Here is a 115,343-nt window from a genome sequence, read left to right as displayed (position 1 = left end):
CTGGTGGCGGTGAGCCTGATCCCGATGCTGTCCGCGCGCCTGAAGACACCGCCTGCGGTCGGCAACACCAACGGCATCATCCCGCGCATGCAGAAGCGCTATGCCGGACTGTTGCGCTGGACCCTGGAGCATCGCGGCTGGAGCGTGATGGGCATCCTGTTGATCATCATGGTCAGCATCGTGCCGATGGTCTTGACCAAGAAGAACATGTTCGGCGGCGACGACGGCGGCGAGACCAACATCTTCTACCAGTGGAAGGGCTCCTACAGCCTGAAACAGATGTCGGACGAGGTGCTGAAGGTCGAGCAGTTCATGGACGCCAACCGCAAGCGCTTCCACGTCGAGCAGATCTACTCCTGGTACAGCGAGCAGGGCGATGCGGGCACCCGTATCAAGTTCGACATGACCGAACTTGATAACGACGACACCAAAGCCCTGATCGACGAAATCCGCAAGGAACTGCCCAAGTCCGCGCGGGCCACCGTCGGTATCGGCAATGACGGCGGCCAGGGCGGTGGAGGCGGTCAGCCGGGCCAGAACGTACAAGTGCAATTGGTGGGCGATTCCACCGAGACTCTGGCCGAGATCGCCAAGGACATTGTGCCGATGTTGTCCAAGAGTCCTCAACTGCGCGACGTGCGCGTGGATGCCGGCGACCAGAACAGCGAACTATCGGTGCGGGTGGATCGCGAGCGCGCTGCGGCGTTCGGTTTCAGCGCCAACGATGTGGCCAGTTTCGTGGGTATAGCCCTGCGTGGCGCGCCGCTGCGCGAGTTCCGTCGTGGTGAGAGCGAAGTGCCGGTATGGGTGCGTTTTGCCGGCGCCGAGCGGTACGGCATCGAAGACCTGGACAGCTTCATGGTGCGAGCGTCCGACGGACGCACGGTGCCGCTGCTGAGCATGGTGGATGTGGGCGTTAGCCCCGCCGCCACGCAGATCTCGCGGACCAATCGCCAGACCACGCTGACCGTGCAGGCCAACCTGGCCGACAAGGTCACCGTGCCCGAGGCGCGCAAGGCGATGGAGGACACCCTGAAGGCCGCTACGTTCCCGACCGGCTACAGCTATTCCTTCGATGGCGGCGCCTTCCAGGAAGAGGACGAGGCGGGTGCGCAGATGATGACCAACCTGGTCATCGCGCTGTTGCTGATCTACATCGTGATGGCGGCGGTGTTCGAATCGCTGCTGTTCCCGGCGGCGATCATGAGCGGCGTGCTGTTCTCGGTGTTCGGCGTGTTCTGGCTGTTCTGGCTGACAGGTACCGAATTCAACATCATGGCCTTCATCGGCATCCTGGTGCTGATGGGCGTGGTGGTGAACAACGGCATCGTGATGATCGAGCACATCAACAACCTGCGCCGGCGCGGCATGACCCGGACCGATGCGTTGGTGGAGGGCAGTCGCGAACGCCTGCGGCCCATCCTGATGACCATGGGCACGGCGATCCTGGCGATGATCCCCATCGCCTGGGGCAACACGCAGATGGGCGGCGACGGCCCGCCGTACTACCCGATGGCGCGCGCCATAGCCGGCGGTCTGGCGTTCTCCACGGTGGTCAGTCTGCTGTTCCTGCCGACCATCTACGCGATTCTGGACGATATGCGCAGCGGCACCGCACGTCTGTTCAAGCGTGCGCGTGCGCGCAAGGGAGAAGCCTTGCCTGCGGCTGCGATAGCGGCGCTGAAAGCCGAGTAAACAAGGCGGGCCTCGGCCCGCCATGGTTGTATCGTTTGTAGGGCCGAGCTTGCTCGGCTGCTCCTGGCGCGGAATCGGAAGCAGCCGAGCAAGCTCGGCTCTACAAGAATTCTGGGTCAGCCGACGAGTTTTCCCAGCATCCGCAAGCCGCCGGTCCACACGCCGATAGCGGTGCCCAGGCTGGTCAGGAAGAAGTTCAGCAGGATCCGCGCGACCCGGTTCTTCCACCAGCCGCGCACCGTCTGCACGTCATCGCGCAACGCCATGAAATCGGCGTGGGTGGGTTTGCGCAGCGCCGCTTCGACGAACGCGCTGACCGTGCCCGAGGCCAACGCCGGGTGCAGGGGCGTCAGCGGAGAAGAAACGAAGGCGGCCAGGATGCTCAGCGGATGGCCGCCAGCGATGGCGCAACCCAACGCGCCCAGCAGGCCGGTGGCCAGCACCCATTGCACGATGAGATCGGCGCCCACGTCGACACCGCCGCGGTAGAAGCCCCACGCGAATCCGCCGACCAGGAAAGCGGCCAGCGCGATGGTGAACCACGGCACTTTGCTCTTCTCGGGAACCGACTCCAGCGCGGCGCGCACCGTGGCGGGCGCTTCAACATCGCTCCGCAAATGCTCGGCCATGCCCTGCAGATGGCCGGCGCCGATCACCGTCAGTACCTCGCGCGCGCCGCTGGCGTGGGTGACCGACTCGCGCAGACGCGCGGCCATATAGCGGTCGCGTTCGGCGATGATGCTTTCATACAGCGCCGGGCTTTCCACTGCGAATTCGCCGAAGCTAGATTCCAGCAGGTCGCCCTGTTTGAGTTTTTCTATTTCGTCGTCGCCGACTTCCTCATCGGCGAACATCGCCATCATGATGCCAGCGCTGATCTTGGCGCGGCCCCACCAGCCCAGCCGGCTCAAGGCACGCTTGAAGGTCAGGCCGACTTCGCGGTCGATCAGGTGCAGCGGCAGATTGCGTTCGCGTGCGTCAAGCGCGGCTGCTTTCAGTTCGGCGCCCGGCTCCACGTCCAACTGCTCGGCCAGGCGCCGCTGGTAGGCGGCCAGTGCGAGGTTGGCGGCGAACAAATGGGTCTTGCCTTCGCGGATTACTTTCACCAAGTCGAGTTTGGCCAAGGCATCAGGATCGGTCAGCGCTTGCAGGCGCCCGGCGTCGAGCTCGATCGCGACCGTATCGTAATGACCGCTGGCGATCGCGGCCTGTACCGTTTCCACGCTGGTTCTGGAGACGTGCGCGGTCCCCAACAAGGTGTAGCGCACGCCGTCGCGCTCGACGATCTGGTGCGGCTGCCCGGCCAGCGGGTCTTGCAGGGAAGAGGAGGAGATATCGTTCATGGATTCATTCTTCGGAAGGTGCTTCGTTGTTGCCGCTGCCCAGCGCGCGCTGCATCTGCACGGTATCCAGCCAGCGCCCGTGTTTGCGGCCCAGGCCAGGGAATATGCCGATGATGTGGAAGCCGAGTTTTTCGTGCAGGACTACAGAGGCGCCGTTGCCGGGTTCGCCGATCACCGCCACCATCTGGCGGAAACCGAGCGCTTCGCAGTCGGCGATCAGGCGGGTGAGCAGGGCGCGGCCGACGCCTCTGCCTTGCACTTCTGCGCTGACGTAGACGGTGTCCTCGACAGTCCAGCGGTAACCGGCGCGGCCGCGATACGAACTGGCGTAGGCGTAGCCCGCGAAAACACCCTCTAGTTCGGCGACCAGAAAGGGATACCCGCCCGCCAGCAGTTCTTGCAAGCGTCGCGACATTTCCGCTTCGTCAGGCGCCTCGTACTCGTAAGTCGCCACGCCGTCGCGTACTTCCCGTGCGTACACCGCGTGGATGTGCGGAATGTCGGCAAGGGTCGCCTTGCGCAGTTGCAGGTTCAATCGATATACCGCTTCAGCAGATCGCCATAAGCGTCGATGCGCCGGTCGCGCAGGAACGGCCAGATGCGGCGCACGTGTTCGCTGCGCGCCAGGTCGACTTCGGTGCTGAGGATTTCCGGCTCGCCGCCGGCTTCGGCAATGAATTCGCCTTGCGGGCCCAGCACATGGCTATTGCCCCAGAACTGGATGCCGGAGATCGGTGGATTCTCGATCTCGGTGACTGCGCCGGGATCTGCGTTGACCAACCGCACCGCGCCGCGAAGATCGAGGCCGCTCGGGTTGGGTGCCGGCTCGTGTCCGACGCGGTTGCATGAGAGCACCGGCAAGCCATTGGCGACCGCGTGGCCACGGTGACTGAGAATCCAGGCATCGCGTTGGCGGTTCTTCTCGGCTTGTTCATCGGACGGATCCCAACCTATCGCGGTGGGATACAGCAGCAGTTCCGCGCCTGCCAGCGCCATCAGCCGTGCGGCTTCCGGATACCACTGGTCCCAGCACACCAGCACGCCGAGCCTGCCCACCGAGGTATCGATGGGCTTGAAGCCGAGATCGCCGGGGGTGAAATAGAATTTTTCGTAGAAGCCCGGATCGTCCGGGATATGCATCTTGCGGTACTTGCCCAGGGTGCTGCCGTCTTTCTCGAAGACCACCGCGGTGTTGTGGTACAGGCCGGCGGCGCGGCGCTCGAACAACGAACTGACCAGCACCACGCCATGCTGCTTGGCCAGCTTGCCCAGGCGCTCGGTACTGGGGCCGGGGATGGGTTCGGCCAGGTCGAACTCCGCCACCGATTCGTGCTGGCAGAAGTACGCGCCGTTGTGCAGTTCCTGCAGCAGCACCAGCCTGGCGCCGCGCTTGGCCGCTTCGGCCACGCGTGCTTCGATCACCGAAAGATTGGCCTCGGCATCGCCATGGTTTTTTTCCTGGATCAGGGCGACGGGCAGGGTGGTGCGCAGGGTCATGTCGATGGGGAGCGGGGCGGGGAGGGGCATGTTATCGCGTAAGGCAGCAAGGAAGGCCGCCGAGCGATGAACGCCGCGCTATTGCGTGCCTATGGCGGCTTCGCGGCGATGATGCCAGCGCCCCAGCATGCCGCCCGTGGCGGCCCAGGCCAGCGCGATCCCGGCGCCGATCAGCATCGCCAGCGCAGGATGTTCGGCAACCAGATCCAGTCCGCGTTTGACCCAGCCGCTCACCGCATCGCCGCCCCGGTACACCACGGTGTCGATGAAGTTCTTGGCTTTGTACTTTTCCCCGGGAGTGACGACGGTGTAAAGCATCTCCCGCCCGGGCCGCACGAAGGCGTATTCGCCCGCGCGCCGCACCACCATCACCACCACGAACACGGCGAAGGTCGGCGCCAGCGCCAGCCAGACGAATCCCACCGCCACCACGACCGGCACGGCCACCAGCAGCACGCCGACGCCCAGCCGTTGCGCGACGCGGCCGGTGAGGAAGATCTGGGTCAGGATGGCCAGGCTCTGCACGACGACGTCGATGGTGCCGAACACCTGCGTCTGCCGGGTCTTGTCGCTGAAGGTCTCGGCCACCAGCCGCGCCTGTTCGAAATACAGAAACGTGGTGACGCTGGTCAACAGCAGCACGAACAGCGCGATGGCCATCAGGTAGGGCGATTTGAAAACATCCGTGGCGCCTGCGAAAGGGTTGCCGCCAAGCGGTCTGCGTCGCGTCTGGCTGTCCTCCCGCTGCGGCAAGGGGTTCGCATCGCGCCACCGCTGCAGATGACGCGCGGCCAGCGCGCTACCGCCCAACATCACCGCCGACAGCAGTAATAAGCCGGAATGGCCGATGGGCTTCACCAGCAAGGTGCCCAGCAGCGGCCCGACCAAGCCGCCCAGGCTCGCGCCTCCGGCCATCAGCGCGAACAGGCGCTTGGCCTGATTCGAAGCGAATACATCGACGACCACGCTCCACGCCACCGAGATCGACAACAGGTTGAACACAGACAACCAGATATAGAAGGTGCGTGCCGACCACAGATTGTCGGGCGCCAGTACGAATGCGGCAGCGAAGGCCAGCAGGTTCGCGGCGAAAAAACCGTAGGTCCAGGGCAGAATGCGCCGCCGCGCTACTTTCGAGGCCAACCAGCCGAACAGCGGCAACGCCGCTATCGTGGCCACGAAGGTGCCGGTGAACAGCCATTGCAGGTTGTCCACGCCGCCGGCCACGCCCATGGTTTCGCGCACCGGGCGCAGCATGAAATAGCCGGCGAACAGCAGGAAGAACATCAGCAGTCCCGCAGCCACCGCGCCGGCTTCCCGTTCCTCCACGTTGAACAACGCAGCCAGCCGGCGAGTCGCCGCATTCGCTTGCGATGCCATGTGCGGCGTCAGGCCAGCGCAGCGATCAGCGACTGGCGCTGCGCTTCGGTGAGATCGGGACCGGTACCCGCGCCCAGGTTGTCGCTCTGACGATCCGGTTTGCCGGTGGCGGGAATCACCACAGTCACGGCGGGATGGCTCAACGAGAACTTGAGGAAAGCCTGGGCCCAGGAAGCGATGCCGGCCTCGGCCGCCCAGGCCGGCAGGGGTTTGTCCTTGACCTGCGCAAACAGCTTGCCGTCCTCGAAGGCGCGGTTGATCAGCACGGCCACGCCCAGGTCTTGCGCCTGCGGCAATACCCGCTTTTCGGCACCGCGCGTCACGACCGAATAGTTGATCTGCAGGAAGTCGGGCTTCTCGGCCTGGACTACAGCGGCCAGTTCGTCCTGCGCACGTTCGAGGTAGTGGGTGACGCCGACGTAGCGCACCTTGCCTTCGGCTTTCAGTTCGCGTGCCAGCGCCAGTTGCGTTTTCAGGTCGCCCAGGTTGTGGACCTGCAGCAGTTCGACCTTGTCGGTCTTCAGGCGCCGCAGGGTGTCGTTGAACTGCGCCAGTCCCGCTTCGCGACCGTTGACGCCCGAGAGCTTGGTGGCGATCCATGCTTTCGGGCGCAAGCCCTGTTCGGCGAGCAAAGCACCCAGTACGTCCTCTGCGGTCCCATAGGTGGGCGCGGTGTCGATCAGGCTGGCGCCGGCCGCGAAGAAACGCTTGAGCACTTCACGCAGCGGATCGCGCTCGCCCGCGGTGTCGCCTACTTCGAAACTTCCCGAAGTGCCCATGCCGATCACCGGGATTTTCTCGCCGGTGGAAGGAATCGGCCGGGTGTTCAGTGGACCGGCAAGTTGGGGTGCCGCCGCTGTTGGCTCGGCCTGGGATGCCTGCGCCGGATCGCGGCAGGCTGCCAGACCAATGCCGGCAGCCGCCGCGATTGCGGTGGAGGTGAGGAATCTGCGCCGCGTGTACATGGCAGCCTCCGCGCTGGGGGACTGCTGTTATCGGTCATCGCAACCGGCCGGGTGTAAATGAAACGTCAATTCGCGCACCCACTAAAGTCATGGTTGCGCGGAACCGCCAATCTTCGCGGGGTTGACCGGTCCCGGCGGGTCATTCGACCGTCGCCAGCAGGCCGGCGGGCAATTGCATGGTGATGCAATGCAGGCTGCCGTTCTGCCAGATCAGGGAACGGCAGGGCACCTGCACGACTTCGCGATCCGGGAACGCCTCGGCCAGTACTGAGGCGGCCTTGGCATCGGCCGGGTCCCCATATGCCGGCATCAGCACGGCGCCGTTGACGATCAGGAAGTTGGCGTACGAAGCCGCCAGCCGGCGCCCTTCGTCCACGATCGGTTGCGCCCAAGGCAACGGGAACAAGCGGTACGGTTTTCCGTCGCGCGTGCGCAGTGCCGCTATCTCGTCGGCCATCGCGCCGAGTTCGGGGTAATGCGAATCGGCCGGGTCGTCGCATGCCTGGAAGACGATAGCCTCCGGGCCGGCGAAGCGGGCGAGGGTATCGATGTGGGCGTCGGTATCGTCGCCTTCCAGGTAACCGCGATCCAGCCACAGCACACGATCCTGTTGCAGCCAGCCCGCTAAGCGCGCGCTGAGATCTTCACGGGAGGCCTCGGGGTGACGCTCGTGCAGGCACTGCCAGGTGGTCAGCAGGCTGCCTTCGCCATCCGTCTCGATGGCACCGCCTTCCAATGCAAAATCAATGCTTTGCACGAAATAGTTATGAAACAGGTTCATACCGGAAAGCTCGCCCACCAGCAGGTCGTCGCGGCTCGCCTGGTATTTGCCGCCCCAGCCGGTGAAGCGGAAATCCAGTTGCTTGAACCGATCGTCCGCGCGCAGGGTGATCGGGCCGGTATCACGTAGCCAGGTGTCGTCGTACTCGGCAGGCACGAACCGTACTTTGGCCATGTCCACCCGTGCCGAACGCAGGCGCGCTTCGGCATAGGTCTGCAGGTCTTCGTCCGCCACGCAGATCACCACCGGCTCGAAACGGGTCAGGGCCGCGACCAGTGCGACGTAGGTTTCCTCGACTTCGCCCAGGCGCCCGGCCCAGTCGGTTTCGGCATGCGGCCACGCGATCAGGACCGCGGATTGGGGTTCCCATTCCGCAGGGAAGCGAAAAGCATCGGTCATTGAAGTTATTTCGGACTGTTTTATCGGATCGGAGGCTTGGGCCCGACTTCGTCAGGGCCGGCCTGGTTGGCCACCACATCGATGACGCGGTTCTTCTCGAAATACACGGTGAAGGCCGGGTACACCCAGCGGTTGATCACCGGCCATTGGCGTTTCTGGCCACCGCGTGGTTCCAGTTTCTGCTGGGGCGCGCCGAAGCGGGCTTCCACGGCTGCAGCGGTATCGCCCCGCACCGGCAAGGCGACGGCGGGTTTTTCCTGGGCGCGCTCTATCAGCAGGGTATCGGCGCTGGCGGCGCCTGCGCTGCAGAGCAGGACGAGCATCGGGATGGCAAGAAGACGACAGTTCATAGCGGTAGCTCCCCAGAGGACGCGTCTTTATAGCAAAACGGCCCCGACAAAAAACCGCTGCACCGGGACCTAGTGCGGCAAACGTGACGGCGGGCGCGTCGCCACACGCCCGGCTGCCGCGCAACCCATGCGGCGGGGCAAAGAAAAACCGCCCGGAGGCGGTCTTTCTGCGGCCTGCAGCGGAGCGCCGAACATCGGCGCCGCCCGGGGACTCGCCCTATTTCAGCGCTGGCGCGCCTTGAAACGCGGGTTCGACTTGCAGATCACGAAGACCTTGCCACGGCGGCGGACCACCTTGCAGTCGCGATGACGGGTCTTTGCCGACTTCAGGGAGGAAAGGACTTTCATGACATACCTCGGGAAATTTGGACTGTAACTGTCTGGGAATGTGGCCGGAGCGGACCTGGGGTCCCGCCGGGACAAAAATCAAGCCGCGCATTCTAGCGGGTTTTTCCCTTGAGGTTCAAGCCTTTGCCTTGCGGCGACTGGCGTCCTCCGGCTACTGGCGGGTGGCCGGGCATAATGCCCGGCAAATCCACGGGGTTCCCATGTCCGACAATATTCCGGTTCTGACCATCGACGGACCCTCCGGCGCCGGCAAAGGCACGGTAAGCCGTATCGCCGCGGCCCGCCTGGGCTGGCATTACCTCGATTCCGGCGCCTTGTACCGTGCGGTGGGCGTGGCGGCGAGCTGGGCCAACCTGGACATTTCCGACCCTGCGGCCCTGGTGCGCTGCACTTTCGACACCGAGGTCAGCTTCAAGGAGAACGCCCAGGGCGACCTGCGGGTCTGGGTCAACGACTCCGATGCCACCGACGAGCTCAGGCTCGAGACCACAGGCGCGGTGGCTTCGGCCATAGCCGCCTTTCCCGAGGTCCGTTCAGCGCTGAAGGAGCGCCAGCGTGCTTTCCGGCAGCCTCCCGGGCTGGTGGCCGACGGGCGGGACATGGGGACGGTCATCTTCAAGGACGCCCCCTACAAGGTCTTCCTGACCGCCAGTGCCGAGGAAAGGGCGGAAAGGCGCTATAACCAGTTGAAAGACAAAGGGGTTTCGGTCACAATAGACGGTCTGCTACGCGAGATTCTCGCCCGCGACGCCCGTGATGCACAGCGCACGGTGGCGCCGTTGAGGCCGGCCGAAGACGCCGTCCTCATCGATACCACCGGCCTGAACATCGATCAGGTCGTTGAGCGCGTGCTGGCCTTGGTGAAATCCTAAGTCCGGTCCGGGTCCAGCGCAGCGGAAACAGCCCCGTCGGGAATTTTTCCCAGCGGTTTTTCAACCACAACACTCACGGTCACAGGCATCCCGCCCAGGCCGACAACGGGTGGACCGCCGCACATCTCAACCAGTGCCCGGTCTGCGTCATCAACCGAGATTTATTCAATGATCGAATCATTTGCAGAACTGTTTGAACAGAGCCAGATCCACCTCACCAAGCTGAAGCCCGGCTCCATCGTCATGGGCACCGTGGTGGAAGTCCGCAACGACGTGGTGGTGATCAACGCCGGCCTGAAGTCCGAAGGCATCGTGCCGATCGAACAGTTCCGTAACGACGACGGCACGCTCACCGTGGCCGTCGGCGATGAAGTAAAGGTCGCCCTCGACTCGCTCGAGAACGGCTTCGGCGAAACCGTGCTGTCGCGCGAGAAAGCAAAGCGCGCCATGGTGTGGGACGAGCTGGAAGAAGCGCTGGAAGCCAACGCCACCATCACCGGCCGCATCAGCGGCAAGGTCAAAGGCGGCTTCACCGTCGATATCAAGGACGTCCGCGCGTTCCTGCCGGGTTCGCTGGTCGATGTGCGCCCCGTGCGCGACCCGGGCTACCTGGAAGGCAAGGAGCTCGAGTTCAAGCTCATCAAGCTGGATCGCAAGCGCAACAATGTCGTGGTCTCCCGCCGTGCGGTGGTCGAGAGCGAGCATTCGGAAGAGCGCGAGCAGCTGATGGACAAGCTGCAGGAAGGCGTGGTGCTGAAGGGTGTGGTCAAGAACCTCACCGACTACGGCGCGTTCGTCGATCTGGGCGGCATCGACGGCCTGTTGCACATCACCGACATGGCCTGGAAGCGCGTGCGCCATCCGTCCGAAGTCGTGGAAGTGGGCCAGGAGCTCGACGTCCGCGTGCTGAAGTACGATCGCGAGCGCAACCGCGTTTCGCTTGGTCTGAAGCAGCTGGGCGAAGATCCGTGGGACAACATCGCCCGTCGTTACCCGGCCAACAGCCGCGTGTTCGGCAAGGTCTCCAACGTCACCGATTACGGCGCGTTCGTCGAGATCGAGCCGGGCGTCGAAGGCCTGGTGCACGTGTCGGAAATGGATTGGACCAACAAGAACGTCAACCCGTCCAAGGTCGTGCAGGTCGGCGACGACGTCGAAGTGATGGTGTTGGACGTGGACGAGGAGCGTCGCCGCATCTCGCTGGGCATGAAGCAGGTCGCCGCCAATCCGTGGGAAACCTTCGCTGCCATCCATAAGAAGAACGACAAGGTGTCGGGTCAGATCAAGTCGATCACCGACTTCGGCATCTTCATCGGCCTGGACGGCGGTATCGACGGTCTTATCCACCTGTCGGACATCAGCTGGAACTCCACCGGCGAAGACGTGGCCCGCAACTACAAGAAGGGCGACACGCTGGAAGCCGTGGTGCTGGCCGTGGACCCGGAACGCGAGCGCATCAGCCTGGGCGTCAAGCAGCTGGAGCAGGACCCGTTCGGCCAGTTCATGGCCGCCAATCCGAAGGGCGCCAAGCTGGAAGGCGTGGTGCGTGAAGTGGACGCCAAGGGCGCCATCATCGACATCGCCGAAGGCGTGGAAGGCTACGTGGCCGCGCGCGATATCAGCAACGAACGCGTAGACGACGCCAGCCAGCACCTGAAGGTGGGCGACAAGATCGAAGCGCGCTTTATGGGCATGGACCGCAAGGGCCGCACCCTGCAGCTGTCGATCAAGGCCAAGGACGACGCCGAAATGCGCGAAGTGCTGGAGGACTACCAGTCGCAGTCTTCCTCCACCGGCGCCACCACCCAGTTGGGTGCGCTGCTGCGCGCCCAGTTGGACGGCAACAAGTCCGAGTAAGCAGGCAAACGATCCACTCCGGCCCGGTTCGTCCGGGCCGGAGTGGTATTTATCGCCCTACCTAAGCAACGATGACCAAATCCGAACTCATCGAAATCCTCAGCCGTCGCCAGCCTCACCTGAAGGCCGACGACGTCGACCTCGCAGTGAAGTCGCTGCTGGAGATGATGGGCGGTGCCCTGGCTCATGGCGAGCGCATCGAGATCCGCGGATTCGGCAGTTTTTCCCTGCATTACCGTCCACCCCGTCTGGGCCGCAACCCCAAGACCGGCGATTCGGTGGCCCTGCCGGCCAAGCACGTGCCGCATTTCAAACCCGGCAAGGAGCTGCGCGAACGCGTCAGCGGCGTGACTCCCATCGAGGAAAGCGGCGAATAAGCGCTGCTTGCTGCGTCCCGCGCGCATTCGGCGTGTCCTGTCCTGCCGCTCTCGGCTAAGCTAGCGGCTCCCAAGCATGGAGCTGTCCGATGAACATTTTCCGTCTGATCATCGCATTGATCTTCCTGGGCATAGGTCTGTTGGTCGGTGTGCTGAATACCCAGCCCATCACGCTCAAATTGCTGTTCGCAGACATCCAGACTTCTTCGGGGGTCGCAATCATCCTCTCGCTGCTGGCCGGTGTGGCCATAGGCGGTTTGATCGTCTTGGCGACTCTGGTCTGGCCTCTGTATACGAAGCTGCGCAAAGCCAACAAACAGGCCGTTGCGTCATCGGCACCTCCGCTCGGCACCGGCGTTTGAGCCATCAGATAGGCTTCCAGTAGATGCAATTCCTCAACGAATGGTTCTGGTTCTTCCTGTTCCTGCCGCTGGCCGCGCTCAGTGGCTGGGTGATAGGGCGCAGAGGCGGACAGCGCCATGGCGACACCCAGGTCAGCCGGCTTTCCAGCACCTACTTCCGCGGCCTGAACTATCTGTTGAACGAACAGCCCGACAAGGCCATCGAACTGTTTCTGCATATCGCCGAGCTGGACAAGGAAACCTTCGAGACCCAGGTCGCCCTGGGGCACTTGTTCCGTCGCAGGGGCGAAGTCGATCGCGCTATCCGTCTGCATCAGGGGCTGGTGCAGCGCCACGACTTGAGCGACCAGCAGAAAGTGCAGGCGTTGCTGGCCTTGGGCGAAGACTATATGCGCTCGGGGTTGCTGGACCGTGCCGAGACCGTTTTCAGCGATCTCACCCGCATCGACCAGCGCGCTCCGCAGGCACTCAAGCACTTGATCGGCATCTACCAGACCGAGCGCGACTGGGAAAAAGCCATCGACAACGCCACCCGCTACGAAGAAGTGGCCGGCGAGCCGATGGGCAAGCTGATCGCCCAATTCGAGTGCGAACTGGCCGAGCGCCATCGCACCGCCAACGATGTCGAGTCCGCCCGTGCCGCCATCGCGCGCGCTTATCAGGCAGATGCCAGCTGCGTGCGTGCGGGCATCCTGGAAGGCCGGATGGAATCGGACGCGGCCAACCCCGAAGCCGCTATCCGCGCCTTCGAACGCGCTGCGCGGCACGACCCAGATTATCTGCCCGAAGTGCTGCCCAGCCTGCTGGCCAACTATGAGCAGGGCGGCGACCTTTCCGGCGCCCGCGCTTTCCTTTCGGAAATGTGCGAACACTACCGGGGCATCGCTCCGGTCCTGGCGCTGACCCGTCTGGTCGAGAAGCAGGACGGCGTGGCGGCCGCGCGCGCCTATCTCGCCCGGCAGTTGAAGGATCGGCCTTCGGTACGTGGCGAAGCAGCGCTGATAGACCTGACCCTGGCCGAGGGCGCCGATCCGACCGCCACGTTGAACGACCTCAAGCACATCACCGATCAATTGCTCGTGCGCAATCCCAGCTATCGCTGTACGCGCTGCGGTTTCGGCGCGCGTACCCACCATTGGCAGTGCCCCAGTTGCAAGGAGTGGGGAACGGTGAAGCCGCTGCTGAACTACGCGGTGGTCTGAGTGACGGCACTACCGGTATGGATGCTGCTGCACCTGGTGCTCGCGGCATCCGGCACATGGTTGGCGCGACGCTATGCGCTGAAGAAGCAACTGCTCGACCAGCCTGGCGAGCGACGGAGCCATGTCGTGGCCACGCCGAGAGGCGGCGGCATCGCGATAGCGGCAACCATGTTGGCGACGATAGTCTGGTTGGCACTGCGAGGCGGGCCGGAGTCTTTGTTGTTGAAATGTTTCGCTGCGGGATTGGTTCTGGTCGCGGGTATCGGCTGGGTGGATGACCATCGATCCCTTCCGGCCTGGCCAAGGCTGCTGGTACAGGCATTGGCCGCATTCCTTCTGGCCTGGGGTGTGCACCGCTCCACGCCGGGTCTGCTGGCCCCCGTTGTGGCATTCGTTCTGGCCATGGCGCTGGTGAATATCTGGAACTTCATGGACGGCATAGATGGGCTGGCAGCCAGTCAGGCCGCCATCGTTGCCTTGGCCATGGCCTTGCTCCTGGCCGGTGGCGTGTGGGGGTGGATAGCCGCCGGATTGGTCGCGGCCCTGGCCGGATTCCTGCCCTTCAATTTCCCCAAGGCCCGGATTTTTCTGGGCGATGTGGGCAGCGGAGCGCTTGGATTCCTGTTGGCGGGATTGCTGGCGGGGGCTTTCGAGTCGGGCCGGGTCCCTTGGCCGTTGCTGCTGCTGCCGGTTTCGGCCTTCCTGGTAGACGCAGGCTTCACATTGGTTATGCGCATCCTGCGAAGGGAACGTTGGTGGACGCCGCATGTCCAACACACCTATCAAAAATGGGCGAGCCGTAACTCGAGTCATGTAAGAGTCACCTTGGCTTACGCAGGATTCAGTCTTGTGGCCGTGATATTGGTCCTTATCGGTAGGAACTGGACGGAATATGGGTCGGCAGGTATTTGCCTGGTATGGTTTCTGGGCGCAGGCTTTTTATGGGCGCGTATGCGCAGGGATATCTCTAATGAGTAAGGATGCGCAAAAGTGAATTCCTGGCGCGGAAAGATGGCTGCCCTGGTGCCTCGTTCGTTGGTGGTCGGGCACGATCTGCTGATGGTCTGGCTGTGCTGGGAAGCGCTGCACCATCTGCGTTATGCGATGTTGCCCAACCCCCCTTCGTATCCACTTTGGTCGCCGGAGATCGCGATAGTCGTGGTCGCGCAGGGGCTGGTGTTCTGGTGGGTCGGCCTTTATCGCGGGCTTTGGCGCTTCGCCAGCGTCCCGGACCTGGGCAATATCCTCAAAGCCAGCCTGATCGGCTTGCTCGCCCTTGCCTTGGGGCTTGCGCTCTATAACCGTCTGGGGTCGGTGCCGCGCGCGGTGCTGGTAATGTATCCCTTCCTCCTGGTGGGGTTGCTGGGCATGCCGCGCCTCATGTTCCGGGCCTGGAAGGACAACCAGAACACGGACAGCAAGAACGGCATCGCCTTGCGGGTGCTGATACTCGGCGCGGGCAGATCCAGCGAAGCCCTGGTCCGCGACCTGCGGCGCAGCGGCGCCTATCAACCGGTCGGCCTGCTGGACGATTCGGCCCGTTTGCAGGGCACCAAGCTGCACGGCGTTCCCGTGCTCGGCGGATTGTCCGATGCCCCCGTCATCGCTAAGGAAACCGCCGCCAAGCTCATCGTCATAGCGATGCCGTCCCTGGATGCGGCAAGCATGCAGCGGGTAGTGGCCATCTGCGAAAGCACCGGCCTGCCATTCCGCACCGTGCCCAGGTTGGTGGACGTGCTGGAAGGCCGCTCGCTGCCCGGCGAACTGAAGGAAGTGGCCATCGACGACTTGCTGGGCCGCAAGCCGGTCACTCCGGACTGGAAACTCATTCGCGGCTGGCTGGGTGGGCGCACCGTTCTGGTGACTGGTGCCGGCGGTTCCATCGGTTCGGAGCTGTGTCGGCAGTGCGCCCGCCATGGCGCAAGCAAGATCGCTCTGCTGGAGGTCGATGAACTCGCCCTGGTCACCGCACAGACGGAGTTGCATCGCGCATTCCCGGATCTCGAGATCATTTCCGTACTGGGCAACTGCGGCGATCCTGCAGTCATCCAGCATGCGTTGAAGACCGCCGAGCCCGATGCGGTCTTCCATGCTGCCGCCTACAAGCAAGTCCCGCTTCTGGAGCAGCAACTGCGCGAAGCGGTGCGCAACAACGTGTTGGCGACCGAAGCCGTGGCGCGGGCTTGCCGCGAGGCGAACGTATCGACCTTCGTCTTCATCTCCACCGACAAGGCGGTCGATCCGGTCAACGTGCTTGGCGCGACCAAGCGCTTGGCCGAAATGGTTTGCCAGACCCTGGACGACCGCGTTTCGACGCGTTTTGTGACCGTCCGTTTCGGCAATGTGCTGGATTCGGCGGGGAGCGTGGTGCCTCTGTTCCGCGAGCAGATTCGGCTGGGTGGCCCGGTTACCGTCACCGATCCGGAGGTCACGCGCTATTTCATGACCATCCCGGAAGCCTGCCAATTGATCGTGCAGGCGGCCGCCAGCGCTGCCCATGCCTCCATCTACACCTTGGACATGGGCGAGCCGGTGCCGATTCGCGTGCTGGCTGAGCAGATGATCCGTCTGGCCGGCAAGCAGCCCGGCAAGGACATCGCGATCACCTATACGGGCTTGCGTCCCGGTGAGAAGCTGCATGAAACGCTGTTTCACGCGGACGAGCTCTATCGGCCCACTTCCCATTCCAAGATTCTCGAAGCGCGCGCGCGCGACGCTTCGGTGGAGATCATCGCACGTGCCGTTTCCCTGCTGCAGACCGCGGTAGCGAATTACGACAACGACGAGCTTTCGCGCATTCTGCGCGCTGCGATACCCGAGTTTTCTCCCGGGAAGAACAGCGACGCAGGCGCCACCATCGTGCAGTTCCCCGCACGCGAGGCCAGACATACCCGATGAGCCAACGTATCCGGAAAGCCGTATTCCCCGTCGCAGGTCTTGGAACCCGATTCCTGCCCGCCACCAAGACCGTCCCCAAGGAGATGCTGCCGATCATCGACAAGCCGCTGATCCAGTACGCCGTGGATGAGGCGGTGGAAGCAGGCTGCGATACGCTGATTTTCGTCACCAACCGCTACAAGCATGCGGTGGCCGACTATTTCGACAAGGCCTACGAGCTGGAGCAGAAGCTCGAGCGGGCGGGCAAACTGGAGCAGCTGGAGCTGGTGCGCAATGTGTTGCCCAGCCATGTGCGCGCGGTATTCGTCACCCAGGCCGAAGCGCTGGGGCTCGGGCACGCGGTGCTTTGCGCGAAGCCTATCGTGGGCGACGAACCTTTCGCGGTATTGCTCCCCGACGATCTGATCTGGAACCGCGGTCCAGGTGCGCTCAAACAGATGGCCGACGCCGCCGAGTCTTCCGGCGCCAGCGTGATCGCGGTGCAGGACGTGCCGCGCGATCAGACCGGCAGTTACGGCATCGTGGCGACCGAAACATTTTCCGGCCGCGAGGGTCGTATTTCGGCCATCGTCGAAAAGCCCAGCCCCGAGACGGCGCCGAGCACGCTGGCGGTGGTCGGACGTTATGTGCTGAGCGCGCGAATTTTCGATCTGCTGGAAAGCACCACGCCCGGTGCGGGCGGCGAGATCCAGCTGACCGATGCGATCGCGGCATTGCTGGCCGAGCACCCCGTGCACGCCTACCGTTTCCGCGGCACGCGTTTCGACTGCGGCACGCATATCGGCCTGATCGAGGCCACCATCCGTTATGCGCTGGACCACGAGAAACTGAGCGATGCGGCGCAACAGTTGATGCAGAACGCGCTCAAAGAGCTCGGTGTCACCGAATTGGAATAACGGGTTGGAAATCGCGACCCGTTCCGGCGTTCCTGGAAAGCTCCTTGGGGTGTTGTGAAATTTCGTAGGTCGGCCCGACGCGGCCGACGGCCGGAGATTCACGCATCGTGGACGTAGTCCCGACCTACGAAAAAGGGCAGCCAATGGCTGCCCTTTCCGGTCTGGCGAGAATACCGGTTTAAAGCGCTTCGAACACGCCCGCCGCGCCCATGCCGGTGCCGATGCACATGGTCACCATGCCGTACTTCTGCTGGCGGCGGCGCATGCCGTGGACGAGCGTGGCGGTGCGGATCGCGCCGGTAGCGCCCAGCGGATGGCCGAGCGCGATGGCGCCGCCCAGCGGATTGACCTTGGACGGATCCAGGCCGACATCGCGGATCACCGCCAGCGCCTGGGCCGCGAAGGCTTCGTTCAATTCGATCCAGTCCAACTGATCCTGGGTGATGCCCGCCTGCTTCAGCGCTTTCGGAATCGCGGCGATGGGGCCGATGCCCATCACTTCCGGGCGCACACCGGCGACTGAGAAGGATACGAAACGCGCCAACGGGGTCAGGCCGTAGTCCTTGATCGCCTGTTCCGAAGCCAGCAGCACGCCCGCGGCGCCATCGCTCATCTGCGATGAAGTACCAGCGGTCACGGTGCCGCCGAACTGGGGATTGCGGAACACGGTGCGCAGCTTGGCCAGGCCTTCCAGCGTGGTGTCCGGGCGCGGACCTTCGTCGTTCTCTACCAGCAGCTTGCGCAGCTGGATGGTGTTGCCGGCCAGATCGGGCACGTGCGACATCACTTCATAAGGCGTGATTTCGCTGCGGAACTCGCCCGCTTGCATCGCGGCGATGGCCTTCTGGTGCGAGGCCAGGGCGAAGGCGTCCTGGTCTTCGCGCGACACCTTCCATTCCTCGGCTACTTTCTCGGCGGTGATGCCCATGCCGTAGGCGATGGCCACATGGTCGTTATCGAACACGCTGGGCGCCATGGCGATCTTGTTGCCCATCATCGGCACCATCGACATCGATTCGGTGCCGCCGGCCAGCATCAGGTCGGCATTGCCCAGGCGGATCTGGTCGGCCGCAAGCGCTACGGCCTGCAGGCCCGACGAGCAGAAGCGGTTGATGGTTTGCGCGGCGATGGTGTTGGGCAGGCCGGCCAGCAGCAGGCCGATGCGCGCCACGTTCATGCCTTGCTCGCCCTCGGGCATGGCGCAGCCGATGATGGCGTCGTCGATGCGGCCGACGTCGATGCCCGGCGCCTGGGCGACCACGGCCTTGAGCACGTGCGCCAGCATGTCATCGGGGCGGGTGTTGCGGAATACGCCTTTGGGCGCCTTGCCTACCGGGGTACGGGTGGCGGCGACGATGTAGGCGTCTTGGATTTGCTTGCTCATGGAATAACTCCGGAATTCGAGATTCGAGATTGGGGATTCGGTAGTGCAGGGATTCGGGCTTCGCTTTCACGAATCCCGAATCCCGTTTCCCGAATCTCAGTTTCTAAGCGGCTTGCCGGTCTTCAGCATGTGGCCGATGCGCGCCTGGGTCTTTTCCTGTTGCGCCAGTTCAACGAAGTGCTGGCGCTCCAGCTTCAGCAACCATTCCTCGTCGACCAGCGATCCGCGATCCACCGCGCCGCCGCACAGCACGGTGGCGATGCGCATGGCGATCTCGTAGTCGTATTCGCTGATGAAGCGACCTTCCAGCATGTTCACCAGCATCATCTTGAAGGTGGCGATGCCGACATCGCCGGCGACCTGGACGCGGCGCGCGGGCAGGGGCGGGCGGTAGCCGCCTTCGGCCAGGGCCAGCGCTTCCTGTTTGGCCACATACAGCAGTTCGAAGGCGTTGAACACAATCTTGTCGGTCTTGCGCATCAGGCCCAGTTCCTGCGCTTCCATCGCCGAAGCCGAAACCTTGGCCATCGCCACGGTCTCGAAGGTTTTCTTCAGTTCGGCGAACACGTCGCCGCCGGGACCTGCGGCCTGCGAAGCGCGCACGGCGATTTCCTTCAGGCCGCCGCCCGCAGGCAGCAGGCCGACACCGGCCTCGACCAGGCCGACATAGCTTTCCAATCCAGCCACGGTCTTGGCGCTATGCATCTGGAATTCGCAACCGCCGCCCAGCGCAAGTCCGCGCACTGCGGCCACCACCGGCACCAGCGAATACTTGATGCGCTGACTAGTGGCCTGGAAGTTGGCGACCATGGCCTCGAATCCGGCCACGTTGCCGGCCTGCAGCAGGCCCATCGCGCCGGAAAGATCGGCGCCGGCCGAGAACGGTTCGCCGTTCTGCCACAGCACCAGTCCCTTGAAATCGCGTTCGGCTCGGCCCACCGCTTCCTGCAGGCCGTTGAGCACGTGATCGTTGACGGTGTTCATCTTGGTCTTGAAGCTGGCCACTGCGATACCGTCGCCGTCGGTCCACATGCGTAGGCCGTCGTTTTCGAACACGGTTTCGCCGGCGGGAAATTTCTCGCCCAGCAGCGGATCCGGGAAACGCTGGCGCTGATAGACGGGCAGAGCGGAACGCGGCAGCTTGGCGTTCTTGACGGGGCTGTAGCTGCCCTCGGCCGCATGCACGCCTTCGCGGCCGTCGAACACCCAATTGGGCAGCGGCGCCGAGCTCATGGCCTTGCCGGCCACGATGTCGTCGGCGATCCACTGCGCCACCTGCTTCCAGCCGGCGGCCTGCCAGGTTTCGAACGGGCCCAGCGACCAGCCGTAACCCCAACGGATGGCCAGATCGACGTCGCGCGCGGTTTCGGCGATGTCGGCCAGGTGATAGGCGCTGTAATGGAACAGGTCGCGGAAAGTGGCCCACAGGAATTGCGCCTGCGGGTGCGGGCTTTCGCGCAGCTTGGCGAACTTCTCGGCAGGGTTCTTGAGCTTCAGGATCTCGACGACTTCCGGCGCGGCGACGCCGGTGGACGGGCGGTAGTCCTGGGCCTTCAGGTCGAGCACCACGATGTCCTTGCCGACCTTGCGGAAGATGCCGGCGCCGGTCTTCTGTCCCAGCGCGCCCTTGGCGATCAGTGCCTGCAGCCACTTTGGCGCAGCGAAGTATTTGTGCCACGGGTCGTCGGGCAGGGTGTCGCCCATGGTCTTGATGACGTGGGCCATGGTGTCCAGGCCGACCACGTCGGAAGTCCGGTAGGTCGCCGACTTGGGCCGGCCGATCAGTGGGCCGCTGACAGCGTCCACTTCATCGAAGCCCAGGCCGAATTCGGCGGTGTGATGGATGCTGGCCAGGATGGAGAACACGCCGATGCGGTTGCCGATGAAGTTGGGCGTGTCCTTGGCGTAGACCACGCCCTTGCCCAGGGTGGTGACCAGGAAGCCTTCCAGGCCTTCCAGCACGGCCGTGTCGGTGACCTTGGTCGGGATCAGTTCGGCCAGGTGCATGTAGCGCGGCGGGTTGAAGAAATGCACGCCGCAGAAACGGTGGCGCAGCTGTTCCGGCAGCACATCGGAAAGGGCGTTGATGCCCAGGCCGGAGGTGTTGCTGGCCAGCACGGCATGGTCGGCCACGAACGGTGCGATCTTCTTGTACAGGTCCTGCTTCCAGTCCATGCGCTCGGCAATGGCCTCGATGATCAGGTCGCAGCCGCGCAGTTGTTCGAGCCCACTGTCGTAGTTGGCGGACGTGATGGCCTCGGCCAGCGACTTGCTGGCAAACGGGGCGGGACTGAGCTTGCCCAGGTTGGCGATGGCTTTCAGCACCACGCCATCCGGATTCCCTTCCTTGGCGGGCAGGTCGAACAGCACGGTGTCCACCCCGGCATTGGTCAGGTGCGCGGCGATCTGCGCACCCATCACGCCAGCGCCGAGCACGGCGGCTTTTCGTACAAGTAATTTGTTAGACATATCCTATAAACCCTTGTTTATAAATTGAAATTGTTCAGTGGCCGGCACGGATGCCGGCCTCGGCGAAACGGATAAGCTCGCGTGCTGCACGCTCACGGTGCGCCGCTTCGGTGACATCGGCGGGACGCTTGATAAGGCCGAAGTCGGCCATGGCGTAGGTAAGTGCCCCGGCCAGGAAGTCGAGCCGCCAGTACAGCTCTTCCTTGCTCAGGCCGGGAACGCAACCGGCGATCGCCTTGCCGAATTCGCGCAGCACGTGGCCGTAGTGATCGGAGAGGAACTTGCGCAGGCCATCGTTCTTTTCGGCGTAGGCGCGTGCCACCACGCGTACGAACGCGCCGCCGCCATGACGGTCTTGTGACATGGCCAGGGCGGGCTCCACGAACGCGGCCAATATGGGTTGCAGTTCACCGGGATGCTGTTCCAGGGCTGTTTTCAGCTGACTCAGGCGCAGCAGGGTCATGTCGTCCATGCGCCGGCGGAAGACCTCGTTGACCAGGTTCTCCTTCGACCCGAAGTGGTAGTTGACCGCGGCGATATTGACGTCGGCGCGACTGGTCACCTGACGCAACGAGGTGCCGGCGAAGCCGTGCTGGGCGAACAGTTCCTCGGCGGCGCCAAGGATCCGGTCCTTGGTTGAAAAATGGGCGGTGTTGGCCATGAGGCTCTCGGTAATCAAACGCTTGTTTGATTCTGTGCTCAGCCCTTTTGAAAGTCATGCTGCACTGCCGCATGGAGAGTATGGAGCCGCTGCAAATGTGCTGCCGATACGTTAGAATTGCGCTACGCAATTTAGCCTAAGCCCGCGTTTCGACGCGGGTTTTTCATGTTAATCTCGGGTCCGCAGTGGCCCACCCAACGGAGAAAATCCATGGCGCTGGAGCGCACCCTGTCAATCGTCAAACCCGATGCCGTCGCCAAGAACGTCATCGGCGAAATCTATTCGCGTTTCGAAAAGGCCGGCCTGAAAATCGTCGCCGCCAAGTACAAGCAGTTGTCGCGTCGTGAAGCCGAAGGTTTCTATGCCGTGCATCGCGAACGTCCGTTCTTCAACGCGCTGGTCGACTTCATGATCTCCGGTCCGGTGATGATCCAGGCGCTGGAAGGCGAGAACGCCGTCGCGTTGCATCGCGAATTGCTCGGCGCCACCAATCCCAAAGACGCTGCTCCGGGCACGATCCGCGCCGACTTCGCCGATTCCATCGACGCCAACGCGGCGCACGGTTCGGATTCGGTCGAAAACGCCGCAGTGGAAGTGGCTTACTTCTTCGCCGCGACCGAAGTGGTCTCGCGCTGAGTCGATGACGTGAACGAGGTCGTCAAGAAACAGAACTTGCTCAACCTCGATCGCGAGGGCCTGGAGCGCTTCTTCGCCGACACGCTCGGCGAGCAGCGTTATCGCGCCCACCAGGTGATGAAGTGGATACATCACCGTTATGTCACCGATTTCGATGCCATGACCGACCTCGGCAAGGCGCTGCGCGCCAAGCTCCAGCAGCACGCCGAGGTCGTGGTTCCGCAAATACAGTTCGAAAAGCCTTCCAGCGACGGCACCCACAAGTGGCTGCTGGGCATGGACGGCAAGAATTCCATCGAAACCGTGTTCATTCCGGACAAGGGCCGCGGCACGCTCTGCGTGTCTTCGCAGGTGGGTTGCGCGCTCAACTGCCAGTTCTGCTCCACCGCCACCCAGGGTTTCAATCGCAATCTTTCCACCGCCGAGATCATCGGCCAGGTCTGGGTGGCCGCGCGCCACCTGGGCAACGTGCCGCACCTGCAGCGCAAGCTCACCAACGTGGTGATGATGGGCATGGGCGAGCCGTTGATGAATTTCGACAACGTCGTGCGCGCCATGAGCGTGATGCGCGACGATCTGGGCTACGGTCTGGCCAACAAGCGCGTGACGCTTTCCACCGCGGGCATGGTGCCGATGATCGACCGTCTTTCGGTCGAATCCGATGTATCGCTGGCGGTGTCGCTGCATGCGGCCAACGACGAGCTGCGCACCGAACTGGTTCCGTTGAACAAGAAATATCCGATCGCCGAATTGATGGCCGCCTGCGCGCGCTACGTGCAGCACAACAAGAAACGCGATTCGGTGACTTTCGAATACACCATGATGCGTGGCGTCAACGATCAGCCCCAGCACGCGCGCGAACTGGCGCGCCTGATGCGCCAGTTCGACAACACTGTGCAATCGAAGGATGCGGGCAAGGTCAACCTGATTCCGTTCAACCCGTTCCCCGGCACGCGCTACGAGCGCAGTACCGATGCGGACATCCGGGCTTTCCAGAAGATCCTGCTGGATTCGCAAGTGCTCACCATGGTCCGGCGTACGCGCGGCGACGATATCGATGCGGCCTGCGGTCAGTTGAAGGGGCAGGTGGTCGACCGCACGCGGCGCCAGGCCGAGTTCCGCCTGCATCTGCAGTCGCAAGGGATCGACGATGCGGCTGCGTAGCGCTGCATTCGCTGTACTGATGCTATTGCCGCTGCTGACCGCATGCCGGGCCTTCATGGAGCCTGCCATGAAGGAGCAGCGCGCCGAATACGTAGCCCCCGATTACCATGTCGTCGATGATGCCAAGACCACCAAGCGGATGGCGGCGCAGCGCAGGCTGAGCCTGGCCGAACAACGGCTGAGCGCCGGCGACCTCAAGACGGCCGAAATCGAAGCCGCTGCGGCGCTGAAGGCCAACCCTTCCTCGGCCGACGCATTGACACTGCTGGCCGTCATCGCCGACAAGAAGGGGGCCAGCACCCAGGCCGGCCAATACTTCAAACGAGCGGCCGAGGCGGCACCCAAGAAGGGCGGAGCGCTCAACAATTACGGAGCCTGGCTGTGCGGGAATGGCTTTCCGGCCGAGTCCCTGGTCTGGTTCGACCGGGCCCTCGCGGCGCCGGATTACCGTACCCCGGAGTCGGCCTTGGCCAACGCAGGCGGTTGCGCGCTCAAGACCGGCCAGTACGAACGCGCCGACCGCGATCTGCGCAAAGCGCTTGCGATCGCCCCGCAAAATGCCTATGCGCTGGTCTCCCTGGCCGAGAGCGAATACCGCCAGGGTCGCTATTTTGAAGCGAGGGCCTTCACAGAACGAAGATTGGCTGCTGCACCCGCCGACGCAGCCGTGCTACAACTGGCGGCTGGTATAGAAGAAAAGCTGGGCGACAAGGCCGCCGCCAGCCGATATGTTCAGCGGTTACGGGCGGAGTTCCCCGATGTGGTTACCGCGGACCCCTGGGGAAAAACAAGGCCATGACTGACCAGACACCACTGGACCCGACGTCTGCGGGTCGTTATGCCGAAGGCTGCGGGCCCGCCCTGCGCCAGGCGCGCGAGCGTGCGGGACTGAGCCTGCAGGAGGTAGGCAGCCAGTTGAAAATGCCTGTCCGCGTAGTGCAGGCGCTGGAAGAGGAGAACTGGCAGGTTCTGGGCGCGCCGGTGTTCCTGCGCGGCCAGCTGCGCAGTTACGCCAAATTGCTCAAGATCGATATCGAGCCGTATCTGGAGCGTGCCGACCTGCAGGGCGTGCGCCCGGCCGAGTTGGTCAGCCACAGCCATACGCCCCGCTATCAGCGCGTGCTGGAAAGCGTCGCACGTCGCGCGGTCTATGTAGTCATCACGGCAGCGATCGCGGTGCCGGTCTGGGTGGCCACCCAATCGCACCTGGGTCAAGGTTCGTCCCAGGCCACCGCTTCGCTGGATGTCGTGCCGGCGCCAGCGGCGTCGATCGACCAGAGCGCCGCCGCCGCCGGCAAGGCGCCAGCCGTTGTCGGTGCACAGGCCGCTCCTTATGTCGCATCGCTGACGCCACTGCCGCGCAACGGCGGTAGCGGACTGACCCTGCGCATGACTGGCGACAGTTGGGTGCAGATCGACGCCCCGGGCGGCGTCAACCTCGAACACGGCCTGCTCAAGGCCGGCGAGGAACGTAGTTTCCGCAATGGGGAAGTGGGGCGCGTCGTGCTGGGCAACGCAGCGGCGGTCGAGGTTCAGCAAGCGGGTAGTACGGTGGACCTGACGCCGTACAAGCGAGCGAACATTGCGCGCTTTGCGGTATCCTCTGACGGTTCCCTTGCGCCGGTCGCCAACTGACCTGCGCACGGGCTCCAACAGATAATTCCCAACAGACAATTCCGTCCAACCCCGAACCGAAGACCCCGCCTAGACGGGGCGAGAGTACGCATGGCGATCGACGATCTGCTCGATGAGCACGAACAAAGCGAGCGCGTCCGCAATTGGCTGAAAAACAACGGCGCCGGATTGATCGGCGGCATAGCCTTGGGACTCGCGGTGATTTTTGGCTGGCAGTGGTGGCAGAAGCACCAGATCCAGCAAGCCGAGCAGGCCAACGTTAGCTATCAGTCTGCGCTGGACAGCATAGGCGCGGCCGATCTCAAGAAAGCCCAGGCCGAAGTCGGCAAGCTGAAAAGCGGCAATGCGTATGCGAATCTGGCCGCGTTGCGGCTGGCCAAGGCCCAGGTCGACGCCGGCCAGGCCGAAGCGGCGATAGCCACTCTGCGCGGCATCAAGGCTGACCCGACCCTGCAATCGCTGGTCGACCTTCGCCTTGCCAAATTGCTGACCGATGCAGGCAAGGGCGAAGAGGCCTTGAAAGTCCTGGGCGACGCCACCGACAGCGCCAGCCTGGAGGCACGCGGCGACGCGTTGCTGGCCGCAGGCAAGCGCGACGAAGCGCGCGACACTTATTTGAAGGCTCTCACCGGGATGGATGTGGCTGCGCCGCAACGTCGCCTGGTCGAGCTGAAACTCAGCGACCTGGGCGGTACGCCGCCCAAGACAGCGCAGCCAACTTGATGAGGCCGGTTTTCATGTTCAAACGCATTATGGCGATCATGGTCCTGGCGATGGTGCTGTCGGGCTGCAGCACGGTCAAAGGCTGGTTCAGCAAAGACAAGAAAGACGACGGCAAGCCTACCGAGCCGGCCGAGCTGGTCGATTTCACCGCTACCGCCACCGTTTCCAAATTGTGGAGCGCCAACGCGGGCAAGGGCGAAGAGCGCCTGGGCGTGAATCAGGGTCCTGCGGTCGCGGATGGCCGCGTCTATGCTGCGGCCGTCAAAGGCGGCGTACGCGCTTTCGATCTGCAGTCTGGAAAGGGCGTGTGGGAATACAAGTCCGAAGAAAGGCTGTCGGGTGGTCCTGGCGCTGGCGACGGACTGGTGGTGATCGGTTCGCTGGACGGCAAGGTGATCGCACTGGATGCGGCCACCGGTGCGGAGAAGTGGCAGGCCAAGGTGCCCAACGAAGTGATCGCGGCACCCACCATAGGACAGGGTCTGGTGCTGGTACGGTCCAACGATGGCCGCGTCTCGGCTTTCGATGCGGCCACCGGCGAACGCCGCTGGTTCTCCAATCATGATCTTCCCAGCCTGACCGTTCGTGGCAATGCGCCGGTGACTCTGGGTCCGGGCGTGGTGTTCGTCGGCAACGACGACGGCACGCTTTCGGCCATGGGCTTGAACGATGGGCGTCCGCTGTGGAATCAGATAATCGGCGTGCCCGAAGGGCGCACCGAACTGGAACGCATGGCCGATGTCGATGGCGCCGCCGTGCTCGACAACACCACGGTCTACGCCACCAGCTTCAAGAAGGAAACGGTCGCCATCGACGGCCCCAGCGGCCGTCCGCTGTGGAGCCGCGACAACGGCGGACCGGGCGGCCTGGGCCTGTCCTCGAGCAGCGTGATTGTCGCCGATCCGGCCGGTTCGGTCTGGGCGCTGGACAAGAGTTCGGGTGCGCCGATGTGGTCCAACGTGACCCTGGCCCGCCGCTCGCTGACCGCGCCGACCGTGCACGGCGATTACGCGGTGGTCGGAGATTTCGACGGCTACGTGCACTGGCTGCGCCTGGACAACGGCGAAGAAGCGGCCCGCGAACGGGCAGGCGGCAAGGCCGTGCGCGCCAAGCCGGTGGTCGCGGAAGGGATCCTGCTGGTGCAGAACGTCGAAGGCGAATTGACCGCATTCCGCCTGCAGTGAGGCGGGAATAGGGAATCGAGAACAGGGAATCGGCAAAGCGCTGCGCTTCTGGCGTCCCTGTCATCGCTGATTTTCGATTTCCTCCAGCCAAATGGGGGATAATCGACATGTCTGGGAATCCGATGTCTCCATTCCCGATTCTCAATTCTCCATTCCCGGCTTTCATATGCTTCCCCTCGTCGCACTGGTCGGCCGCCCCAACGTGGGTAAATCGACGCTCTTCAACGCACTCACGCGCAGCCGCGATGCGCTGGTCCACGACCAGCCCGGGGTGACCCGCGACCGCAACTACGGCATCTGCCGCCTGGACGAAGAGAATCCGTTCATGGTGGTGGACACCGGCGGCATCGCAGGCGAAGAGGAAGGCCTGGCCGGCGCCACCGCGCGCCAGGCGCGGGCTGCGGCCGAAGAGGCGGACCTGGTCCTGTTCATCGTCGATGGCCGCGAAGGCGCCTCGACACTCGACGACGACATCCTGGCCTGGCTGCGCAAGGCCTCGCGCCCCACGCTGCTGGTGATCAACAAGATCGATGGTCTGGAAGAATCCACCGCGATCTCGGAATTTTCGCGCTACGGCTTCAACGACGTCATCACCGTATCGGCCGCGCACCGCCAGGGCATCGACGAGTTGCTGGAAGAGGTGCACGCGAGGCTGCCGGAAGAAGGCACGACCGAAGTGCTGGACAACGATCCGGCCCGCGTGCGCATCGCTTTCGTCGGCCGCCCCAACGTCGGCAAGTCCACGCTGTTCAATCGCTTGCTGGGCGAGGAGCGCATGATCGCCTCGGAAGTGCCGGGCACCACCCGCGATTCGATCGCCGTGGACATGGAACGCGACGGCCGCCAGTACCGCCTGGTCGATACCGCCGGCCTGCGGCGCAAATCGAAGGTCGAGGAAGCCGTCGAGATATTCAGCATCATCAAGACCTTGCAGTCGATCGAACAATGCCAGGTCGCGGTGCTGATGCTGGACGCCACCGAAGGGGTGACCGACCAGGATGCGACGGTGCTGGGGGCCATCCTCGATGCCGGCCGCGCGCTGGTGATCGCGGTGAACAAGTGGGACGGCCTGGAAACCTATCAGCGCGAGCAAACCGAAGCGCTGCTTTCGCGCAAGCTCAATTTCGTGGAATGGGCAGAGAACGTGCGCATTTCCGCCAAGCACGGTTCCGGCCTGCGCGAACTGTTCCGCGCCATCCACCGCGCGCACGCCTCGGCTACCAAGGAACACGGCACCAGCGAAGTGACCAAGGCGCTGGAGGTGGCCTATGAAACCAATCCGCCGCCCGCGGTGCGCGGTCACGCGCCGAAATTGCGGTTCGCGCATCCCGCCGGCCTCAATCCGCCGACCTTCGTGGTCCACGGTACCCGTCTGAAGGTGCTGCCGGAGTCCTACAAGCGCTACCTGGAGAACTTCTTCCGCAAGCGCTTCAAGATGGTAGGTACGCCGGTGCGCTTCATCTTCAAGGATTCGGTGAATCCTTACGAAGGCAAAAAGAACGTGCTGACCGACAAACAGGTGGCCAAGAAGCGCCGCCTGATCCGGCACGTCAAGCGCGGCAAGTAAGCGCCGTATCCGGCGGCGCGACGATGGGCGACTTTCCCACACGCATCAGTTACGACGATGCCTCGCGCATCGTGGAGCGGGTCGCGGCCGAGCGTAGGCTCGGCCATGAACGCCTCGCGATCAAACGAGTGGACGGACGCATCCTGGCGCAGGACCTCAGCGCGCCCATCGACCTGCCTGCTTTCGACAACAGCCGGATGGACGGCTTCGCGCTGCGCCATGCCGATTTGAATCCGGGAAACGATACGGAGTTGCGCATCGTCGGCGCGCAGTTCGCAGGACCGCTGCTGGACCAGGCGTTGCAGTCCGGCCAATGCATTCGCATCACCACCGGTGCGCCGCTTCCGGAAGGCGCCGATACGGTCGTCATCAAGGAAGAGACGCACGAACACGAAGGCTTGCTGACGGTGCCGGCAGGCGTGGCGGCTGGTGCCGACATCCGCAGCGCCGGCGAAGACGTGCGAGCCGGCGACGTGGTGCTTCAGGCAGGCTCGGTCCTGTCTCCCGCGTGCGTCAGTCTGGCGGCCGCGCTGGGCGCGGCCGAGCTAGAAGTTTCGCAACGGCCCACGGTCGCGGTGTTCACTACCGGCGATGAACTGGTGGAGCCGGGGTTGCCGCTGCTTCCCGGGCAGATCTACAACAGCAACCGCGAATTGCTGATGGGCCTGCTGCGTGCGGAAGGGCTGGAACCCGTCGCCTGGCCGACCTTGCCGGACGATCCGGTCCGCATCGAAACCGCGCTGCGCGATGCGGCTTCGGCGTTCGACCTAGTCATCACCTGCGGCGGCGTTTCGGCCGGCGAGAAAGACCACTTGCCCGCGCTGCTGGGCGCTCAGGGCGAGATCCATTTCTGGAAAGTGAAAATGAAGCCGGGCATGCCGGTGCTATTCGGAAATCTGGATCGGGCGCTGTTTCTGGGTTTGCCTGGCAATCCGGTTTCGGTGCTCGCCACTTTTCTTACCCTGGGGCGCCAGTTGCTGGACGGCTTGCAGGGCAGGGCGGAGCCGCGGGCGAAGCGTTTCGCGCGGCTCTCTGCACCGTGGAATAAATCGCACGAGCGCCTGGAGTTCCTGCGCGGGCGTCTGCAGTACGGACAGGACGGCGTGCTTGGCGTGGCGCCGAACAGTGCGGATGCCTCCCACCGCCTGCGTGCGGCGGCCGAAAGCGATGCGTTGATCGTGTTGGGGGAAGGAAAGCAGGAATTCGAAGAAGGCAGCGTCGTCGAAGTGCTGACGTATTCGTAGGTCGGGGCTACGCCCCCGACGCACGTGCTCCCTTCCTCTCCGGAAAGCGTCGGCCACGTAGAGCCTGCCCCGTACTTGATACGGGGTCGACCTACAACACCGGAGGGAGAAGGAAAGCGCAAACAGCGCGATAATCCCATCATGGTCATTCCCGAAATCACCCCCACACAAGCCCTGCAGCGTCTGAGGCATGGCGCCGTACTGATCGATGTCCGCGAAGCGCACGAGCGCGCCGGCGGGCAGGCCGAAGGTTCGCTGGGCATAGCCAAAGGCGAGCTCGAAGCTGATCCGGGCCTGCATGTGCCCGAACGCGCCACGGAGATCCTGCTGATCTGCCAGAGCGGCGCTCGCTCGATGCAAGCGGCGACCTTCCTCAGTCAGGCCGGTTACCTGCATCTGTCTTCCGTCGCCGGCGGTACCACGCGCTGGATGGCCGAAGGCCTGCCGGTGGTCAGACCGCAGTTGGATGTCGATGAAGCCGATTTCATGGACCGCTATTCGCGCCATTTGCGCCTGCAGGAAGTGGGTGTGGAGGGCCAGCGCAAACTCGAGGCTTCGCGGGTGCTGATGATCGGCGCCGGCGGGCTGGGTTCGCCAGCGGCGTTCTATCTCGCCGCTGCGGGAATCGGCCATCTGCGCATCGCCGATGACGACGTGGTGGACCGCAGCAACCTGCAACGCCAGATCCTGCATACCGAAGCACGGATAGGCGAAGCGAAGGTGGTCTCGGCCCAGATTGCGCTTTCGGCTTTGAATCCGCGCACGCGGATCGAAGCGGTCGCCGAACGCGTCGTGGCCGGCAACATCGAACGTCTGCTGGCGGATGTGGATGTGGTGATAGACGGCGCCGACAATTTTCCGGTGCGCTATCTGCTCAACGATGCCTGCGTGAAATTGGGCAAGCCGCTGGTGTACGGCGCGGTGCAGCGTTTCGAAGGGCAGGTGAGCGTGTTCGACGCCGGCCGCCATCGCGGGCAGGCGCCGTGCTACCGCTGCCTGTTTCCGGAACCGCCCGCGGCCGAGTTCGCGCCCAATTGCGCCGAAGCCGGCGTGCTGGGCGTATTGCCCGGCGTGATCGGGCTGCTGCAGGCCAACGAAGCGATCAAGCTATTGCTGGGCATCGGCGAACCGCTGAGCGGTCGGTTGCTGCAATTCGATGCGCTGGCGATGCGCTTCCGTGAAATGCGCTTGCGGCCGGACCCCGATTGCGTGGTTTGCGCGCCGGGCAAGCCGTTTCCGGGCTATATCGATTATCAGAAATTCTGCGGGGGCTGATTCAGCCGTCGCAGAGGAAATCCGATATCGTTCGCCACGAGATCATTCAACTGGGGAGTTGGCTATGCGTACCCTTATTTTCATCGTGACCGGTCTGGTGTTCATGGCGTTGGCCATGTGGCTGACCAAACCCGCCAAACGCACCACTACCGCCTGGATATTCACTGCTGTCTGGTTGCTGGCGACGTTGTGGAACCTGCGTACCGGCATGTCGCATGGGTATTCGCTGCAGGAAGAGTTGCCAATCCAGTCGGTCATCTTCGCAATCCCCGTGCTGGGCGCATGGCTATTGGCCTGGAAGGGCCGCGGGCGTTGATGCCGCGACACGGGTTCGCGAAAGGATCGCCTGGATGAACACCCATTCCCGTTCACTGCTGCGCAAGCGCGGCCGGCACGACAGCGGCAAAGTCTCCATGGTCGAGTTGTTCTTCGATCTGGTCTTCGTCTTTGCCGTCACCCAGTTGTCGCATGGCCTGCTGGCCCATCTGACGCCGGTCGGTGCGCTGCATACGCTGATGCTGCTGATGGCGGTGTGGTGGCTGTGGATATTCACCTCGTGGGTCACCAATTGGCTGGATCCGGAAAAAGTGCCGGTGCGGGTCATGCTGTTCGCGCTGATGCTGGGCGGGCTGCTGATGTCGTCTTCCATACCGGAAGCGTTCGGCGAAAAAGGCCTGCTGTTCGCTTGCGCCTTCGCGGCAATGCAAGTGGGCCGCAACTTGTTCATGCTCTGGGCCCTGCGCGGGGAAGGGGCCGCGCAGTCGCGTAATTTCCAACGCATCCTGATCTGGTTTCTGGCTTCCGCGATGTTCTGGGTAGGGGGTGGTTTGGAGCAGGGCGCACTGCGCACAGGTTTGTGGCTGGCGGCCATCGCCATCGAATACGTATCGCCATCGGTCGCCTTCTGGGTGCCGGGGCTGGGGCGTTCGACCACCGCCGAATGGGATGTGGACGGCGGCCACTTGGCCGAACGCTGCGGACTGTTCGTGATCATCGCGCTGGGCGAATCGATCCTGGTCACGGGTGCGACGTTCGCCGGATTGCCGGCCAACCCCGCCACCGCGACGGCCTTCCTGGCATCGTTCGTGGGCAGCGTGGCCATGTGGTGGATGTATTTCGACACCGCCTCCGAACGCGCCAGCCACCGCATCGCGCATTCCGACGATCCTGGCCGTATCGCGCGTCTGGCCTACACCTACCTGCATCTGCTGATCGTCGCGGGCATCATCGTCTGCGCCGTGGCCGATGAAATCGTGCTGGTGCATCCCGGGCACGCCGAAACCATGGGCGTCGCCGTCATTCTTGCCGGCCCGGCGCTGTATCTGCTGGGCAATGCCTTGTTCAAATGGGCATCGAACGACCGCAAACTGCCCCCGTTGTCGCATCTGGCGGGGCTTTCGTTGTTGGTGGCAGTGGCGCCTTTCGCATTCGCGCACCAGTTGTCGGCATTGGCTCTGGGCGCGTTCACCACCGGCGTGATGGTCCTGGTCGCGGCTTGGGAAAGCTTCGCCCTGCGCAGAGTGCCGCGTACGAAACACTGAAAGCTTCGTCCGGACTCGGAATCGCGGCTGGCAGCGGTTAACCTGTAATGCCCGCCGCAGGAAATCCAGTTTGGCCACAGAAGCCGTCTCCAGCGATCTGATCAAGGTTGTCGCCCTGCTGGGCGCCGCCGTGGTGGCAGTGCCCATCTTCCGGCGCCTGGGCCTGGGCTCGGTGCTGGGCTATCTGGCGGCCGGTCTGTTGATCGGTCCGTTCGGTCTGGCTTGGTTTTCCGACCCGCAATCCATCCTGCACGTGGCCGAACTGGGCGTGGTGATGTTCCTGTTCGTCATCGGTCTGGAGATGCGGCCCTCGCACCTGTGGGGCCTGCGCCGGCAGATCTTCGGATTGGGCAGCCTGCAGATTGCGGTATGCACGGTCGCGTTGACGGGGGTCGGACTGGGCTATGGCTTCAGCGTGCCGGTGGCGTTCGTCGGCGCGGCCGGTTTCGTGCTCACCTCGACGGCCATCGTCATGCAATTGCTGGGCGAACGCGGCGACATCGCGCTGCCGCGCGGGCAGAAGATCGTGTCGGTATTGCTGTTCGAAGATCTGCTGATTGTGCCGCTGCTGGCGATTGTCGCCTTCATCTCGCCGGTGGTACCCGATCATGCCGATGGCTCCAGGTGGATCAGCATCGGCATTGGCGTGGCCAGTCTCGCCGGACTCATCGCAGCGGGCATATGGCTACTCAATCCCTTGTTCCGGATACTGGCGTCGGCCAAGGCGCGCGAGGTCATGACCGCGGCGGCGCTGCTGGTGGTGCTGGGTTCGGCGCTGTTGATGCAGATCGGCGGGTTGTCGATGGCGATGGGTGCGTTCCTGGCGGGGGTGCTGTTGTCCGAATCCACTTTCCGCCATCAGATTGAAGCGGACATCGAGCCTTTCCGCGGCATCCTGCTAGGCCTGTTCTTCCTCAGCGTCGGCATGTCGCTGGATCTGGGCGTTGTGGCGCGCAACTGGCCGCTGATCGCATCCGGCGTACTGGCGATGATGGCGGTAAAGGCGTTGTGCATCTACGTGGTGGCGCGCCTCACCCGCAGTCCGCACCGCGAAGCGCTGGATCGGGCGGTGTTGATGGCGCAGGGCGGCGAATTCGCCTTCGTGCTGTTCTCCGCGGCCGCTGCCGCCCGTGTCATCGACGCCACGGTCAACGCCAACCTCACCGCCATCGTGGTGCTGTCGATGGTGCTGACGCCGTTGTTCGTGATCCTGCTCAAGCGCGTCATGCCGAAGGCGCAGGAGTCGCTAGAAGGCATCGACGAGGCGCGCGGGCTGAGCGGCAGCGTGCTGATCATCGGCTTCGGCCGCTTCGGCCAGGTCATGAGCCAGTCGCTGCTGGCGCGCGACGTGGACGTGACCATCATCGACACCGACATCGAGATGATCCGCAGCGCCGAGGAGTTCGGTTTCAAGATCTATTACGGCGACGGCACGCGGCTGGACGTGCTGCACGCTTCGGGCGCGGACAGCGCGCGCGCGATCGCGGTGTGCATCGACAACAAGACCGCGGCCACGCGCATCGTGGAGCTGGCCAAGGCGCAGTTCCCGCAGGCGCGGCTGCTGGTGCGCTCCTACGACCGCGAACATTCGCTTGAACTGATCAACGCCGGTGTGGATTACCAGATCCGGGAGACATTCGAATCGGCGGTGGATTTCGGCGCCGCGGCGCTGGTCGAGCTGGGAGTCGCGCAAGAAGAGGCCGAACGCATCGCCACCGAGATCCGACGCCGGGATGCCGAACGTTTCGAACTGGAAATGGCGGCCGGGGACGTTCGCGCCGGCATTCCGTTGATGTTGGGCAACGCTCCCAAGCCCACGCCGACGCCGTTCACCACGCCCAAGCGCGAAGGACAGGCCTTGAACAAGGAAACCGCGGACATCATCAACAGTCCCGATCCGGATTCGCGCACGGGTTAGCGCAGAAAATCGCGCAAGGCCGCGGCGTAGCGCGGATCGTCCGAAATATTGTTGTGGTCGGCCTGTGGAAAGTCGATCACCTGCGGCACGCCTGCCAGCGAAGCCAGCAATTTGTCCGTATTGGCCGGCGGAATCACTTCATCGCGGCCTGCGCGCAGCACCAGCAAGGGGCCGCGGTACTGCGTCAGGTAGCGGGCGGAATCATAACTGTCGCGCACTAACCAGCGCACCGGAAACAGCGGATAGTGAGACTGCGCCACCGCCGCGAGGTTGTCGAACGGGGTCACCAGCGCCAGTCTTTCCACCGGCCTGTGCGAGGCGACATAGCTGGCTACGCCACTGCCCAGGCTGCGGCCGACGACGGCGATGGCGGTCGGGTGCTGTTCGTTCACTTCGTCGAAGAGTGCCAGCGCATCGCCGAACAGGGCGGCCTGGTCCGGTTTGCCTTCGCTTGCGCCGTAGCCGCGATAGGAAACCAGGTAGACGGTGCGGTCGGGAAACAATTCGGAGAATTCCGCGCGCGACATCTCCAGGCGTTCGGCATTGCCACCGAAGTAGATGACAGCCCTGGTCTTGCCGGGATTCAATCGCCAGCCGCGCAGGGTGACGCCGTCGTGTACGAGACTGAAGTCCGTCTCCTGCACGGCGATCTGCGTTTGGCCTGGGTAATAGATCAGCTCGCGCTGCTTGAAGAAGAGCAGGGCGCAGATGCCGCTATAGGCGAGCACAGGCAGCGCAGCGACTCCCAATAGCGACTTCTTCAGCATCCCCATCAGCCGTGACGCCGCTGCGCCTGGGCGAATGCGGCCAGTTGCTCCGGCGTAGCTTCCTGCTGGAACTTCGCCTTCCATTCCGCGAACGGCATTCCGTACACGCGCTCGCGCGCTTCGTCCTTGCTCATCGGCTGTCCGGCGGCTTCGGCAGCCTCGCGGTACCAGTCGGACAGGCAATTGCGGCAGAAGCCGGCCAGGATCATCAGGTCGATGTTCTGCACGTCGCTGCGTTCGACGTTGAGGTGCTGCAAAAGGCGGCGGAAGGCGGCGGCTTCGAGTTCGGTGGTGTCGGACATGGCTGAATCGGGGACAATAGGGTCCAACGACTTTACACCCGCGCCCTAGATGACCCCAGCTTCCCCCAGCGCCCATACCGCCCGCATCCTCGACGGCCGCCGCATCGCCGAGAACCTGCTCGACGAACTCAAGGCCAAGGTCGACGCCCGCGTCGCCGCAGGCCTGCCGCGCCCGGGCCTGGCGGTGGTGCTGGTCGGGGGCGACCCGGCTTCGACCGTGTATGTGCGCAACAAGCGCCGCGCGGCCGAGAAGGTCGGCATCGAGGCTTTCGACCACGATTTGCCGGCCGGGACGTCCGAACACGAGCTGCTGGCCCTGATCGACAGGCTCAATGCCGACCCCAAGGTCCACGGCATTCTGGTGCAGCTGCCGTTGCCCGGCATTCCCGACGCCAGCCGCCTGATCCACCGCATCGACCCGCGCAAGGACGTGGACGGCTTCCACCCCGAGAACGTCGGCCACCTGGCCCTGCGCGAGTTCGGCCTGCGCCCGTGCACCCCGCGCGGCATCACCACCTTGCTGGGCTACACCGACAAGCCGGTGCGGGGGCAGAACGCGACCATCGTCGGAGTCAGCAACCACGTGGGCCGGCCGATGGCCCTGGAGCTGCTGATCGCAGGCTGCACGGTGACCAGTTGCCACAAATTCACGCCCGCAGCGGTGCTGGAGGCGCGGGTGCGCGACGCGGACATCCTGGTGGTGGCCGCCGGCCGTCCGGGCCTGATTCCGGGGGAGTGGGTCAAGCCCGGCTCGGTGGTCATTGACGTGGGCATCAATCGCCTGGAGGACGGCAGTCTGGTCGGAGACGTAGGTTTCGACGCCGCCGCCACACGCGCCAGCTGGATCACCCCGGTACCGGGCGGGGTAGGGCCCATGACCGTGGCCACGCTGATGCAGAACACTCTGGAAGCAGCCGAGGCCGCTGCTTAAAGCCCCTCTCCCATCGGGAGAGGGGTTGGGGTGAGGGTACGGCGAAGTCAGTAGCGTGAGAACCAACTGGACTCCGCCGTACCCTCATCCGCCTTTCGGGCAGCCCGTATCAAGTACGGGGCAGGCTCTTCTCCCGAGGGGAGAAGGAAGCGAAACGCTTCGTTGCATCGTCTGCGTAGGGACATTTCAGCCCCCGAAATAGTACAATTACGCGCTTCCCCACCAAACGGGTCCGCCGATGCTACGCATCCAGGCTGAAGCTCTCACCTACGACGACGTTTCCCTCGTCCCCGCGCATTCCCTTGTCCTGCCCAAGGATGTCGACCTCGGCACGCGCCTGACCCGCGACCTGCGGCTGAAGCTGCCGATCGTCTCCGCCGCCATGGACACCGTCACCGAAGCGCGCCTGGCCATCGCCATGGCCCAGCTGGGCGGCATCGGCATCCTGCACAAGAACCTCACCGTCGAACAGCAGGCGGCCGAAGTGGCCAAGGTCAAGAAATTCGAGGCCGGCGTCATCAAGGACCCTTTCACCGTAGGTCCTGAGACCACCATCGGCGACGTGCTGGCGCTTACTCGCGCCCGCAATATCTCCGGCGTGCCGGTGGTCGATGGCAACCAGTTGCTGGGCATCGTCACCAGCCGCGACATGCGTTTCGAAACCAAGCTGGACGACCCGGTCCGCCACATCATGACCAAGAAGGATCGCCTGGTCACCGTGCGCGAAGGCGCCAGCGACGGCGAAGTGGTGCAGCTGCTGCACAAGCACCGCATCGAGAAGGTGCTGGTGGTCAACGACAACTTCGAGCTGCGCGGCCTGATCACGGTCAAGGACATCCAGAAGAAGACCGACAACCCCAATGCCGCCAAGGACAGCGCCACGCGCCTGCTGGTCGGCGCGGCGCTGGGCGTGGGCGGCGACACCGACCAGCGCGTGGAAGCGCTGGTCGCCGCCGGTGTGGACGTGGTCATCGTGGATACCGCGCACGGCCATTCGCAAGGCGTGCTGGATCGCGTGGCCTGGATCAAGAAGCGTTTCCCGCAGCTGCAGGTGATCGGCGGCAACATCGTCACCGGCGATGCCGCGCTGGCTTTGATGGATGCCGGTGCCGATGCGGTCAAAGTAGGCGTGGGTCCGGGCTCCATTTGCACCACGCGCATGGTCGCGGGCGTCGGCGTACCGCAGATCACGGCCGTCTCGATGGTGGCCGAAGCGTTGCAGGACCGCATCCCACTGATCGCCGACGGCGGCATTCGCTATTCCGGCGATATCGGCAAGGCGATCGTGGCTGGCGCCTCCACGGTGATGATCGGCGGCTTGTTTGCCGGTACCGAGGAAGCGCCGGGCGAAGTCGAACTGTTCCAGGGCCGCAGCTACAAGAGTTATCGCGGCATGGGCAGCCTGGGCGCGATGGAAAAGGGCAGCAAGGACCGTTATTTCCAGGACGCGTCCGATGCGGACAAGCTGGTGCCCGAAGGCATCGAAGGCCGCGTGCCGTATCGCGGATCGGTCGGCAACATCATCCACCAGCTGGTCGGCGGCCTGCGCGCGACCATGGGGTATGTCGGTTGCGCCACCATCGACGAGATGCAGAAGAAGCCCAGCTTCGTCACCATTACCGGCGCGGGCCAGCGCGAAAGCCATGTGCACGACGTGCAGATCACCAAAGAGCCGCCGAATTACAGGATGGGCTGATCCGCGCGAAATAAACAAGTCGCCATCCCCGCGAAGGCGGGGACCCAGCGACTTGAAGCTTTTCTACGCAAGCAATAGAGCAAAGTCACTGGGTTGACCGGCTTACGCCGTTATGAAGCACTTCCGCTTTCGCGGGAATGACGGGTTTAATTTTTCACTTGCCGGATCGGGCGGCGTTCGCGAACCATGACCAACATCCATACCGACAAGATCCTGATCCTCGATTTCGGCGCGCAATACACCCAGCTGATCGCCCGCCGCATCCGCGAGATCGGCGTGTACTGCGAGATCTGGGCCTGGGACCACGATCCTGCGGAAATCGCGGCCTACGGCGCCAAGGGCATCATCCTGTCGGGCGGTCCGGAATCCACCACCGAAGCAGGCGCCCCAGCCGCGCCGCAGCAGGTGTTCGACTCCGGGCTGCCGATCCTGGGCATCTGCTACGGCATGCAGACCCTGGCAGCCCAGCTGGGTGGCGCCACCGAAGCGGCCGATGCGCGCGAGTTCGGTCATGCCGAAGTCGAAATCGTCGCACCCGATACGCTCTTCAAAGGCCTGACCGACCACGCGGGCAAGACGCGTCTGGACGTATGGATGAGTCATGGCGACCATGTCTCCAAGGCACCCCCCGGTTTCACCATCACCGCCGTCACCGACCGCATCCCGGTCGCGGCGATGTCGAACGAAGACAAGCGCTGGTACGGTGTGCAGTTCCACCCCGAAGTCACCCATACCCTGCAGGGCCAGGCGCTGCTGCGCCGTTTCGTGGTCGATATCTGCGGCTGCGCGACCTTGTGGACGGCGGCCAATATCATCGATGACCAGATCGAGCGCGTGCGTGCGCAGGTGGGCAAGGACGAAGTGATCCTGGGCCTGTCCGGCGGTGTCGACTCGTCCGTGGTCGCCGCGCTGTTGCACAAGGCCATCGGCGAGCAGCTGACCTGCGTGTTCGTGGATACCGGTCTGTTGCGCTGGCAGGAAGGCGACCAGGTGATGGCGATGTTCGCCGAACACATGGGCGTCAAGGTGATCCGGGTCAATGCGGCCGACCGCTATTTCAAGGCGCTGGAAGGCGTGGCCGACCCCGAAGCCAAGCGCAAGATCATCGGCAACCTGTTCGTGGAGATCTTCGACGAGGAATCCAGCAAGCTGGCCAACGCCAACTGGCTGGCGCAAGGCACGATCTATCCGGACGTGATCGAGTCGGCCGGCAGCAAGACCGGCAAGGCGCATGTGATCAAGAGCCACCACAACGTCGGCGGCCTGCCCGAGCATATGAAGATGGGCCTGGTGGAACCGCTGCGCGAACTGTTCAAGGACGAAGTGCGACGTCTGGGTGTCGAGCTGGGCCTGCCGCGCGCCATGGTCTACCGCCATCCGTTCCCGGGACCCGGCTTGGGCGTACGCATCCTCGGCGAAGTGAAGCGCGAATATGCCGAGCTGCTGGCCCAGGCCGACGCCATTTTCATCGAAGAATTGCGCAAGGCCGATCTGTACGACAAGACCAGCCAGGCCTTCGCAGTGTTCCTGCCGGTCAAATCGGTGGGCGTGGTGGGCGATGCGCGCGCCTACGAGTGGGTGATCGCGCTGCGCGCGGTGGAAACCATCGATTTCATGACCGCGCACTGGGCGCACCTGCCGTACGATTTCCTGGGCACGGTGTCCAACCGCATCATCAACGAACTGCGCGGCATCTCGCGCGTGGTCTACGACATCAGCGGCAAGCCGCCGGCGACCATCGAGTGGGAGTGATGCCTCCGCAAGACGACGAAACTTGGATGCGTCATGCGCTTGCGCTCGCCGACAAGGCGGAGCGCGAGGATGACGAGATTCCGGTGGGCGCCGTGCTTGTCGGCGCCAATGGCGAAATCCTTGGCGAAGGCTGGAACCGCAATCTGGCCGAGCACGACCCCAGCGCGCACGCCGAAATCGTTGCCATGCGCCGTGCCGGTGCGAAGCTGGGCAACCATCGCCTGATCGGCAGCACGTTGTACGTGACCTTGGAGCCCTGCGCGATGTGCGCAATGGCGTTGGTGCATGCGCGGGTGTCGCGGCTGGTCTATGCGGCCTCCGATCCCAAGACCGGTGCCTGCGGCAGCGTGTTCGACCTGCTGACCGATCCGCGCCACAACCATCGCGTCGAAGTGGTGTCCGGATTGCTGGCCGACGAAGCCTCGCGCCGCCTGACCAACTACTTCCGGGCCAAGCGCGGCAAGCCGCTACTGGATTGAAAATGTAGGAGCGGGCCATGCCCGCGACGCCCTTGATCGCAATATCGGTGGGGAGCATCGCGGGCAGGGCCCGCTCCTACAGGCGTTCTACTCCCGTTTGGCGATATGGCGGTGGTCCATTTCCTCGTTGACCGCCTTGACCGCCAGCGTCGACTCGCGCGCCAGCAACAGGCTGGCGGCGAACATCGCCAGCACGCCCAATGCCGCCAGCACGGTGGGAAGCATGCCCAGCCGGTGCGCCAGCAGGTTGTCCGCGGCCACCGCCAGACTGGTGCCCACGAACAGGCTGATGGCGCCGTACAGCAACTGGCCTGCGCGCAGGATGATCAGGCTGCGCCGTCGTTGCAGCGCGATGCGCTGTTCGTACAGCGCCCGCTGCAGCGGGTCGTCCAGGGTGTGCAGTTCCTTGAGCAGCGAACGCGCGCGGTCGATGATCCTGGCCAGCCGGTTGTTGGCCGACAGCAGCAGGGAGGCCGTCGCCGTGAGGAAGAAAGCCGGCGCCAGCATCGCGGTGAGCGTGGCGTAGTGCGTGTACTGATCGCTGTTCTGGAGCATGGCCTGTGCCCGTGGGGAGCTGCGTTATGATGCGGCACAATGCGATCTTTCCGCAAAACACGCTCGCCGACGGCGATGCGCAGCCTCAAGGACCAAGACCGACGCATGTCAGCCAACAACCCCAATAGCGACCGTCTGATCTGGATCGACCTGGAAATGACCGGGCTGGACACCGGCCAGGACTCCATCATCGAGATCGCCACGGTGGTGACCGATTCGCAGTTGAACGTGCTGGCCGAAGGCCCCGAGTTCGCCATCGCCCATCCGGTGGCGGTGCTGGAAGCCATGGACGACTGGAACCGCGCCCAGCACACGCGCTCGGGGCTGTGGAAGCGGGTGGTGGAGAGCACGGTCACGCTCGGCCAGGCCGAGGTCCAGACGGTTTCGTTCCTGGCCGAATGGCTGCCGGCCAATGCCTCGCCGATGTGCGGCAATTCGATCTGCCAGGACCGCCGTTTCCTGCACCGGCTGATGCCGCGGCTGGAGAAGTACTTCCACTACCGCAACCTGGACGTCAGCACGCTGAAAGAGCTGGCGCGGCGTTGGGCGCCGACCGTGCTGGAAGGCGTGCGTAAGCAGTCGGCGCATACCGCGCTCAGCGACGTGCGCGATTCCATCGAGGAATTGCGCCACTACCGCAAGCATCTGGCAGAACTGGCCGGCTAGAGGCCTTGTAGGAGCGACGTGAGTCGCGAAGGAAGGCCGGTCCGATCGGAATGGCCGTTCACCCGAGAAAGCCTTCGCGACTTACGTCGCTCCTACGCGCCCCTGCGCGCCCCTACGCCGGAGGCTTTGCGGAAACCGCATCCCCATCGTCGGCGACCGAACGGGTGACGATCTCGGTCAGCGGCGTACCGTCGGCATTGTGGTGATACACGTGCAGGTCGCGCGGGGGTAAAGGCAAAGACATGCCATGGCTCAGCAATTGGCTGCGCACGGCTTCGGCGATCCGGTTCTTCGCTTCGCCCACGTCCTTGGTCTTGGCCCAGGCGAACAGGGTCATGTCCACGCCGCCCTCGCTCAATCGCGCGATATCCACCGCCGGGGCAGGGTCCTTCAGGACCAGGGGGTCGGCTGTGGCGATGGCCAGCAATATTTCCTTTGCCCGCGCCGGGTCGTCCCGGTACCGCACCGTCAAGGGGATGTCGATACGGCGCTGCGGTTTTGCGGTGAAGTTGATGATCGGCGCGGTGGTGATCATGCTGTTGGGCAGGATGATCAGGCGGTTGTCGGCCGTACGCATGCGGGTCTGGAAGATGCGGACTTCTTCCACCGTGCCTTCCAGGCCCGCGATCTGCACGCTGTCGCCATCGCGGAACGGGCGCAGCATGATCAGCATCACGCCGGAGGCGATATTGGACAGCGAATCCTTGAGCGCCAGGCCCACCGCGAGGCCGGCGGCGCCAAGCACGGCGAGCATGGAAGTGGGCGGCACGCCGATGGAAGTCAGTGCGGTCACCAGCACCAGCACCATCATCGCCGCATAGCTCACATTGCGCAGGAAACCGGACAGGGTGGAGTCGACATGGGCACGTCCCAGCACGCGTTCCAGCCCTGCGCTGAGCCGCTTGGCCAGCCACATGCCGATCAGCAGGATCAGCACAGCGCCCAACAGCTTCAGGCCCCAGGTCTCCAGCAACTGCAACCAGTCGATGCCGCGGATGTCCTTGACGATCTCGCTGGGCGTCGCGACGGGTTCCTTCGCCTGCATCATTGCGCCTTGAGTTTGGCCAGCCGCAGCCAGGTATCGACCACGGTGTCGGGATTCAGTGACACCGACTCGATGCCTTCCTGCATCAGCCAGTCCGCAAGATCCGGGTGATCAGACGGGCCCTGTCCGCAGATGCCCACGTATTTGCCCTTGGCCTTGGCGCTCTTGATCGCCATCGACAGCAGCTTCTTCACCGCCGGGTCGCGTTCGTCGAACAGGTGCGCGACGATGCTGGAATCGCGGTCCAGGCCCAAAGTGAGCTGGGTCAGGTCGTTGGATCCGATGGAGAAGCCATCGAAGATGTCCAGGAAGTCGTCGGCCAGCAGCGCGTTCGAAGGCACTTCGCACATCATGATGATCTTCAGGCCCTGCTGTCCTTCAGCATGATCGCCGCGCTTGAGGCCGTGCTTGGCCAGCACTTCGATGACCTTGCGGCCCTCGTCCAGCGTGCGCACGAACGGGATCATCACCCACAGATTGTCCAGGCCCATCTCATTGCGCACCTTGCGCACGGCCTTGCATTCCAGCGCGAAGGCAGGTTCGAACGACGGATCGACATAGCGGCTGGCGCCGCGGAAGCCGATCATCGGATTTTCTTCATGCGGTTCGTAATTGCTGCCGCCGATCAGGTTGGCGTATTCGTTGGACTTGAAGTCCGACAGGCGCACGATCACCGGGTTGGGCGCCACCGAGGCGGTAATGGTGGCGATGCCTTCGGCCAAACGGTCCACGTAGAAGCTCACCGGATCGGCGTAGCCGGCGGTCTTCGCATCGATCTTGCGCTTGGTTTCCGCGTCCTGGCGGTCGTATTCCAGCAGCGCATTGGGATGCACGCCGATATGGCTGGCGATGATCATTTCCAGCCGTGCCAAGCCGATGCCCGCATTAGGCAATTGACCGAAATCGAACGCGCGCTCCGGGTTGGCCACGTTCATCATGATCTTTAGCGGGGCGGGGGGCATGTCGGCCAGATCGGTGGTGATGCGCTCGAACTTCAGCGTGCTGCCGTAGATGAAACCGGTGTCGCCTTCGGCGCAGCTGACGGTGACTTCCTTGCCGTCCTCGATATGGTCCAGCGCATTGCCGGTGCCGACCACGGCGGGTACGCCCAGCTCGCGGGCGATGATGGCGGCGTGGCAGGTGCGGCCGCCGCGGTTGGTGACGATGGCCGAAGCCCGCTTCATCACCGGCTCCCAATCCGGGTCGGTCATGTCGGCCACCAGCACGTCGCCGGGCTGCACGCGGTTCATGTCGGCCAGGCTGCGCACCACGCGCGCCACGCCGCTGCCGATCTTCTGGCCGATGGCGCGGCCTTCGGCGATCACGTCGCCGCGTTCCAGCAGATGGTAGCGCTCGATCTGTGTGGCCTTGGCGCGCGACTTCACCGTTTCGGGGCGCGCCTGCACGATGAAGAGCTTGCCGCTGACGCCGTCTTTGGCCCACTCGATATCCATCGGGCGGCCGTAGTGTTTTTCGATGGTCAGCGCCTGACGGGACAGCGCTTGCACGTCTTCATCGCTGATGGAGAACTTGTTGCGCAATTCCACCGGGGTGTCTTCGATCTTGACGCGCTCGCCGGGCTGGTCGGAATAGACCATGCGCAGCAGCTTGCTGCCCAGCGAACGGCGCAGGATCGCCGGTTTGCCGGCTTGCAGGGTGGGTTTGTAGACGTAGAACTCGTCCGGGTTGACGGCGCCCTGCACGACCATTTCGCCCAGGCCCAGGCTGGAAGTGACGAACACCACGTCGCGGAAGCCCGATTCGGTGTCCAGGGTGAACAGCACGCCCGAAGCGCCCACGTCCGAGCGCACCATCAGTTGCACGCCGGCCGACAGGAACACGTCTTCGTGCTTGAAGCCGTGATGCACGCGGTAGGCGATGGCGCGGTCGTTGTAGAGGCTGGCGAAGACTTCCTTGACCTTGCGCACGACATCATCGGCGCCGGTAACGTTGAGGAAGGTCTCCTGCTGGCCGGCGAAGCTGGCGTCGGGCAGGTCCTCGGCGGTGGCCGAGGAACGTACCGCCACCGCGATATCGCCGCCGCCGTTGTCGGCGGCCAGCTGCGCGTAGGCGGTGCGGATATCGGCGTCCAGCTGCGGCTGCAGCGGCGCTTCGATCACCCAATCGCGGATTTCCTTGCCGGCGACCGTCAATGCGTCCACATCCTCCACGTCCAGCGTGGCCAGCTTGTCGAAAATGCGCTTGGACAGATCGTTGTGGGCGATGAAGTCCTTGAAGGCTTCCGCAGTGGTCGCATAGCCTCCGGGGACCGAAACCCCCAGATTGGCCAACTGGCCGATCATTTCGCCCAAAGAGGAGTTTTTGCCGCCTACCCGGGCCAGATCGGCCAGGCGCAGGTCGTGCAACCACAGGATGCTTTGATTCAAGCTGGTCTGGTTCAAGCGCAACGCTCCAAAGCGGTCGTGCGCCTCGCCGAAGATCAACGGCGAGGGCCGTGTCCATGGGAAGAATCGCTATGATGCAGTGCAAGACAAGCCCAGACAAGCTTGATTTTCCAGTGTTTACATGTTGATGAAGGAGTGGTATCGATGTCCAACGTGCGACCTGTGTTCTATGTCTCGGACGGTACGGGGATCACCACCGAGACCATCGGCCACAGCCTGCTGACCCAGTTCAGCGGGTTCAGTTTCGTCACCGACCGCATTTCCTTCGTCGACGACCCGCTCAAGGCGCACGAGGCCGCCGAACGCATCCGCGCCGCCGGGCAGCGCCACGAGGCACGCCCCATCGTGATCCACTCCAACGTAGACCCCGCCATCAGCGAGGTCCTGGCCGAAAGCGGGGCGCTGATGCTGGACGTGTTCGCGCCCTTCATCGACCCGATGGAGAAGGAGCTGGGCGCCTTGCGCCAGTCGCGGGTGGGGCAGGCGCATGGTCTGGTGAATTTCGAAACCTACCACCGCCGCATCAATGCGATGAATTACGCGTTGACCCACGACGACGGCATCGCCATCAACTACGACGAGGCCGATCTGATCCTGGTCGCCGTGTCCCGCGCGGGCAAGACCCCGACCTGCGTCTATCTGGCGCTGCATTACGGCATCCGCGCGGCCAATTACCCGCTGACCGACCAGGACCTGGAAACCGACCGCCTGCCGGTCCGCCTGCGCGCGCACCGGCGCAAGTTGTTCGGCCTGACCATCGATCCGGAACGCTTGCAGCAGATCCGCCAGGAGCGCCGCCCCAATTCGGCCTACGCCAAGCTGGAAACCTGCAAAAGCGAGGTGCTGGCGGCCGAGCGCATGTTCCAGATGGAGCGCATTCCCACGCTGAGCACCACGCACACGTCCATCGAGGAAATCGCCAGCAAGGTGATGTCCACGCTGGGGCTGCAGCGGGAGATGTTCTAGGCGGGGAGGGCAGGCCGGCGTGCTTGGAAGGCCGGCGGAATCGCGCAGGCCGAATGGCGTGCGGAGGAACCTTAAATTAGGCCGTTCTGCGCGATTCGTCAATGCTGCCGAAATTGCGAATCAACGTGTAGGATCGGGCCATGGCCCAAGCCGTCGCCCGCACTGCGAACATCCCCAAACTCAACCGTTTCGGTTGGCTGATGGCGCTGTACGCAGAGAACCACAATAGGCTGACCCGGTTGTTCGCACCGGGCGATCTGGTGGAGGGGCGCTACCTGTCCAGCATCGGCGACGGGCTGGACCTGTATCTGGATGTGATCCAGACCCATCGCTATACGGTCGAGCTTCGCCTCACCTACGGCCTGCGCGATCCGCAGACCGGCGAGCCGGACCCTTCGGCCTTCGTGCGCGTGTACCGCGATGCGCGCCAGGCCGAGGCCACGCACTGCTACGTGGGCCGCCGCTGGCAGGACGCGATCGGCATGTACCCGCCGCCGGCCGAGCTGATCGGCCACCGCATGCGCATGAATACCTTTCTGGGCAAGTGGCTGGAATATCTGGCCGAGCGCGGCCATGGCGTGGCCACGCTGCGCCGCTGCGATGAAAACATGGCGGAAGTGGCCACGGCGGACTGAAAAGTCGCCGGTAGGCGCCTGCGCACGGCGCCGAATCTGAAAACATTAGTCATCTTTCTTCGTCACAGAGCTTGCGCGATGGGTGGGCGATAGCTAGAATTCCGCTCCTTCCAGCCCGTGGGGCCATAGCTCAGCTGGGAGAGCGCCTGCATGGCATGCAGGAGGTCGGCGGTTCGATCCCGCCTGGCTCCACCAATATCCCGGCAATTAGGCCTGTTCGGGGTAGGGAACAAGTTTCACAGCGTCCCCATCGTCTAGAGGCCTAGGACACCACCCTTTCACGGTGGACACCGGGGTTCGAATCCCCGTGGGGACGCCAATTGATTCAAGCACTTAGGGCTGCCGCGAGGCGGCCCTATTTGTTTACGCTAGCGTTTCGGATCGAAGTCACATGGGCTGAGATCCATCTATTAGGTGGTTAGGCCCGGGAAAAAAACTATGGCAATTCCAGACAGCGAGTACTTCTACCAGCTTCCTTCGCTCACGTCGGATGCTGTTATTGAACTTGGTGTTGGTCATGAACTTTCGCTTCTCCTGCTTGAGCATGTTCCAACTGGAGGCGGCGTTATCTTTCCAGTGCAGTACATTCACAGAGAGCTGATCTATCGGACTCCTGGGCAAAAAAATGCGGTAGCAATGGGCACTGCCAGGCTAACTGACGGCGGAGAGTTTCGGGATGTCCGCATTCTGTTCTCTCGCCCGCACCAGACAGCAACGCTTCGCGGGCTTGCGCTAGAGGGTCGGGTCAAGGTTGGACGGCCGGGGCCTAGCAATTTGTTCAAGCCGAACCCGCTTCGCGGGTCGGCTTAATTCAGGCGTCACGGATGGCAAATGGCCCCACGAGAAAAAGGTGCCAGATACGCTTTCCACTTAAGTGACTCTGGCGGCGTTTTCTGCACGCGGTTTTCTGCTAGACATGGCCCGAAGTCCTGCACCAACTTCTCCCGCGTCATCACCGACACACGCCCGCTGCAATTGAACGCCAGCACCCGGCTGCGGTCGGCCGAGACCATGGGAACGCCGATGGCGAACACATCCGGATTCCAGTCGCCCAGCGAGAAACAGAAACCGTAGTTCTCGTAGTCCTGCCGCGCCCGCACGATACCGCTGCGGATCTTCGGCCATAGGCCCGGTTCGCACTCGGCCTCGAACTCGGCCAGATTGCGGTCGAACACCTCCTGCGGGCGCGAGGCTAAGTCGGCCCGGCCCAGCGCCGTGGACCCATGCGGCACGCGCGCGCCGGGTTCCAGCTTCATCTGGAAAGTAGGGTCGCCCTGGCAAACCTCCAGCAACACCATACGCATGCCGTCGGCGGCAGCCAGCATCACCGCCGATTGCGTGTACTCGGCCAGCTCGCGCATCAGTGGACGGGCGATGGCCACCACATCGTTGCCTTTCATGAAGGCATGACCGAGCGACAGCACGGCCGTGCCCAAAGAATATTTCTCCAACGCGGCCGAATAAGTCAGATAGCCGAGCGAGGACAAAGTGAACGTCAGCCGCGAGACCGTGGCTTTGGGCAAGCCAGTCCGCCGCGCCAGTTCCTGGTTGCCCAAATGCTGGGTGCCGAATTCGAAGCAGCGCAGAATCGAGAACGCGCGTGCGATGGCGGTGACGAACTGCGGATGGCGTTCGTCGACGAGAGGACTGAAGGCGTCGAGCTTGCGTTTGGGGTTGCCCATTGCCGGTATCTCCAGTTAGTTCCGCATCACAGAACTGTGTTGATGATTACGTAAGCCGCGAAAGGCGCGTGGTCTCGCCAACGAGTCGTGCAGCGAGCGCTGAACTTGTTTAGACCAAGGCCACTCAGTACGATGGATCGATACTCAGGAACTTAGTTCCATCATACAGAACTGAAGATCGCTCACCCATGACCATGCCAGCCGCGCGTCACCGCATTCGACAGGTATCCACGGCTTCATCGCGCCAGGCGAACGCATGACCGTCGAAGCGAAATCCAGCGGCGCAACGCAGGATCCTTTCGACGTAGGTGCCTTGGACGCGTATCTGCAACAGCACATCGCCGGCTTCGAAGGTCCGATCCAGGTCTCCCGCTTCAAGGGCGGCCAGTCCAACCCAACCTATTTGCTAAGCACCCCCCAGCGCCAGTACGTGATGCGTTCCAAACCGGCGCCGGTCGCGCAGCTGCTGCCTTCGGCGCATGCGGTGGAGCGCGAGTTCCGGCTGCAGGCTGCGCTGGCCGGCAGCGCGGTTCCGGTGGCGGGCATGCATTGCCTGTGCGAGGACGAGTCGGTGATAGGGCGCGCTTTCTACGTCATGGATTTCGTGGAAGGGCGCATCTTCTGGGAGCAATCGCTGCCGGGCGTGGAACCGGCCGAGCGGACCGCCCTCTACGACGAACTCAACCGCGTCATCGCCGCACTTCACGGTGTCGACTTCGCCGCGCTGGGATTGGCCGACTACGGCAAGACCGGCAATTACTTCTCCCGCCAGGTCGATCGCTGGACGCGCCAGTACCGGGCCAGCGAAACCGGCAGCATCGAGGCTATGGACAAGCTGATCGAATGGCTGCCGCTGCACATACCGCAAGAAGAAAGTCCCCAGATATCGCTGGTGCACGGCGACTACCGGCTGGACAACGTCATCTTCCATCCCACCGAACCGCGCATCCTGGCAGTGATCGACTGGGAGCTTTCCACCTTGGGCCACCCGCTGGCCGATTTCGCCTACCACTTGATGAGCTGGCATATCGCGCCGGGCGGGGCGATGCGCGGCCTGGCTGGGCTGGACTTGCAAGCGCTTGGCATTCCGCGCGAATCCGAATACGTCGCCGCCTACGAACGGCGCATCGGCCGCAGCGCGGCCGGCGACTGGAACTACTACTTGGCCTACAACCTCTTCCGCATCGCCGCGATCCTGCAGGGCATCGCCAAGCGCGTACAGGAAGGCACCGCCAGTAGCCCGCAGGCGGCCGAATACGGACGCCAGGCCAAACCGCTGGCCGAACTGGGCTGGCGTTTCGCGCAACAGGCCGGGCACGCCTGATGCGTATTCTTCCCGCCAACGGTTGAGGCGAGACATGGACTCGCTGCTGCTTTCGCGTCGCGACCTGCAGTTCCTGCTTTACGAATGGCTGGACGTCGAATCGCTGACCCAAGCCGAGCGCTATGCCGACCACAGCCGCGAAACCTTCGACGCGGCGCTGGATACTTGCGAGCGCATCGCCACCGAACTGTTCGCTCCGCACAATCAGAAGGCCGATGAGCACGAACCGCGTTTCGACGGCCAGTCGGTCGCGTTGATCGAAGAAGTCGGACCGGCGCTGCGGGCCTTCGCCGAAGCAGGATTGATCGCCGCCGGACACGATTACGCGCTCGGTGGCATGCAGTTGCCAGCGGTAGTGGAGAAAGCGGGGCTGACCTATCTATATGCCGCCAACGTCGCCACCAGCGCCTATCCGCTGCTGACCATGGGTAACGCCAATCTGTTGCTGGCGCACGGCAGCCAGGCGCAGATCCAGGCTTTCGTCAGGCCAGAGCTGGAAGGCCGTTACTTCGGCACCATGTGTCTGTCGGAACCGCAAGCGGGCTCCTCATTGTCTGACATCGCCACGCGCGCCGATTACGAAGGCGAATCCGCTTTCGGTCCCCAGTACCGCGTGACCGGCAACAAGATGTGGATCTCCGGCGGCGACCACGAATTGTCCGAGAACATCGTGCATCTGGTGCTGGCGAAGATTCCCGGACCGGATGGCCGGCTGATCCCGGGAGTGAAAGGGATTTCGCTGCTGCTGGTGCCCAAGTTCCTGGTCGGCGAAGACGGCACGCTCGGCGAGCGCAACGACGTGCAACTGGCGGGCATCAACCACAAGATGGGCTACCGCGGCACGGTCAATTGCCTGTTGAATTTCGGCGAAGGCACGCGCCATCGCCCCGGCGGAAAAGGCGGGGCGGTCGGCTATCTGGTCGGCGAGGCCCACCATGGTCTGGCCTACATGTTCCACATGATGAACGAGGCGCGCATCGGCGTAGGCCTGGGCGCGGTGGCGCTGGGCTACACCGGTTATCTGCATGCGCTGGAGTACGCGCGCAACCGGCCGCAAGGCCGTCCTATCGGCAATGAGGGCAAGGATCCTTCCAGTCCGCAGACCCGCATTGTCCATCACGCCGATGTGAAACGCATGCTGCTGGCGCAGAAGTCGTACGTGGAAGGCGCATTGGCCTTCAATCTGTATTGCGCGCGGCTGGTCGACCAAGCCCGCGTGGCCGCCGATGACAGTGAGCGCGCAGAACTGACGCGTTTGCTCGACATCCTCACGCCCATCGCCAAGAGCTGGCCTTCGCAGTGGTGCCTGGCTGCCAACGACCTGGCCATCCAGGTGCATGGCGGCTACGGCTACACGCGCGACTACAAGGTGGAGCAGTTCTACCGGGACAACCGCCTCAATCCCATCCACGAAGGCACGCATGGTATTCAGGGCTTGGATTTGCTGGGCCGCAAGGTGGTGGCGGAAAACGGCGCGGCTTTCAAACTGCTCGCAAGCCGGGTGGCCGAAACCGTCGGCAAGGCGCGGGCACACGAGAACCTGGCCGAATCCGCAGATGCCCTGGGACGGCGTTTCCAGCGACTTTCCGAAGTGACGCGCACCTTGTGGTCGGCCGGCGATGCGCAGCTGACCCTGGCCAATGCGACCGTCTATCTGGAAGCCTTCGGCCACATCGCCATCGCCTGGATATGGCTGGAGCAAGCTTTGGCGGCGGAAGCGAAGGAAGGCGATTTCTATGAAGGAAAGCGCAGCGCCATGCGTTACTTCTTCCGCTGGGAACTGCCCAAGGTCGATACCCAGTTCGACCTGCTGGCCAGTCTGGACCGCACCGCACTGGACATGCAGGACGCTTTTTTCTGATTCTCTCTCTTCGCAAGGCATAGAACATGGCTGACAAGAATATTTTCGATCTCACCGGCAGGACCGCACTCATCACCGGCGGCTCGCGCGGGCTGGGCCTGCAGATGGCCGAAGCGTTGGGGAGCTACGGCGCCCGGGTCGTGCTGTCGGCCCGCAAGGCCGATGAATTGCAGCAGGCGCAGGCGCATCTGCAAAAACTGGGGATAGACGCCGACTTGGTCGCCGCCGATGGCTCGAAGGATGCCGACATCGCCGCATTGGCCGATGCGACGCTGGAGAAGCTCGGCCGTGTCGATATCCTGGTCAACAATGCGGGCGCCAGTTGGGGCGCGCCGGCCGAGGACTATCCGGCCGAGGCCTGGGACAAGGTGTTCAATCTCAACATCCGCGGCCTGTTCCTGCTTACCCAGCAGATCGGCAAACGCTCGATGATTCCGAACAAGTACGGCCGCATCCTCAATATCGCTTCCATCGCCGGCTTGCGCGGCAATCCGCCCGGCGCCATGCAGACCATTGCCTACAACACCAGCAAGGGCGCGCTGGTGAACTTCACCCGTGCGTTGGCGGGCGAGTGGGGCAGGTACGGCATTACCGTCAACGCGCTGGCTCCCGGGTTCTTCCCCTCGAAGATGTCGCAGGGGCTGATCAAGGCGCTGGGCGAGGAAACGCTGATCGGCAATTCGCCGCTGCAACGGCTGGGCGACGATGAAGACCTCAAGGGCGCGGCTTTGTTGTTCGCTTCCGATGCGGGCAAGCATATTACCGGCCAGATACTGGCGGTCGATGGCGGTTACAGCGCGGTTTGAAGCAAGTATCGCCTGGGAGGGCAGCATGAAGGAATTCAAGGGCAGGGTGGCAGTGATCACCGGTGCGGGTTCGGGATTCGGCCGCGAGTTCGCGCGCATCGGCGCATCGCTGGGCATGAAGCTGGTGCTGGCCGATATCCAGGCCGACGCACTGGAGCAAACGCGTGCCGAGGTGGAAGCACACGGCGCGGAAGTCATCGCACAGGTAGTGGATGTTTCCAACGGCGCACAGATCGAGGCGCTAGCCGAAGCCACCTTGGCCGCCTTCGGCAGCGTGCACTTGGTGTTCAACAACGCCGGTATCGGCGCTGCCGGACTGATCTGGGAAAACACCGTGCGCGACTGGGAATGGGCACTGGGCGTGAATCTGTGGGGCGTGATCCACGGCGTGCGCGCCTTCACCCCGCTGATGCTGGCTGCGGCCAAGGCCGATCCCGGCTATCGCGGCCACATCGTCAACACGGCGTCGATGGCGGGTTTGTTGAATCAGCCAAACCTGGGCGCCTACAACGTGTCCAAGCATGCGGTGGTGTCCTTGAGCGAAACGCTCTTCCACGATCTGTCGCTGGTGACCGACCAGGTGCATTGTTCGGTGCTATGCCCTTATTTCGTGCCCACCGGCATCCATCAGTCGCACCGCAACCGGCCGGCGGACCTTGCCAATCCGACCCCCGCCACCCGTTCGCAGATGATCGCCCAGGCCATGGTCAGCAAGGCGGTCACCTCGGGCAAACTCACCGCGGCCGATATCGCCCAGCGAACCTTCGATGCGATACGGAGTGATTCCTTCTACATCGTCTCGCACCCGGACGCGCTGGAGGGCGTTCGCCAGCAGGCCGAAGATGTGGTGGCGTTGCGCAACCCCACCGATCCCTTCGCGCACAAGCCTGAGCTGCGCGCGCAACTCCAGGCCGCGCTGCGGGGCTGAGCGGCCGGGCGGCCGGAAAGTCAGGATCGGCAAGGTCCCGGTCAGGGCCGAGCGGCCTGGCTGGCGGCCGCCAGTCCGCAGGCGGCGGAACGAAAAACCACCGCCGTCGGCACCTTTGTCGATTCGGGCCCCGCTCATTCGATGCATTGGTATCCCGCCCGGAAAGGGCGTCAATCGAAGAGAGGGTTTCATGAGCTACGTAGACGGATTCGTGCTGGCGGTACCGGTCAAGAAACTGGCCGCCTATCGCAGCTTGTCGCGCAAGGCCGGCAAGATCTGGATGGAATACGGTGCGCTGTCCTACATCGAATGCGTTGGCGATGACGTGCCGCCCGGCAAACTCACCTCGTTCCCGCTGGCGGTGAAGCTGAAGAAGGACGAAACCGTGGTGTTCTCCTGGATCGTGTACAAATCGCGTTCGCAGCGTGACCGGATCAACAAGAAGGTCATGGCCGATCCGCGGCTCGACAGCATGATGGATCCCAAGAACTTGCCGTTCGACGGCAAACGGATGATCTTCGGCGGCTTCAAGAGCCTGGTCGAGCTCTGACAGTCCGCTGCGGCCGCCGCCAAGGAAATATGCATGCCATTGGTACTCCACTATCACCCGCTTTCTTCTTTCTGCCACAAGGCGCTGATCGCTCTGTACGAAAACGGAGCGCCCTTCGTTCCCAAGCTGGTCGACCTGGCCGATCCCGGACACCGTGCCGAGTTCCTGCGCCTTTGGCCGATAGGAAAGTTCCCGGTGCTGCAAGACGAGGCCTACGGCAGGACCATCCCGGAATCGAGCATCATCATCGAATACCTGGAGCAACATTATCCAGGCAGGACGAAACTGATTCCCGAAGATTCCGAGCTGGCGCGAGAGGTCCGGTTCCTGGACCGTTTCTTCGACCTGTACGTGCATCTGCCCATGCAGAAGATCGTCGGCGACCGCTTGCGGCCGGAAGGTAGTCACGATCCGCATGGCGTGGAACATGCGCGCGACACCATGCGCACGGCCCTCGGTATCGTCGAAAAGGATATGGTGGACCGGACCTGGGCATCGGGCGGGGATTTCAGCCTGGCGGACTGTTCCGCAGCGCCGGCCTTGTTCTATGCCGACAAGGTGATGCCATTGGCCGATGATTACCCGCAGGTATACGCCTATCTGCGCCGCCTGATGGAGCGGCCGTCTTATGCGCGGGCGCTTGCGGAAGCGCAGCCTTATTTTTCCATGTTTCCCGCGTAGACCGGGCACCGGAATGCGCCAATCGATACTCCCTCAACCACAGGTACAAAAAATATGAAACGAATCCTCCTCACAACCGTTCTCGCTTCGGCATGCGCTGCCGCGTACGCCGCCCCGGTCAGTTACGACATCGATCCGATGCATACCTATCCCAGTTTCGAAGCCGATCACATGGGCATTTCTTTCTGGCGCGGGAAGTTCAACAAGACTTCCGGTGTGCTGGTCCTGGACAAGGAGGCGTCGACGGGCAGCGTGGACGTCAAGATAGATATCGCCAGCGTGGATTTCGGCCTGGACGCGATGAACGAGCATGCCGTGTCGCCGGAGTTCTTCGACAGCGCCAAGTATCCGCAGGCCACCTACAAGGGCAAGCTGGCGGACTTCGTCGATGGAGCACCCACCCGCGTAGTGGGCGAGCTGACCCTGCACGGCATCACCCGGCCGGTCGAGCTGAAGATCAACCGCTTCAAGTGCATTCCGCACCCGATGTTCAAACGCGACCTCTGCGGCGCTGATGCCTCAGCCGTGTTCAAGCGCGATGAGTTCGGACTCACCGCCGGCAAGGATTACGGCTTCAGCATGGACGTGAACCTGCGCATCCAGATGGAAGCGGTGGTGCCGGAGAAGGCTCCGAAGCCCTGATCGGCCCCACGCCTGGTCTGCTTTCGCGATTACCCGAAGTGGTTGGCAACAGGTAGGGCGGGCACTGCCCGCCGCGAGCGTTCGAGATCCTTTCGGCGGGCAATGCCCGCCCTACGATGTGTTTGCTGACGCATATTCTTATTTTGTTGCCGCCGGTTGCGACCGCACCTACTGTTTCATTTCCGACGGAGGCGCCATGTCCAGCGCGGAAACGCGCGCCCGCTCGGTCAGGAACTCTTGCTCGCGGCTGTTGCGGGTCAATCCGGCCGCACGGACGAACTCGGCATGCGCTTCCTCATGGCGTCCCAGCTTGGCCAGCAGATCGCCGCGCACGCTCGGCAGAAGGTGGTACTGGGCAAGCACCGGTTCCGGCACCAGCGCATCGACCAGCTCCAATCCCGCAGCGGGCCCGAAAGCCATCGATACGGCCACCGCGCGATTGAGCTCCACGACAGGGGAGGGGGTGAGCTGCGACAGAGCGTCGTAGAGAGCCACGATGGTTTTCCAGTCGGTCTCCTCGGCGGTCGTCGCTTGTGCGTGGCATGCCGCGATCGCGGCCTGCAGGGAGTAAGGCCCCAGCGCACCGCGAAGTTTGCGGGCGCGCGTCAGCGCAGCGAAGCCGCGTTGTATCAATAACCGGTCCCAGCGCGAACGATCCTGGTCCAGCAACAGTACCGGCGCGCCGTCCGGGCCTGTGCGTGCCCGCGTTCGCGAGGTCTGGATTTCCATCAGTGCGACCAGCCCGTGCACTTCCGGTTCCTCCGGCGCCAGTTCGGCGACGATGCGGCCCAGCCGCAAGGCCTCCTCGCACAACGCGGGCCGTATCAGATCGTCGCCAGCAGTCGCGGAATAGCCTTCGTTGAAGATCAGGTAGATCACGCTGAGCACCGACGACAGGCGCTCGCCCAACTCGTCGGCGCGCGGCACTTCGAAAGGAACCTGCGCCTCGGCCAGCGTGCGTTTGGCGCGCACGATGCGCTGGGCCACCGTGGATTCGGATACCAGGTAGGCGCGCGCGATTTCATCGGTGGTCAATCCGCCCAGCATGCGCAGGGTCAAGGCCACCCGCGCTTCCATCGAAAGCACCGGATGGCAGGCGGTGAACACCAGCCTCAGCAGGTCGTCGCCTATGTCGTCGTCGATGTTGGCTTCGAATTCCGCAGTGGCGTCTTCCCAGTCGCGTTCGAGCTCATGGCCGATCTCCTCGTGCTTGCGCTGCTGCAGCTTGATCCGGCGCAGACGGTCGATGGCACGATGTTTGGCGGTAGCCATCAGCCATGCGCCCGGGTTATCGGGCACTCCTGACTCGGGCCATTTCTCCAAGGCGATGACCAGCGCGTCCTGCGCGAGTTCTTCGGCCAGGCCGACGTCGCGCAGCATGCGCGCCAGGCCGGCTATGAGCCGCGCCGACTCGATTCGCCAGACAGCATCGATCGCGCGGTGTGTATCTGAAGTCGTCATCGTTGCCGATCAGACCATTGCCGCCGCGTCCGTGCAAGTTGCGGTGCAGCTTGTCCATGTCCTTCGGCGAGTCCGTTATTGCCTGGTGGCGATCGCAGCCCGCAGCCGCTCCTCCTGCTGCTGCAGCTCGGGGGTGAACTCTGCGCCGAAATCCTCTGCCTCCGATACCTGGCGGATCTCGATTTCCGATTCGCCCGGCATGGGGTTGGGGCAGCGCTTCACCCATTCGATCGCTTCTTCCCTGGACTTCACCTGCAACAGCCAGAATCCGGCGATCAGCTCGCCGGTCTGGGCGAACGGTCCGTCGACGACCGTGCGCTTGCTGCCGGAGAAACGCACGCGCGCGCCTTTCGAGCTCGGCTGCAAGCCTTCGCCCGCCAGCAGTACGCCAGCCTTGACAAGTTCCTCGTTGAACTTGCCCATGTCGGCCAGCAGTTGCTCGCTGGGCATCACGCCGGCTTCGGATTCCTTGCTGGCTTTGACCATCACCATGAATCGCATTGTCGTTCCTCCTGTCCAGGGTGGTTGCCGGGCTGTTTCCCATCTTTCCGGGGCTTACCTATCCATGACGAACCAGGAGCTGCGGAATCGACAATCAGCCCCAGGCATTCAGGCCTTGGAAGAGCGGAATGACCAGTCCCTAACGTGTCCGCGTCTAATATGCGGCGCCAGTAACCAAGGCGATCCTGTCGCCCATCACGTCCTGACCGGAGCACTTCCCCATGCCAGAAGTTCCATCCCCCATGCCAGCCATCGGCGAGCAGGCGCCGGATTTCACTTTGCATTCCACGCCGGACCAAACGGTCTCGCTTTCCCAGCTGCGCGGCCATCCGGTAGTGCTGGCGTTCTATCCGGCCGACTGGAGCCCGGTCTGCGGCGACCAGATGTCGCTGTACAACGAACTGCTGTCCGAATTCCGGCGTTTCCACGCGGCCGTCATCGGTATCTCGGTCGACGGCGCATGGTGCCATGCGGCCTTTGCGCTGGATCGCAAACTGCATTTTCCCTTGTTGTCGGATTTCGAACCCAAGGGCGCGGTCTCGCGGTTGTACGGGGTGTACCAGTCGCCGGAAGGCATCAGCGAGCGGGCGCTGTTCGTGATCGATGCCGAAGGCATCGTCCGCTGGAGCTATGTATCGCCCAGCGGCATCAACCCGGGCGCCGACGGCATTCTGGAAGCGCTGGAGAAACTGCCCGTTTCCGCAGGAGCGAAAGCATGAGCCTTCTGAAGCCCGACGTAGGTCCGGCCGATCACGCGCAAGGCCCACGGGATGCGCCGCTGATGCTGGTGGAATACGGCGACTTCCAGTGTCCGTATTGCGGCGAGCAGTATCCCGAGATCAAGGCAGTGCAGGAAGCCATGGGCGATGACCTGTGCTTCGTGTTCCGTCATTTTCCACTGGCCGAAGCGCACCCCCACGCCGTGCATGCCGCCGAACTGACCGAGGCTGCGGACACGGTGGGCAAGTTCTGGGAAATGCACGACCGGCTTTACGAACATCAGTCGGAATTGGACGACCGCAGCCTGGCCGGGCATGCACGGGCGCTGGGTCTGGACGAGGCCTTGTTCCAGGCCGTGCTGGACGAGGAATACGAGGGCCGCGTGCGTCATGATTTTCTCACCGGGGTCCGCAGCGGCGTCAACGGCACGCCCAGTCTTTTCATCAACGGAGAACGCTACGACGGGCCGCGCGACGCAGGCAGTCTGATCGAACTGCTGAAGGCGATGCGGGAGTTGCAGCGGCAGGGCGATAGCTGATTACTGTGGTGGAGCGGGGTGCTCTTGCTGCCGGCGGCCGCGTTTGTGTGAGAAAGCTGAACAAAATGGACCCGGGACGGCAGCTGTCCTGGAGCGGGTCAGAAAAGAGACAAGTCTTTGCGCATAGGAAGGGCCTAAGTTCCCGACGAAGTCATTCCAATGTCATTTAATGTCCTGAAAAGTAGATAATCTGGACATGGACATTGATGCGACCCCAGTTTGGAACGGTCTGGCTACGCTGCAGTATGGTCGGTGCGACTTTTCAATTGGCCTCCAATGCCACATGATCGGCGAATTGAATCGATTCAATTGATGGGACAAGTGAGTGAACGCAGCGGTGTCGTATCCGGTCAATCTTGAAGCACCCCAAACGCTCCCGCCCCAGAATGCGCATTCGCTGGACCCCTTGATCGTTGCCGACGTCGGCGGCACTTATGCGCGGATGGCTCTGGTCCGTGTCGCGCCAGGGCGGGCGCCGGAAATCCTCGATTTCCACCGCCATGCCTGTGCCGAGTACCCGAGCCTGGCCGCGATTCTTCGCGATTTCGCCGCTCGCCACGCGGCTTCCGGGCAGTTGCGGCGCGCGGTCGTCGCCATCGCCGGTTTGCTGGATGGCGATACGCTGGTGAATTCCAACCTTCCCTGGCCGGTGTCGCTGGAAAACACACGCTTGAGCGCCGGGCTGGACGAGCTGACGCTCATCAACGATTTCGAAGCAGTGGCCCACGCCATGCCCTATCTCGATCCCGCCACGCTCTCGTCCTTGAGCGGCGACGTAGCGCATTCCTTTCAATGGCCCGCGCTGGTGCTGGGACCGGGAACGGGACTGGGCGCGGCATTGCGCTTCGATGGCGGCACGCGACCGGTACTGGCCAGCGAAGTGGGGCACTCCGCCCTGGCGGCGGGCAATGCGTTGGAAATGGAGATCCTGCGCCTGCTGATGGCGCGCTGGCCGCATGTGGACAACGAGCGCGTGTTGTCCGGTAGCGGCCTGATGAACTTGTACCCCTGCCTGTGCGAAATACGCGGGGTCGCTCTGCGCTGGAGCACGACCGAACAATTGATCGCCGCTGCCCAGACCGGAGAAGACGCGCTGGCAGTGGAATGCATCGAAGTATTCTGCGGATGGCTAGGCAGCCTGGCGGGCGACCTGGCGATCGCGTTCGGCGCGAAATCCGTTTATCTGGCGGGCGGCATTTCCGGGCATATCGACGGCTTCCTGCGCCGCGGCGCATTTCAGGCGCGCTACCTCAACAAGGGTGTGCTATCGGAGGTCATGCGGCACACGCCGGTCTGGCGCGTCGATCATGGCCGACTGGGAGTGATCGGAGCGGCGGCATGGTATGCCGGACATCACACCACGGTCTCCGGCACTGCGCTATAAAGGCGCGGAATAAGAGCACAGCGAGCGCGCGATTGGCGCCATCGTTCATCGGAGGGATGACGGAATGACTGATCGCAGGCGATTCCTGCAGACCGGGTTGTTGGCTGCCGGCGCATTGGCGGTGCCCGGTATGCGTGCGCAAACCAATAACGCTTCAGCGCGCGCGCGCGTGGTGTCCACTTGGGATTTCGGCGTACAGGCCAACACGGCGGCATGGCGCGTGTTGGAGACCGGCGGCAGCGCACTGGATGCCGTCGAAGCGGGTGCGCGCTGGGCCGAAAGCGAATTGTGCAACCCTACGGTCGGTCATTGCGGCAGGCCGGATCGGGACGGCGTGTTGACCCTGGACGCCAGCATCATGGATGGCGATGGCCGCTGCGGCTCGGTGGCCGCCTTGCAGGACATCGCGCATCCTATCTCCGTTGCGCGTCGGGTGATGGAGAAGACGCCGCATGTGATGCTGGTGGGCGAGGGCGCCCAACAGTTCGCGGTGCAGCAGGGTTTCGCCAAGCAGCGCCTGCTGACGCCCGCCGCCGAGCAAGCCTGGCGCGATTGGCTGAAAACCGCCGAATACAAACCCGAAATCAATGCCGAGCGGCGTAGCCAGCCGGGCAACAAGGACAATCACGACACTCTGGGCATGCTCGCCATCGATGCGCAGGGCAAGCTTGCCGGCGCCTGCACCACCAGCGGCATGGCCTGGAAAATGCACGGCCGGGTGGGGGACAGCCCCATCATCGGCGCAGGCCTGTATGTCGACAACGAAGTTGGCGCGGCCACGGCGTCGGGCGTGGGCGAAGAAATGATCCGCAATGCCGCCAGCTTCCTGGTAGTGGAGTTGATGCGACAAGGGCGGACGCCCGCGGACGCTTGCAGGGAAGCCATCGATCGGGTCGTGCGCAAGCGGCCCGAGGCCAGCAAGACCTTGCAGGTCTGTTTTCTGGCGCTCAACAAGCACGGTGAGGTCGGCGCGTTCGCATTGCACAAAGGCTTCGTCTACGCGGTCTGCGATGCGGACGAACATGAGGATCTGCGCGAGTCGGCTTCCGTCTACGCCACCAAGCAGCTATGAATCCGTCCGCGGCCACAGGGGTTGGCCACGGATGCGCACTCAAGATCGCCCAATTCCCTGTCTTCTGCCCAGGCGGCGCAAGCCTGAAGCGTTCGGGCTAGTCATGCGAGAACCCGGAAAGGGCTAGGGCGGCGTCTTTCTATGGAACGCGCGCTTTGGCGCGCGACCGTCCGACTCATCGCAATGCCCGAGCCGCATGTTTCTCGAGAGGGGTCGCGACTTTCGTGCATGCGCTTCGATAATGGACTTCTGCGAGGAACGCTGTCCGCTTAGTCGTCCCGATTAGTCCTGCCGACATCGGCCATCGATGACTCTCGTTCTTTAGCGACATGGGCGCTCTTTAGCGCATCTTCGCCGTGACTCACAGTAAGAAACTGATCTGTTAGCTATATCACAATAATCAAGTGCCTGATTTCAGTGATTAATTTTCGCTGAAGATAATCACACTTATTTTTACCGCACTGCGGGATGCGACGAAAAATTTTGTCGTGCTAAGTTTTCGGTCGATTCAGAGAAGAAGTCTGCACTTCGTTTTAGAACGATCTAAAGGCCGAAATATGGATCAGGACAATTCTTGAGCGCCAAGACTCCGTCTGTCGTTCGATCATCATCATCGGGGGTTACAAAATGGATAGGTCCACTCGCTTTCGTCGCAATGCTCTGACCAGCGCGTTGTTGTTGGCAATGGTTTCGCCACTCACCGTGGCCGCCCAGGAGGCCTCCGGCAACGAGTCCGCAGCCACGCAGCTCGATACCGTCACCGTTACCGGCTCGCGCATCAAGCGCGCTCAGGTCGAAGGCCCTGCGCCGGTGAATATCATCACCGGCGACCAGATCAGGAAAGAGGGTTTCGCCACCGCCTACGACGCACTGAGCACGCTGACCGAAGCGATCGGAACGGTGGAAAGCGACTCGCAATGGGGCCAGCACACCAGCAACGCCAGTCCGCTGAACATGCGCAACATGGGACCCGGCCGCAGCTTGCTGCTGGTCAACGGCCACCGCGCCGCCGACTATCCGCTGCCCTATGGCGGCCAGAGCAATTTCCAGAACTTCAGCAATATCCCGGCCGCGGCCATCGAACGCATCGAAGTGCTGGCTTCCGGCGCATCGGCCATCTATGGATCCGACGCGGTCGCCGGCGTAATCAACGTGGTGTTGAAGAAGGACTTCACCGGCGATGAGTTGCGCATCAAAGGCGGCGTTTCGACGCGCGGCGGCCGCGATCTGGCCGACCTGTCGTGGACAGGCGGACGCAGCGGCGAGAAGTGGAACCTGACCTATTCGTTGCAGTACTTCAACCGCGAGCCGTTGTTCGCCGGGCAGCGCGATTTCATGGATTCCGAAAACGACGCGGCCCGTCCCAGCTGGAGCGAAGCCGATCTGGCCAAGGGCAACCACTTCAACAACTACTACGACACCGCCCGCATCAGCCGCGTGGACAATGGCATGCGCATTTCGCCGCCGGCCGGTGCCTGCGAGAACCGAGGATTTGGTGGGGTAGCGAGCCTGCAGGATTATCGCGAGTACAACCAAGCCACGCATACGCTGGGGCCGTCGATGGGCCAGTATTGCGCCAACGCCAAAAACTTCCACAACTGGACGATCAGCGACGGCCAGGAAAGCGCCTCGCTGTACATGTACGGCACCTACGATTTCAACGACAAGCTGCAGGCATGGAGCAGCGTATCGGTATTCGACAGCGAGGGCACCAGCAGCATCGGCGATTTCGCGATGGGTTACGTGCCGCAGGTGAAGTGGTACGACCAGGGCATCGGCGCCATGGTGGAGGGCAAGCGCTTCTTCACCCGCAGCGAAACCGGCGACGCATTGACCTACACCAATGAGCGTTCGTACGACGTCGCTTTCGGTCTCAACGGCCGCATCGCCGATCGCTTCGACTGGGAAGCCTCTTTCGACCATGCCGAATACAAGCTCAAGAAGAGCTATCCGGCGATGGTGCCTGCGCTGGTCAACGATTTCTATCTTGGGCAGCAGCAGGGTGTGACCGACGCAAGCTACGCCGGTGTGCCAGTAGGGACTCCCATCTACACCGCCGACATCAACCGCTTTTTCACGCCGCTCACCCGCGGACAATGGCAATCGATTTCGACCCATGGCCATGACCGCGCGGAATCAAAATCAGACCAGTTCCAGTTCGTGATCTCCGGCGACCTGTTCCAGGGTTGGGCCGGTCCTGTCAGCTTCGCCGCCGTGGCCGAAGCGGCGCGGCAGAGTTATGGCATTCATCCGGATCCGAAGACGGTGCCAGCGCTCGGCCAGACCGCGCCTGGTCCCAACCTGTTCGTGACCGAATACGGCAGCCCGTACTACGGCTACGATCTGGGCGGCGGATCGCGCACGCGCTGGGCGCTGGGCAGCGAGTTTCGCGTGCCGCTATGGGATAGCAAGACGCAGGGATTGGGTTCGGCTACCGCCACCGTGGCTGCTCGCTACGACGACTACAGTCAAACCCTGGACGGTTCCAAAGTCACCTGGATGACTGGAATGGAGTGGCGCCCGCTCGACAATTTGCTGGTGCGCGGTTCGTACGCCACCAGCTTCCGTGCGCCGGACATGCACTATGTCTACGCGCAGGGTGGCCAATCCTATGTGGGGCTGGTAGATGCGCTCCGTTGCGGCCAGCAGGGAAACTACGGCCAATGCGTACCGTCCAATGGCGACAGCGACCCGGCCACCAGCAGCTACTACCGTTCGGTGACCAGCCGCGAAGGTTCGCCGCTGTTGAAGTACGAGGAAGGCCAGTCGTGGACGGCCGGCTTCGTCTGGGATATCCGCGACAACCTGTCGGTCAGCGCGGACTACTGGAATATCGAGCTGAAGAACGCCATCGAGAACATCGGCCTCAACGACATCCTGGCCGCCGAACTCGGTTGTGCGCTGGGCAAGACCGTCGACGGTGCGCCCTACGTCAATCCGCTGACCGGACAAGCGCCCACCGCCGAGTTCTGCCAGTTGATGCAGTCGCGCATCGATCGCGACGGCCCCAATGGAGCCATCACCGGCGTCCGGGAAGGCCCCATCAACAAGTCCGGCCGCCGGGTCGCCGGTTTCGACGTGGCCGCGAAGTACCGCTTGCCCACGGAACGGTTCGGCGACTTCACCTTCGGTTTGAACTACACCAATCTGCTGAAGCTATCGACGCGCGATTCCGAAGCCACCGAATGGACCGACGGCAAGAAGGGCGCTCACAACGACATCCACACCAAGCTGCGCGCCAGCGTGGGTTGGGAGAAGGGTAACTTCAGTACCACGTTGTTGATGACTCGCTTGTCCAGCGTCAAGGGCAGCAATTTCGGTGGTTGCTGGCCGTTCGCCAACGGAGAGCGGGGTACGCCGATCGATAACGACACCTGCGTGGGTACCGATCCGACCAGCGCCAATTTCAACCAGACCTCCAAGCGGTACTGGGATCGTTTGAAGGCACCGGTAATCTTCAACCTGTCGGCCGGCTATCGGATCACGGATCAAGCGAGCGTCAACCTGTACGTGAACAACCTGTTCGATAACGCTGGCTACAAGGATCCTTTCAAGGGCGACTACGTGTTCACCAGCGATCGGGTATGGTCATCGATCGGGCGGGAATTCGCGATGGAGTACGTGTTCCGTTTTAAGTGAGCTTTGCCGCTCCCCTGGTCCCGGGAACGGGGCCAGGGTTCGACGACCGGCGGCTGCCGGCTTCTTCCCGCTCTGACGCGGACAGTTGATCCACGCTAGCCGATGCTGCGAGCGGGCCGAATCGCCTGCTGGGTGCACGAGCGACGTCTTTTCCCGTTGACTTGGAGTCACACATGAAACCTTCTCAGTTGCTGCACTTCGCACTCGCTGCACTAATGCCAGTCGCAGTGCTGACCTCCAGCGCTGCCTTTGCGCAGACGCGGGCGCATGCACCGGTCGAAACCGCCGAACAGAAAGCGGAGCGATTGCAATGGTGGACCGACGCTCGTTTCGGTATGTTCATCCACTGGGGTTTATTCACGGTGCCAGCCGGTGAATGGAAAGAAAAGGATAGCTATGCCGAATGGATCATGGATGACGCGTATATCCCACGCGCTGAATATGAACAGATCGCCAAGCAGTTCAATCCGGTGAAGTACGACCCGGACGAATGGGCGCGCATCGCAAAGGGCGCTGGCATGAAATACATCGTGTTCACCAGCAAGCACCATGAAGGGTTTGCGATGTGGGACACGAAGGCGACCGACTACAACATCGCCAAGCGCACGCCGTATGGAAAGGGGGTGTTGAAAGAGCTGGCCGAGGCGACCCGGCGCCAGGGCCTGCACTTCGGTACCTACTATTCGATCATGGACTGGCATCACCCCTCCCAGTCGGGAGAAAAACAAGGGCATTACAACCCGACCACGATCGATCCAAAGCGCAAGCGCGAGTACATCGACGAAATGAAAGCAGAGCTGAAGGAGCTAGTGACCGAGACCGGTACCGAGATCCTGTGGTTTGACGGCGAATGGTTGAACTGGTGGACGAACGAAGACGGCCGCGAACTCTACGCTTATCTGCATTCGCTCAATCCGAATCTGATCATCAACAACCGCATAGGCAAAGGCCGCGACAGCATGCAGGGCATGGACAAAGGTGAGGGAGTCGGCGACTTCGGCACGCCTGAGCAGGAAATCCCGCCGCTAGGCTACGGCCCGGGCGTCTACTGGGAATCGTGCATGACGCTCAACGACCACTGGGGCTTCATACGGAGGGATCACAACTGGAAATCCCCGAAAACCATCGTCCGTAACCTGATCGATGTCGCCAGCAAGGGCGGCAACTATCTGCTCAACGTCGGCCCCACTGCCGAGGGCCTGATTCCGCAGCCTTCGGTCGAACGTTTGGCGGAAGTAGGGAAGTGGATGAAGGTCAACGGCGAATCCATCTACGGCACGCAGGCCAGTCCGTTCGCCGAGCCTGTTGCATGGGGCAGGGTGACGAGCAAGCCGGGCAAGTTGTACCTGCATGTGTTCGATTGGCCGAAGGACGGTCGGCTGGCGCTTCCTGCGGGTATCGAGTATCGCCGCGCCTACTTGCTTGCCGAGCCTGACCGCACGCTAAAGATGCGAAAGACCCGGCAGGGCGTGCGCCTGTCGGTGCCGGCCAGTGCGCCGGATTCGGTTGCCAGCGTCATCGTCGTCGAAACAGCGCAGACACGGCATTGATCATGGTCGTGCGGTCTGGATGCATTTCGATAGCTTGGTACATGGCGCATGAATAAGCCTACTTGCCGAATGCAAGCACTGTTGCCGCAATGTTTTTGAACAGATACTGCTGGCGAGTCCGGCACCAATCCACAAACCGTCTCCGAGGATTATTTTGAGTATCAGATCCGCTGCAATCTTGATGACGTGTCTGCTTACGGCTGGAATGAGCGCGACCACATTGGCGCAGAATTTGATTCCGCAACCGCAACGGCTAGAGCATCGCGAGGGCGCTTTCCGCCTGGATAGCAGCGTCCGCATTGTCGCGCCGAACGATTTGCGCAGCCGTGAGATTGCGGATTTCCTGCGTGGAGCTATCCGTGACGATAGCGGAATCGCGCTTGCGGAGGGACGGAACGGAAGAGCCATCGAACTGCGCCTGGACCCGAAAATAATGGGCGAGGAGGCCTATCGCCTGACCGTGACGAAAGACCGGATCGCCTTGGCGGCATCGAATCATCGCGGTCTGTTCTGGGCGGCGCAGACGCTACGCCAGTTGTTGCCGGTGGAGCGGAGCGTCGGGCCCATTTCCATTCCGGCCATGCGTATCGAGGACGCACCGCAGTTTTCCTATCGCGGACACATGCTGGATGTTGGGCGGCATTTCATGCCGGTGGAGTTCGTCAAGAAGCAGATCGACCTGCTTTCCTACTACAAACTAAATACTTTCCATTGGCATCTGACCGACGACCAGGGCTGGCGTATCGAAATCAAGAAGTACCCGAAATTGGCGGAAGTCGGGGCCTGGCGCACCGAGGCCGACGGCAGCCGTTATGGCGGGTTCTATACCCAGGATCAGATCCGCGACGTCGTCGAATATGCCAGGCTGCGCAATATCATGGTGATTCCGGAGATCGAGATGCCGGGGCATGCCTCGGCGGCGCTGGCGTCCTATCCCGAACTTTCATGTCGCAAACAGCCGATCGATGTGCCGAATGTTTGGGGCGTGATCAAAGACGTTTACTGCGTCGGTGACGAATTTACCTTCGAGTTCATCGAAAACGTGCTCGATGAGGTGATCGCGTTGTTCCCCGCGGCTTACGTCCATATTGGCGGGGATGAGGTACCGAAGGACCGGTGGCGGGAAAGCGCTTCTTCGCAAAAGCGTATGCGCGACGAGAATCTAAAGGACGAACACGAGCTGCAAAGCTACTTCGTCAAGCGTGTCCAGCGCTATCTCGCCGGCAAGGGTAAAACCCTGATCGGCTGGGACGAAATCCTGGAAGGCGGCGCCGACAGCAGCGCGATCGTCGAAGTCTGGCGCGGAGACGCCGAAGGCGCCAAGGCGCTGGCCAATGGAAACAAGATCATCAGTGCCGGCCCGTTCTATCTGGATTCGCCCTTGAACGCCCTCACCCTGGAAAAGGTCTACGCCACTGAGATTGTTCCGGCCGCCTACGCTTCCCATCGCGAACAGGTGCTCGGCGCCGAAGCGCCGTTGTGGACCGAGCGGGTCACAACGGCAAATGCCGAAACCCTGCTGTATCCGCGCCTGATCGCACTCGCCGAAATAACCTGGAATGCAGACAAGCGCGACTACCCGGATTTCCTGCAACGGCTGCAGGCGCACTACCGTCGGCTTACGCAGTGGCAGGTGGGCTACGGCCCGGAAAACAGGAACGTCGTCGATTTCCGCTTCGCGTGGAATCCGTCGGCGCAGAACTGGCGCGTCCAGGCGGAGCGCGGCTTCTCCGACCTGCAACTGCGCTACACCACCGACGGAAGCGAGCCTTCGTCCGCATCGCCTGGGTTTACCGATTCGCTGACGCTATCCCAAGTCGTCCCGCTGAAGATCGCGCCCTTTCGCGGCGCGCGCGCCTACGCAAGCCCGCGTGAGTTCACCATGGTGAGTCATAAAGCCGTGGGAAAATCGATCCAATATTCATCGCAACCGAACGCGAACTACCGTCTGGCGGGCGAACAAGTGCTGGCCGACGGATTGCTTGGCGGCGGAAGTTTTGCCGACGGTATGTGGACCGGCTGGCAGGGCGAGAATCTGCGCGCCACCATCGATCTGAAGGCATCGACACCGGTGAATGCCATCAGCGCCAGGTTCCTGCAGCAGAGCGGCTCATGGATACTGTTGCCGAAGGCCGTGCGGTATTCGGTATCGTCCGATGGCAAGCGATGGAAGCGGGTGTATGCGCGGTCTTTCGACGTCGATGCCGGTAGCGAACAGAGGCTAGTCGAAGACGTAGCGTTTCATGCCGACAAGCCATTGACCGCGCGATATGTCCGTATGGAAGTCGATCAGTACGGCAGCCTGCCCGCGGGCCACAACGGAGCGGGGCATCCGGCGTATTTCTTCGTCGATGAGATTGTCGTCAAGTAACCCGCAAAGTTGCCTGTTCGAGGTCTGCCGCCGCCTATTCCTTGACGGCCCCTCTACCGACGGCAGGGGGCACCCGGATCGGCTCTGTGCTGACCGGCTGCCGGAGAGCGGCCAGCACTGAGGTCCGCGTGTTCTTCAGTGCGTCGTTCCTCTACCGAGACATCGAGTACGGCCGCTGTGCCGGATGTGTCGCCCATATCTTGTTCGGCTCCGCCTGCATAGCGAAGCGCAGCTCGCCGCCTGCAAGGATCTCCTGGTGGGTCAGATAGGCGCGGTCCAGCGGTTTGCCGTTGAGGGTGGCGCTGCCGATGTACGCATGCGCATCGTCCAGGCCGTTGGCGATGACGGTAAAGCGCTTGCCGTTGGGCAGGTGCAGCGTGGCTTGAGGTAGGAACGGGCGGCCCAGGATGTATTGGTTGCTGCCTGGCGTGACTGGGTAGAAGCCCAATGCGGTGAACACGTACCAGGCCGACATCTGGCCCAGGTCGTCGTTGCCGGCCAAACCGTCGGGGCGGGGAGCGTATTGGGTATCCATGATCCGCTTCAGCCGCGCCTGCGTGCGCCAAGGCTGTCCGGCGTAGGCGTACAGATAGGCCGCATGGTGGCTGGGTTCGTTGCCATGCGCATACCAGCCGATCAGGCCAGTGATGTCTTCCATGTGCTCGAACACCGAAGGGTCCACCTTGGCGTCGAACACCGCGTCCAGCCTGTCCAGCAGCTTGTCGCTGTCGCCATGCGCCGCGGCCAGGCCGGCCACGTCCTGCGGCACGTACCAGGAGTATTGCCATGCATTGCCTTCGGTGTAGTCGCTGCCGTAGCCGCTTGCGGAGGGCTCGAACGGCTCGCGGAAGCTGCCATCGCGCTTGCGCGCGCGCATGAAGCCGGTGGCCGGGTCGAAGGCGTGCTTCCAGTTCGCTGCGCGCTTGTCGAACTCGGCCGCCACCCCGGCCTTGCCCATCGCCCGTGCCATCTGCGCGATGGTCCAATCATCGTAGGCGTATTCCAGCGTCTTGCTGGCGGCTTCGCCTTCCTCGTCGATCGGCACGTAGCCCAGTTCGCGGTACTGGGCGATGCCGTCGTAGGGACCATAGCTGGCGCTGGCCACCATGGCCTGCAAAGCTTCATCGGCGTCATAACCGCGGATGCCTTTCATGTAGGCATCGGCGATCACCGGCACGGCGTGGTACCCGACCATGCACCACGTTTCCTGGCCGTGGAACGACCATACCGGCAGCACGCCGTAGGGGCTTTCGCGACGCGCGGCCAGCAGGGAGTTGACGAAGTCGCTGGTGCGCTGCGGCGGCTGCACCAAGGTGGCCAGCGGGTGCAGGGCACGATAGGTGTCCCATAGCGAGAAGGTGGAATAGTTCGTCCAGCCCTTCGCTTGGTGCACGGCATTGTCCGGGCCGCGATAACGGCCATCGCTGTCCATGAACAGCGTGGGGCCCAGCAGCGTGTGGTAAAGGGCGGTGTAGAAGCTGGTGCGCTGCTCGGCGCTGCCGTGTACTTCTACCGCACCCAGGGCCTCGCTCCACTGCCGCTTGGCAGCGGTGCGCATGCCGTCGAAATCCCATCCGGGGGCTTCCGCATCCAGGTTTGCGATCGCATTGTCTTCGCTGACCGGCGAGATGGCCACTTTCACCAGCAGGGGTTCGCCGGCGGCTGGAGCCACGTCGAACGCAGCGACGAGCTGGCGGCCTTCGATCTGCGCGCGCTGACGCGGCCCCTTTTCGCCCGGCGGCGGGAAACCCTTATAGGCGATGTCCTGTTCGGTGTTGTGCAGTTCGTGGCCGGTGAGCGGCTGCGAGAAGCGCAGAGCGAAGTAGAGCTGCCGGCCCGGTGCCCAGCCACGCGTTTCGCGAAAGCCGGTAACCGTGCCGTCTGCGCGCACGCGTACGCGCGACCACAGCACCTTGCCGGGGTAGTCGTACATGCTGGTGCGCAGATCGAGCACCACGTGGGCGGGCTTGCCGTTGGGGAAGGTGTAGCGATGCATCCCCACGCGCGGACTGGCGGTGAGTTCGGCGTGCACCTTGTAATCGTCCAGGGTGACGGCGTAGTAGCCGGGCTGCGCGGTTTCGGTGGCGTGGCGGAAGCGGGAGGTATAGCCGCTTCCCGGCCGGTCCGGGTCGCCACGTTCCAGCTTCAGGTCGCCGGTGGTTGGCATCAACAGCAAATCGCCGAGGTCGGAATGACCGGTGCCGGAGAAATGCGTGTGCGAGAACCCGACGATGGTGGTGTCGTCATGGCGGTAGCCAGCCGCCCAACCGTAGCCATCCTTGCGTGGTTGGATGCGGGTATCGGGCGACAGTTGCACCATGCCGTAGGGAACGGTAGCGCCGGGATACGTATGGCCTTCGCCGCCGGTACCGATGAAGGGATCCACCGCCTTGTAAGCGGACTCGTTTGCATTCGGCGCTGCAGCCAGTGCGCTTCCGGAACCTATCGCGGCCCAACCCGTGAAACCTGCCAACATGACCATTGCCGCGCCCAGCCTCGTCATACCACACCTTTTGGATCGGTCGAATCCCGGAAAACTAGCACAGGTGCGTTGAGGTCACTTGGGAATGGCTGATCATTTTATGAGGGCGGTCAGCACGATCAGCTTCCTTGATGCAGGTATTGGGCAAGCGACTAGCATCAGTCGCAGCAACAATCCTTTGGCGGCACTGCTGCGTAGCAGCATGCACTTTGAGGCTAGTCGTGGTAAATCTTAGATATGAAATTGGATCGATCTAAGTAAGGCTTATATTGATAGGGGCCTCCGCTTGGAGGGTCGCGCCGCGCAACCCGCACTAAAAAAGACGCCGTACCTTCACTAGTTGCACGGGCACGCGATGGCCTGTGCACTTGCGCAGTGATTGATGCAGCAGACCGCCTCCGAGGGAATTGATATGTCGAGACGCTCCATCACGCATCAGGCCATCGGCACCACTACGGAACACGCCATGACGTTCTGTCAGTCCTGCGCGAAAATGTTTGAAGCCGTGCGTCTTCGCAGCGGGTGCGTCTTCGCGTTGGCCGCGCTTTTGCTGTCGACGCCCATTGCCGCGGGCGCAAGCGATGCGCGTTTCGCCACGTCGTTCGAAGCGGGCGAACCCGCGCCCGCCGTACTTGCAGAGGGCGCTCTACGCGTATCCACGGGGAACGGCCCCGAACATCCGTATGCGGCCAAGCCCGACATGGGCTACAGCGGCTCGCGAGCCATGCGCTATCGCGGGGATACTGCCGGACGCGTGCATCTGTTTACGGTGGATATCGAAATCGAAAAGGACACGTCCTTGTCGTGGATGGTGATGCCTGAGATCGTCGAAGGCAACAGCTCTTCCTCCACGGGCGTGTCGCTGGACCTCGTCTTCGACGACGGGCGCCGCCTGTCCCAGACGGCAGCGCGCGACCAGCACGGCGCCCCGGTCGGCGCTGCCGGCCAGGCGGAATCGAAGACGCTCTACCCCCAGCAATGGGCGTACAAACAAATTCGCTTGGGCGACGTGCCTGCCTTGCAAGGAAGGCGCATCAAGGCCATCGAGCTGGAATTGCGGCCCGCTTCCGCTGCTGGCGCGAGCGGCTGGATCGACGACATCGCCATCGGTGAACCAGTGCGCACCGTGGCGCAACGTCCGAGCGACTACGTACTGACCAACCGTGGCACCCAATCCAACAGCACGTTCTCGCGCGGCAACAACATTCCTGCTACCGCGATGCCGCACGGATTCAACTTCTGGGTGCCCGTCACCGATGCTGGAACGCTGGCTTGGCTGTACCGTTGGAGCGAACATAACGGCGCCGACAACCGGCCGCGCCTGCAGGCGCTGTCGATCAGCCACCAGCCCAGCCCGTGGATGGGCGACCGCCAGACTTTCCAGGTGATGCCATCGGCGACGCGCGGCATTCCCGAGGCCGACCGCGAGCGCCGTGCGTTGTCTTTCTCGCATGACAAGGAACTTGCCCGTCCGCATGCTTACCGCGTGGATTTCGACAACGGCATCCGCGCCGAGATAGCGCCCAGCGAACGCGCGGCGATCTTCCGCTTTCGCTTTCCACGCGACGGGGATGCGAATCTGCTGTTCGACAATGTGGATGAACGCGGAGGGCTGACGCTGGATGCGGACACACGGACCCTCGCGGGCTATACCGACACCCGCAGCGGCTTATCGAACGGCGCGACTCGAATGTTCATCTATGCCCGGTTCGACCAGCCTTGGGCCAGTAGCGGATCGATCAAGACCGGCCGCCCCACCCACTACGTCAAGTTCGCGCCAGGCGACGGTGGCGTGGTGAGCATGCGCATCGCCACCTCGCTGATCTCAGTAGAGCAGGCGCGGGTCAACCTTGAACAAGAAATCGGTAGCGATGGCTTCGAAGCGGTTCGGGAGCGCGCGCAGACGGCGTGGGATGCGCTGCTGGGACGCGTGAAGGTAGAGGGTGCGACCGAAGACCAGCTGGCGACCGTCTATTCCAACCTGTACCGACTGTTCCTGTATCCGAACATCGCGTACGAGAATGTCGGTAGCGCCGAACGGCCCGACTGGCGCCATGCCGACCAGAACAGCTGGTCCAAGGACAACATTGGCGGGGATGCACAGCGCACGTCTGCGCCGATCCGGAATGGAAAAATCTACGTCAACAACGGCTTTTGGGACACCTTCCGCACGAGTTGGCCGGCTTATACGCTGTTCGCGCCAGATCGCGCAGGCGAGATGATCGAAGGCTTCCTGCAGCAGTATCGGGACGGCGGCTGGATCGCACGCTGGTCGTCGCCGGGCTATGCGGATCTGATGGTCGGTACCAGTTCCGATGTCGCGTTCGCTGATGCCTGGCTTAAGGGCGTACGCGGCTTCGACGCCGACGAGGCTTACGAGGCAGCGCTGCGCAACGCCACGGTGGCACCACCTGTATCCAACGTCGGACGCAAGGGCCTGGCGCGCTCGATGTACCGAGGCTACGCCGACAACTCGGTGCAGGAAGGACTCTCGTGGACGCTGGAGGGCGCACTCAACGACTTCGGTCTGGCGCAGTTCGGGCGGGCCCTGGCCGCTGGCGAAGAGGACGCCGTACGTGCGGCGCGCTATCGGGAGGAAGCCGAATACTTCCAGGCCCGCGCCGCGGACTTTGTGCACCTGTTCGATCCAACGACCGGATTTTTCCGCGGCCGTGATGCGAAGGGACACTGGGGGCAGTCGGCCGGGAATTTCGACCCGCGCGTGTGGGGCGGAGACTACACCGAAGCCAACGCGTGGACTTTTGCCTTCACTGTGCCGCACGACGGTGCCGGACTGGCGACGCTACTCGGCGGAAAAGAGGAGTTGGCACATAGGCTGGACGAGTTCTTCGCCACCCCGGAAACCGCTGAAGACCGATTCGCGGGCACTTACGGTGGCGTCATCCACGAGATGGCCGAAGCGCGCGACGTGCGGATGGGAATGTATGCGCACAGCAACCAGCCCTCGCACCACATCCCATGGATGTACGTAGCCGCCGGCCAGCCGTGGAAGACGCAGCGCATTACCCGGGACGTGCTGCGCCGACTATATCTAGGAAGCGAGATAGGCCAAGGCTACCCAGGCGACGAGGACAACGGCGAGATGTCGGCCTGGTATTTGTTCGGGATGCTCGGGCTTTATCCGCTGCGCATGGGAGCGCCGGAATATGTCATCGGTTCGCCTGCATTCAAGCGCATCGACGTCAAGCTGAAGAACGGACGCACTCTGAGCGTTGTCGCTCATGGCAACAGCGATAGCAACGTCTACGTGCAGTCCCTCAAGGTCAATGGCCGTCCGTGGAATAGGGCCTGGTTGCGCCACGACGACATAGCCGACGGCGGCATTCTCGAATTCGTCATGGGCGACAAGCCATCTACGTGGGGAAGCGGCGCTGATGCTCTTCCTCCGTCCATGACTTTGTCAGGCAGTCAGCCTGCGGGTTTGGTGGATATGTCCTCGGACGCGCAAGACATCGCGCTGGTGGGGCATAAAACCGCCGCACGCCTCGTCGATAATGATTCCTCCACGTCACTGCAGCTTGCTGCACAGGCGGCGGTCAGCTTCCGGTTCCGGACGCCGACCAGCATCGGTTACTACACCATCACCAGTGGCGGCGAGCCACTGGATGGCTTGGCGTGGACACTCCAAGGACGCAATGGAGGCGGCTCATGGACCACGCTGGACCAGCGTGGCGCTGAGCAGTTCCAATGGGCGCAGCAACTACGGCCTTTCCGTATTGGCAAACCGGGCGACTATCGGGAGTATCGATTGCGGTTCCTGGGCGACAGGGCGATCGATCTTTCGGAGGTGGAATTGCTGCGACCATCGAACCCACCAACGCAACGCTAGGTGCGCTTGGGGTATTGCAATGGACATATGATTTTTGAAGCACGTGATTGTGAAGCACGTGATTGCGAAGAAAGCGCCAAATTCGAGTCTTATGCATTCGCTGCCGAGAGTCGGAATGGTTTGGGTAGGGCAAGGGGCAGAGTGAACTGTCCTTTACGCGCTTCACCCATGGCATCGCAAGCGAAATTCAAGGCAATGTTGCGCGGCGTCATGCATATGGCGAAACACTATGATAATTATCCTTTCTGTTGGATTAGAACGATCTAACTGGTTGGGCAAGTCGAAGGGGTAAGGCAACAGAGGGATGGCTCGCCGGTCTGTTCGCGGGTGATCCTGGTACACGAATGCAGAGTCATAGCAAACTGAATTTAGATCGATCTAAATTCAGTTTGCATCAAAAGCCGATTCAATCTTGGGAGAGGGTGATTGAAATGAAAAGCACGCCACACGTACGTATCCGCAACTCGCTGTCAGTCAGTATCGCCGTCGCACTGTCCACCGCTGCCGTATTGCCTGGCAGCGCTTTCGCTCAAGAAGCGAATCCGGTGCCGAGCAGTTCTATCGCAGCAACGGACTTGGACGAGGTTGTCGTCACCGGCTACCGCTACTCGATCGAGAAGAGCCTGGACCAGAAGCGCAACGCGAACGCCGTAGTCGAGGTGATCACTGCCGAGGACGTCGGCAAGTTCCCCGACAAGAACGTAGCCGACGCGCTGCAGCGGGTGCCGGGCGTGATCGTTACCCGTGATGGCGGAGAGGGCAAGAACGTCAGTGTCCGCGGCCTGTCCTCGGAACTGACCCTCACCCAGCTCAACGGCAACTACATCGCCACGGCCGAGTCCAACGGCGACCCGACCCGTTCGTTCAACTACATGCTGCTGCCGTCGAACATGCTGTCCAGCGCCGAGCTGTTCAAGACGCCGGAAGCGCGCATCGATGAAGGCGGCGTCGGCGGTACCGTGATCCTGCACACGCGCCGACCGCTGGAACTGGAATCCAACACCGGCTTCGTCTCCGTCGACGGTACCTGGGCCGACACCACCAAGAAGACCGACGGCCAGTTCTCGGGCTCGTATTCCTGGCACGACAAGGACGACCGCTTTGGCGTCTTTGTCGGCTACACCCAGCAGAAGCGCACTACGCGTACCCTCGGTGCCAGCACCGAGGGCTGGCAGTGGTACGGCCGCGATGAAGGCGGTACGGCCGTCGACGTCAATGGCAACCCTTCCGACTTCAATTCGAACTGGTGGGGCGGCACGGGCTTCTGGGACCAGAACGGCCAGTACTACACCGGCTTCATGATGCCGACCTCGGTCAATCTGAACGTCAAGGAAGAAGAGCGCGAGCGCAAGGGTGGCCAGGTCACCTTGCAATTCAAGCCGACCGACAACCTGACCCTGACAGCGAACTACTTCCGTTTCGACCTGTCGCAGGACTCCCAGACCAACACCCTGAAGGTACCGGAGTGGAACATCGCCCGTTACTACGGCGACGGCAACTGGCGCGGTGGCCGCCTGCTCGACCGCCTTACCTTGGACCGCAGCGGTACCATCGTCACCGGCGCGGACTACAGCCTGCATCCCGGCAAAGCGTACTACTGCAGCGAGGCAGAAGCTGCCGCTGCCGGCATGGCGCCGGGCGGCTGGGGATCGGACGACTGCACCGTGCCGACTCCGCAGATCACCGGCAGCTACAACATCGAGCAATCGTTGTCGCAGACCGCCGACTTCGCGGCCGAGTGGCGTGGCGAATCGTTGGATGTCTCCTTCAAGGGAGGGCGCACCTGGGCCAAGGGCGGCCCGGAACTGCAGTTCGCGGTGCCGCTCAAGCCGCGCCGCCAGAACGCGGACGGCAGTTGGACGAACGGCAACTTCGCCAGCTCGTGGGATCTGACCGGTACGCCGACGATGACGTTCTCGCCCGAGCTTTTGCAGAACCTGCAGAACGGTATCCTGCAAGTCGATCTCGGCTCGACCGGTTCGTCCTGGACCCGGAACAGCACCGAGCAGAAGTACGCCCAGATCGATGCCACCTGGCACAACGACAGCGGCTTCCTGGAATCGCTCCAGTTCGGCATCAAGGCGCGTGACGGCGGCATCCACCGCAGCACCGGCAACAGCTACTGGGTGTGCCCGGGCACCGATCCGGGCGACTACGACAACCGCTACTGGAACGGTCGCTGCAACGATGTCGCCACCCAGTTCTCGCCGGACTTCCTCTACGCATTGGGCAACCTGGCTGGCGGCATCGACGCCAGCGCTTATCCGGCAATCAACTATCCGGCCTACATCGCCCATCTCAACAGTACGTACGGCCCGATGCAGACCCGCGAGGAAGACAACTTCGTCTACAACGTCGACGAGAAGATCTATTCCACCTACCTCCAGGCCAACTTCCGCACCGATCGCCTGCGCGGCAACATCGGCGTGCGCATCGCGAAAACCAAGCAGCATGCCGATTCCACCGACAAGGTCACCTCCTACAACGACTACTTCTTCGATGACGCCAATGGCAACCCGCTGGCCTGCCAGCAAGGCGCCGCCGCGCCTGGCGGTGCGCCCGCCGACACGTACTGCGGTAGCGAAGGGTACTGGAGGCTTTCGGACAGTGTGGCGCGGCCAGAGTCGTTCGAAGTCAGTTCGCTCGACCGCAACTACACCGACGTGCTGCCGAGCTTCAACCTGGCTTACGACCTGACCGAAGACCTGGTGCTGCGCGCGGCCGCTTCCAAGGTGATTTCGCGCCCGAGCTATAACGACATCGCCGCCCCTGGCAGCCTGGAGTATTTCAGCGAGGAATATGTCAACGACCGTCGTCTGACCGGCGGCGCTGGCCAGCAGGGTTGGTACGGTTCGGGCAGCAACAAGGGACTGGAGCCATACGAGGCCACGCAGTACGACGTGGGCCTGGAATGGTACTTCCAGCCCGGTTCGGTGGTGGGCGTTGGCCTGTTCCGCAAGAACGTCAGCAACTTCACGGTGCCCGTGATCGCCGACGTGCAGACGGTCATCAACGGTGAGACCGTGACCGTGCAGAACTACGCGACCGAGGCGGGCGGCCGTGACGCGGTGTCGCAGGGCGTCGAACTCTACGCGCAGCACACGCTGGATTTCGGTCTGGGCTTCCAGTTCAACTACACCTACAACGACACCAACGAAGCGGCGATCACCCTGGAGGACGGCACCGAGCTCGGCGAGTCGCCGCTGGTCGGCAGCGCGAAGAACCAGACCAACTTCACCATGTTCTATGAAACGGAGAAATTGTTGCTGCGTGCCTCGTACAACCGTCGCGGCGAAGTGGTGCAAGGGTTGGTCAATGGTCTGAACGTCTACGATGAGCCGTACTACCAGATCGATCTGAACGCGGCCTACAACTTCACGCCGGCATTGAGCATCAGCGCTTCGGTGTTGAACGTGACCAAGGAAGAGACGCGTTCGCACCTGGGCAACGACACCCAGGACCGTTTCTACACCAATGGCTACGCAGGACGCGTCGCCTACATGAGCCTGACCTACAAGTTCTGAAGCGCACCACCCCTCGTGTCCGATGGGCACGAGGGGTTCTCTAACACGACATCATGTGGACGAAGCATCATGGAACCAGGGACGAAGGTGAGAGCAGTGGAGTTACAGGCAAATTGCACATACCTTGTCTGGCGGCATGCGCCCATCGACGAACTACGGCAACCTGTAAACGCATGAAACAACACACGATCAAAACGATATTTCGCTCCGTGCCCCTGCTGCTGGCACTGACTGCCTTGGCGGCCGAAGCGGCGCCGCAACGATTGGCCGCGGAGGTCAATACCTTCATCGGCAGCAAGGACGACGGCAACACATTCCCGGGCGCATCTGCACCGTTCGGCCTGATCCAGGTCAGTCCCATCGGCGAGCACTATTCCGGCTGGCGCTACGACGATCCCAAGATCCGCGGTTTCGGTCATTCCTTCCTGTCCGGCGCCGGTTGCTGGGAGCAGGGCGGGCAGGTGTCGGTGCTGCCGGTCACCGGCGCGATCGGCCCCGGCGGCGATTTCGACATCGCCAAGCCCACGAGTTTCGATCACAAGCAATACGGGTCGCGCTACAGCCATGAAGGTGAGATCGGTCAAGCCGGTTACTACAAAGTCCGCCTGCTCGACTACGGCGGCATCGACGCCGAAGCCACCGCGCTGACCCGTGCGGCGGCCGAGCGCTATACCTTTCCGATCGATGCCAAGACCGGCCACGTGCTGATCAACGTGGGCCAGGCCAACGAACGCCATTCGGTCATCGGCAGCACGGTGGAAGTCGTCGGCGACCGGGCCGTGGAAGGTAAGCTGGTCACCAACAGTTTCTGCGGCGGCCATCAGTACACTACCTGGTTCCGGCTGGAGTTCGATCGGCCGTTCAAGGCTTTCGGCACCTGGGGCGAGAGTGGCGGCGTCATCGGCTCGCGCCATAGCATGGAAGGCGAAATCAAGCCCAATGGCGCCTGGCTCAGTTTCGATCTGAGCAAGGGCAGGGCGGTGACGGCAGTCAGCGCGATCTCCCACGTGGATGCGGAAGGCGCGCGCAACAACCTGCGCAGCGAAGGCATGCGGGGCGACAAGCCGATGGCTTTCGACCTGATGCGCAAACAGGCGCAGGAGGTCTGGCGCAAAGAACTGGACAGCGTGCGCGTACAAGGCGGCAGCGGCGACGATCGCACCGTGTTCTACACCGCGCTTTACCACGCCCTGTTGCAGCCGCTGACCGGCAGCGATGCCGACGGCCGCTACCGCGGCTACGACGAGCAGATCCACCGAGCGGATGGCTGGACCTATTACGAATATTTCTCGCTGTGGGATACCTACCGCTCGCAGAACCAGCTACTGGCGCTGCTGCGTCCGCAACGCGCCCGCGACATCGGCCGTTCGCTGCTGGCTATCCAGGAGCAAGGCGGTTGGCTGCCGCGCTGGGGTTACGCGAACTTCGACACCAACGTCATGACTGGCGATCCGGTGACGCCATTCCTGGTGGATCTGTGGCGCTTCGGTGCGCTGGAAGGCCTGGAAAAGCAAGCCTACGCCGCCTTGCGCCAGAACGCTTTCGAAGTGCCGCCGATCAATTCGCGCCACGCCGGCCGGTCCGGCAACCCCAGCTACCTGGCGCGCGGCTTCGTGCAGTACGACCGCGCCTTTCCTTCCAAGGGCATGGACGTGGATCCGCACCATGGAGGCTCGGCGACGCTCGAGTATGCGCTGGCCGACTGCTCGCTGGCGCAGATGGCGCAGGATATGGGAATGGCCGAGGATGCGGCGACCCTGCGTGAGCGCGGACGCAACTGGCGCAAGGTCTGGGATGCCGGCGTGCGCGACGGGGAAACCGGCTTTATCGGTTTCCCGCGCCCGCGCCTGGAGGACGGCAACTGGTACACACCGCCGGAAGGCCGCTACAGCCCGCGCTCGCAACATGGCTTCCACGAGGGCACCGCCTGGCAATACCAGTGGTTGGCGCAGCAGGACGTACCGGGCCTGGTCGAAGCCATGCATGGCAAGGAAAAGGCCGGCCAGCGTCTGGACGCTTTCTTCGCTTATGACGCCCTGGTCAAGGATCCCTTGCATGCCGCACGCAAGGAATGGGTGGTTGGGCCTTACAGTTACTACAACCAGTACCGCTACAACCCCAACAACGAGCCGGGCCTGCATTCGCCATGGATGTATACGTTGATCGGGCAGCCATGGAAGACCTCCACCGTGCTGCGCGCCGCGCAACAATTGTTCACCAATGCACCGAATGGGGTCACCGGCAACGACGATCTGGGCACGATGTCGGCGTGGTACCTGTTCAGCGCGATGGGGCTCTATCCCGCCGTGCCCGGCAGCGGGCAGTTCCTGCTGCACGCGCCGCGCTTCAGCCGGGTCGAACTGGATCTGGGGCAAGGCAAGACGCTGCGGATAGAGGCGCCGGGCGCCACTGGCGATCGCTTGCAGTACGTCGAAGGCGTCCGCGTGGACGGTGCCGCGCACCCGCAGGTCTGGTTGGACTGGAGCGATCTGCGCCAGGGTGGAACCATCGCCTATTCCTTGACGTCCAACCCGCCGACGGCAGGGTGGGGCACCCGGCCTCGGGATCTGCCCGTATCGTTTTGTGCGGTGCCGCAGCCCCTGGCCGCGGAATCGGAGTGATCCAGTTGCGCCTGCCCGTCGCCGGATCGGTCCTCTCTCCCGCTGACCGGCGCGGGCATGGCATTTTTTCGTGGCGCGATGGTTTAGGCTGGCGTCTCCATAGGGAATAGTTCGATCCAAATGAAAAACAAGAACACTGCCACAGGAAAGGGCTCACGTTCCGAGGGGGGGCGTAAATCCGGCCACCGGCCGGTGACGGTGACCGACATCGCCAATGCCATCGGCGTGTCGCGCGCGACCGTGTCGCTGGTGCTGCGCGGCAGCCCCCTGGTGCACGTGGATACGCGCGCCAAGGTGGAGGCGGAACTGCGCCGGCAGCGCTACGTCTACAACCGGGGTGCGGCCAATCTGCGCCGGCAGGTTTCATCAAGCGTCGCGCTGGTGATCAACGATCTGTCCAACCCCTTCTTCGCCGAATTCGCGGCCGGCGTGGATGAAGCCTTGGGCGCGAAAGGCTATGTGACGCTGCTGGGCAGCACGGGCGAATCGCCGGAGCGCCAGCAGGCCGTGCTCGCTTCGATGATGGAGCACACCCCCGCCGGTTTGATCCTGTCGCCGGCCGAAGGCAGCGACGCTGCGCAAATGCGCCAGGTGCTGGGCGCGCACAGCAATGTATTGCTGTTCAATCGCGAACTGTCCGGCGCCGAGTGGGATTTCCTGGCGCTGGACAACCAGCGGGGCGCGCATATGGCCACCGCCCACCTGATCGGGTTGGGCCACCGCCGCATCTTTTTCTACGGCGGCCATGCCGATTCCAGTTCCTGCCAGCAACGCCGCGCGGGCTATGCGCAAGCGATGGCGGAGGCCGGGCTGAAGGCCGAAGAGGAATGGATGATCGAATCGGCGCCGAACCGTTTGGAGGCAGCGGCGCGCACGGGCGAACTGTTCGCAAGCGAACCGGCACCCACGGCGGCCGTCTGCTACAACGATACGGTCGCCCTGGGCCTGATGCTGGGCCTGATAGCCCGCGGCATCCGTCCCGGCCACGATTTCGCCGTTACCGGATTCGACGATATTTCCGAGGCTGCCGTCACCACCCCGCCGTTGACGACAATGGCCGTCTATCCGCGCGAACGCGGCCGTCAGGCCGCGGAGCTGTTGTTGCGCAGGTTAGGCGAACCCGACGCCAAGTCGCAGCGCACCATCGCACCGGTGGAGCTCCGCATTCGCGAGAGCAGCGGTCCGCCGCGCAAATGATGTTCTCTTCCCCCACCGTTCCTGCCGCATTCCGAGACGCATAAACGCATGCATTTTTCCCATAGCCCTGTTAAGGGCGACGCTGGTTCATCCGCCCCTCCGATCAATACGCGCATGGCGCTTTCGGTCGTCACCACGATCTTCTTCATGTGGGGGTTCCTGACTTGCCTCAACGACATTCTGATTCCGCACTTGAAGGCGGTATTCGAATTGAATTACGCGCGCGCCATGCTGGTGCAGTTCACCTTCTTCGGCGCGTATTTCCTGATGTCACTGCCGGCGGGCCGGCTGGTCGCGCACCTCGGCTATAAAAAGGGCATCGTCGCCGGGCTGGCGATCGCCGGTGTCGGTGCGCTGGGTTTCTGGCCGGCGGCCGAATTGCGCATTTATGAGGCGTTCCTGGCGGCGTTGTTCGTACTGGCGACCGGCATCACCGTATTGCAAGTGGCGGCGAACCCTTACGTAGCCTTGCTGGGGCCGGAGAGCACCAGCTCCAGCCGCTTGACGCTGGCGCAGGCGTTGAACTCGCTGGGCACCGCTATTGCGCCGATCTTCGGCGGCCTGCTGATTCTCGGCAATACCGTGAAGAGCGCGGACCAGATAGCGGCGATGCCGCTGGCCGAGCAGATCGCCTACCGTACCCAGGAGGCCCAGTCGGTGCAGGGTCCCTATGTCGGTCTGGCCGTAGTGCTGTTCCTGTTGGCTGTGTTCGTCTATTTGTTCCGCCTGCCGGCTTTGACCGAAACGACCGAAAAAGCCGATCATCTCAAACACACGCTGCGCGAAGCCTTGCGCCATCGCCATGTGTTGTTCGGCGTGCTGGGCATCTTCTTTTATGTCGGCGCGGAAGTGGCTATCGGCAGCTTTCTGGTCAATTATCTGTCGATGCCGAATATCGGCGGTTTCACCGAACAGGAAGCCACCAGATACGTATCGGCGTACTGGACGCTGGCGATGATCGGCCGTTTCGCCGGGTCGGCGATCATGGTCAAATTTTCGCCGCGAAAACTGCTGGCCATCTTCGCCGCGGTCAATGTCGCCCTGCTGGCCATGACCATGCTGGGCGAGGGCCGTATCGCGGTGTACAGCATAGTGGCTACCGGGTTGTTCAATTCGATCATGTTCCCGACCATCTTCGCCCTGGGTATCGAGCGTCTGGGGCCGCTGACGGGCAAGGCCTCCAGTCTGTTGATCATGGCGATCGTAGGCGGCGCGATCGTACCGTATCTGCAGGGCATCCTGGCCGACAGCATGGGCCTGCACCATGCCTTCATCCTGCCGCTGCTGTGCTACGGCTACATCATCTTCTACGGTCTGTCGGGTTCGCGCCCGACTTCCGTCGCCCCCGCGAAGGAAGCGTGAGGCCAACGATGTCGAAGATCGTTTGTTTTGGCGAGGCTCTGATCGATCTGCTGGCGTTGCCGCCGACAACGGCCGATACGCCACGCGCTTTCCTGCAATACGCCGGCGGCGCGCCGGCCAACGTGGCTGTGGCGGCGGCGCGCTTGGGGGCCGATACGCATTTCGCCGGCATGCTGGGCGAAGACATGTTCGGCGATTTCCTGCTGGAAAGCCTCGCCTCGGCCGGCGTCGCTACCGATTGCATCGTGCGCACCGGAGAAGCCAAGACCGCGCTGGCCTTTGTCGCGCTGGACGCGGCGGGCGAACGCAGTTTCAGTTTCTACCGCCCGCCCGCTGCGGATCTGCTGTTCCGCACCGAGCATTTTCAGGCCAACTGTTTTGCCGGCACGGGGACCTTCCATGTCTGTTCCAACAGCCTGACGGAAGCCACCATCGCCGAAACCACGTTCAACGGAATGTTGCGAGCGCACGCGGCTGGCGCGGTGGTCAGCCTGGATCTGAATCTGCGGCCAGCGCTGTGGCCCGCAGATGTCGATCCGGCGCCGCGTCTGTGGGAAGCGCTTGCCAACGCCGATCTGATCAAACTGGCGCGCGAGGAACTGGAATACCTGGCGCACCCGTTCGGCGGCGGCGCCATGGGCGAATCGGCGGTACTGAAACGCCTGTTCGAAGGCCAAGCGCAGTGGATCGTCGTGACCGACGGCGCCGCAGCGATCCGCTGGTTCACCCGCGATGCTTCGGGGCAGGTGGAAAGTTTCCGCGTGGAAACCCGCGACACCACCGCTGCCGGCGACGCCTTCGTCGGCGGATTGCTGTTCCGTATTGGCGAACTGGGAGGCGACGGACGCGGTTTCGCGGAATTCTGCCGGCGCCAGGAGGCCATCGAAGACGCCATCCGCTTCGCCGCCGCGGTAGGTGCGCTGGCGGTGACCCGTAAAGGCGCTTTCGCCGCCATGCCTTCCCAGCCGGAAGTCCAACATCTCTTGCAGGAACAATATGAGCACTCCGTCTGACACCACGTCGCCCGATTTCCGTTCGCCGGAATTCCTGCGCACCCATATCGCCAGGACCATGGCGTTCTACCACCCGCGGGCCATCGATCCGGTGGGCGGGTTCTTCCATTACTTCCGCGACGACGGCTCGGTCTACGACGCCACGCACCGTCATCTGGTCAGCAGCACGCGTTTCGTCTTCAACTATGCGATGGCTTACCGCGAGTTCGGCGATGCCGCGTATCTGGATGCCGTGAAGCACGGCCTGCGCTATCTGCGCGATGTCCATCGCAATCCGGCGACGGGCGGCTATGCCTGGACCTTGCGCGATGGCCAGGTCGAAGACGACATGAACCACTGCTACGGCGTGGCCTTCGTGTTGCTGGCCTATTCCTGCGGGTTGAAAGCCGGCATCGAAGAAGCGCGCGGCTGGATGGACGAAACCTGGGCGCTGCTGGAACGCCATTTCTGGGATGCGGAGTTCGGCCTGTACAAAGACGAGGCCGATGCGAACTGGAACTTCAGCGACTACCGGGGACAGAACGCCAACATGCATATGTGCGAAGCGATGCTGGCGGCTTTCGAGGCCAGCGGCGAGCGCCGCTATCTGGATCGCGCATTGACCCTGGCCGACCATATGACGCGGCGCCAGGCCTCCAAGGCCGAAGGTCTGGTGTGGGAGCACTACGACACGCAATGGAACATCGACTGGAACTACAACCTGGACGATCCCAAGCATTTGTTCCGTCCCTGGGGTTTCCAGCCGGGCCATCAGACCGAGTGGACCAAACTGCTGTTGATTCTGGACCGGCACGTGGATGCGGATTGGCTGGTGCCCACCGCGCGCCATCTGTTCGACACCGCGGTCTCGCGATCCTGGGACGAGGCGCGCGGCGGCCTTTATTACGGCTTCGCACCGGATGGCAGCGTCTGCGACGACGACAAGTATTTCTGGGTGCAGGCAGAATCGCTGGCGGCGGCGGCATTGCTGGCCGCACGCACCGGCGACGAAGCGTACTGGCGCTGGTACGACCGGTTGTGGGACTACGCCTGGAAGCATTTTGTCGACCACCGGTACGGTGCGTGGTACCGCATCCTGGATGCGGACAACCGCAAATACAGCGATGAGAAGAGCCCCGCCGGCAAGACCGACTACCACACCATGGGCGCCTGCTATGAAGTGTTGAACGTGGTGCGGCCGGGCGACCATAGCTAGGGTAGGCCATCGCCTGGAACGGGCTTCGCAGGTGCTGGTGTTGTGGACTGGTTTTTGGCCATCCGAATGCTGCGGCATCTGAAAACGCATTGAGCCTGTCGCCTGATGGCTCGCTGGATTCGGCACGCTGGGCAAGTTGACCGGCAACCCGGTCTATTACGACAGGCCCGGCGCATCAATCGCTACCTGTCCGCCGAAGTGCGCGACGGCGAGCTCTGGTACGGTCATGCCGACATGAACACCGGCGCCCGCACGCAAACGATCTATGGCGTGCTGGATGCCTTCATGCTGACGTTGGGCGATCTGGACCGCGCCAGGTGTATGCAGGAGTCCGGTCCGTGGAAGTGACGCTTGCACGGCATTGAGCTGGAAGCCATCGACTACGCGAGGATGCAGGTGCGCTCGCCGGATTGTCCGTTACGCCCCAGATCGACTGGTGCGCCTATACCACTACACCAGCGACGCGCTTTATCGCGGCATGGGCAAGGAATTCTTCCGGGATTTCGTCCGCAATACCCGTACCGCGCGGTTTCGCCGCATTGAAGGGCGTGCGCAGCAAGGGGAAGGAAGATTCGATGGAGAGCTTCCTGTTCGCGGAAACCTCCAAGTGCTACTGCTTGTTGTTCGTCCCGGACAAAACGCTGGATTTCGGCGGCGTGGTGTTCAGCACCCCGGCCAATCCGTTGAGGCGCACCTGGAAAGATTGATGCACATCGGGCCTGCCTGACACTTTCGTTCGTCGGCTGCTGTTGTTTCTCGCTCCACTTGTGGTCCGGACTGTCGCTTTCAGTGTTTTGAATCGATCCAGTTGCTGGCGTCGCTAGCGATTTCATTGCGTTACCCGCGCTAGCAATCAACATGGAAGCGGTTTCTGCTGCACTGCATGGTGACAAACGCAGGCGAGCATCATTAGATTGAGTCGACCCTATGTTAGCGCTACCAAAGCGATGGAGCGACAGCGTGGGCCGATCGTGCAGGAACGTTGTGAAGCGTCACGGTTGCACATGTTTCGATTTGCCAGAACCGGCAACCGGTATTGCTGTAACGGGCGCACACAGTGCCTGGGAGAGGACGGGCTTCGGCTCGCGGGGCCCTGAAGGGGGAGGGCGATACATCCATGGATCGAAACAGAGAGGGGAGACCACATGAGAGGGTGCAGATTCCGGTGCCACGTACCGAAGATGGCATTGGCCGAGGCCAGAGCCGCGTCACATGCAGTGAATGACATTGCCGTTGGCCGTTCCACTCCAGTGCTGAGGACATACCCATGAGTCACAAGTCGAAGCGGTTCAAGTCGAAGGCCATGTTCACCTTCGTTGGCGGTATGCTGATCATCAATCCTGCTTTTGCGCAGGACGCACCCGCCCAGGACGCCCAGGCGCAGGACACCTCTGCTTCTGCGCAGACTGCATCCGCACAGGGTACCCAGCAGGCGACCGACAGCGCTACGACGCTCGATACCGTCGTGGTGACGGGCATCCGCAGCAGCCTCAACCAGGCGATGGGAATCAAACGCGACTCCGCGGGCGTGGTCGATGCGATCAGCGCCGAGGACATCGGCAAGTTCCCGGACACCAACCTGGCCGAATCTTTGCAGCGCATCACCGGCATCTCGATCGAGCGCCGCGATGGCGAAGGCGCGCAGGTCACCGCGCGCGGTTTCGGTCCGCAGTTCAACATGGTCACCCTCAATGGCCGCCAGATGCCCGGCGCAGACGCCTTTGGTGCGGCCGGCCAGGTGGCGATCGGCGGCGTGGACGGCGGTACCCGCGCGTTCAACTTCGCCCAGCTTGCGGCCGAGGCGATCAGCGGCATCGAGGTCTACAAGACCGGCCAGGCGCAGGTTCCGAGCGGCGGCATCGGCGCGACCATCAACATCCTGACCGACAAGCCCTTCAACCATGAGGGCATTGTCGCCAGTGCCGGCGTCAAAGCGGTCTCCGACCGGTCGCAGCCGTTCGAGAACGACATCACCCCGGAAGTGTCCGGTATCTTCAGCTTCACCAATGCCGACAAGACCTTCGGCATCGGCGTCAGCGCCAGTTCGCAGAAGCGCAAGGGCGGCTCGGTGCAAGCGACCGAGAACTACTGGAACATCCAGCGGTGGACCGGGACCATGCCCGGCAGCCCGAGCCCGACCATAGTGAACGCGCCCGCCATCGGCGAGCTCTACGCCCGTCCCAACGACTTGCGTTACGCCTTCTCGGAGTTCGAGCGCGAGCGGGTCAACGGACAGGCGGTGGTGCAGTTCGCGCCGATCGACAGCCTGACCCTGACCTTGGACTACACCTATTCGACCAACGAAATTACCGAGAATCGTGGCGAGCAGGCGATGTGGCTGCAGAACAGCCAGTACACCGACGTCGAGTTCGATACCAGCGGCGCGGTGGCCACCCCGGTCTACATCCGCGAAATCGCCGGGACCAAGGACTTCGGCCTGGAACAGCAACGCACCATGCAGAAATACAAGCTGAGTTCGCTGGGCTTCAATGCGGTGTGGGATGTCAGCGACGACTTCCGCCTGAGTTTCGACGCGCACAACTCCAAGAACGAGAGCCGGCCGAACGACCCGCTGACCGGCGGCGGCTCGATCTTCTCGAGTATCGCGGGCACCAACAATTGCACCACCGGCCCGCACTGCGGTGGGACATGGGTACAGGAGCTGTTCTTCAACAGCGGACTGCCACGGGGCTCGCAGACCTGGTATCCAACCGACTTGGACGCGGCGGCCGGTACCAACGGTGTCGTGAATCCCGGCTTTGTCGAGGGCGAAATCGGCTCGCAGGTGCTGCGGATCAACGCGCAGACCCAGGTCAGCGAGATCAAGCAGGGCCGTATCGACGGCGAATGGACTTTCGACAGTGGCCGTTTCCAGTTCGGCGTCGACAGCTCCAAGTCTTCGACACACCGCCTGCAGGCTGCGGAAAACTATTCGACCCTGGGCGACTGGGGCGTCGCCAACGTGGATGGCGACGTCGCCAACGGCCTGATGGATCTGATCAAGCCGTACGACATCGCGGGTCTGTTCAACGATTACAACGTCGGCAGCAGTAATGGCGCGTGGCGGGGTGATGCTGGCGAGTTGGCGCAATGGGCCGCCACTCACTATGGTGCCGGCATCGGCGTGAGTCCGCAGAACGCGGCAGACAACCGCGTCGAAGAAAAGACCAACTCCGCCTACATGCAGGTACAGCTCGAGGGCGAGCTGGGCGGGATGCGCACCAATACCCGCATCGGCATTCGTTACGAGAAGACGGACCTGGTCTCGACTTCGGTGATCGCCATACCGGAAGCCATCGAATGGTCGGCGAACAACGATTTCAGGATCGTGCTGTCCGATGAGCAGCAGCCTTACAGCGAGAAGAACAGCTACAGTTATATCCTGCCCAATCTGGATTTCAGCATCGACTTCACGGACGAGCTGAAGGGTCGCGCCTCGTTCGGAAGAACCATCGCGCGTGCACCCTATGGCAACCTGTATGCCGGTCCCGGCGCACAACAACCGTCTGGCTCGGTCCTGCTCGACTCCGCCGCTCGCGCCAGCGGGAACGCCCAGAACCCAGGCCTGATGCCCTTGGAATCGGACAACCTGGACTTGGCGCTGGAGTGGTATTTCGCTGATGCGAGTTATCTGTCGCTGACCTACTGGAACAAGTCGGTCGATAACTTCATCGGCAATACCGTCGGTCAAGAGTCGCTTTACGGGCTGCGGGATCCCACTTCCGGTCCGGATGCGCAGGCTGCACTGGCTTTCCTTACCAGTGCGGCATGTGTGACCCAGGTGGGCGCCGCCAACGCCGCGGCCTGTTCGGCCAACGACACTTCGTTGTTTACCGCGCTGGCGCTGTTGCGCAACGATCCCGCCGGGTTGGCGGCCTTCAACGGTACCGGTGCACAGCAACTGGCGACGGAAACCGCGTACAACCTGGTCGGCGAAGCCGACGATCCGTTGTACATGTTCAACGTCAACCGGCCGGTCAATCAGAACCAGTCCAAGTTGCACGGCTGGGAGTTGGGTGGCCAGTACTTCTTCGGTGACAGCGGTTTCGGCATTCTGGCCAACTACACTGTCGTCAAGGGCGATGTGGGCTATGACGATGCGGGCGATCCGGGCATCGACCAGTTCGCTCTGACGGGCCTCAGCGACACGGCCAACGCCATGTTCATGTACGAAAAGTACGGTTGGTCGGTGCGTCTGGCCTGGAACTGGCGCGACGAGTACCTGATCCTGGCCAACCAGGGTGGCAGCCGCAATCCGTACTATGTGGAAGCCTACGAGCAGTGGGACCTGAGCGTGAACTACGCGCTCGACGACCATTGGTCGTTCGGCCTGGAGGCGATCAACCTGACCGGCGAGGACGTGCGCTGGCACGCCCGCACCGACAAGCAGATCGTCAAACTGGCCGATCAAAGCCCACGCTACATGCTCGGGGTGCGCTACAAGTTCTGAGTTCAGCGAAGTCTGCGCTTGGAATATCGTCAAAAGCGGGACCGCTGCGAAAGCAGCGGTCCCTTTTATTGAGGCCTGCGGCACGAGCGTTTTCGCTTGCCGGCGCAAGGTTTTTCTGCAATCGTCGCCGTGGACCGAGTCGCATCCATTCAATCGCTGGAATCCTGATGGCCCGATACGAACTGCTCGACAACGTCACCCACAAGGATCTGCGCGTGGTCACCGGCTTCGGCCGCCAATTCGGCGACGATGTCGGCATGGTGCTGGCGTTCCCGAGCGAGTACGCCGAGTTGCAAAGGGAGTATCCGATCTTGTTCCGCAAGGACGGCGACAGCGGACAATGGCAATCGGTGGCGTTGCTGGGGTTCGAACAGCATGAGAATCTGTTCCTGCAGGACGGCCGCTGGAATGCCGCCTACCTGCCGGGCGCCATCGCCAAGGGGCCGTTCCTGATCGGCTTCCAGGAACAGCGCATCGACGGCGAATTGCGTAACGAGCCGGTCATGCATGTCGATCTGGGGCATCCGCGCGTCAGTTTCAGCGAAGGCGAACCGGTGTTCCTGCCGCAAGGCGGCAATAGTCCTTACCTGCAACACATCGCCGGCGTGCTGCGCGGCATTCGCGACGGCGTGGAGTTCGGTGCAACCATGTTCGCCGCGTTCGATTCCATGGGCCTCATCCAGCCCGTCAATCTGGACGTACAACTCGAGGACAAGCACCGCGTCAGCGTGAGCGGCTTGTATGGCATCGATCGCGAGAGACTGGGCGCGCTCGACGCCGGATCGCTGCATCGCCTGAACCAGGCCGGCTTCCTCGAAGGTGCCTATCTGGTATTGGCTTCGCTGCACAACGTACGCCGGTTGATGGCCGAAAAACAGCGCCGCTTGCGCGAGCGCGACGCTGCGGCGCCCGAACGCGCGGCGTGAACGGCATGGTCGAGGTGGCGGGCAACATCCGCGTGATCGAAGGCTGCCGGCCCGACGCGCTGCCGCTGGACGAGTTGTTGGCAGCGGGACAGCCGGCGTTGCTGAAAGGCATCGCGCGCGACTGGGGACTGGTGCGGGCCGGACTGGAATCCATGCAGGCGGCGATGGCTTATTTGCGCGGCTACTACAACGGCAAGCCGGTGCAGTACTCCTACGGTGGTCCGGAAGTCGCCGGGCGTCCGTTCTACAACGACGACTTCACCGACTTGAATTGCGAAGTGCGGCGCAGCGGGCTCGATCGGGTGCTGGATGAAATCGCAGCGCACGCGGACGACGCGCATCCGCCCACCTACTACATGGCGTCGCTTCCGATCGAAGGCTGCCTGCCGGGCTTCCGGACCGGGAACGATCTCCACTTCGCCGCGCACGGTGTGCAGGCTCCGCCCAGCATCTGGATCGGCAATCGCGTTACCGCCTCGTGCCATTACGACGCGCCCAATAACATCGCCTGCTGCACGGTCGGGCGGCGGCGGTTCACCTTGTTTCCGCCGGAGCAGATCGCCAATCTCTATCCTGGTCCGCTGGAGCCGACACCCGGTGGGCAGGCGGTGAGCGTGGTGGATTTCACCGCTCCCGACTTCGAACGTTATCCGCGCTTCCGTGATGCGTTGGCACGCGGTCAGAGCGCGCTGCTGGAGCCGGGCGACGCCATCTTCATCCCCAGCATGTGGTGGCACCATGTGCAGGCGCTGGACGCGTTCAACGTGCTGGTCAATTACTGGTGGAGCAGCTCGCCCGCTTACATCCCCACGCCGATGCATGCGCTTTACCACGCGCTGTGGACGATCCGCGACCGGCCGGAAAGGGAAAAGCAGGCCTGGCGGGAGGTGTTCGAGTACTACGTCTTCGGCCCGGCCGAGCGGGCAGGCGAGCACTTGCCGGATGCGGCGCGCAACGTGCTGGGGCCCGTGGACGAAACGCTCGCGCGGCGGATCCGCGCCATGTTGATTGGAAAGCTGAATCGCTGAGGTGCGAACGGTCCTCGTGCCGCATCCGTTGAAAAAAAAGGGAGAGTGAATTGGACAGATCGGATAAAGGGCAGATACGCAAGGTGGTGATCGCCGGCGGCGGCACCGCGGGTTGGCTTGCCGCCTGCGCGCTGTCGCACCAGTTCCGTGACAGGCTGGACATCACTCTGGTTGAGTCCGAACAGATCGGCACTGTCGGCGTCGGCGAATCGACGGTGCCGCCGATCCGCACCTTCCACCGTTTCCTGCAGATCGACGAACAGGAATTCCTGCGCGCCGTCGCCGGCACTTTCAAGCTTTCGATCTCGTTCGAGAACTGGCGCCGGCCCGGTGAGCGGTACATCCATCCTTTCGGAACCACAGGGCAGGGCACGCTGGTCTGTCCCTTCCATCATTTCTGGCTCGACAGCCTGCGCCGTGGCATGCAATCGGAACTGGGCGATTTCTGCCTGGAAACCGTCGCTTCGCGCGACGACCGGTTCGCGTTGCCGCAACAGCCGCAGGTCAACTACGCCTACCATTTCGACGCCAGCCTGTATGCGCGCTTCCTGCGCCGCATTGCGGAGGGCTACGGATTGAAGCGCATCGAGGGCAAGATCCACGAAGTCAGGCAGCACGCGGATAGTGGCTTCGTCGAAGCGCTGGTGCTGGAAGACGGGCAGGTCGTCGAGGGCGACTTGTTCATCGACTGCACGGGCTTCCGCGGCCTGCTGATCGAGCAGGCCCTGCACACCGGTTATGAGGACTGGAACCAGTGGCTGCCCAGCGACCGCGCCGTGGCGGTGCAGACCGAATCGGTCGGCCCGCCCGTGCCCTACACCCGCGCCATCGCCCACGAAGCCGGTTGGCGTTGGCATATCCCGCTGCAGCACCGCGTCGGCTGCGGGCTGGTCTTCTCCAGCCGCCACATGTCCGACGACGAAGCACGGGCAAAGCTGTTGCAGGACGTCGGCGCCAAGCCCATCAAGGATCCGTGGCTGGTACCGTTCCGCACCGGCCGCAGGTTGAAGGCGTGGAACAAGAACGTGGTGTCGCTGGGCCTGGCCAGCGGCTTCATCGAGCCGCTGGAATCGACCAGCATCCACCTGGCCATCAGCGCCGTGGTGCGCCTGATCCAACTGTTCCCGTTCGATGGAATCGCGCCCTCGCTGGTCGACATCTACAACGACGTCAGCCGCGCCGAAATGGAACACGTGCGCGACTTCATCATCCTGCACTACCACGCCAATCAGCGCGACGAGCCGATGTGGAAAGAATGCCGCGAGATGGAATTGCCGGAATCGCTGGCGATGCGCCTGCGCGCGTGGCGCGAGCGTGCGCACGCATGGCAGGGCGCCGACGAACTGTTCCGGGTGGATTCGTGGACGCACGTGCTGTTGGGGCAGGGCATCGAGCCGGAACAGCATCACCCGCTGGCGCGCGCGCTGCCCGACCAGGACATGCGCAAGTTATTGGATTCGATCAGACAACCGATCGACCGGACCGTCGCGCAGATGCCGTCGCAGCAGGAATTCATAGAGCGCTATTGCAAGGCCGCGCCCGAAGTGTGGGGAGCCAGGCCGTCACCCGCGACTACGTAGCCATGCGTGGGACCGGCGAGGAATACGCATGCTTCTGAACCACCACCCCTGCATCCAGGTCCGCAAGCTTTCGATCGGAACGGAGGGCGCTCCGCTGCTGGTCATCGACAATCTCGTTTCCGATCCCGACCGGCTGGTGCGAAAAGCCGCGCGCAGCCACTTCGTCGGGCAAACCTCGATGTTCCCCGGCATCCGCGCCCAGGCGCCGCTGTCGTACCAGCGTTTCCTCGAGACGACCCTGAACCCGTTGTTGAAGGAGTGCTTCGGCTTGGAGCCCGGCCGGTTCGTGTTCCCGATGTGTCACTTTTCGCTGGTGACCCTGCCTGCGGAAAAGCTGTTGTTCCTGCAGCGCATACCGCATATCGACTCGCTTCGCAGCGACGGACTGGCGACCGTGCATTACCTGTTCCACGCAGATTGGGGCGGAACGGCCTTCTATCGTCATCGCCGCACCGGTTTCGAACGCATCGACGAGCAACGGCGGAAGGAGTACTTCAGTTGCCTGGAACAGGAGAGCCGTGGCAGCGATGTCGCGGACGGTTACATCGATGAAGACACGGCGCTGTTCGAGCGGGTCGCCAAGGTGGAAGGCGTGTTCAACCGGATGGTGGTCTATCGGAGAAATTCGTTGCACTCCGGCAGCATCGACGATGCGCGGGTTCCGCCCGCCGATCCGGTGACGGGGCGGCTATCGATCAATACCTTCATCGATGTGGTTCCCTGATGGTTTCAGCAGGAACAGGTGTCTTCATAGCCAGGCTGAAACGGCGCAGAAACGAAAATCCGTCGATTGGCGTTGCAAAGAGATCATGTGTTTGTTGATAAATAACACATTGATTTTAAACGTATTCTGCGTTGCAGCAGGCTTTTTCTTGAAGCGATAGTTAAAGTGCGAAACGTCAGGGGCACGGATCGGGACGGGAAGTGAAATCGAGTCTTTCAAGCAGCTGCTCTTTTTTTTGCCACCAGAATGGTAGCGCTAACTTTTTTTCCGATAGAGGGTTGCTGCAGTGACTTTTACCGCCGGAATCGACGCGGGAACGCAGAGCGTGAAAGTCGTCGTCTACGACGATCAGGCGCGTCGCGTAGTAGCGGCCGCAAGCGCGCCGCTGGAGCTCATCAGCGGCGACGACGGCAGCCGCGAACAACATCCCGGCGAGTGGGTCAAAGCCGTACGCGCATGCTTCGCAAACATCGATCCGGGCCTTCGCAGCAACATCCAGGCGCTTGCGGTTTCCGGACAGCAACATGGCTTCGTGCCCGTCGGCGCCGACGGTGAAGTGCTGGCCCCCGCCAAGCTGTGGTGCGACACCAGCAGCAGCGCTGAATGCGTCGAAATCATGGACGCGGTGGGTGGGGCAGAACGCAGCATCGCCATCGCCGGCAATCCGATCCTGGCCGGCTACACGGCCTCGAAATTGCCGTGGACGCGCAAACACCGGCCCGAGGTCTATCGTCGCTTGGCCAGGATCCTGCTGCCGCACGACTATCTGAATTTCTGGCTTACCGGCGAAGCCTTTTGCGAACACGGCGACGCTTCGGGCACTGGTTGGCTGGATGTGCGCACGCGGCAATGGTCGCCCGCGATGTTGAAAGCCATCGATCCGCAACGCGATCTCACCGAGTGCCTGCCGCCGCTGGTTGGCGCCGACAGCGTGTTCCGCCTGCGCGCCGACCGTGCCGAAGAACTGGGCCTGTCGCCGGGCGCGCTGGTCGCGGTAGGCGGCGGCGACAACATGATGGCGGCCATCGGCACCGGTTGCGTAGTGCCCGGCAGGCTGGCGATGAGCCTGGGGACCTCGGGCACGCTGTTCGCGTATTCGGACACCCCGGTGATCGACCCGGCGGGTGGTTGGGCGGCGTTCTGTTCCTCCACCGGAGGATGGCTGCCGCTGATCTGTACGATGAACTGCACGGTGGCCACCGAGACCATCGCCAAGCTGTTCGGTTTCAGCACGCGTGCGGGCGATGCGCATATCGCGGCTACGCCTGCTGGTGCCGACGGTCTTACTCTGCTGCCGTTCTTGAACGGCGAACGTACGCCCGATCTGCCGCTGGGCAAGGGCGTGCTGACCGGTCTCAGTCCGCACAACGCAAGTCCGGCCCACTTCTACCGCGCTGCGATGGAAGGAGCTATGTTCACGCTGAAATACGGATACGACGCCTTCCTTGCGGCGGGAATGTCGTTCGACCGCATCGTTCTGACCGGCGGAGGCGCCGCGAGCGCAGCCTGGCGGCAGATGGTCGCCGATGTGTTCGGCTTGACCGTGGAAGTCCCACGCGAAGCCGAGGGCGCGGCATTCGGCGCTGCGCTGCAGGCCTTGTGGTCGCTCTCGCAAGCGCAGGGGGACAGGATTCCTCTGCCCGAGCTGGTCGGCGCGCACGCGATCAGCGACGACGCGTTGACCTGCACGCCCGATGCCGGACAGGTGGCCGCCTACCGTGAGCCGTACCGCCGCTTCCTGGACCATCTCGCCGCCGCGCAGCGCCTCTACGCCGCGTGACAAGCCTTTCCAACCCGATACAAAACCGTAGGACCCCCTCATGAGCAGTCAATATTTCGTCGGCGAAAAAGAATTCTTCCCGGGCATCGGCCGCATCCCGTTCGAAGGCCGCGATTCGGATAACCCACTGGCGTTCAAGGTGTACGACGCCGACAAGCGTGTCGGCGACAAGACCATGGCCGAGCACCTGCGTTTTGCGGTGTGCTATTGGCACAGCTTCTGCAATGCCGGCCACGATCCTTTCGGCCCCGGCACCCGCGCCTATCCATGGGATGCAGGCACCGGCAGCGCATTGCAGAAGGCCGAAGCCAAGGCCGATGCGGCATTCGAATTCTTCACCAAACTGGGCGTGCCGTATTGGTGCTTCCACGACATCGACCTGGCCCCTGACAACGACGATGTCGGCCAGTACGAGAAGAACGTCCGCCACATGGTGGCCATCGCCAAGGAGCGCCAGAACGCCACTGGCATGAAGCTGTTGTGGGGAACGGCGAACCTGTTCAGCCATCCGCGCTACATGAACGGCGCTTCGACCAATCCGGATTTCAATGTGGTCGCGCGCGCTGCGGCACAGGTGAAAACCGCGCTGGACGCCACCGTGGAGCTGGGCGGCGCGAACTATGTGTTCTGGGGCGGCCGCGAGGGCTATGCCAGCCTGGTCAACACCGATATGAAACGCGAGCTGGCGCACATGGGGCGTTTCCTGACCATGGCGCGCGATTACGGCCGCAGCATCGGCTTCACCGGCAACTTCCTGATCGAGCCCAAGCCGATGGAGCCGATGAAGCACCAGTACGACTTCGACAGCGCCACGGTGGTCGGTTTCCTGCGCCAGCATGGCCTGGAAAAAGACTTCAAGCTCAATATCGAAGCCAACCACGCGACGCTGTCCGGACACACCTTCGAACACGATCTGCAGGTGGCTTCCGACGCGGGCATGCTGGGCAGCATCGACGCCAACCGCGGCAACGCGCAGAACGGCTGGGACACCGATCAGTTCCCCAGCGATCTCTACGACACGGTAGGCGCCATGCAGGTGGTGTTGCGCCAGGGCGGCCTGCAACCTGGCGGACTGAATTTCGACGCCAAGGTGCGGCGCGAATCGACCGACCGTGAAGACCTTTTCCTCGCCCATATCGGCGGCATGGACAGCTTTGCGCGCGGCCTGGAAGTGGCGCATGCGCTGCTGACCGATTCGCCGTGGGAGCAGTGGCGCGCCGAGCGCTATTCCAGCTTCGACAGCGGCGAAGGCAAGGCGTTCGAGGACGGACAGCGCACGCTGGCCGATCTGGTCGCGCAGGCTTCGAAGGCCGGTGAGCCGCAGCAACGCAGCGGTCGGCAGGAAGCTTACGAAAACCTGCTTAACCAGTATTTGCTACGCGCCTGATCCGAGCCGCCGCCGCCCTCTACAAGGTGAACCCATGTCCAGTGCCACCCTAAGCAGCACCAGCGCCGACAGCGGCGAGAACACCCGGCTGATCATCCTGATCAGTTGCGTGGCCACCATCGGCGGTTTCCTGTTCGGTTTCGACAGCGGGGTGATCAACGGCACTGTCGACGGACTCAAGCAGACCTTCCACTCCAGTTCGGCCGGAACCGGTTTCGAAGTAGCCTCGATGCTGCTCGGTTGCGCGGTCGGCGCCTTCTTCGCCGGCCGTCTGGCCGACCGCTGGGGACGGCGGGCGGTGCTGATCATCTCGGCGGTGCTGTTCCTGCTCTCGGCGCTGGGCGCGGGCATGGCCAACACGTCGCTGGTGTTCATCATCGCGCGCGTATTGGGCGGTTTCGCGGTCGGCGCGGCCAGCGTGATGTCGCCGGCCTATATCGCCGAAGTGGCCTCGGCCCGCTACCGCGGACGGCTGGCGACGGTGCAGCAGATCGCCATCATCGGCGGCCTGTTCTGCGCCTTCCTCAGCAACTACCTGCTGGCCAAGACCGCAGGGGCCTCCACCGAAACGCTGTGGCTGGGCTTTGCGGCGTGGCGCTGGATGTTCTGGATGATGGCCATTCCCTCTTTGATCTTCCTGTTGCTGCTGTTGCTGATCCCGGAAAGCCCGCGCTACCTGGTGGTCAAGGGCCGCAAGGAAGACGCGTTGAAAGTGCTGACCCGCCTGTACGGCGCGGCGGAAGCCAAAACCAAGCAGGTCGAGATCGAAGGCTCGCTGTCGGCCGACCACCATCGTCCGCGTTTGTCGGATCTGGTCGACAAGGCGACGGGCAAAGTCCGCAAGATCGTCTGGATCGGTATCGGCCTGGCCACCTTCCAGCAGCTGGTCGGCATCAACGTGGTGTTCTATTACGGCGCGGTGCTGTGGCAGGCGGTGGGCTTCTCGGAAAACGACGCGCTGCTGATCAACGTGCTGTCCGGCGCGCTCAGTATCGGTGCCTGCGTGCTGGCGCTGATCCTGATCGACCGGATCGGCCGCAAGCCGTTGCTGTGGATCGGTTCGGCCGGCATGGCGGTGTCGCTGGCGCTGGTGACCTTCGCCTTCGCCAGCGCGGGGCTGGATGCGCAGGGCAAACTGGCGATGTCCGACTCGATGGGCATGCTGGCGCTGGTGGCGGCCAACGTCTACGTGGTGTTCTTCAATATGTCCTGGGGCCCGGTGATGTGGGTGATGCTGGGCGAGATGTTCCCCAATCAGATCCGCGGTTCCGGGTTGGCGGTGGCGGGTGCGGCGCAGTGGACGTCCAACTTCCTCATCACCGTCACTTTCCCGATCCTGCTGACCGGCATCGGTCTGGCCGGGGCCTACGGTATCTACACCGTGGCCGCGGTCGTCTCCGTGTTCTTCGTACTCAAGTACGTCTATGAGACCAAGGGCAGGGAGCTGGAACAGATGCAGGGTTGACGGCCATGCAGGTTGCTCGCTCAGCTTTTCGCCTGGCCTCTGCGCTTGGCGATGGGCGCGACCGAATCGCGCGTGACCAGTTGATGCGGGGCCACATGATCGACCACCACGCGCGTGCCGCGGTCCTTGCGCCGGATATTGCGCAGCAGGACGTCGATGGCCGAATCGGCCATCGAGGAGATCGGCTGGTGGACGGTGGTGAGTTCCGGCCAGACCGTGGTTGCGGCCGAGGTGTCGTCGAATCCCACGACCGAGAGGTCGCGCGGCACGTCCATGCCTTTGCGATGGGCGACCGAAACCACGGCGGCGGCCATGTCGTCGTTGCTGGCGAAGATCGCGGTGGGCGGCGGACGGTGGGCAAGCAGCTTTTCGCTCGCCTCAAGACCCGACCGGTACGTGTAATAGCCTTGTTGCACCAGCGTTTGATCGTGGGCGATGCCCGCTTCCTTGAGCGCGTCCCGGAAGCCTTCGTAACGGTGGGCGCTGGCGGTCTGGTTGGGATGGCCCTTGATGTAGCCGATGCGCGTATGGCCCTGGGAAATCAGGTGTTCGGTCATCTCCTTGCTGGCGCGGAAATCATCGATGCGAACACAGGAGATTTCGTTGCTGAAACGACCCGAGGCGATCGCCACCACCGGAATGCCGGCGCCGACGAACTCTTTGATCACCGCCTTGGATTCGCACAAGGGCGGGGGCAGGATGACGCCGGCCACGCTCTTGGCCAGCGTACGTGCCGCACTACGCTGTTCTTCGGCGTTGAGGTTGTCCCAGGTATCGATGACCAACTGGGCGGCCGTGCGCGCGGCGCCGCTCAATGCGCCCACCAGAAGCTCGCGCAGATAGGCCGAGCTGGGGTTGGTGTAGATCAACGCGATGCGCGTATGTTGCGCCGCCGCCAGGGAGCTGGCCGCCAGGTTGGGCGTATAGCCCAGCTCGCGCACCGCGCGCATGACTTTTTCCCGGGTGGACTCGCGTACCTTGCCCTGGCCGTTGATCACGCGCGACACGGTCATCGGCGATACGCCGGCCAGTGCCGCCACTTCATCGATGGTGACGGCGCGTCCTTTGCGTCGAACCGATTTCTTGGGTTTTTCCAACGCTCGCACCTTTGCCATGTTGGCGGTTATGGAGGTCTCTGCATGCGTGCGGGCATTCGATGGTCCTGAAAAAAACCTTCAATTGCGAATCAAGACAGGCACGGAGCTGCCCGCATGGTAACGCTAACCGATAGGCACGGCGAGAACCGCGATCGGTCCGGGGGATGTGCGGAGCACCCGGGGGCCGCGGTGCGCCGCCGTGCGCTGTTCCTGCCTTTCCGGTCGTGCATTGCCGCGTTTCTGTGCGCGGTGGCCACCGTGCTATGCGCATCTGCCGCGCAGGCCGAAGACGGCCATGAACTGTGGTTGCGTCATGGACGACTCGCGGCCGGCCAAGCCGATGCCTACCGCGAACATGCCTCGCAACTGATCGCTGGGCAAGGCACGCCGACCCAGGTCGCGGCGCGTGCGGAGCTGCTGCGGGGCTTGAGCGGCCTGCTGGGAGCGCCGCCGTCCGTGTCGCAAACAGTGACCCTCGATGGCGCCATTGTCGTGGGCACGGTCGCCTCTTCACCGCTGGTGGCGCGCCTTGGCCTGGACCTGGCGGGCCTGGGCGGCGAGGGGTATCTGATACGCACACTCGCAATCGATGGCCATGCCGCCACGGTGATTGCGGCGCAGGAGGATATCGGCGTGTTGTACGGCGCTTTCCATTTTTTGCGCCTGGTGCAGACCGGACAGTCGCTCGAGCGGCTCGACGTGCGCGAATCGCCGCGCCTGAAGCTGCGCGTGCTCAACCACTGGGACAATCTGGATGGCCATGTGGAGCGCGGCTATGCGGGCGCTTCGATCTGGGACTGGCACAAGCTGCCCGATTACCTGGACCCGCGCTATACCGAATACGCGCGCGCCAACGCGTCGCTGGGCATCAACGGCGCCGTGCTCAACAACGTCAACGCCGACGCGCATAGCCTGACCCCGGCATATCTGGACAAGACCGCGGCGCTGGCGCGCGTGTTCCGCCCTTATGGCATCCGCGTCTTCCTCAGCGCCCGCTTCAGCGCGCCCATCGAGATCGGCGGGCTCACGACGGCCGACCCGCTGGATCCCGCAGTGCGGCGCTGGTGGCGTTCGAAGGCCGATGAGATCTACCGGATCATTCCGGATTTCGGCGGTTTCCTGGTCAAGGCCAATTCGGAAGGACAGCCGGGTCCGCAGGACTACGGCCGCTCGCATGCCGAGGGCGCCAACATGCTGGCCGATGCGCTGGCTCCGCATGGCGGTACGGTGATGTGGCGCGCCTTCGTCTACTCACACGAAGAACCGGATGATCGCGCCAAGCAGGCCTACACGGAGTTCGTGCCGCTGGACGGGAAGTTCCGCAGCAACGTGCTGGTGCAGGTCAAGAATGGCGCGGTCGACTTCCAGCCGCGCGAACCTTTTCATCCGCTGTTCGGCGCGATGCCGAAGACCCCGTTGATGATGGAGTTCCAGATCACCAAGGAATATCTGGGGTTCGCCACCCATCTGGTCTATCTGGGTCCGTTATACGAGGAAACATTGCGGTCGGACACCTACGCACGCGGCAAAGGCTCGACCGTGGCCAAGGTGATCGACGGCTCGCTGGACGGCCATACGCTGACCGGTATCGCCGGGGTGGCCAACATCGGCGCGGACCGCAACTGGAGCGGGTCGCATTTCGACCAGGCCAACTGGTACGCCTATGGCCGCATGGCATGGAATCCGGATCTGCCGGCGCGTGCGATCGCCGAAGAGTGGGTGCGTATGACGTTCTCCAACGACCGGCGATTGGTGGGGCCGGTGGTGGAGATGATGATGGGCTCGCGGCAGGCCGCAGTGGACTACATGACCCCGCTGGGCCTGCATCACCTCATGGCGCGCGGCCATCATTATGGCCCCGCTCCCTGGGTGGAAGGCGGTCCGCGCGCCGACTGGACATCCGTGTATTACCACCGCGCCGGCAAGGACGGCATCGGCTTCGATCGCTCGGCGCATGGCAGCAATGCGGTCGCGCAGTATTTCCCGCCGGTCGCGCGCGAGTTCGGCGATGTGCATCGCGTGCCCGAGGATTTGCTGCTCTGGTTCCACCACGTTCCCTGGGACTACAAGACCCGCTCGGGCCGTCCGTTGTGGGACGAACTGGCGTACCGGTATGAGCGCGGGGTGGACTACGTGGGCACGATGCAGAGTACCTGGGATGGTCTTGAGCCTTACGTGGATGCCGAGCGCTACGCGCAGGTGGCTGCGTTTCTGCGCATCCAGGAGCGGGAAGCGCAATGGTGGCGGGACGCCAGCATCGCGTATTTCCAGACGTTCTCGGAGCGGCCGCTGCCGCCCGGGATCGCGCCGTCGGCGCATTCGCTCGATTACTACAAGTCGCTGGATTTTCCGTACGCCCCGGGAGATGGCCGATGAAACCGGCTGCATCATCGGTGCAGCTGCTTCCACGCCGCGCTGGCGGTCTGCTGGCGGCAGTGGCGTTCGGCTTCGCCGCCTGCGCCGCAAAGGCGGAAGAGCCTGCCGGGGGCCCACTGCTTCATGCGATGTTCCAGGACCACGCGGTGCTGCAGCGGGACAAGCCGATCCGGGTCTGGGGCCGTGCGAAACCCGCGCAACGGGTGCACGTCGCGTTGGCTGGAAAGAAGGCGCATGCGAACGCGGACGGGCACGGTTACTGGGAAGCGCGGCTGCCGGCGTTGAAGGCGGGTGGCCCCTACACCTTGACCGCGACCGCGGGCGGCTCCTCGCAGACGGTCGGCGATGTGCTGGTCGGAGATGTGTGGTTGTGTTCCGGTCAGTCGAACATGGAATTGCAGGTCTGGCGTTCGCTGGATGCACGCGCCGAGATCGAAGGCGCGCACGGCGAAACGATTCGCTTGTTGACGGTTCCGCAGACCGGCAGTGTGGTTCCGCTGGAAACTTTTACCGCCCCGACTCGATGGGAAAAGGTCACTTCCGGCACGTTGCGCGATTTCTCTGCGGCCTGCTTCTACTTCGCACGGGAATTGCAGAAAACCGTCGAGGTACCCATGGGCTTGATCAATTCGGCCTGGGGCGGGTCGCGCATCGAAGCATGGACCAGCAGTGCGGGCCTGCGCACCAGCGGTGAGTACAACGACGATCTCGATGTACTTGCGAAATATGCGACAGATCCGCTGGAGGCGACCGGCCGCTGGGGCGAACTGTGGGGCCGATGGTGGCTCAATCGCGCCGGCACCAGGCCTGGCGACGAACCCTGGAGCCCTGCGTACTTCGCCAGCAACGAATGGCGCAGCGCACCGCGTGATCTGGGCGCCTGGGAGCGCTGGGGCGTGCCAGAACTGGCGGACTACAACGGCATGGTCTGGTATCGCACCAAGGTCCGTCTTACCGCAGAACAGGCTGAGCAGAAGGCAGTGTTGTTGCTGGGTTCGATCGACGAGATCGACATGACCTGGGTTAACGGACGCGCCGTAGGCAGTACCTACGGGCCGGGTTCGAGCCGCGAATACCCGCTTCCGGAAAACCTGCTGCATGCCGGCGACAACGTGGTTGTGGTCAATGCGCTGGATACCTATCGCGATGGAGGCATGGACGGCCCCGCCTCGGCTTATGCGCTGCAGTTGCAGGATGGAACGCGAGTCCCGCTGGATGGCGGATGGAAATACCGCATGGCGACAGGCCTGGACGCGCCGCCCAGCGCACCATGGCAGACAGCGGGCGGGCTATCGACTCTGTACAACGGCATGATCGCGCCCATCGGCCGTTACGGCCTGCGCGGCGTGTTGTGGTACCAGGGCGAATCAAACATTACGCAGGCGGGGAGCTACCAAGCGCGCCTGCAGGACCTGCGGAACGACTGGCGTGCGCGCTTCGGTGCGGATATCCCTCTGCTAATCGGGCAACTGGCCGGCTACGGCATGCCGAATACGAAACCTGCCGAAAGCGGTTGGGCCGAGTTGCGGGAAGCGCAGCGGCAAGCGGACCTGGAAGATCCCAATACCGGAATGGCCGTCGCCATCGACATCGGCGACCGTTACGACATCCATCCGCCGAACAAACAGGAGCTCGGACGCAGGCTGGCGCGTGTGGCGCGCCATTTGGTGTATGGGGAAAAGCTGCCGCCTTCCGGTCCGGTACCGCTGTCGGCCCGGCGCGACGGCGATTCGGTGGTGGTGGGTTTCGGCGACGTAAGCGGACCACTGGTCGCCTATGGATCCCATACCCCGATCGGCTTCGAACTCTGCGGCGCCAAGCCCGCTTCGTGCCGTTATGCCGATGCGGAGATCCGTGGCCACGATGTGATCCTGCGCGCGCCGGCGGCACGGCTCGCCACCCGCGTGCGCTATGGCTGGGCTGACAACCCCGTAGTCACCTTGTTCGACGGCGCGGGCTTGCCCGCGGGGCCGTTCGAAATCCATATCCCTTAATGCTCGATTTGACGGACGACACCCCGATGAACCCGCAATCCGATACCGAAGCCAACGCTCGCAGCTCTTCGTACGACCGTCGCCGCGGTCGATGTCGCGCTGTGGGATCGGTGAGCATGGCCGGACAATGGGAGCAATAGCGATGAAATGGATGAAAGCCGCAATGGGGCTGGTATGCGCGATGCTTGCGGTGCCGGTCTGCGCGCAGCAGCCGATTCTGTTCGACTGGTTCGAGTACCGCGGAAAGGACGCTGTCTTCGAGACGCCGCTGCCGGAAAGCAGCTACCGCAATCCGGTGCTGGCCGGCTTCCATCCCGATCCCAGCATCGTGCGGGCGGGCGATCGCTATTATCTGGTGAATTCCAGTTTCACCTATTTCCCCGGGATTCCCGTGTTCGAGAGCACGGACCTGGTGCGCTGGCGGCAGATCGGCAATGTCATCGACCGCCCTTCGCAATTGGACTTCGACGGGTTGGGAATGTCGCGTGGCGTGTTCGCGCCGGCCATCGAATACCACGACGGCACGTTCTACGTAGTCAATACGGCCGTGGACAGCGGCGGCAACTTCATCGCTACGGCCACCAACCCGGCCGGTCCGTGGTCCGATCTCCACTGGCTGCCGACCATCGGCGGAATCGATCCTTCGTTGTTCTTCGACGACGATGGGCGCACGTATCTGCTCAACAACGATGCACCGGTGGGAAAACCGCGCTACGACGGCCATCGCGCGATCTGGATGCAGGAATTCGCCCTCGCCAGAATGCAGCCGTTCGGTCCGCGCAAGGTGCTGATCGATGGCGGCGTGGATCCTTCGAAAAATCCGATCTGGATCGAAGGACCGCACATATTCAAGCGCGACGGCTGGTACTACCTCAACTGCGCCGAGGGCGGCACAGGCTCGCAGCATTCGCAGGTCATCCTGCGCAGCCGCCAGGTGTGGGGGCCGTACGAACCCTATGAAAAGAACCCTATCCTGACCCAGCGCGATCTCCCGGCCGACCGTGCCCATCCCATCACCAATGCCGGCCATGCCGATCTGGGGGAAGGGGCGGATGGCCGCTGGTGGGCCACGTTCCTGGCCAGTCGCAACTATGGCGGAGTGCACTACAACACCGGCCGCGAAACCTTCCTGCTGCCGGTGGAATGGAAAGACGGCTGGCCGGTGATTCTGGAGCCGGGCCGCGAGATTCCCTACGTGGCCCCGGGTCCGGGTTACATGTCGCCAACCGGGACGCAGGCGCCGTTGACCGGCAATTTCACCTGGCGCGACGAATTCGATGAACCGGCACTGGATCGCGCCTGGATGTATGTGCGCGTGCCCAAACAGCCCTGGGCCGACTTGACCGGACATGCTGGCCGACTGGCCATGCGGCCCCTGGCGGAAGGACTGGACACGCTGCGCAACCCGGCGTTTCTGGCGCGCCGCCAGCAACACACGGCGTTCGAAACCAGCACCGCATTGCAGGTGCCGGTCGAGGCCGGTACCGAGGCGGGCATTGCGGCATTCCAGAACGAAACGCACTGGTACTTCCTTGGCGTGCGCCGCAAAGGGCAGGGCATGGAACTGTTCCTGGAAAAAAGCGGCAGCGAAGGCAGGCGCACCGTCGCCGTTAAAACGCTGCCCGCTTCGGATTCGCTGAAACTCAAGATCGCAGGCGACGCCGCCGATTATTCCTTCGGCTTCGATGCAGGCAAGGGCTGGCAATGGCTGAAGCAGAACGAGGACGGCACGTTGCTCAGCACCGACGTGGCCGGCGGCTTCGTCGGCGCCGTAGTGGGACCGCACGCGCGAATAGCGCCGAACGAACAGAACGGAGTAGGCAAATGATCAGCAAAAATACATGGTTGCGCATGTCGGTACGCGGCGGCCTGCTTGCCGGGCTGGCGACAGTCGCGTGGCACACCCAGGATCTCCGTGCCGCGGAGGCGCAGAGCGCGCCAGCGGCCTATCAGGACACGGGACGCAGTTTCGAAGAACGCGCGGCTGATCTGGTGTCGCGAATGACCCTTGAGGAAAAGGCCGCCCAGATGCAGAACGCGGCACCGGCGATCGAACGCCTGGGAGTGCCGGCGTACGACTGGTGGAACGAGGCGCTGCACGGCGTGGCGCGCGCAGGCGGCGCGACGGTGTTTCCGCAGGCCATCGGCATGGCAGCGACCTTCGACGTGCCGCTGATGGACCAGGTGTCGCGGACGATCAGCGATGAAGCGCGCGCCAAGCACCATGAGGCTTTCCGGCGCGGCGAACACGGCCGCTACCAGGGCCTGACCTTCTGGTCGCCGAACATCAATATCTTCCGCGATCCGCGCTGGGGGCGCGGGCAGGAAACCTATGGCGAAGATCCGTTCCTGACCGCGCGCATGGGCGTGAGCTTCGTGCGCGGCTTGCAGGGTGACGATCCCAAGTACCGCAAGCTGGACGCAACCGCCAAACATTTTGCCGTGCATAGCGGGCCGGAGGCGGATCGGCACCACTTCGATGCGCGCCCCAGTACGCGGGATCTGTACGAGACCTACCTGCCGGCGTTCGAGGCGCTGGTGAAAGAAGGCCAAGTGGATGCGGTAATGGGCGCGTACAACAGGGTCTACGGAGAATCGGCCAGCGCCAGCCAGTTCCTGCTGCGCGATGTGCTGCGCCGCGATTGGGGATTCAAGGGTTATGTGGTGTCGGATTGCTGGGCGATCGTGGATATCTGGAAGAATCACAAGATCGTGGCCACGCGTGAGCAAGCGGCTGCGCTGGCAGTCAAGAACGGCACCGAGCTGGAGTGCGGCGAGGAATATTCCACCTTGCCCGAAGCCGTACGCAAAGGCTTCATCGCCGAAGCGGAGATCGACGCCGCGCTGACTCGGCTGTTCACGGCGCGCATGCGGCTCGGCATGTTCGACCCGCCCGAAATGGTGCGCTGGGCGCGCATCCCTGCTTCAGTCAACCAGTCGCCGGAGCACGACGCGTTATCGCGCAAGGCCGCGCAGGCTTCGATGGTGCTGCTGAAGAACGACGGCATGCTGCCGTTGTCGCGCAAGTTGCGCCGCATTGCCGTGGTCGGCCCCACCGCCGACGACACCATGGCCCTGTTGGGGAACTACTACGGCACGCCGGCGGCGCCTGTGACCGTTCTGCAAGGCATCCGCGATGCCGCGCCGCAGGTGGAAATAATTCATGCGCGCGGTGTCGATCTGGTCGAAGGGCGCGAAGATCCCGCCGCAACGCCGCTGGTCGAAGCGCAATACCTGCGCCCGGCCGCCGGCAGCAGCGAGCGTGGATTGCGCGGCGAGTATTTCCGCAGCATCGATCTGTCGGGCAAGCCGGCGCTGGTGCGCGTGGATGCGCAGATCGGATTCCGCTGGGACCGCGGTTCGCCCACCGACAACCTGATGGCGCGCGGCGAGGCAGGTCCCGGGCAGGGCGTGCCTTCCGATAATTTCAGCATTCGCTGGAGCGGCCAGTTGCTTCCGCCGGTATCGGGCAGCTACCGGATAGAGGCCGCGGCCAACGATGGTTACCGCCTGTACCTGGACGGGCGGTTGTTGCTCGACCATTGGCAGTCCAGCGACCGCCTGCGTGCCGACAGCGTCAGTGTGGAACTGGAGGCAGGCCGCGCCTACGACGTGAAGATGGAGTATTACGACGGCGAGCGCGACGCCGGAGTCCGCCTGGCCTGGAACATGCCGGGCGCCAAGCCTCCGTTCGAGGAAGCGGTGGAAGCGGCGCGCGGCTCCGATGCGGTGGTGTTCGTCGGCGGACTCACCGGCGATGTGGAAGGCGAGGAGATGACGGTCAATTACCCGGGGTTCGCCGGCGGAGATCGCACCGATATGCGCCTGCCCTCCACGCAGCAAAAGCTGCTTGAGGCGCTGCACGCCACCGGCAAGCCGGTGGTGCTGGTGCTGACCACCGGTTCGGCGCTCGCCGTCGATTGGGCCAAGCAGAACCTGCCGGCGATCCTGGTGGCTTGGTATCCCGGTCAGCGTGGCGGCAATGCGGTGGCCGACGTTCTGTTCGGCGATGCCAATCCTGCCGGGCGTCTGCCAGTGACGTTCTACAAGGCGGACGAGAAATTGCCCGCGTTCGACGATTACGCAATGAAGGGGCGAACCTATCGTTACTTCGATGGCGAGCCGTTGTATGCGTTCGGGCACGGACTTTCGTATACCCGCTTCGCCTATTCCGACCTGGAACTGGACCATCGCAGTACCGTGACCACGCAGACGGTGCGGGCGACGGTGAAGGTGCGCAACAGCGGTGATCGCGCCGGCGACGAGGTGGTCCAGCTGTACCTGCGCCCGAAGCACCCGCAACGCGAACGAGCGCGCAAGGAACTGCGTGGCTTCCAACGGGTCACGCTGCAACCAGGCGAGGAGCGCACCCTGACGTTCGCTTTCACCCCGCAGGCCGATCTCAGGTATTACGACGACCAGGCTAAGGCCTATGCGGTCGACCCGGGCGACTACGAGGTGCAGGTCGGGGCATCGAGCGCCGATATCCGCCTGACTCGACCGTTCACGGTGAAGACTCGCTGAGAGTCGGTGTTTACCACTCAACGGCGTGCTGACAGCCAGGAGTGGACTTGAGGGATTAAATACGTATGGCCCGTCATCCCAGCTTCCGCTGGGATGACGGGTCTATTTATACTTTTTGTGGGAAGGATAAAAGACAGGTTCCGGTTGTGCAGGCCTTCCTATCGATGGAACTGCAGACCGTTGGCTTTCAAGCGTATCCGCGCCACCAGGGTATGCGAACTCATGTAGAGCGTATGTCCGTCGTCGCCGAAAGCGCAGTTGGAGATCGCCGTGCCGGTTTCGATACGGCCGAGACGCTTGCCATCGGGGTCGAACACCAGCACACCACCCGGCCCGGTAGCGAACAGGCGTCCGTCCTCGGCAACGGCCATGCCGTCGGGCAGGCCCGGAACGCCTTCGCCCATCAGGTCGGAAGCATCGGCGAATACGCGTTTACTAGTGACGCTGCCTTGCGCATCCAAAGCGTAAGCCATCCAGACCGGCCGTTTCGGATCCGAATTGGAGACGTATAGCGTCCTTTCGTCCGGCGACAGCGCGATGCCATTCGGGAAACTCAGCCCGTCGTCCAACAGATGGACGCTGCCGTCGGTATCGACGCGATACACGCCATTGAACTTCAGCTCCTTGACCGGAGACTCATCCAATCCTTTCAGCCCGTAGGGAGGGTCGGTGAAGAACACCGCGCCGTCGCTGCGCCTGACGACATCGTTCGGGCTGTTGAATTTCTTCCCTTGGTAGGTCGCTGCGAGTGTGGTTTTCAGTTTCGTTTTCGGGTCCAGCCTCGCCACGACACGGGTTCCGGAGTCGGCCAGTACGACCGTTCCGGCCGGTTCCGCATACAAGCCGTTGGCGCCTGCCTCACGCAGCGTGCCCGGGTCCGGTCCGGCAAGGCCGGACGGCTTCAGGAAAACGAAGATGCCGTCGCGCTCGCTCCAGCGGTACAGCGTGTTTTCCGGCACGTCGGTAAAAAGCAGATAGTTGCCTTTGCGCACCCAGGCCGGGCCCTCGGCCCAGGTGAAACCCTCGGCGATCTTCTCGATCCTGGCATCGGGCGCGACCACGTCGTGGAACGACTCGTCGAATACGGTCAAGCGCCCGAGGGTGGAGAAGGATTGTCGGGAAGCGCCGGCCGCCGCACAGGCCGCCAACAGGACAGTGAGCATGGTTGCAAGAGCGAAGCGGAATGAAGGCATGCTGGTTTCCCTGATGTTGTTATGTACGCCCAAGTGCGAAGCAGGAAATCATCGCCTTCGGACGCATACGAGAAAGACAGTGCAGGTTAATGGCCTTGTTGCAATGCGATATAGCGCTGCCGCAATCCATGTTGCTTTGCAGCGTGCGGGCGGTAAATGGTAGCGCTACCATTCGGTATCTTACAGGTATCATGCGGCCCGAACCAAAACAATCGGAAGTCGCTTGCTGCAGCGAACCGAATCATCGTCTCCTACATGCGGCCGAAAGGCCGGTCGGCTTAACCAACGCAGCAGCAGAGCAACCGGTGACCATGGACAAGCCCGCGGAAACTCTTTCGGTCAAGGAGAAGATCGGATACAGCCTGGGCGATCTGGCCGCCAATCTCATCTTCCAGACGCTGATCACCTACCTGGCGTTCTTCTACACGGATGTCTACCGGATACCGGCGGCCACGGCGGCCAAGGTCATCTTCGTAGTGGGGTTGTTGGGCGCCTTCGTGTTCACGCCGCTGATCGGCCTGATCGCCGACCGCACCACGACCCGGTGGGGAAAATTCAGGCCCTGGATCCTGTGGACGTCGATTCCGTTCGGCGTGCTGTCCCTGCTGGCCTTCAGTACCCCCGATCTGGGCGAGCACGGCAAGGTCGTCTATGCGCTGGTCACCTACACCTTGCTGATACTGGTCTATGCCGCCAACAACCTGCCTTACTCCGCGCTCAGTGGGGTGCTGACCGGCAACATGGATCAGAGGAACAGTCTTTCGTCGTACCGTTTCGTAGCGGTCATGGTGGCGCAGTTCATCATCCAGGCGCTGTTGCTGCCGCTGGTGCTGATCCTGGGCAATGGCGACAAGGTGGAAGGCTTCAAGAACACCATGACGGTGTTCGCCATCGTCGGCACGGTATGTTTCCTCGTCACCTTCTTCACCACGCGCGAGCGCATCGTGCCGGTGCCCGAACAGAAATCCGGCGTGATGCAGGATCTGCGCGATCTGACCCGCAACGGGCCCTGGCTGGTGATGCTGGCGCTGACCATCCTGGTGTTCATCAACCTGGCCTTGAAAGGCGGGACCTATATCTACTATTTCCAGTATTACCTGAGCGAGCCGGCGCTGGCGGCGTTCCTGCAGGACATCGGTTTCAACGGCTTAATCGAAGGGTTGAACGCGCTGCTGACCGGTGCGGGACTGGCCGCATTCGCCTGGCCCAAGGACGCGCCGACTTCCGCCTTCAGTCTGTTCAATGCCGGCGGCATCATCTTCATGATCGTGGGCATCGGGTTTTCGCGGCGGCTGGCCGACCGTTTCGGCAAGCGCGACGTTTTCGGCGCGGCGCTGCTGGTTTCCACGCTGTTCCTGCTGGCGTTCTACTTTTATTCGCCCGAGTCCATCTGGCTGGTGTTCGTCAGCTATATCCTGCACGGCTTCTCTTACGGCATCACCATTCCCTTGCTATGGGCCATGATCGCCGACGTGGCAGATTATTCGGAGTGGAGGAACAACCGCCGCGCCACCGCCATCATCTTTTCGGCCATGCTTTGCGGGTTGAAGATAGGGTTGAGCATCGGCGGCGCGCTGGTGGCCGGCATTCTGGCGTTCTATGGCTATGATGCCGATGCCGGCGTGCAGCCGCCGCAAACGGTCAATGGCATTCGCCTGGCGATCAGCGTGTTCTGCTCCATTCCGTTCCTGGTGGCCGTGGCCATGCTGTTTCTTTACAAGATCGACAAGCGCATGGAGTCGCGTATCGAAAGCGAGCTGGGTGCGCGCAGATTGCAGAGCGCGGCCGTCTCCTGAACACTTCAGCATCCCTATGGAACCTGTCCTGCCATGTCCGATGAATCGGCCTTCGTCGATCTGCAAGCGCTAGCCGCCAAGGCCATTTCGCAGCCATTGGTGAGCCATATCTACACGGCCGATCCGTCGGCGCACGTGTTCGACGGCTGTCTCTATATCTATCCGTCCCACGACATCGATGCGGGCATCCCGTTCAATGACGATGGCGACCATTTCGGCATGCAGGACTATCACGTACTGCGCATGGAGTCGCCCGACGGCGAGGCGATCGATTGCGGCGTCGCTTTGCACATCAAGGATGTGCCCTGGGCCGAGCGGCAGATGTGGGCGCCGGATGTGGCGTACCGTGACGGCAACTACTATCTCTATTTTCCTGCGAAGCGCGCAGACGGCATTTTCCAGATCGGCGTGGCGGTAAGCGATAATCCGGCGGGACCTTTCGTGGCCGAGCGGCAGGCGATCGAAGGCAGCTATTCGATAGACCCTGCCGCCTTCACCGACGACGATGGAACCTGCTATCTGTACTTCGGCGGACTCTGGGGCGGGCAGTTGCAGAAGTACCGCGATAACGCCTACGACACCTCGCACGAAGAGCCGATGGCGGATCGGCCGGCTTTGGGACCTCGCGTCGCGCGGCTGGAGGAGGGCATGAAGCGGTTCGCCGAAGCGCCGCGCGAAGTGCTGATAGTGGACGAAGCGGGGCAGCCGTTACGCGCCGACGATCATGCGCGCCGATACTTCGAGGGCCCCTGGATGCACAAGCATCTGGGCAAGTACTATCTTTCGTATTCGACAGGCAATACGCACCTGTTGTGCTATGCGCTGAGCGACAGCCCGTATGGACCTTTCGTCTATCAGGGCGTAATCCTGCAACCGGTGGTGGGCTGGACGACCCATCATTCGATCTGCCAGTTCCAGGATCGCTGGTATTTGTTCTATCACGACTCCTTGCTTTCCGGCGGCGTGACTCACCTGCGTTCGGTCAAGGTGACAGAACTCCATTACGACGGGCAGGGCAGGATCCGGACCATCGACCCCTATGGCGGTTGATCCTCGCCGCCTGCCAGCGCTGGACGCAATGGCGCCCATGCAGCCGGGGCCGCTGATCGCGATCGGCAACGCAGGGCTACGCGTGACTATCGCACCGCAGGCCGGTGGGCGCATCGCGCAGATCCATTGCGACGGCATCGATCATCTCGTTGGCTACGATGACGCCAATCAGGCGATGATCGCCTGGGGAAGTTATCCGATGGTGCCGTGGGCAGGCCGCATTCGCCAGGGTCGATTCGACTTCCAGGGCCGGGAATACCAGCTGCCGCTGAACCTGGACGCGCACGCCATTCATGGCGTTGGTTTCACGATGGCCTGGCAGGTGGAAGCGCATGAGCCCCGTGCCGCGGAGCTTTCGCTGGCACTGCCCGAAGACGAGCGCTGGCCGTTCGGCGGAACCGCGCACCAGCGGATCGAGGTGGGCGAGGGCCGGTTGAAGATGGAGTTGTCGGTGCGCGCCGGTGCGGCTCCGATGCCGGCCGTCATCGGCTGGCATCCTTGGTTCCGCAAGCCGGAGCAACTGCTGTTCTCGCCCAGCAGCATGTATCCCCGCGACCAGCAGGGAATCGCGATACTGCCATTGGTGGAGCCGCTGCCGGGTCCGTGGGACGACTGCTTCATCAACCAGGCGCCGGTCGTGCTGCAACGCGCGGGCCAGCGCCTGCGGTTGAGTTCGGACTGCACGCATTGGGTGGTCTACGACCAGACCGCCCACGCCACCTGCATAGAGCCGCAAAGCGGCCCGCCCGATGCGTTCAATTTGGAACCGGCGATGGTTCTGCCGGGGGAAACGCTCCGGAAGAGATTTTTGATTGAATGGCTGAAGCCCTGATAGGGCAGGGGTGAACATCGGCGATAACAAGGTACACCTGGAGCGGTGGCCGCCTGCGCAAGACTGTCGGTCGCGGATGTGAGTTTTGGTGAAATTCAGTGAGTAATGAAATTTCAGCAGCCATAGTGCGAATGCCGGCAACTGCAGAAGCCAAATCTGCGGCATTGATCGTGCTCACGCTGCTCTTGCAGGTGAGCGGGCAGGGGGGATCATTCCGTTACGGTTTCGGCGGTGACAGCCATGCGCTGGCGAAAATTTCAGTGTCGCTGGTTACAATTTTAAAAGTTTTCGGCGACCATATGGCCGATTTCGATTCCGGCCACATGGATTGGTTCCTCAAGCTGGCCGGCAAATACCGATTTGAATCGACATCCGGCGGGAGCGCCGGATTTTGCTTAAGGGGATGGATGAAATGCGGTCAGAGGCAACAATCTGGATATCGAAGCGCGCGAGCCGCGCGGTTTTTTGCGCGCTGCTGCTGTTGGCCGCGATAGCGCCGGCACAGGCGCAGTTCGCCACGGGCGGCAGCGGCGTGCATCGCGGGCGCATCTTTTGGGTGGACTGGGGCAACAACGGGGAAAACGTCTTCGCGGGAAGAACGATCACCCGTGGCTTCAATATCGGCACACCGGCATCGAGCGCCAACCGTCTCGATATCACCTGCACCCTGAGCAACGCCACGCGCACGGGTGGCACGACCAACGGCTTGACCGTCTACACGCCAGGCAGCTGGCAGGGCGACGGCCTCGACGACCTGTACAACATCGGCGGCAACCAGCCGGGGCAGGGCGCCAACCCCAATACGTTGAGCGTGGGTCTGGCGACGCCAGGCGGCACGACGATCGAGTTCGACTTCGCGTGCAGCGCCACGCTGGGCGGCGTGCCTTTCGGACTCAGCGGCCTGGTGTTCGCGGACGCCGAAGCCAGCGGCGGCAGTGAGTACGTCGCAGCGCGCCTGACCAGTGGCGGCACGCTGCGAGTGATCGACGAGATCGCCCAATGCCGCGGTGGCAATACCAACATCCGTTCCACGGTCACCGTGACCGGAAGCCCGCAGGAAGTCCGCTTCGCCGGTCCTACTTCGCCTGGAGTCAGCTGCGAAGGCAACGCCACGCCTTCGCTGCGCGCGGGCCCGGCACTGGTCGGGTTCATCGACGGCGCCTTGTCGGCCAGGGTCATCGCCCGGGGCGGCGGCGTTTCCGCGGTAGCCGTGGGTGCGGTGATCGATCTTGAGTTCTCCGAAGCCATTCCTGCCTCGTACGGTAGCGCTGCTGCGCACGTGCTCAACACCAACTGGAGCGGGGGCGTCGCGGTCACCGGCGGCGATTACAACGATCGGGCCAATCTGGCAGTAGTGGTGCCCGG

90 protein-coding genes, 2 tRNA genes and 1 pseudogene (2 of these 93 cut by a window edge) are annotated in these 115,343 nt (G+C 63.1%); 71 read left to right on the top strand and 22 right to left on the bottom strand.

Features of this window, described 5'->3' with window-relative positions; genetic code table 11:
- On the top strand, positions 1-1,695 hold the 3' portion of the coding sequence (locus BLR66_RS03495; protein ID WP_093280228.1) for an efflux RND transporter permease subunit. It extends 1,422 nt beyond the left edge of the window; only the last 1,695 of its 3,117 coding nucleotides appear in the window; the start codon falls outside the window, past its left edge; its stop codon occupies positions 1,693-1,695.
- Between the two features lie 116 nt (positions 1,696-1,811).
- On the opposite strand, the gene BLR66_RS03490 is transcribed toward BLR66_RS03495, so the two are convergent.
- The 8 genes from BLR66_RS03490 to ykgO form a co-directional block, all read right to left on the bottom strand.
- Positions 1,812-3,038 carry a TraB/GumN family protein gene (locus BLR66_RS03490; protein WP_093280227.1) on the bottom strand — a complete coding sequence of 409 codons (1,227 nt, stop codon included), beginning with the start codon at positions 3,036-3,038 and terminating at the stop codon, positions 1,812-1,814.
- 4 nt (positions 3,039-3,042) lie between these two features.
- Entirely contained in the window at positions 3,043-3,573 is a 531-nt protein-coding gene (locus BLR66_RS03485) for a GNAT family N-acetyltransferase (protein ID WP_093280226.1), read from the bottom strand.
- Entirely contained in the window at positions 3,570-4,535 is a 966-nt protein-coding gene (locus BLR66_RS03480; protein WP_093280225.1) for a carbon-nitrogen hydrolase, read from the bottom strand. Before BLR66_RS03480 ends, BLR66_RS03485 begins: the two co-directional genes overlap by 4 nt.
- A gap of 78 nt (positions 4,536-4,613) precedes the next feature.
- Positions 4,614-5,915, bottom strand: coding sequence for an NTP/NDP exchange transporter (locus BLR66_RS03475; protein ID WP_093280224.1), 1,302 nt, complete (start codon positions 5,913-5,915; stop codon positions 4,614-4,616).
- Positions 5,916-5,923: 8 nt separating this feature from the next.
- A complete protein-coding gene (locus BLR66_RS03470; protein WP_093280223.1) occupies positions 5,924-6,880 on the bottom strand; it encodes an aldo/keto reductase in 957 nt (318 codons plus the stop codon).
- Between the two features lie 139 nt (positions 6,881-7,019).
- Positions 7,020-8,060 carry an agmatine deiminase family protein gene (locus BLR66_RS03465; protein WP_093280222.1) on the bottom strand — a complete coding sequence of 347 codons (1,041 nt, stop codon included), beginning with the start codon at positions 8,058-8,060 and terminating at the stop codon, positions 7,020-7,022.
- Between the two features lie 20 nt (positions 8,061-8,080).
- The gene (locus BLR66_RS03460; RefSeq protein ID WP_093280221.1) at positions 8,081-8,410 is read right to left on the bottom strand and encodes a hypothetical protein; all 330 of its coding nucleotides are present in this window, start codon (positions 8,408-8,410) and stop codon (positions 8,081-8,083) included.
- Positions 8,411-8,632: 222 nt separating this feature from the next.
- A complete protein-coding gene (gene ykgO, locus BLR66_RS03455; RefSeq protein WP_005913193.1) occupies positions 8,633-8,758 on the bottom strand; it encodes a type B 50S ribosomal protein L36 in 126 nt (41 codons plus the stop codon).
- Between the two features lie 200 nt (positions 8,759-8,958).
- Here ykgO and cmk point away from each other — a divergent pair, with 200 nt between their 5' ends.
- From cmk to galU, 8 genes are all read left to right on the top strand, one after another.
- Positions 8,959-9,630, top strand: a complete 672-nt coding sequence (cmk, locus tag BLR66_RS03450; RefSeq protein WP_093280220.1) for a (d)CMP kinase — start codon at positions 8,959-8,961, stop codon at positions 9,628-9,630.
- Between the two features lie 168 nt (positions 9,631-9,798).
- Positions 9,799-11,487: a 30S ribosomal protein S1 gene (rpsA, locus tag BLR66_RS03445; RefSeq protein ID WP_093280219.1), complete on the top strand. Its 1,689-nt coding sequence runs from the start codon at positions 9,799-9,801 to the stop codon at positions 11,485-11,487.
- Between the two features lie 71 nt (positions 11,488-11,558).
- The gene (locus BLR66_RS03440; RefSeq protein WP_093280218.1) at positions 11,559-11,864 is read left to right on the top strand and encodes an integration host factor subunit beta; all 306 of its coding nucleotides are present in this window, start codon (positions 11,559-11,561) and stop codon (positions 11,862-11,864) included.
- An 89-nt stretch (positions 11,865-11,953) separates the two neighbouring features.
- A complete protein-coding gene (locus BLR66_RS03435; protein ID WP_093280217.1) occupies positions 11,954-12,226 on the top strand; it encodes a lipopolysaccharide assembly protein LapA domain-containing protein in 273 nt (90 codons plus the stop codon).
- 23 nt (positions 12,227-12,249) lie between these two features.
- Complete coding sequence (lapB, locus tag BLR66_RS03430) at positions 12,250-13,428, top strand: lipopolysaccharide assembly protein LapB (protein WP_093280216.1); 1,179 nt, start codon at positions 12,250-12,252, stop codon at positions 13,426-13,428.
- 21 nt (positions 13,429-13,449) lie between these two features.
- Complete coding sequence (locus BLR66_RS03425; protein ID WP_093280215.1) at positions 13,450-14,406, top strand: MraY family glycosyltransferase; 957 nt, start codon at positions 13,450-13,452, stop codon at positions 14,404-14,406.
- A 33-nt stretch (positions 14,407-14,439) separates the two neighbouring features.
- Positions 14,440-16,326 (top strand): polysaccharide biosynthesis protein, encoded by a 1,887-nt coding sequence (locus BLR66_RS03420; protein ID WP_255402377.1) that lies wholly within the window; start codon positions 14,440-14,442, stop codon positions 16,324-16,326.
- Positions 16,323-17,222, top strand: a complete 900-nt coding sequence (galU, locus tag BLR66_RS03415; RefSeq protein ID WP_093280214.1) for a UTP--glucose-1-phosphate uridylyltransferase GalU — start codon at positions 16,323-16,325, stop codon at positions 17,220-17,222. The genes BLR66_RS03420 and galU overlap by 4 nt, the downstream gene beginning before the upstream one ends.
- Positions 17,223-17,400: 178 nt before the next feature.
- On the opposite strand, the gene BLR66_RS03410 is transcribed toward galU, so the two are convergent.
- From BLR66_RS03410 to BLR66_RS03400, 3 genes are all read right to left on the bottom strand, one after another.
- Positions 17,401-18,606 (bottom strand): acetyl-CoA C-acyltransferase, encoded by a 1,206-nt coding sequence (locus BLR66_RS03410; RefSeq protein WP_093280213.1) that lies wholly within the window; start codon positions 18,604-18,606, stop codon positions 17,401-17,403.
- A 96-nt stretch (positions 18,607-18,702) separates the two neighbouring features.
- Complete coding sequence (locus BLR66_RS03405) at positions 18,703-21,075, bottom strand: 3-hydroxyacyl-CoA dehydrogenase/enoyl-CoA hydratase family protein (RefSeq protein ID WP_093280212.1); 2,373 nt, start codon at positions 21,073-21,075, stop codon at positions 18,703-18,705.
- A 34-nt stretch (positions 21,076-21,109) separates the two neighbouring features.
- Entirely contained in the window at positions 21,110-21,736 is a 627-nt protein-coding gene (locus tag BLR66_RS03400) for a TetR/AcrR family transcriptional regulator (protein WP_093280211.1), read from the bottom strand.
- A gap of 210 nt (positions 21,737-21,946) precedes the next feature.
- On the opposite strand from BLR66_RS03400, the gene ndk reads away from it, so the two are divergent.
- The 12 genes from ndk (at position 21,947) to BLR66_RS03340 (ending at position 34,623) form a co-directional block, all read left to right on the top strand.
- A complete protein-coding gene (gene ndk / locus BLR66_RS03395) occupies positions 21,947-22,372 on the top strand; it encodes a nucleoside-diphosphate kinase (protein WP_093280210.1) in 426 nt (141 codons plus the stop codon).
- 9 nt (positions 22,373-22,381) lie between these two features.
- Complete coding sequence (gene rlmN / locus BLR66_RS03390; protein WP_093280209.1) at positions 22,382-23,536, top strand: dual-specificity RNA methyltransferase RlmN; 1,155 nt, start codon at positions 22,382-22,384, stop codon at positions 23,534-23,536.
- A gap of 19 nt (positions 23,537-23,555) precedes the next feature.
- On the top strand, positions 23,556-24,335 hold the full coding sequence (pilW, locus tag BLR66_RS03385; RefSeq protein WP_255402376.1) for a type IV pilus biogenesis/stability protein PilW: 780 nt from the start codon (positions 23,556-23,558) through the stop codon (positions 24,333-24,335).
- On the top strand, positions 24,332-25,171 hold the full coding sequence (locus BLR66_RS03380) for a helix-turn-helix domain-containing protein (RefSeq protein WP_093280207.1): 840 nt from the start codon (positions 24,332-24,334) through the stop codon (positions 25,169-25,171). Before pilW ends, BLR66_RS03380 begins: the two co-directional genes overlap by 4 nt.
- Before the next feature lie 90 nt (positions 25,172-25,261).
- Positions 25,262-25,894, top strand: coding sequence for a YfgM family protein (locus BLR66_RS03375; protein ID WP_093280206.1), 633 nt, complete (start codon positions 25,262-25,264; stop codon positions 25,892-25,894).
- Positions 25,894-27,078 carry an outer membrane protein assembly factor BamB gene (gene bamB / locus BLR66_RS03370; RefSeq protein ID WP_093280205.1) on the top strand — a complete coding sequence of 395 codons (1,185 nt, stop codon included), beginning with the start codon at positions 25,894-25,896 and terminating at the stop codon, positions 27,076-27,078. The genes BLR66_RS03375 and bamB overlap by 1 nt, the downstream gene beginning before the upstream one ends.
- A 166-nt stretch (positions 27,079-27,244) precedes the next feature.
- Positions 27,245-28,645, top strand: a complete 1,401-nt coding sequence (gene der, locus BLR66_RS03365; RefSeq protein WP_093280204.1) for a ribosome biogenesis GTPase Der — start codon at positions 27,245-27,247, stop codon at positions 28,643-28,645.
- Between the two features lie 23 nt (positions 28,646-28,668).
- A complete protein-coding gene (gene glp, locus BLR66_RS03360; protein WP_093280203.1) occupies positions 28,669-29,889 on the top strand; it encodes a molybdopterin molybdotransferase MoeA in 1,221 nt (406 codons plus the stop codon).
- A gap of 141 nt (positions 29,890-30,030) precedes the next feature.
- Positions 30,031-31,164, top strand: a complete 1,134-nt coding sequence (gene moeB / locus BLR66_RS03355) for a molybdopterin-synthase adenylyltransferase MoeB (protein WP_093280202.1) — start codon at positions 30,031-30,033, stop codon at positions 31,162-31,164.
- A gap of 64 nt (positions 31,165-31,228) precedes the next feature.
- Positions 31,229-31,480: a hypothetical protein gene (locus BLR66_RS03350; RefSeq protein WP_093280201.1), complete on the top strand. Its 252-nt coding sequence runs from the start codon at positions 31,229-31,231 to the stop codon at positions 31,478-31,480.
- 34 nt (positions 31,481-31,514) lie between these two features.
- Entirely contained in the window at positions 31,515-32,705 is a 1,191-nt protein-coding gene (locus tag BLR66_RS03345; RefSeq protein WP_218119590.1) for a low temperature requirement protein A, read from the top strand.
- A gap of 70 nt (positions 32,706-32,775) precedes the next feature.
- Positions 32,776-34,623, top strand: a complete 1,848-nt coding sequence (locus tag BLR66_RS03340) for a monovalent cation:proton antiporter-2 (CPA2) family protein (protein WP_093280200.1) — start codon at positions 32,776-32,778, stop codon at positions 34,621-34,623.
- Here BLR66_RS03340 and BLR66_RS03335 read toward each other — a convergent pair.
- Positions 34,620-35,396 (bottom strand): alpha/beta hydrolase, encoded by a 777-nt coding sequence (locus tag BLR66_RS03335; protein WP_255402286.1) that lies wholly within the window; start codon positions 35,394-35,396, stop codon positions 34,620-34,622. The two genes, BLR66_RS03340 and BLR66_RS03335, sit on opposite strands and share 4 nt — an antisense overlap.
- A complete protein-coding gene (locus tag BLR66_RS03330; RefSeq protein ID WP_176943813.1) occupies positions 35,396-35,710 on the bottom strand; it encodes a DUF1244 domain-containing protein in 315 nt (104 codons plus the stop codon). Before BLR66_RS03330 ends, BLR66_RS03335 begins: the two co-directional genes overlap by 1 nt.
- 31 nt (positions 35,711-35,741) lie before the next feature.
- Here BLR66_RS03330 and folD point away from each other — a divergent pair, with 31 nt between their 5' ends.
- From folD to tadA, 4 genes are all read left to right on the top strand, one after another.
- Positions 35,742-36,623: a bifunctional methylenetetrahydrofolate dehydrogenase/methenyltetrahydrofolate cyclohydrolase FolD gene (gene folD, locus BLR66_RS03325; protein WP_093280198.1), complete on the top strand. Its 882-nt coding sequence runs from the start codon at positions 35,742-35,744 to the stop codon at positions 36,621-36,623.
- Between the two features lie 238 nt (positions 36,624-36,861).
- Positions 36,862-38,319, top strand: a complete 1,458-nt coding sequence (guaB, locus tag BLR66_RS03320; protein WP_093280197.1) for an IMP dehydrogenase — start codon at positions 36,862-36,864, stop codon at positions 38,317-38,319.
- A gap of 186 nt (positions 38,320-38,505) precedes the next feature.
- Complete coding sequence (gene guaA / locus BLR66_RS03315) at positions 38,506-40,071, top strand: glutamine-hydrolyzing GMP synthase (protein WP_093280196.1); 1,566 nt, start codon at positions 38,506-38,508, stop codon at positions 40,069-40,071.
- Positions 40,071-40,550: a tRNA adenosine(34) deaminase TadA gene (tadA, locus tag BLR66_RS03310; RefSeq protein WP_093280195.1), complete on the top strand. Its 480-nt coding sequence runs from the start codon at positions 40,071-40,073 to the stop codon at positions 40,548-40,550. Before guaA ends, tadA begins: the two co-directional genes overlap by 1 nt.
- A gap of 87 nt (positions 40,551-40,637) precedes the next feature.
- Here the strand turns inward: tadA and BLR66_RS03305 are convergent, their stop codons facing one another.
- Complete coding sequence (locus BLR66_RS03305; RefSeq protein ID WP_093280194.1) at positions 40,638-41,105, bottom strand: DUF2721 domain-containing protein; 468 nt, start codon at positions 41,103-41,105, stop codon at positions 40,638-40,640.
- A gap of 105 nt (positions 41,106-41,210) precedes the next feature.
- On the opposite strand from BLR66_RS03305, the gene orn reads away from it, so the two are divergent.
- A complete protein-coding gene (gene orn, locus BLR66_RS03300; protein ID WP_093284266.1) occupies positions 41,211-41,771 on the top strand; it encodes an oligoribonuclease in 561 nt (186 codons plus the stop codon).
- 112 nt (positions 41,772-41,883) lie between these two features.
- On the opposite strand, the gene BLR66_RS03295 is transcribed toward orn, so the two are convergent.
- A complete protein-coding gene (locus tag BLR66_RS03295; RefSeq protein WP_255402284.1) occupies positions 41,884-42,816 on the bottom strand; it encodes a mechanosensitive ion channel family protein in 933 nt (310 codons plus the stop codon).
- Positions 42,816-45,203 (bottom strand): phosphoenolpyruvate synthase, encoded by a 2,388-nt coding sequence (gene ppsA / locus BLR66_RS03290; RefSeq protein WP_093284262.1) that lies wholly within the window; start codon positions 45,201-45,203, stop codon positions 42,816-42,818. Before ppsA ends, BLR66_RS03295 begins: the two co-directional genes overlap by 1 nt.
- Before the next feature lie 162 nt (positions 45,204-45,365).
- Between ppsA and BLR66_RS03285 the strand changes: the two genes are divergently transcribed.
- The 5 genes from BLR66_RS03285 (at position 45,366) to BLR66_RS18780 (ending at position 47,632) form a co-directional block, all read left to right on the top strand.
- Positions 45,366-46,187 carry a posphoenolpyruvate synthetase regulatory kinase/phosphorylase PpsR gene (locus BLR66_RS03285; RefSeq protein ID WP_093280192.1) on the top strand — a complete coding sequence of 274 codons (822 nt, stop codon included), beginning with the start codon at positions 45,366-45,368 and terminating at the stop codon, positions 46,185-46,187.
- A 140-nt stretch (positions 46,188-46,327) separates the two neighbouring features.
- The gene (locus BLR66_RS03280) at positions 46,328-46,822 is read left to right on the top strand and encodes a DUF1249 domain-containing protein (RefSeq protein ID WP_093280191.1); all 495 of its coding nucleotides are present in this window, start codon (positions 46,328-46,330) and stop codon (positions 46,820-46,822) included.
- 119 nt (positions 46,823-46,941) lie between these two features.
- Positions 46,942-47,017 (top strand) — tRNA-Ala (locus BLR66_RS03275).
- Positions 47,018-47,065: 48 nt separating this feature from the next.
- A tRNA-Glu gene (locus BLR66_RS03270) sits at positions 47,066-47,141 on the top strand.
- Positions 47,142-47,260: 119 nt separating this feature from the next.
- Positions 47,261-47,632 (top strand): hypothetical protein, encoded by a 372-nt coding sequence (locus tag BLR66_RS18780; protein WP_143014536.1) that lies wholly within the window; start codon positions 47,261-47,263, stop codon positions 47,630-47,632.
- Positions 47,633-47,640: 8 nt separating this feature from the next.
- Here BLR66_RS18780 and BLR66_RS03265 read toward each other — a convergent pair whose 3' ends face one another.
- Entirely contained in the window at positions 47,641-48,504 is an 864-nt protein-coding gene (locus BLR66_RS03265) for an IclR family transcriptional regulator (RefSeq protein ID WP_093280190.1), read from the bottom strand.
- A 256-nt stretch (positions 48,505-48,760) separates the two neighbouring features.
- Here BLR66_RS03265 and BLR66_RS03260 point away from each other — a divergent pair, with 256 nt between their 5' ends.
- The 7 genes from BLR66_RS03260 (at position 48,761) to BLR66_RS03230 (ending at position 55,296) form a co-directional block, all read left to right on the top strand.
- Positions 48,761-49,828, top strand: a complete 1,068-nt coding sequence (locus BLR66_RS03260) for a phosphotransferase (RefSeq protein ID WP_093280189.1) — start codon at positions 48,761-48,763, stop codon at positions 49,826-49,828.
- A gap of 34 nt (positions 49,829-49,862) precedes the next feature.
- A complete protein-coding gene (locus tag BLR66_RS03255) occupies positions 49,863-51,689 on the top strand; it encodes an acyl-CoA dehydrogenase (protein WP_093280188.1) in 1,827 nt (608 codons plus the stop codon).
- A gap of 26 nt (positions 51,690-51,715) precedes the next feature.
- Positions 51,716-52,495 carry an SDR family oxidoreductase gene (locus tag BLR66_RS03250; protein ID WP_093280187.1) on the top strand — a complete coding sequence of 260 codons (780 nt, stop codon included), beginning with the start codon at positions 51,716-51,718 and terminating at the stop codon, positions 52,493-52,495.
- A 25-nt stretch (positions 52,496-52,520) separates the two neighbouring features.
- On the top strand, positions 52,521-53,423 hold the full coding sequence (locus BLR66_RS03245; RefSeq protein WP_093280186.1) for an SDR family oxidoreductase: 903 nt from the start codon (positions 52,521-52,523) through the stop codon (positions 53,421-53,423).
- A gap of 190 nt (positions 53,424-53,613) precedes the next feature.
- Positions 53,614-53,973 (top strand): DUF1428 domain-containing protein, encoded by a 360-nt coding sequence (locus tag BLR66_RS03240; protein ID WP_093280185.1) that lies wholly within the window; start codon positions 53,614-53,616, stop codon positions 53,971-53,973.
- Between the two features lie 33 nt (positions 53,974-54,006).
- Positions 54,007-54,654: a glutathione S-transferase family protein gene (locus BLR66_RS03235; RefSeq protein WP_093280184.1), complete on the top strand. Its 648-nt coding sequence runs from the start codon at positions 54,007-54,009 to the stop codon at positions 54,652-54,654.
- Between the two features lie 54 nt (positions 54,655-54,708).
- Complete coding sequence (locus tag BLR66_RS03230) at positions 54,709-55,296, top strand: YceI family protein (RefSeq protein ID WP_093280183.1); 588 nt, start codon at positions 54,709-54,711, stop codon at positions 55,294-55,296.
- Positions 55,297-55,464: 168 nt separating this feature from the next.
- Here BLR66_RS03230 and BLR66_RS03225 read toward each other — a convergent pair whose 3' ends face one another.
- Together BLR66_RS03225 and BLR66_RS03220 are read right to left on the bottom strand one after the other, a co-directional pair.
- Positions 55,465-56,757 (bottom strand): RNA polymerase sigma factor, encoded by a 1,293-nt coding sequence (locus tag BLR66_RS03225; RefSeq protein WP_093280182.1) that lies wholly within the window; start codon positions 56,755-56,757, stop codon positions 55,465-55,467.
- 75 nt (positions 56,758-56,832) lie between these two features.
- On the bottom strand, positions 56,833-57,258 hold the full coding sequence (locus BLR66_RS03220) for a YciI family protein (RefSeq protein ID WP_093280181.1): 426 nt from the start codon (positions 57,256-57,258) through the stop codon (positions 56,833-56,835).
- A 221-nt stretch (positions 57,259-57,479) separates the two neighbouring features.
- Here BLR66_RS03220 and BLR66_RS03215 point away from each other — a divergent pair, with 221 nt between their 5' ends.
- The 7 genes from BLR66_RS03215 to BLR66_RS03185 all read left to right on the top strand — a co-directional run bounded on the left by BLR66_RS03215 (position 57,480) and on the right by BLR66_RS03185 (position 68,532).
- Positions 57,480-57,977 carry a redoxin domain-containing protein gene (locus tag BLR66_RS03215; protein ID WP_255402283.1) on the top strand — a complete coding sequence of 166 codons (498 nt, stop codon included), beginning with the start codon at positions 57,480-57,482 and terminating at the stop codon, positions 57,975-57,977.
- Positions 57,974-58,516, top strand: coding sequence for a DsbA family protein (locus BLR66_RS03210; RefSeq protein ID WP_093280179.1), 543 nt, complete (start codon positions 57,974-57,976; stop codon positions 58,514-58,516). The genes BLR66_RS03215 and BLR66_RS03210 overlap by 4 nt, the downstream gene beginning before the upstream one ends.
- A gap of 397 nt (positions 58,517-58,913) precedes the next feature.
- Positions 58,914-59,900, top strand: coding sequence for a glucokinase (locus tag BLR66_RS03205; RefSeq protein ID WP_093284257.1), 987 nt, complete (start codon positions 58,914-58,916; stop codon positions 59,898-59,900).
- Positions 59,901-59,964: 64 nt separating this feature from the next.
- The gene (locus tag BLR66_RS03200; protein ID WP_093280178.1) at positions 59,965-60,972 is read left to right on the top strand and encodes a N(4)-(beta-N-acetylglucosaminyl)-L-asparaginase; all 1,008 of its coding nucleotides are present in this window, start codon (positions 59,965-59,967) and stop codon (positions 60,970-60,972) included.
- A gap of 627 nt (positions 60,973-61,599) precedes the next feature.
- Positions 61,600-64,611, top strand: a complete 3,012-nt coding sequence (locus BLR66_RS03195; protein ID WP_093280177.1) for a TonB-dependent receptor domain-containing protein — start codon at positions 61,600-61,602, stop codon at positions 64,609-64,611.
- Positions 64,612-64,784: 173 nt separating this feature from the next.
- Positions 64,785-66,161 carry an alpha-L-fucosidase gene (locus BLR66_RS03190; RefSeq protein WP_093280176.1) on the top strand — a complete coding sequence of 459 codons (1,377 nt, stop codon included), beginning with the start codon at positions 64,785-64,787 and terminating at the stop codon, positions 66,159-66,161.
- Positions 66,162-66,342: 181 nt separating this feature from the next.
- Positions 66,343-68,532 (top strand): glycoside hydrolase family 20 protein, encoded by a 2,190-nt coding sequence (locus tag BLR66_RS03185; RefSeq protein ID WP_093280175.1) that lies wholly within the window; start codon positions 66,343-66,345, stop codon positions 68,530-68,532.
- 151 nt (positions 68,533-68,683) lie between these two features.
- On the opposite strand, the gene BLR66_RS03180 is transcribed toward BLR66_RS03185, so the two are convergent.
- Complete coding sequence (locus BLR66_RS03180) at positions 68,684-71,008, bottom strand: GH92 family glycosyl hydrolase (protein WP_304442080.1); 2,325 nt, start codon at positions 71,006-71,008, stop codon at positions 68,684-68,686.
- Positions 71,009-71,426: 418 nt separating this feature from the next.
- Between BLR66_RS03180 and BLR66_RS03175 the strand changes: the two genes are divergently transcribed.
- From BLR66_RS03175 to BLR66_RS03095, 17 genes and pseudogenes are all read left to right on the top strand, one after another.
- Positions 71,427-74,864, top strand: a complete 3,438-nt coding sequence (locus BLR66_RS03175; RefSeq protein WP_255402279.1) for a GH92 family glycosyl hydrolase — start codon at positions 71,427-71,429, stop codon at positions 74,862-74,864.
- Between the two features lie 431 nt (positions 74,865-75,295).
- Positions 75,296-78,388: a TonB-dependent receptor gene (locus BLR66_RS03170; protein WP_093280172.1), complete on the top strand. Its 3,093-nt coding sequence runs from the start codon at positions 75,296-75,298 to the stop codon at positions 78,386-78,388.
- A gap of 173 nt (positions 78,389-78,561) precedes the next feature.
- The gene (locus tag BLR66_RS03165) at positions 78,562-81,009 is read left to right on the top strand and encodes a GH92 family glycosyl hydrolase (RefSeq protein ID WP_093280171.1); all 2,448 of its coding nucleotides are present in this window, start codon (positions 78,562-78,564) and stop codon (positions 81,007-81,009) included.
- Between the two features lie 120 nt (positions 81,010-81,129).
- The gene (locus BLR66_RS03160; protein WP_093280170.1) at positions 81,130-82,206 is read left to right on the top strand and encodes a LacI family DNA-binding transcriptional regulator; all 1,077 of its coding nucleotides are present in this window, start codon (positions 81,130-81,132) and stop codon (positions 82,204-82,206) included.
- A gap of 114 nt (positions 82,207-82,320) precedes the next feature.
- Positions 82,321-83,568 (top strand): annotated as a pseudogene (gene fucP / locus BLR66_RS03155) (L-fucose:H+ symporter permease); the annotation flags it as partial.
- A gap of 8 nt (positions 83,569-83,576) precedes the next feature.
- Positions 83,577-84,581, top strand: coding sequence for a carbohydrate kinase family protein (locus BLR66_RS03150; protein ID WP_093280168.1), 1,005 nt, complete (start codon positions 83,577-83,579; stop codon positions 84,579-84,581).
- Positions 84,565-85,776, top strand: a complete 1,212-nt coding sequence (locus tag BLR66_RS03145) for an AGE family epimerase/isomerase (RefSeq protein WP_093280167.1) — start codon at positions 84,565-84,567, stop codon at positions 85,774-85,776. Before BLR66_RS03150 ends, BLR66_RS03145 begins: the two co-directional genes overlap by 17 nt.
- 105 nt (positions 85,777-85,881) lie before the next feature.
- Entirely contained in the window at positions 85,882-86,124 is a 243-nt protein-coding gene (locus BLR66_RS03140; RefSeq protein ID WP_093280166.1) for a hypothetical protein, read from the top strand.
- Between the two features lie 62 nt (positions 86,125-86,186).
- Positions 86,187-86,483, top strand: coding sequence for a glycoside hydrolase family 47 protein (locus tag BLR66_RS03135; RefSeq protein WP_093280165.1), 297 nt, complete (start codon positions 86,187-86,189; stop codon positions 86,481-86,483).
- A gap of 560 nt (positions 86,484-87,043) precedes the next feature.
- Positions 87,044-90,226, top strand: coding sequence for a TonB-dependent receptor (locus tag BLR66_RS03130; RefSeq protein WP_093280164.1), 3,183 nt, complete (start codon positions 87,044-87,046; stop codon positions 90,224-90,226).
- Positions 90,227-90,393: 167 nt separating this feature from the next.
- Positions 90,394-91,152: a SapC family protein gene (locus BLR66_RS03125; RefSeq protein WP_093280163.1), complete on the top strand. Its 759-nt coding sequence runs from the start codon at positions 90,394-90,396 to the stop codon at positions 91,150-91,152.
- 5 nt (positions 91,153-91,157) lie between these two features.
- On the top strand, positions 91,158-92,180 hold the full coding sequence (locus BLR66_RS03120; RefSeq protein WP_093284252.1) for a cupin-like domain-containing protein: 1,023 nt from the start codon (positions 91,158-91,160) through the stop codon (positions 92,178-92,180).
- A 50-nt stretch (positions 92,181-92,230) separates the two neighbouring features.
- Positions 92,231-93,760: a tryptophan halogenase family protein gene (locus BLR66_RS03115; RefSeq protein ID WP_093280162.1), complete on the top strand. Its 1,530-nt coding sequence runs from the start codon at positions 92,231-92,233 to the stop codon at positions 93,758-93,760.
- A 28-nt stretch (positions 93,761-93,788) separates the two neighbouring features.
- Positions 93,789-94,484, top strand: coding sequence for a DUF6445 family protein (locus BLR66_RS03110; RefSeq protein ID WP_093280161.1), 696 nt, complete (start codon positions 93,789-93,791; stop codon positions 94,482-94,484).
- 286 nt (positions 94,485-94,770) lie between these two features.
- Positions 94,771-96,264, top strand: a complete 1,494-nt coding sequence (gene xylB, locus BLR66_RS03105) for a xylulokinase (protein WP_093280160.1) — start codon at positions 94,771-94,773, stop codon at positions 96,262-96,264.
- 40 nt (positions 96,265-96,304) lie between these two features.
- On the top strand, positions 96,305-97,651 hold the full coding sequence (gene xylA / locus BLR66_RS03100) for a xylose isomerase (protein WP_093280159.1): 1,347 nt from the start codon (positions 96,305-96,307) through the stop codon (positions 97,649-97,651).
- Between the two features lie 34 nt (positions 97,652-97,685).
- Positions 97,686-99,116: a sugar porter family MFS transporter gene (locus BLR66_RS03095; protein WP_093280158.1), complete on the top strand. Its 1,431-nt coding sequence runs from the start codon at positions 97,686-97,688 to the stop codon at positions 99,114-99,116.
- Between the two features lie 20 nt (positions 99,117-99,136).
- Here BLR66_RS03095 and BLR66_RS03090 read toward each other — a convergent pair whose 3' ends face one another.
- Positions 99,137-100,213, bottom strand: a complete 1,077-nt coding sequence (locus tag BLR66_RS03090) for a LacI family DNA-binding transcriptional regulator (protein WP_255402375.1) — start codon at positions 100,211-100,213, stop codon at positions 99,137-99,139.
- A 189-nt stretch (positions 100,214-100,402) separates the two neighbouring features.
- On the opposite strand from BLR66_RS03090, the gene BLR66_RS03085 reads away from it, so the two are divergent.
- The 4 genes from BLR66_RS03085 to BLR66_RS03070 all read left to right on the top strand — a co-directional run bounded on the left by BLR66_RS03085 (position 100,403) and on the right by BLR66_RS03070 (position 109,107).
- Positions 100,403-102,589, top strand: coding sequence for an alpha-glucuronidase family glycosyl hydrolase (locus BLR66_RS03085; RefSeq protein WP_304442079.1), 2,187 nt, complete (start codon positions 100,403-100,405; stop codon positions 102,587-102,589).
- Entirely contained in the window at positions 102,586-104,583 is a 1,998-nt protein-coding gene (locus BLR66_RS03080) for a sialate O-acetylesterase (protein WP_093280155.1), read from the top strand. Before BLR66_RS03085 ends, BLR66_RS03080 begins: the two co-directional genes overlap by 4 nt.
- Before the next feature lie 163 nt (positions 104,584-104,746).
- Positions 104,747-106,411 (top strand): glycoside hydrolase family 43 protein, encoded by a 1,665-nt coding sequence (locus BLR66_RS03075; protein ID WP_255402373.1) that lies wholly within the window; start codon positions 104,747-104,749, stop codon positions 106,409-106,411.
- Positions 106,408-109,107: a glycoside hydrolase family 3 protein gene (locus BLR66_RS03070; protein WP_255402275.1), complete on the top strand. Its 2,700-nt coding sequence runs from the start codon at positions 106,408-106,410 to the stop codon at positions 109,105-109,107. The genes BLR66_RS03075 and BLR66_RS03070 overlap by 4 nt, the downstream gene beginning before the upstream one ends.
- 158 nt (positions 109,108-109,265) lie before the next feature.
- On the opposite strand, the gene BLR66_RS03065 is transcribed toward BLR66_RS03070, so the two are convergent.
- On the bottom strand, positions 109,266-110,270 hold the full coding sequence (locus BLR66_RS03065; RefSeq protein ID WP_343123919.1) for an SMP-30/gluconolactonase/LRE family protein: 1,005 nt from the start codon (positions 110,268-110,270) through the stop codon (positions 109,266-109,268).
- A gap of 341 nt (positions 110,271-110,611) precedes the next feature.
- Between BLR66_RS03065 and BLR66_RS19375 the strand changes: the two genes are divergently transcribed.
- From BLR66_RS19375 to BLR66_RS03050, 5 genes are all read left to right on the top strand, one after another.
- Positions 110,612-112,096 carry an MFS transporter gene (locus BLR66_RS19375; protein WP_176943745.1) on the top strand — a complete coding sequence of 495 codons (1,485 nt, stop codon included), beginning with the start codon at positions 110,612-110,614 and terminating at the stop codon, positions 112,094-112,096.
- Between the two features lie 33 nt (positions 112,097-112,129).
- Positions 112,130-113,146: a glycoside hydrolase family 43 protein gene (locus tag BLR66_RS19370; protein WP_176943744.1), complete on the top strand. Its 1,017-nt coding sequence runs from the start codon at positions 112,130-112,132 to the stop codon at positions 113,144-113,146.
- Positions 113,136-113,978: an aldose 1-epimerase gene (locus BLR66_RS03055; RefSeq protein WP_093280153.1), complete on the top strand. Its 843-nt coding sequence runs from the start codon at positions 113,136-113,138 to the stop codon at positions 113,976-113,978. Before BLR66_RS19370 ends, BLR66_RS03055 begins: the two co-directional genes overlap by 11 nt.
- 98 nt (positions 113,979-114,076) lie before the next feature.
- Complete coding sequence (locus BLR66_RS19110) at positions 114,077-114,472, top strand: hypothetical protein (protein WP_176943743.1); 396 nt, start codon at positions 114,077-114,079, stop codon at positions 114,470-114,472.
- On the top strand, positions 114,460-115,343 hold the 5' portion of the coding sequence (locus BLR66_RS03050) for a CshA/CshB family fibrillar adhesin-related protein (protein WP_176943742.1). 1,093 nt of this gene lie beyond the right edge of the window; 884 of the gene's 1,977 nt are visible here — the first part of the coding sequence; the start codon lies at positions 114,460-114,462; its stop codon lies off the right edge, out of view. Before BLR66_RS19110 ends, BLR66_RS03050 begins: the two co-directional genes overlap by 13 nt.

The sequence above is a fragment of the Pseudoxanthomonas sp. CF125 genome (assembly GCF_900104085.1).
Lineage (GTDB): Bacteria > Pseudomonadota > Gammaproteobacteria > Xanthomonadales > Xanthomonadaceae > Pseudoxanthomonas_A.
Note: the sequence above shows the minus strand (reverse complement) of the source record. Positions and strands in the feature narration are given on the sequence as shown.

Bases quoted from the DNA above. Each gene is read 5' to 3' on its own strand.
- BLR66_RS03490 (WP_093280227.1), bottom strand. From the start codon at position 3,038: ATGAACGATATCTCCTCCTCTTCCCTGCAAGACCCGCTGGCCGGGCAG.
- BLR66_RS03480 (WP_093280225.1), bottom strand. From the start codon at position 4,535: ATGACCCTGCGCACCACCCTGCCCGTCGCCCTGATCCAGGAAAAAAAC.
- BLR66_RS03475 (WP_093280224.1), bottom strand. From the start codon at position 5,915: ATGGCATCGCAAGCGAATGCGGCGACTCGCCGGCTGGCTGCGTTGTTC.
- BLR66_RS03470 (WP_093280223.1), bottom strand. From the start codon at position 6,880: ATGTACACGCGGCGCAGATTCCTCACCTCCACCGCAATCGCGGCGGCT.
- BLR66_RS03465 (WP_093280222.1), bottom strand. From the start codon at position 8,060: ATGACCGATGCTTTTCGCTTCCCTGCGGAATGGGAACCCCAATCCGCG.
- BLR66_RS03460 (WP_093280221.1), bottom strand. From the start codon at position 8,410: ATGAACTGTCGTCTTCTTGCCATCCCGATGCTCGTCCTGCTCTGCAGC.
- ykgO (WP_005913193.1), bottom strand. From the start codon at position 8,758: ATGAAAGTCCTTTCCTCCCTGAAGTCGGCAAAGACCCGTCATCGCGAC.
- cmk (WP_093280220.1), top strand. From the start codon at position 8,959: ATGTCCGACAATATTCCGGTTCTGACCATCGACGGACCCTCCGGCGCC.
- rpsA (WP_093280219.1), top strand. From the start codon at position 9,799: ATGATCGAATCATTTGCAGAACTGTTTGAACAGAGCCAGATCCACCTC.
- BLR66_RS03440 (WP_093280218.1), top strand. From the start codon at position 11,559: ATGACCAAATCCGAACTCATCGAAATCCTCAGCCGTCGCCAGCCTCAC.
- BLR66_RS03435 (WP_093280217.1), top strand. From the start codon at position 11,954: ATGAACATTTTCCGTCTGATCATCGCATTGATCTTCCTGGGCATAGGT.
- lapB (WP_093280216.1), top strand. From the start codon at position 12,250: ATGCAATTCCTCAACGAATGGTTCTGGTTCTTCCTGTTCCTGCCGCTG.
- BLR66_RS03425 (WP_093280215.1), top strand. From the start codon at position 13,450: ATGCTGCTGCACCTGGTGCTCGCGGCATCCGGCACATGGTTGGCGCGA.
- BLR66_RS03420 (WP_255402377.1), top strand. From the start codon at position 14,440: ATGGCTGCCCTGGTGCCTCGTTCGTTGGTGGTCGGGCACGATCTGCTG.
- galU (WP_093280214.1), top strand. From the start codon at position 16,323: ATGAGCCAACGTATCCGGAAAGCCGTATTCCCCGTCGCAGGTCTTGGA.
- BLR66_RS03410 (WP_093280213.1), bottom strand. From the start codon at position 18,606: ATGAGCAAGCAAATCCAAGACGCCTACATCGTCGCCGCCACCCGTACC.
- BLR66_RS03405 (WP_093280212.1), bottom strand. From the start codon at position 21,075: ATGTCTAACAAATTACTTGTACGAAAAGCCGCCGTGCTCGGCGCTGGC.
- BLR66_RS03400 (WP_093280211.1), bottom strand. From the start codon at position 21,736: ATGGCCAACACCGCCCATTTTTCAACCAAGGACCGGATCCTTGGCGCC.
- ndk (WP_093280210.1), top strand. From the start codon at position 21,947: ATGGCGCTGGAGCGCACCCTGTCAATCGTCAAACCCGATGCCGTCGCC.
- pilW (WP_255402376.1), top strand. From the start codon at position 23,556: ATGCTATTGCCGCTGCTGACCGCATGCCGGGCCTTCATGGAGCCTGCC.
- BLR66_RS03380 (WP_093280207.1), top strand. From the start codon at position 24,332: ATGACTGACCAGACACCACTGGACCCGACGTCTGCGGGTCGTTATGCC.
- BLR66_RS03375 (WP_093280206.1), top strand. From the start codon at position 25,262: ATGGCGATCGACGATCTGCTCGATGAGCACGAACAAAGCGAGCGCGTC.
- bamB (WP_093280205.1), top strand. From the start codon at position 25,894: ATGAGGCCGGTTTTCATGTTCAAACGCATTATGGCGATCATGGTCCTG.
- der (WP_093280204.1), top strand. From the start codon at position 27,245: ATGCTTCCCCTCGTCGCACTGGTCGGCCGCCCCAACGTGGGTAAATCG.
- glp (WP_093280203.1), top strand. From the start codon at position 28,669: ATGGGCGACTTTCCCACACGCATCAGTTACGACGATGCCTCGCGCATC.
- moeB (WP_093280202.1), top strand. From the start codon at position 30,031: ATGGTCATTCCCGAAATCACCCCCACACAAGCCCTGCAGCGTCTGAGG.
- BLR66_RS03350 (WP_093280201.1), top strand. From the start codon at position 31,229: ATGCGTACCCTTATTTTCATCGTGACCGGTCTGGTGTTCATGGCGTTG.
- BLR66_RS03345 (WP_218119590.1), top strand. From the start codon at position 31,515: ATGAACACCCATTCCCGTTCACTGCTGCGCAAGCGCGGCCGGCACGAC.
- BLR66_RS03335 (WP_255402286.1), bottom strand. From the start codon at position 35,396: ATGGGGATGCTGAAGAAGTCGCTATTGGGAGTCGCTGCGCTGCCTGTG.
- folD (WP_093280198.1), top strand. From the start codon at position 35,742: ATGACCCCAGCTTCCCCCAGCGCCCATACCGCCCGCATCCTCGACGGC.
- guaB (WP_093280197.1), top strand. From the start codon at position 36,862: ATGCTACGCATCCAGGCTGAAGCTCTCACCTACGACGACGTTTCCCTC.
- guaA (WP_093280196.1), top strand. From the start codon at position 38,506: ATGACCAACATCCATACCGACAAGATCCTGATCCTCGATTTCGGCGCG.
- tadA (WP_093280195.1), top strand. From the start codon at position 40,071: ATGCCTCCGCAAGACGACGAAACTTGGATGCGTCATGCGCTTGCGCTC.
- BLR66_RS03305 (WP_093280194.1), bottom strand. From the start codon at position 41,105: ATGCTCCAGAACAGCGATCAGTACACGCACTACGCCACGCTCACCGCG.
- orn (WP_093284266.1), top strand. From the start codon at position 41,211: ATGTCAGCCAACAACCCCAATAGCGACCGTCTGATCTGGATCGACCTG.
- BLR66_RS03295 (WP_255402284.1), bottom strand. From the start codon at position 42,816: ATGCAGGCGAAGGAACCCGTCGCGACGCCCAGCGAGATCGTCAAGGAC.
- BLR66_RS03285 (WP_093280192.1), top strand. From the start codon at position 45,366: ATGTCCAACGTGCGACCTGTGTTCTATGTCTCGGACGGTACGGGGATC.
- BLR66_RS03280 (WP_093280191.1), top strand. From the start codon at position 46,328: ATGGCCCAAGCCGTCGCCCGCACTGCGAACATCCCCAAACTCAACCGT.
- BLR66_RS18780 (WP_143014536.1), top strand. From the start codon at position 47,261: ATGGCAATTCCAGACAGCGAGTACTTCTACCAGCTTCCTTCGCTCACG.
- BLR66_RS03265 (WP_093280190.1), bottom strand. From the start codon at position 48,504: ATGGGCAACCCCAAACGCAAGCTCGACGCCTTCAGTCCTCTCGTCGAC.
- BLR66_RS03260 (WP_093280189.1), top strand. From the start codon at position 48,761: ATGACCGTCGAAGCGAAATCCAGCGGCGCAACGCAGGATCCTTTCGAC.
- BLR66_RS03255 (WP_093280188.1), top strand. From the start codon at position 49,863: ATGGACTCGCTGCTGCTTTCGCGTCGCGACCTGCAGTTCCTGCTTTAC.
- BLR66_RS03250 (WP_093280187.1), top strand. From the start codon at position 51,716: ATGGCTGACAAGAATATTTTCGATCTCACCGGCAGGACCGCACTCATC.
- BLR66_RS03245 (WP_093280186.1), top strand. From the start codon at position 52,521: ATGAAGGAATTCAAGGGCAGGGTGGCAGTGATCACCGGTGCGGGTTCG.
- BLR66_RS03240 (WP_093280185.1), top strand. From the start codon at position 53,614: ATGAGCTACGTAGACGGATTCGTGCTGGCGGTACCGGTCAAGAAACTG.
- BLR66_RS03235 (WP_093280184.1), top strand. From the start codon at position 54,007: ATGCCATTGGTACTCCACTATCACCCGCTTTCTTCTTTCTGCCACAAG.
- BLR66_RS03230 (WP_093280183.1), top strand. From the start codon at position 54,709: ATGAAACGAATCCTCCTCACAACCGTTCTCGCTTCGGCATGCGCTGCC.
- BLR66_RS03225 (WP_093280182.1), bottom strand. From the start codon at position 56,757: ATGACGACTTCAGATACACACCGCGCGATCGATGCTGTCTGGCGAATC.
- BLR66_RS03220 (WP_093280181.1), bottom strand. From the start codon at position 57,258: ATGCGATTCATGGTGATGGTCAAAGCCAGCAAGGAATCCGAAGCCGGC.
- BLR66_RS03215 (WP_255402283.1), top strand. From the start codon at position 57,480: ATGCCAGAAGTTCCATCCCCCATGCCAGCCATCGGCGAGCAGGCGCCG.
- BLR66_RS03210 (WP_093280179.1), top strand. From the start codon at position 57,974: ATGAGCCTTCTGAAGCCCGACGTAGGTCCGGCCGATCACGCGCAAGGC.
- BLR66_RS03200 (WP_093280178.1), top strand. From the start codon at position 59,965: ATGACTGATCGCAGGCGATTCCTGCAGACCGGGTTGTTGGCTGCCGGC.
- BLR66_RS03195 (WP_093280177.1), top strand. From the start codon at position 61,600: ATGGATAGGTCCACTCGCTTTCGTCGCAATGCTCTGACCAGCGCGTTG.
- BLR66_RS03190 (WP_093280176.1), top strand. From the start codon at position 64,785: ATGAAACCTTCTCAGTTGCTGCACTTCGCACTCGCTGCACTAATGCCA.
- BLR66_RS03185 (WP_093280175.1), top strand. From the start codon at position 66,343: ATGACGTGTCTGCTTACGGCTGGAATGAGCGCGACCACATTGGCGCAG.
- BLR66_RS03180 (WP_304442080.1), bottom strand. From the start codon at position 71,008: ATGTTGGCAGGTTTCACGGGTTGGGCCGCGATAGGTTCCGGAAGCGCA.
- BLR66_RS03175 (WP_255402279.1), top strand. From the start codon at position 71,427: ATGTCGAGACGCTCCATCACGCATCAGGCCATCGGCACCACTACGGAA.
- BLR66_RS03170 (WP_093280172.1), top strand. From the start codon at position 75,296: ATGAAAAGCACGCCACACGTACGTATCCGCAACTCGCTGTCAGTCAGT.
- BLR66_RS03165 (WP_093280171.1), top strand. From the start codon at position 78,562: ATGAAACAACACACGATCAAAACGATATTTCGCTCCGTGCCCCTGCTG.
- BLR66_RS03160 (WP_093280170.1), top strand. From the start codon at position 81,130: ATGAAAAACAAGAACACTGCCACAGGAAAGGGCTCACGTTCCGAGGGG.
- BLR66_RS03150 (WP_093280168.1), top strand. From the start codon at position 83,577: ATGTCGAAGATCGTTTGTTTTGGCGAGGCTCTGATCGATCTGCTGGCG.
- BLR66_RS03145 (WP_093280167.1), top strand. From the start codon at position 84,565: ATGAGCACTCCGTCTGACACCACGTCGCCCGATTTCCGTTCGCCGGAA.
- BLR66_RS03140 (WP_093280166.1), top strand. From the start codon at position 85,882: ATGGCTCGCTGGATTCGGCACGCTGGGCAAGTTGACCGGCAACCCGGT.
- BLR66_RS03130 (WP_093280164.1), top strand. From the start codon at position 87,044: ATGAGTCACAAGTCGAAGCGGTTCAAGTCGAAGGCCATGTTCACCTTC.
- BLR66_RS03125 (WP_093280163.1), top strand. From the start codon at position 90,394: ATGGCCCGATACGAACTGCTCGACAACGTCACCCACAAGGATCTGCGC.
- BLR66_RS03120 (WP_093284252.1), top strand. From the start codon at position 91,158: ATGGTCGAGGTGGCGGGCAACATCCGCGTGATCGAAGGCTGCCGGCCC.
- BLR66_RS03110 (WP_093280161.1), top strand. From the start codon at position 93,789: ATGCTTCTGAACCACCACCCCTGCATCCAGGTCCGCAAGCTTTCGATC.
- xylA (WP_093280159.1), top strand. From the start codon at position 96,305: ATGAGCAGTCAATATTTCGTCGGCGAAAAAGAATTCTTCCCGGGCATC.
- BLR66_RS03095 (WP_093280158.1), top strand. From the start codon at position 97,686: ATGTCCAGTGCCACCCTAAGCAGCACCAGCGCCGACAGCGGCGAGAAC.
- BLR66_RS03080 (WP_093280155.1), top strand. From the start codon at position 102,586: ATGAAACCGGCTGCATCATCGGTGCAGCTGCTTCCACGCCGCGCTGGC.
- BLR66_RS03075 (WP_255402373.1), top strand. From the start codon at position 104,747: ATGGGGCTGGTATGCGCGATGCTTGCGGTGCCGGTCTGCGCGCAGCAG.
- BLR66_RS03070 (WP_255402275.1), top strand. From the start codon at position 106,408: ATGATCAGCAAAAATACATGGTTGCGCATGTCGGTACGCGGCGGCCTG.
- BLR66_RS03065 (WP_343123919.1), bottom strand. From the start codon at position 110,270: ATGCTCACTGTCCTGTTGGCGGCCTGTGCGGCGGCCGGCGCTTCCCGA.
- BLR66_RS19375 (WP_176943745.1), top strand. From the start codon at position 110,612: ATGGACAAGCCCGCGGAAACTCTTTCGGTCAAGGAGAAGATCGGATAC.
- BLR66_RS19370 (WP_176943744.1), top strand. From the start codon at position 112,130: ATGTCCGATGAATCGGCCTTCGTCGATCTGCAAGCGCTAGCCGCCAAG.
- BLR66_RS03055 (WP_093280153.1), top strand. From the start codon at position 113,136: ATGGCGGTTGATCCTCGCCGCCTGCCAGCGCTGGACGCAATGGCGCCC.